General features: G+C 66.9%; 102 protein-coding genes and 1 tRNA gene (2 of these 103 only partly in view). 57 read left to right on the top strand and 46 right to left on the bottom strand.

Annotated elements, in window-relative coordinates:
• Together C7R54_RS18300 and C7R54_RS18305 are read left to right on the top strand one after the other, a co-directional pair.
• Positions 1-384, top strand: partial view of a Bug family tripartite tricarboxylate transporter substrate binding protein gene (locus C7R54_RS18300; protein WP_129151849.1) — the final stretch only. It extends 582 nt beyond the left edge of the window; 384 of the gene's 966 nt are visible here — the last part of the coding sequence; its start codon lies beyond the left edge, outside the window; it ends in the stop codon at positions 382-384.
• A gap of 91 nt (positions 385-475) precedes the next feature.
• Positions 476-874 (top strand): hypothetical protein, encoded by a 399-nt coding sequence (locus C7R54_RS18305; protein WP_129151850.1) that lies wholly within the window; start codon positions 476-478, stop codon positions 872-874.
• Between the two features lie 17 nt (positions 875-891).
• On the opposite strand, the gene C7R54_RS18310 is transcribed toward C7R54_RS18305, so the two are convergent.
• Complete coding sequence (locus tag C7R54_RS18310) at positions 892-1,443, bottom strand: copper chaperone PCu(A)C (protein ID WP_129151851.1); 552 nt, start codon at positions 1,441-1,443, stop codon at positions 892-894.
• 54 nt (positions 1,444-1,497) lie between these two features.
• The gene (locus C7R54_RS18315) at positions 1,498-2,403 is read right to left on the bottom strand and encodes a LysR family transcriptional regulator ArgP (RefSeq protein WP_129151852.1); all 906 of its coding nucleotides are present in this window, start codon (positions 2,401-2,403) and stop codon (positions 1,498-1,500) included.
• 203 nt (positions 2,404-2,606) lie between these two features.
• Here C7R54_RS18315 and C7R54_RS18320 point away from each other — a divergent pair, with 203 nt between their 5' ends.
• The 5 genes from C7R54_RS18320 to C7R54_RS18340 all read left to right on the top strand — a co-directional run bounded on the left by C7R54_RS18320 (position 2,607) and on the right by C7R54_RS18340 (position 8,714).
• Complete coding sequence (locus tag C7R54_RS18320; RefSeq protein ID WP_129151853.1) at positions 2,607-3,242, top strand: LysE/ArgO family amino acid transporter; 636 nt, start codon at positions 2,607-2,609, stop codon at positions 3,240-3,242.
• Positions 3,243-3,820: 578 nt separating this feature from the next.
• Positions 3,821-5,053 carry an ABC transporter substrate-binding protein gene (locus tag C7R54_RS18325; protein WP_129151854.1) on the top strand — a complete coding sequence of 411 codons (1,233 nt, stop codon included), beginning with the start codon at positions 3,821-3,823 and terminating at the stop codon, positions 5,051-5,053.
• A 104-nt stretch (positions 5,054-5,157) separates the two neighbouring features.
• Positions 5,158-6,030: a branched-chain amino acid ABC transporter permease gene (locus C7R54_RS18330; protein ID WP_129151855.1), complete on the top strand. Its 873-nt coding sequence runs from the start codon at positions 5,158-5,160 to the stop codon at positions 6,028-6,030.
• A 2-nt stretch (positions 6,031-6,032) separates the two neighbouring features.
• Positions 6,033-7,955, top strand: coding sequence for a branched-chain amino acid ABC transporter ATP-binding protein/permease (locus C7R54_RS18335; protein ID WP_129152048.1), 1,923 nt, complete (start codon positions 6,033-6,035; stop codon positions 7,953-7,955).
• A 36-nt stretch (positions 7,956-7,991) separates the two neighbouring features.
• The gene (locus C7R54_RS18340) at positions 7,992-8,714 is read left to right on the top strand and encodes an ABC transporter ATP-binding protein (protein ID WP_129151856.1); all 723 of its coding nucleotides are present in this window, start codon (positions 7,992-7,994) and stop codon (positions 8,712-8,714) included.
• A 43-nt stretch (positions 8,715-8,757) separates the two neighbouring features.
• Here the strand turns inward: C7R54_RS18340 and C7R54_RS18345 are convergent, their stop codons facing one another.
• The 3 genes from C7R54_RS18345 to C7R54_RS18355 are packed head-to-tail and all read right to left on the bottom strand — an operon-like array spanning position 8,758 to position 14,561.
• Positions 8,758-10,230: an efflux transporter outer membrane subunit gene (locus C7R54_RS18345; RefSeq protein WP_129151857.1), complete on the bottom strand. Its 1,473-nt coding sequence runs from the start codon at positions 10,228-10,230 to the stop codon at positions 8,758-8,760.
• Positions 10,227-13,394 (bottom strand): efflux RND transporter permease subunit, encoded by a 3,168-nt coding sequence (locus tag C7R54_RS18350; protein ID WP_129151858.1) that lies wholly within the window; start codon positions 13,392-13,394, stop codon positions 10,227-10,229. The genes C7R54_RS18345 and C7R54_RS18350 overlap by 4 nt, the downstream gene beginning before the upstream one ends.
• A 12-nt stretch (positions 13,395-13,406) precedes the next feature.
• Positions 13,407-14,561, bottom strand: coding sequence for an efflux RND transporter periplasmic adaptor subunit (locus tag C7R54_RS18355; protein ID WP_129151859.1), 1,155 nt, complete (start codon positions 14,559-14,561; stop codon positions 13,407-13,409).
• An 88-nt stretch (positions 14,562-14,649) separates the two neighbouring features.
• On the opposite strand from C7R54_RS18355, the gene soxR reads away from it, so the two are divergent.
• Entirely contained in the window at positions 14,650-15,219 is a 570-nt protein-coding gene (gene soxR, locus C7R54_RS18360; protein WP_240039591.1) for a redox-sensitive transcriptional activator SoxR, read from the top strand.
• 10 nt (positions 15,220-15,229) lie between these two features.
• Here soxR and C7R54_RS18365 read toward each other — a convergent pair whose 3' ends face one another.
• Positions 15,230-15,931, bottom strand: coding sequence for a Crp/Fnr family transcriptional regulator (locus C7R54_RS18365; protein WP_129151860.1), 702 nt, complete (start codon positions 15,929-15,931; stop codon positions 15,230-15,232).
• Between the two features lie 215 nt (positions 15,932-16,146).
• On the opposite strand from C7R54_RS18365, the gene C7R54_RS18370 reads away from it, so the two are divergent.
• From C7R54_RS18370 to C7R54_RS18405, 8 genes are all read left to right on the top strand, one after another.
• Complete coding sequence (locus C7R54_RS18370) at positions 16,147-18,093, top strand: AMP-dependent synthetase/ligase (RefSeq protein WP_192903698.1); 1,947 nt, start codon at positions 16,147-16,149, stop codon at positions 18,091-18,093.
• A gap of 235 nt (positions 18,094-18,328) precedes the next feature.
• Complete coding sequence (locus tag C7R54_RS18375) at positions 18,329-19,078, top strand: ABC transporter ATP-binding protein (RefSeq protein ID WP_129152050.1); 750 nt, start codon at positions 18,329-18,331, stop codon at positions 19,076-19,078.
• A gap of 17 nt (positions 19,079-19,095) precedes the next feature.
• Positions 19,096-20,025, top strand: a complete 930-nt coding sequence (locus C7R54_RS18380) for a branched-chain amino acid ABC transporter permease (RefSeq protein ID WP_129151862.1) — start codon at positions 19,096-19,098, stop codon at positions 20,023-20,025.
• Between the two features lie 40 nt (positions 20,026-20,065).
• Positions 20,066-21,130, top strand: a complete 1,065-nt coding sequence (locus C7R54_RS18385) for a branched-chain amino acid ABC transporter permease (RefSeq protein ID WP_129151863.1) — start codon at positions 20,066-20,068, stop codon at positions 21,128-21,130.
• 133 nt (positions 21,131-21,263) lie between these two features.
• A complete protein-coding gene (locus tag C7R54_RS18390) occupies positions 21,264-22,592 on the top strand; it encodes an ABC transporter substrate-binding protein (RefSeq protein ID WP_192903691.1) in 1,329 nt (442 codons plus the stop codon).
• A 73-nt stretch (positions 22,593-22,665) separates the two neighbouring features.
• Positions 22,666-23,508 (top strand): ABC transporter ATP-binding protein, encoded by an 843-nt coding sequence (locus C7R54_RS18395; protein WP_129151865.1) that lies wholly within the window; start codon positions 22,666-22,668, stop codon positions 23,506-23,508.
• A 55-nt stretch (positions 23,509-23,563) separates the two neighbouring features.
• Complete coding sequence (locus C7R54_RS18400; RefSeq protein ID WP_129151866.1) at positions 23,564-24,829, top strand: phenylacetate--CoA ligase family protein; 1,266 nt, start codon at positions 23,564-23,566, stop codon at positions 24,827-24,829.
• A gap of 254 nt (positions 24,830-25,083) precedes the next feature.
• Positions 25,084-26,115: an amino acid ABC transporter substrate-binding protein gene (locus tag C7R54_RS18405; RefSeq protein ID WP_129151867.1), complete on the top strand. Its 1,032-nt coding sequence runs from the start codon at positions 25,084-25,086 to the stop codon at positions 26,113-26,115.
• Positions 26,116-26,131: 16 nt separating this feature from the next.
• Here the strand turns inward: C7R54_RS18405 and C7R54_RS18410 are convergent, their stop codons facing one another.
• From C7R54_RS18410 to dprA, 3 genes are all read right to left on the bottom strand, one after another.
• Positions 26,132-26,608, bottom strand: a complete 477-nt coding sequence (locus C7R54_RS18410) for a hypothetical protein (protein WP_129151868.1) — start codon at positions 26,606-26,608, stop codon at positions 26,132-26,134.
• Positions 26,609-26,850: 242 nt separating this feature from the next.
• Entirely contained in the window at positions 26,851-27,759 is a 909-nt protein-coding gene (locus tag C7R54_RS18415) for a hydroxymethylglutaryl-CoA lyase (RefSeq protein WP_129151869.1), read from the bottom strand.
• Between the two features lie 47 nt (positions 27,760-27,806).
• Positions 27,807-29,093 carry a DNA-processing protein DprA gene (gene dprA / locus C7R54_RS18420; protein ID WP_158021238.1) on the bottom strand — a complete coding sequence of 429 codons (1,287 nt, stop codon included), beginning with the start codon at positions 29,091-29,093 and terminating at the stop codon, positions 27,807-27,809.
• 201 nt (positions 29,094-29,294) lie between these two features.
• On the opposite strand from dprA, the gene def reads away from it, so the two are divergent.
• Positions 29,295-29,807: a peptide deformylase gene (gene def, locus C7R54_RS18425; protein ID WP_129151870.1), complete on the top strand. Its 513-nt coding sequence runs from the start codon at positions 29,295-29,297 to the stop codon at positions 29,805-29,807.
• Positions 29,808-29,809: 2 nt separating this feature from the next.
• Positions 29,810-30,745: a methionyl-tRNA formyltransferase gene (gene fmt, locus C7R54_RS18430; protein ID WP_129151871.1), complete on the top strand. Its 936-nt coding sequence runs from the start codon at positions 29,810-29,812 to the stop codon at positions 30,743-30,745.
• A 26-nt stretch (positions 30,746-30,771) separates the two neighbouring features.
• Here fmt and C7R54_RS18435 read toward each other — a convergent pair whose 3' ends face one another.
• From C7R54_RS18435 to C7R54_RS18445, 3 genes are read right to left on the bottom strand one after another with little or no spacing between them, the layout of a single operon-like run.
• On the bottom strand, positions 30,772-31,398 hold the full coding sequence (locus C7R54_RS18435; protein ID WP_129151872.1) for a pyridoxamine 5'-phosphate oxidase family protein: 627 nt from the start codon (positions 31,396-31,398) through the stop codon (positions 30,772-30,774).
• Between the two features lie 3 nt (positions 31,399-31,401).
• Positions 31,402-31,956: a hypothetical protein gene (locus C7R54_RS18440; RefSeq protein WP_129151873.1), complete on the bottom strand. Its 555-nt coding sequence runs from the start codon at positions 31,954-31,956 to the stop codon at positions 31,402-31,404.
• Between the two features lie 4 nt (positions 31,957-31,960).
• The gene (locus C7R54_RS18445) at positions 31,961-32,548 is read right to left on the bottom strand and encodes an LOG family protein (RefSeq protein ID WP_129151874.1); all 588 of its coding nucleotides are present in this window, start codon (positions 32,546-32,548) and stop codon (positions 31,961-31,963) included.
• A 316-nt stretch (positions 32,549-32,864) separates the two neighbouring features.
• On the opposite strand from C7R54_RS18445, the gene C7R54_RS18450 reads away from it, so the two are divergent.
• Positions 32,865-33,413 carry a ferritin-like domain-containing protein gene (locus C7R54_RS18450; RefSeq protein WP_129151875.1) on the top strand — a complete coding sequence of 183 codons (549 nt, stop codon included), beginning with the start codon at positions 32,865-32,867 and terminating at the stop codon, positions 33,411-33,413.
• A gap of 120 nt (positions 33,414-33,533) precedes the next feature.
• Here the strand turns inward: C7R54_RS18450 and rimO are convergent, their stop codons facing one another.
• From rimO to C7R54_RS18465, 3 genes are all read right to left on the bottom strand, one after another.
• Positions 33,534-34,850 carry a 30S ribosomal protein S12 methylthiotransferase RimO gene (rimO, locus tag C7R54_RS18455; protein WP_129152051.1) on the bottom strand — a complete coding sequence of 439 codons (1,317 nt, stop codon included), beginning with the start codon at positions 34,848-34,850 and terminating at the stop codon, positions 33,534-33,536.
• A gap of 266 nt (positions 34,851-35,116) precedes the next feature.
• On the bottom strand, positions 35,117-35,368 hold the full coding sequence (locus C7R54_RS18460; protein WP_129151876.1) for a helix-turn-helix domain-containing protein: 252 nt from the start codon (positions 35,366-35,368) through the stop codon (positions 35,117-35,119).
• Positions 35,369-35,482: 114 nt separating this feature from the next.
• Positions 35,483-36,643: a sensor histidine kinase gene (locus tag C7R54_RS18465; RefSeq protein ID WP_129151877.1), complete on the bottom strand. Its 1,161-nt coding sequence runs from the start codon at positions 36,641-36,643 to the stop codon at positions 35,483-35,485.
• 269 nt (positions 36,644-36,912) lie between these two features.
• Between C7R54_RS18465 and C7R54_RS18470 the strand changes: the two genes are divergently transcribed.
• From C7R54_RS18470 to C7R54_RS18480, 3 genes are all read left to right on the top strand, one after another.
• A complete protein-coding gene (locus tag C7R54_RS18470) occupies positions 36,913-38,178 on the top strand; it encodes a phosphatidylserine decarboxylase family protein (protein ID WP_129151878.1) in 1,266 nt (421 codons plus the stop codon).
• A 69-nt stretch (positions 38,179-38,247) separates the two neighbouring features.
• Positions 38,248-38,751 (top strand): CinA family protein, encoded by a 504-nt coding sequence (locus tag C7R54_RS18475; RefSeq protein WP_129151879.1) that lies wholly within the window; start codon positions 38,248-38,250, stop codon positions 38,749-38,751.
• Between the two features lie 206 nt (positions 38,752-38,957).
• The gene (locus C7R54_RS18480) at positions 38,958-39,923 is read left to right on the top strand and encodes a hypothetical protein (RefSeq protein ID WP_129151880.1); all 966 of its coding nucleotides are present in this window, start codon (positions 38,958-38,960) and stop codon (positions 39,921-39,923) included.
• 28 nt (positions 39,924-39,951) lie between these two features.
• On the opposite strand, the gene C7R54_RS18485 is transcribed toward C7R54_RS18480, so the two are convergent.
• The 7 genes from C7R54_RS18485 to C7R54_RS18515 form a co-directional block, all read right to left on the bottom strand.
• Positions 39,952-40,533 carry a cysteine hydrolase family protein gene (locus C7R54_RS18485; protein ID WP_275669701.1) on the bottom strand — a complete coding sequence of 194 codons (582 nt, stop codon included), beginning with the start codon at positions 40,531-40,533 and terminating at the stop codon, positions 39,952-39,954.
• A 135-nt stretch (positions 40,534-40,668) separates the two neighbouring features.
• Positions 40,669-41,118, bottom strand: coding sequence for a PA2169 family four-helix-bundle protein (locus C7R54_RS18490; RefSeq protein WP_129151881.1), 450 nt, complete (start codon positions 41,116-41,118; stop codon positions 40,669-40,671).
• Between the two features lie 97 nt (positions 41,119-41,215).
• Complete coding sequence (locus C7R54_RS18495) at positions 41,216-41,578, bottom strand: hypothetical protein (RefSeq protein ID WP_129151882.1); 363 nt, start codon at positions 41,576-41,578, stop codon at positions 41,216-41,218.
• A gap of 414 nt (positions 41,579-41,992) precedes the next feature.
• Positions 41,993-42,970: an ABC transporter ATP-binding protein gene (locus C7R54_RS18500; RefSeq protein WP_129151883.1), complete on the bottom strand. Its 978-nt coding sequence runs from the start codon at positions 42,968-42,970 to the stop codon at positions 41,993-41,995.
• Positions 42,967-43,974, bottom strand: coding sequence for an ABC transporter ATP-binding protein (locus C7R54_RS18505; protein ID WP_129151884.1), 1,008 nt, complete (start codon positions 43,972-43,974; stop codon positions 42,967-42,969). The genes C7R54_RS18500 and C7R54_RS18505 overlap by 4 nt, the downstream gene beginning before the upstream one ends.
• A gap of 7 nt (positions 43,975-43,981) precedes the next feature.
• The gene (locus C7R54_RS18510) at positions 43,982-44,848 is read right to left on the bottom strand and encodes an ABC transporter permease (protein WP_129151885.1); all 867 of its coding nucleotides are present in this window, start codon (positions 44,846-44,848) and stop codon (positions 43,982-43,984) included.
• Complete coding sequence (locus tag C7R54_RS18515; RefSeq protein ID WP_129151886.1) at positions 44,845-45,786, bottom strand: ABC transporter permease; 942 nt, start codon at positions 45,784-45,786, stop codon at positions 44,845-44,847. The genes C7R54_RS18510 and C7R54_RS18515 overlap by 4 nt, the downstream gene beginning before the upstream one ends.
• Before the next feature lie 264 nt (positions 45,787-46,050).
• Between C7R54_RS18515 and C7R54_RS18520 the strand changes: the two genes are divergently transcribed.
• The 7 genes from C7R54_RS18520 to C7R54_RS18550 are packed head-to-tail and all read left to right on the top strand — an operon-like array spanning position 46,051 to position 53,759.
• Positions 46,051-46,716, top strand: coding sequence for a helix-turn-helix domain-containing protein (locus tag C7R54_RS18520; RefSeq protein ID WP_129151887.1), 666 nt, complete (start codon positions 46,051-46,053; stop codon positions 46,714-46,716).
• Positions 46,717-46,751: 35 nt separating this feature from the next.
• Positions 46,752-48,320 carry an ABC transporter substrate-binding protein gene (locus C7R54_RS18525; protein ID WP_129151888.1) on the top strand — a complete coding sequence of 523 codons (1,569 nt, stop codon included), beginning with the start codon at positions 46,752-46,754 and terminating at the stop codon, positions 48,318-48,320.
• A gap of 15 nt (positions 48,321-48,335) precedes the next feature.
• Positions 48,336-49,820 carry an FAD-dependent oxidoreductase gene (locus C7R54_RS18530; protein ID WP_129151889.1) on the top strand — a complete coding sequence of 495 codons (1,485 nt, stop codon included), beginning with the start codon at positions 48,336-48,338 and terminating at the stop codon, positions 49,818-49,820.
• A gap of 54 nt (positions 49,821-49,874) precedes the next feature.
• On the top strand, positions 49,875-50,210 hold the full coding sequence (locus tag C7R54_RS18535) for a (2Fe-2S)-binding protein (protein ID WP_240039609.1): 336 nt from the start codon (positions 49,875-49,877) through the stop codon (positions 50,208-50,210).
• Positions 50,207-51,706 (top strand): FAD-dependent oxidoreductase, encoded by a 1,500-nt coding sequence (locus C7R54_RS18540; protein WP_129151890.1) that lies wholly within the window; start codon positions 50,207-50,209, stop codon positions 51,704-51,706. Before C7R54_RS18535 ends, C7R54_RS18540 begins: the two co-directional genes overlap by 4 nt.
• A complete protein-coding gene (locus C7R54_RS18545) occupies positions 51,703-52,842 on the top strand; it encodes an NAD(P)/FAD-dependent oxidoreductase (RefSeq protein ID WP_240039592.1) in 1,140 nt (379 codons plus the stop codon). The genes C7R54_RS18540 and C7R54_RS18545 overlap by 4 nt, the downstream gene beginning before the upstream one ends.
• Entirely contained in the window at positions 52,839-53,759 is a 921-nt protein-coding gene (locus C7R54_RS18550; protein WP_129151892.1) for a 2-hydroxyacid dehydrogenase, read from the top strand. Before C7R54_RS18545 ends, C7R54_RS18550 begins: the two co-directional genes overlap by 4 nt.
• Before the next feature lie 72 nt (positions 53,760-53,831).
• On the opposite strand, the gene C7R54_RS18555 is transcribed toward C7R54_RS18550, so the two are convergent.
• The 5 genes from C7R54_RS18555 to C7R54_RS18575 all read right to left on the bottom strand — a co-directional run bounded on the left by C7R54_RS18555 (position 53,832) and on the right by C7R54_RS18575 (position 58,301).
• Positions 53,832-54,836: a Bug family tripartite tricarboxylate transporter substrate binding protein gene (locus tag C7R54_RS18555; RefSeq protein WP_129151893.1), complete on the bottom strand. Its 1,005-nt coding sequence runs from the start codon at positions 54,834-54,836 to the stop codon at positions 53,832-53,834.
• Positions 54,837-54,880: 44 nt separating this feature from the next.
• Positions 54,881-55,558: an RraA family protein gene (locus tag C7R54_RS18560; protein ID WP_129151894.1), complete on the bottom strand. Its 678-nt coding sequence runs from the start codon at positions 55,556-55,558 to the stop codon at positions 54,881-54,883.
• Between the two features lies 1 nt (position 55,559).
• Positions 55,560-56,375, bottom strand: a complete 816-nt coding sequence (locus C7R54_RS18565) for a carbon-nitrogen hydrolase family protein (RefSeq protein ID WP_129151895.1) — start codon at positions 56,373-56,375, stop codon at positions 55,560-55,562.
• Positions 56,372-57,325, bottom strand: coding sequence for a LysR family transcriptional regulator (locus C7R54_RS18570; RefSeq protein WP_129151896.1), 954 nt, complete (start codon positions 57,323-57,325; stop codon positions 56,372-56,374). The genes C7R54_RS18565 and C7R54_RS18570 overlap by 4 nt, the downstream gene beginning before the upstream one ends.
• 70 nt (positions 57,326-57,395) lie before the next feature.
• A complete protein-coding gene (locus C7R54_RS18575) occupies positions 57,396-58,301 on the bottom strand; it encodes a TauD/TfdA dioxygenase family protein (RefSeq protein WP_158021239.1) in 906 nt (301 codons plus the stop codon).
• 262 nt (positions 58,302-58,563) lie between these two features.
• On the opposite strand from C7R54_RS18575, the gene rsmB reads away from it, so the two are divergent.
• The 7 genes from rsmB to C7R54_RS18610 all read left to right on the top strand — a co-directional run bounded on the left by rsmB (position 58,564) and on the right by C7R54_RS18610 (position 68,072).
• Positions 58,564-59,889, top strand: a complete 1,326-nt coding sequence (gene rsmB / locus C7R54_RS18580; protein WP_129151898.1) for a 16S rRNA (cytosine(967)-C(5))-methyltransferase RsmB — start codon at positions 58,564-58,566, stop codon at positions 59,887-59,889.
• A 39-nt stretch (positions 59,890-59,928) separates the two neighbouring features.
• A complete protein-coding gene (locus C7R54_RS18585; RefSeq protein WP_129151899.1) occupies positions 59,929-60,513 on the top strand; it encodes a DUF4390 domain-containing protein in 585 nt (194 codons plus the stop codon).
• Positions 60,510-62,831 (top strand): sensor histidine kinase, encoded by a 2,322-nt coding sequence (locus C7R54_RS18590; RefSeq protein ID WP_129151900.1) that lies wholly within the window; start codon positions 60,510-60,512, stop codon positions 62,829-62,831. The genes C7R54_RS18585 and C7R54_RS18590 overlap by 4 nt, the downstream gene beginning before the upstream one ends.
• Before the next feature lie 12 nt (positions 62,832-62,843).
• The gene (locus C7R54_RS18595) at positions 62,844-63,560 is read left to right on the top strand and encodes a response regulator (RefSeq protein ID WP_129151901.1); all 717 of its coding nucleotides are present in this window, start codon (positions 62,844-62,846) and stop codon (positions 63,558-63,560) included.
• Between the two features lie 7 nt (positions 63,561-63,567).
• A complete protein-coding gene (trkA, locus tag C7R54_RS18600) occupies positions 63,568-64,947 on the top strand; it encodes a Trk system potassium transporter TrkA (protein WP_129151902.1) in 1,380 nt (459 codons plus the stop codon).
• Between the two features lie 93 nt (positions 64,948-65,040).
• Complete coding sequence (locus C7R54_RS18605; protein WP_129152054.1) at positions 65,041-66,510, top strand: TrkH family potassium uptake protein; 1,470 nt, start codon at positions 65,041-65,043, stop codon at positions 66,508-66,510.
• A 296-nt stretch (positions 66,511-66,806) separates the two neighbouring features.
• On the top strand, positions 66,807-68,072 hold the full coding sequence (locus C7R54_RS18610) for a YbdK family carboxylate-amine ligase (protein ID WP_129151903.1): 1,266 nt from the start codon (positions 66,807-66,809) through the stop codon (positions 68,070-68,072).
• Between the two features lie 117 nt (positions 68,073-68,189).
• On the opposite strand, the gene C7R54_RS18615 is transcribed toward C7R54_RS18610, so the two are convergent.
• Both C7R54_RS18615 and C7R54_RS18620 read right to left on the bottom strand, forming a co-directional pair.
• Positions 68,190-69,167, bottom strand: a complete 978-nt coding sequence (locus C7R54_RS18615) for a Bug family tripartite tricarboxylate transporter substrate binding protein (protein WP_129151904.1) — start codon at positions 69,165-69,167, stop codon at positions 68,190-68,192.
• Between the two features lie 265 nt (positions 69,168-69,432).
• Positions 69,433-70,350, bottom strand: a complete 918-nt coding sequence (locus tag C7R54_RS18620; protein WP_192903692.1) for a methyltransferase domain-containing protein — start codon at positions 70,348-70,350, stop codon at positions 69,433-69,435.
• A gap of 341 nt (positions 70,351-70,691) precedes the next feature.
• Here C7R54_RS18620 and C7R54_RS18625 point away from each other — a divergent pair, with 341 nt between their 5' ends.
• A complete protein-coding gene (locus C7R54_RS18625) occupies positions 70,692-71,390 on the top strand; it encodes a ComF family protein (protein WP_129151906.1) in 699 nt (232 codons plus the stop codon).
• Positions 71,391-71,474: 84 nt separating this feature from the next.
• Entirely contained in the window at positions 71,475-71,945 is a 471-nt protein-coding gene (locus C7R54_RS18630) for a tRNA (cytidine(34)-2'-O)-methyltransferase (protein ID WP_129151907.1), read from the top strand.
• Positions 71,946-71,961: 16 nt separating this feature from the next.
• Here the strand turns inward: C7R54_RS18630 and C7R54_RS18635 are convergent, their stop codons facing one another.
• The 5 genes from C7R54_RS18635 to C7R54_RS18655 form a co-directional block, all read right to left on the bottom strand.
• The gene (locus tag C7R54_RS18635; RefSeq protein WP_129151908.1) at positions 71,962-72,966 is read right to left on the bottom strand and encodes a Bug family tripartite tricarboxylate transporter substrate binding protein; all 1,005 of its coding nucleotides are present in this window, start codon (positions 72,964-72,966) and stop codon (positions 71,962-71,964) included.
• Positions 72,967-73,061: 95 nt separating this feature from the next.
• Positions 73,062-74,129 (bottom strand): NAD(P)H-dependent glycerol-3-phosphate dehydrogenase, encoded by a 1,068-nt coding sequence (locus C7R54_RS18640; RefSeq protein ID WP_377814076.1) that lies wholly within the window; start codon positions 74,127-74,129, stop codon positions 73,062-73,064.
• A gap of 55 nt (positions 74,130-74,184) precedes the next feature.
• Entirely contained in the window at positions 74,185-74,700 is a 516-nt protein-coding gene (secB, locus tag C7R54_RS18645; protein WP_129151910.1) for a protein-export chaperone SecB, read from the bottom strand.
• Positions 74,701-74,823: 123 nt separating this feature from the next.
• On the bottom strand, positions 74,824-75,081 hold the full coding sequence (gene grxC, locus C7R54_RS18650) for a glutaredoxin 3 (RefSeq protein ID WP_129151911.1): 258 nt from the start codon (positions 75,079-75,081) through the stop codon (positions 74,824-74,826).
• A 151-nt stretch (positions 75,082-75,232) separates the two neighbouring features.
• Positions 75,233-75,649, bottom strand: a complete 417-nt coding sequence (locus C7R54_RS18655) for a rhodanese-like domain-containing protein (RefSeq protein WP_129151912.1) — start codon at positions 75,647-75,649, stop codon at positions 75,233-75,235.
• A 170-nt stretch (positions 75,650-75,819) separates the two neighbouring features.
• Here C7R54_RS18655 and gpmA point away from each other — a divergent pair, with 170 nt between their 5' ends.
• Genes gpmA through C7R54_RS18680 form a run of 5 tightly spaced genes read left to right on the top strand, consistent with a single transcriptional unit; the run spans position 75,820 to position 81,842 of the window.
• Positions 75,820-76,572 carry a 2,3-diphosphoglycerate-dependent phosphoglycerate mutase gene (gpmA, locus tag C7R54_RS18660; RefSeq protein ID WP_129151913.1) on the top strand — a complete coding sequence of 251 codons (753 nt, stop codon included), beginning with the start codon at positions 75,820-75,822 and terminating at the stop codon, positions 76,570-76,572.
• Between the two features lie 5 nt (positions 76,573-76,577).
• On the top strand, positions 76,578-78,119 hold the full coding sequence (locus tag C7R54_RS18665; RefSeq protein WP_129151914.1) for a murein hydrolase activator EnvC family protein: 1,542 nt from the start codon (positions 76,578-76,580) through the stop codon (positions 78,117-78,119).
• Positions 78,120-78,153: 34 nt separating this feature from the next.
• A complete protein-coding gene (locus C7R54_RS18670; RefSeq protein WP_129151915.1) occupies positions 78,154-79,638 on the top strand; it encodes a S41 family peptidase in 1,485 nt (494 codons plus the stop codon).
• A gap of 15 nt (positions 79,639-79,653) precedes the next feature.
• Positions 79,654-80,403, top strand: a complete 750-nt coding sequence (locus tag C7R54_RS18675; RefSeq protein ID WP_129151916.1) for a HesA/MoeB/ThiF family protein — start codon at positions 79,654-79,656, stop codon at positions 80,401-80,403.
• A 29-nt stretch (positions 80,404-80,432) separates the two neighbouring features.
• Positions 80,433-81,842, top strand: coding sequence for an FAD-binding oxidoreductase (locus C7R54_RS18680; protein ID WP_129151917.1), 1,410 nt, complete (start codon positions 80,433-80,435; stop codon positions 81,840-81,842).
• Between the two features lie 25 nt (positions 81,843-81,867).
• On the opposite strand, the gene C7R54_RS18685 is transcribed toward C7R54_RS18680, so the two are convergent.
• From C7R54_RS18685 to C7R54_RS18695, 3 genes are read right to left on the bottom strand one after another with little or no spacing between them, the layout of a single operon-like run.
• Complete coding sequence (locus C7R54_RS18685; protein ID WP_129151918.1) at positions 81,868-82,824, bottom strand: 3-hydroxyacyl-CoA dehydrogenase family protein; 957 nt, start codon at positions 82,822-82,824, stop codon at positions 81,868-81,870.
• A gap of 50 nt (positions 82,825-82,874) precedes the next feature.
• Positions 82,875-83,573 (bottom strand): GntR family transcriptional regulator, encoded by a 699-nt coding sequence (locus C7R54_RS18690; RefSeq protein ID WP_129151919.1) that lies wholly within the window; start codon positions 83,571-83,573, stop codon positions 82,875-82,877.
• Between the two features lie 32 nt (positions 83,574-83,605).
• Positions 83,606-85,339 (bottom strand): IlvD/Edd family dehydratase, encoded by a 1,734-nt coding sequence (locus C7R54_RS18695; protein ID WP_129151920.1) that lies wholly within the window; start codon positions 85,337-85,339, stop codon positions 83,606-83,608.
• A 117-nt stretch (positions 85,340-85,456) separates the two neighbouring features.
• Here C7R54_RS18695 and C7R54_RS18700 point away from each other — a divergent pair, with 117 nt between their 5' ends.
• Positions 85,457-86,458, top strand: a complete 1,002-nt coding sequence (locus tag C7R54_RS18700) for a Bug family tripartite tricarboxylate transporter substrate binding protein (RefSeq protein WP_129151921.1) — start codon at positions 85,457-85,459, stop codon at positions 86,456-86,458.
• A 24-nt stretch (positions 86,459-86,482) separates the two neighbouring features.
• On the opposite strand, the gene slmA is transcribed toward C7R54_RS18700, so the two are convergent.
• From slmA to argB, 3 genes are read right to left on the bottom strand one after another with little or no spacing between them, the layout of a single operon-like run.
• Positions 86,483-87,067, bottom strand: a complete 585-nt coding sequence (slmA, locus tag C7R54_RS18705; protein ID WP_129151922.1) for a nucleoid occlusion factor SlmA — start codon at positions 87,065-87,067, stop codon at positions 86,483-86,485.
• Positions 87,068-87,123: 56 nt separating this feature from the next.
• The gene (locus C7R54_RS18710; protein WP_129151923.1) at positions 87,124-87,876 is read right to left on the bottom strand and encodes a pyrimidine 5'-nucleotidase; all 753 of its coding nucleotides are present in this window, start codon (positions 87,874-87,876) and stop codon (positions 87,124-87,126) included.
• A complete protein-coding gene (gene argB, locus C7R54_RS18715; protein ID WP_129151924.1) occupies positions 87,876-88,778 on the bottom strand; it encodes an acetylglutamate kinase in 903 nt (300 codons plus the stop codon). The genes C7R54_RS18710 and argB overlap by 1 nt, the downstream gene beginning before the upstream one ends.
• Positions 88,779-89,121: 343 nt before the next feature.
• On the opposite strand from argB, the gene C7R54_RS18720 reads away from it, so the two are divergent.
• The gene (locus tag C7R54_RS18720) at positions 89,122-89,913 is read left to right on the top strand and encodes a MetQ/NlpA family ABC transporter substrate-binding protein (protein WP_129151925.1); all 792 of its coding nucleotides are present in this window, start codon (positions 89,122-89,124) and stop codon (positions 89,911-89,913) included.
• A gap of 129 nt (positions 89,914-90,042) precedes the next feature.
• Here C7R54_RS18720 and C7R54_RS18725 read toward each other — a convergent pair whose 3' ends face one another.
• Positions 90,043-90,789: an aldolase gene (locus C7R54_RS18725; protein WP_129151926.1), complete on the bottom strand. Its 747-nt coding sequence runs from the start codon at positions 90,787-90,789 to the stop codon at positions 90,043-90,045.
• A gap of 179 nt (positions 90,790-90,968) precedes the next feature.
• Here C7R54_RS18725 and C7R54_RS18730 point away from each other — a divergent pair, with 179 nt between their 5' ends.
• The 3 genes from C7R54_RS18730 to ppk2 all read left to right on the top strand — a co-directional run bounded on the left by C7R54_RS18730 (position 90,969) and on the right by ppk2 (position 94,278).
• On the top strand, positions 90,969-91,463 hold the full coding sequence (locus C7R54_RS18730; protein WP_129151927.1) for a MarR family transcriptional regulator: 495 nt from the start codon (positions 90,969-90,971) through the stop codon (positions 91,461-91,463).
• A 121-nt stretch (positions 91,464-91,584) separates the two neighbouring features.
• A complete protein-coding gene (locus C7R54_RS18735) occupies positions 91,585-93,138 on the top strand; it encodes an MDR family MFS transporter (RefSeq protein ID WP_129151928.1) in 1,554 nt (517 codons plus the stop codon).
• 228 nt (positions 93,139-93,366) lie between these two features.
• A complete protein-coding gene (ppk2, locus tag C7R54_RS18740) occupies positions 93,367-94,278 on the top strand; it encodes a polyphosphate kinase 2 (RefSeq protein WP_192903693.1) in 912 nt (303 codons plus the stop codon).
• Positions 94,279-94,289: 11 nt separating this feature from the next.
• Here ppk2 and C7R54_RS18745 read toward each other — a convergent pair whose 3' ends face one another.
• Complete coding sequence (locus C7R54_RS18745) at positions 94,290-95,315, bottom strand: DNA topoisomerase IB (protein ID WP_129151929.1); 1,026 nt, start codon at positions 95,313-95,315, stop codon at positions 94,290-94,292.
• A 189-nt stretch (positions 95,316-95,504) separates the two neighbouring features.
• Positions 95,505-97,406 carry a glycoside hydrolase family 15 protein gene (locus C7R54_RS18750; protein ID WP_129151930.1) on the bottom strand — a complete coding sequence of 634 codons (1,902 nt, stop codon included), beginning with the start codon at positions 97,404-97,406 and terminating at the stop codon, positions 95,505-95,507.
• A gap of 196 nt (positions 97,407-97,602) precedes the next feature.
• Between C7R54_RS18750 and C7R54_RS18755 the strand changes: the two genes are divergently transcribed.
• A complete protein-coding gene (locus C7R54_RS18755; protein WP_129151931.1) occupies positions 97,603-99,303 on the top strand; it encodes a response regulator in 1,701 nt (566 codons plus the stop codon).
• Between the two features lie 66 nt (positions 99,304-99,369).
• On the opposite strand, the gene C7R54_RS18760 is transcribed toward C7R54_RS18755, so the two are convergent.
• A complete protein-coding gene (locus C7R54_RS18760) occupies positions 99,370-99,885 on the bottom strand; it encodes an acyl-CoA thioesterase (RefSeq protein ID WP_129151932.1) in 516 nt (171 codons plus the stop codon).
• 338 nt (positions 99,886-100,223) lie between these two features.
• On the opposite strand from C7R54_RS18760, the gene fdnG reads away from it, so the two are divergent.
• The 7 genes from fdnG to C7R54_RS18810 all read left to right on the top strand — a co-directional run bounded on the left by fdnG (position 100,224) and on the right by C7R54_RS18810 (position 110,273).
• Positions 100,224-103,292 (top strand): formate dehydrogenase-N subunit alpha, encoded by a 3,069-nt coding sequence (gene fdnG / locus C7R54_RS18770; RefSeq protein WP_158021240.1) that lies wholly within the window; start codon positions 100,224-100,226, stop codon positions 103,290-103,292.
• Positions 103,293-103,305: 13 nt separating this feature from the next.
• Positions 103,306-104,208 carry a formate dehydrogenase subunit beta gene (gene fdxH, locus C7R54_RS18775; protein ID WP_129151935.1) on the top strand — a complete coding sequence of 301 codons (903 nt, stop codon included), beginning with the start codon at positions 103,306-103,308 and terminating at the stop codon, positions 104,206-104,208.
• Positions 104,201-104,917 carry a formate dehydrogenase subunit gamma gene (locus tag C7R54_RS18780; protein WP_129151936.1) on the top strand — a complete coding sequence of 239 codons (717 nt, stop codon included), beginning with the start codon at positions 104,201-104,203 and terminating at the stop codon, positions 104,915-104,917. The genes fdxH and C7R54_RS18780 overlap by 8 nt, the downstream gene beginning before the upstream one ends.
• Positions 104,918-104,962: 45 nt before the next feature.
• Complete coding sequence (gene fdhE / locus C7R54_RS18785) at positions 104,963-105,919, top strand: formate dehydrogenase accessory protein FdhE (protein ID WP_129151937.1); 957 nt, start codon at positions 104,963-104,965, stop codon at positions 105,917-105,919.
• Between the two features lie 3 nt (positions 105,920-105,922).
• On the top strand, positions 105,923-107,560 hold the full coding sequence (gene selA, locus C7R54_RS18790) for an L-seryl-tRNA(Sec) selenium transferase (RefSeq protein WP_129151938.1): 1,638 nt from the start codon (positions 105,923-105,925) through the stop codon (positions 107,558-107,560).
• Positions 107,557-110,127, top strand: a complete 2,571-nt coding sequence (gene selB, locus C7R54_RS29280) for a selenocysteine-specific translation elongation factor (RefSeq protein ID WP_240039593.1) — start codon at positions 107,557-107,559, stop codon at positions 110,125-110,127. Before selA ends, selB begins: the two co-directional genes overlap by 4 nt.
• A 50-nt stretch (positions 110,128-110,177) precedes the next feature.
• Positions 110,178-110,273: transfer RNA gene (locus C7R54_RS18810), tRNA-Sec, on the top strand.
• 53 nt (positions 110,274-110,326) lie between these two features.
• Here the strand turns inward: C7R54_RS18810 and C7R54_RS18815 are convergent.
• A complete protein-coding gene (locus C7R54_RS18815; protein WP_129151939.1) occupies positions 110,327-110,692 on the bottom strand; it encodes a DUF779 domain-containing protein in 366 nt (121 codons plus the stop codon).
• Positions 110,693-110,806: 114 nt separating this feature from the next.
• Complete coding sequence (gene adh / locus C7R54_RS18820; RefSeq protein ID WP_129151940.1) at positions 110,807-112,336, bottom strand: aldehyde dehydrogenase; 1,530 nt, start codon at positions 112,334-112,336, stop codon at positions 110,807-110,809.
• Positions 112,337-112,648: 312 nt separating this feature from the next.
• On the opposite strand from adh, the gene C7R54_RS18825 reads away from it, so the two are divergent.
• A protein-coding gene (locus C7R54_RS18825; RefSeq protein ID WP_192903694.1) for a sigma-54-dependent Fis family transcriptional regulator crosses the window boundary here: on the top strand, positions 112,649-114,161 show its 5' portion. It continues 701 nt past the right edge of the window; only the first 1,513 of its 2,214 coding nucleotides appear in the window; it begins with the start codon at positions 112,649-112,651; its stop codon lies beyond the right edge, outside the window.

Genomic DNA, 114,161 nt, shown 5'->3' on the forward strand with positions numbered 1-114,161 from the left:
GGCCAGGTCGACATGATGTTCATCGATCTCGCCGCCGGCCTGCCCAACGTCAAGGCCGGCAAGCTGCGCGTGCTGGCGACGGCCACGCCACAGCGCCTGCCCATCCTGCCCGATGCGCCCACCATGGCGGAGCAGGGCGTCGGCGATTTCACCGCCTATGCCTGGCAAGGCGTGGTCGGGCCCGCCGGCCTTCCGGACGCGGTGACGAAGAAGCTGGGCGCGGAATTGGCGCGTACCCTGGCGACGCCCGCCGTGGCGGACAAGCTGCGCGACATGGGCGTGATACCCATGCCGATGTCGGGCGCGGACTTTCGGGCCTACGCGGACCAGGAGCGCGCGCGCTGGTCCGAAGTGATACGCAAGGCCGGCATCCGGCTGGATTGACGCGCGGTCCGGCGAGGAACCATTAGGTCAGCGGAGATACGAAAAATCCAACTCCGCTTGTCCCTTGCCTGTCTTCCTGTCGGTGGCCCGCATGACCTATCTTGAAACCTTTGCGTCTTTTCTACGATCCCGACTGCTGGTTTTCCTGGGCGTGTCCACGCCCCTGCCGCCGCTCCCGGTCGAAGGGTTGGACCGGGAGACCGCGGCCACGCTGCGCGACCTGCGCAGGAAATACCGCAGGGATCCCGTCCTGTTCCAACAAGGCCTGGTCCTGCATCGGCAAGGCAGGAGCCGGGACCAGCTCAACGCCATGTTCGATGCGGTGACGCATTATCACTGGGATATCTGGGCCGGCCCCTGCGACGTGTCCAGTCCGGAGGAAAAACGGATACGCGAAAAAGTCCTTGTCGCGCTGCTGCTGCGGGACTGCCGGCCAGCCCTGGAACGCTACCCCTCCCTGATGACCTATATCCTCGGCGACGAGGGGTGAGCGCCCGCAGGCTGGTCTCAGTGCGACGTCTTCGAGTGGTCCATGCCCGACATGCCGCTCATACCGCCCATACCTGTCATCCCGCCCATGTCGTGGCCCATGCCGCCGCCGTTCGCCGGTTTGTAATTGATGGCCTGGACCTTGAACTTCACGTCGACCGCGCCGGCGTGTTCGAACACCAGCGTGGCCGGGACTTCATCGTTCTGCTTCAACGGCTGCTTGAGCTTGAGGAACATCAGGTGATAGCCGCCCGGCATGAATTTCACCTCGGCGCCCGGCGCCACCGTCACGGGACCGGTCGGACGCATGCTGGACACGCCGTTTTCCGTACGCGTCTCGTGCATCTCCACGCTGTCGGCGATGGGCGACTTGACCGACACCAGGCGGTCGGCCTCCTTGCCGTTGTTCTCGATTTCCATGTAGCCGCCGCCGACGGTCTGGCCCGGCGCCGTGGCGCGCATCCACAGATCGTCGATCTCGATGGCGCCGGCCTTGAAATCGTGCGCGTGCGCGGCGCCTTGGGCTGCCAGCGCCAGCATGGCGGCCAGGGCGAATTTGCGTAAGGTCATCGATAAGTCTCCTGATGAGAGGGTGGGCGCCGAACAGGACTCGGGGCCGAAGGTTCAGGCCCGGCTCCGGCGGATCAGCGTGCGGGAGGCGGCGAGCACCGCGTCGGTGAGGGCCGACATGGTGTCAGAGTTTACCCGCCAATGTTGCCAATACAGCGGCGCGTCCTCGTAGGCGCGGGCACGCAAGGGAACCAGGGTGCCGGCGTCCAGTTCCTGCTGGATCAGGGCCAACGGATTCATGGTCCAACCCAGCCCCGCCAGCGACGCGCGGACGAAGGCGCGCGCCGACGGCAGCCACCAGATCGGCGGTTGCCAGGGCGTCTTGCCCATGATCTTGCGCGCGAAGCGAGCCTGCATCGCGTCCTTGCGGTTGTAGACCAGCACCGGCGCCTGCCCCAGCGATAGTGCATTGACGCCGTTGGCGAAATAGCGCCGATGGAATTCAGGACTGCAGGTGGCGACGTAGCGCATGCTGCCCAGGGTATGCAGCCGGCAGCCCTGCACCGGCTCGGACAGCGTGGTGACGGCGCCCAGCACGGTCCCGTTGCGCAACAGCGCCGCGGTATGGTCCTGGTCTTCCGCGCGCAGGTCCAGCGTGGCCTGGCTGCCATTGGAAAACCGGATGGCCGCGTCCATGAACCAGGTTTCCAGGCTGTCATGGTTCACCGCCACGGGCAGGGTGGCTTGCGGGATCTGGTCGGCCAGGATGCCGAGCCGAGCCAGCGCATCGTGCTCCAGCAAGGCGGTCTGTTCGGCGTACTGGACCAGGACTTGGCCGTCGGCGGTCGCCACCGCGGGAACCGTACGCTGTACCAGCAGCCGGCCGGTGCGGTCTTCCAGGGCGCGGATCCGCTGCGAAATGGCCGATGGCGTGACGTTCAGCGCCTGCGCGGCGCGGTCGAAGCTGCCCTCGCGGATGACCGCCGCCAAGGCGCGCACATGGGAATAGTCGAGGTTCACTGTATATGGGCAAGCAAGGATTTGATCGGGACAGGGAGACAGGTGAGTCGCATGAGCGCGGGCAGGGTTCCCGGAGACCGCGATATCCCGGGTGTCCCGGGTAGCGCGGCATGCTGGCAGGGCGTTAATGACATTAGAAAATCTTAATACACCTTATAAAAATTAGCTTAACTAATGTGGTGCGCCCCGGCAAAATCACGCCCATGTTTACGATAGCTTCCACCTCTTTTTTCGATTTACAGGCCTGGCTTGCCGGCCTGCTCACCGGCCTGGGCCTGTTCGCTGCCGTGGGCGCGCAAAGCGCCTTCATCCTGCGCCAGGGCCTGATGCGCGCGCATCTCCCCAGCGTGCTGCTGGTTTGCGGGCTGGCCGACGCCGTCGTCATCTTCGCCAGCGCGCTGGGCCTGCGGGCGCTCGACCAGCAGGCGCCCTGGCTGATGACGGCGCTGGGTTGGGGCGGCGCGGCTTTCCTGGCCTTCTATGCCTGGCGGTCGGCGCGGCGGGCCATGCACGCGGGTGACGGGTTGGCGCCCGCCGCGCGCGTGGCGCATACCCGGCGCGGCGCGGTGCTCGGCGCACTGGCCTTCACCCTGCTCAATCCGCATTTCTGGCTGGACATGGCCCTGGTCGGTGCCTTGGCGCACAACTTCGGTTCGGCCAGCCTGGCTTTCGCGGCGGGCGCGGTGTGCGCCAGCGTGCTGTGGCTGCTGGTCCTGGGCGGCGGCGCGCGCCTGGCCGCGCCTTTGCTGCGCGACGCGCGCACCTGGCGGGTGCTGGACGGCGGCATCGCCGTCGTCATGGCCGGCATGGCGCTGCGCCTGCTGCTGCGGGTGGCCTGACCGGGACAAGCCCGCAAGGCGCTACTCCGGGGCTCGATCGCCGGGGGGCGTCCCGCCCGCCGGGCTACCGGACCATCGCAACGCCGAGCCGCCGGATCCCGGACCGCTGCATCCGGGACCGCTCGGACCACCGGACCGCCGGATCGCCGGATCGCCGGATCGCCGGATCGCCGGATCGCCGGATCGCCGGACCGCCGGACCGCCGGACCGCCGGATCGCCGGACCGTCCCATCCCCGCCCATCCTGCATCGCAACTTACGTGAACCTTGCGGCGACGCGGGCAATCCCTAGTGCATACGGCATTGAGCCCTCGCCGCACTGTCACTATCATTTACACCAAGGGTGCCGCCCATCGTTTTCCTTACCTCGGAAACGACGCGCGTGAAGACGCCCGACCAGAAAAAGACGGGAAGGGAAGACAAGACACCGACATGCGCCGGCCGGCGCGCGACGCCGAGCGCTCGCGCGTCCAGGGCGCCGCTCGCCCGCGCGACAGTTCCAGTTCAGCGATTCAAGCAGGTAGGAAAGTCTCGAGAAGCACGCGGTTCCACGCAGTAAAAATCATAAAGGAGACATCAATGAATCATCGCATCAAGCTGCTCGCCGGCGCCTTGGCCCTGGCTTGCGCAGGCGGCGCCTATGCCGCCGATCCCATCAAGATCGGCGTCAGCGGCCCCTATACCGGCGGGTCCTCCTCGATGGGCGTGAGCATGCGCGACGGCGTGCGTCTGGCGGCGGAAGAAATCAACAAGAAGGGCGGTGTGCTGGGGCGCCAATTGGTCCTGGTCGAGCGCGACGACGAAGCCAAGAACGAACGCGGCGTCCAGATCGCGCAGGAACTGATCAACAAGGAGCAGGTCACCGCGGTCGTCGGGTATATCAACACCGGCGTGGCGCTGGCCTCGCAGCGCTTCTTCCAGGATGCGAAGATCCCGGTCTTCAACAACGTCGCCACCGGCAGCGTGATCACGCACCAGTTCAAGGCGCCCGAGTATCCCGACAACTACGTCTTCCGCAACGCCGCGCACGACAGCATCCAGGCGCCGATGATCGTCGAGGAAGCCGTGGTCCGCAGCGGCTACAAGAAGGTCGCCATCCTGGCGGACTCCACCAACTATGGCCAGCTGGGCCGCGAGGACCTGGAGAAGGCGCTGGCCGCCAAGGGCGTGAAGGCCGTGGCGACGGAGAAGTTCAACATCAAGGACGTCGACATGACGGCCCAGCTGTTGAAGTCCAAGGAAGCGGGCGCCGAGGCCGTGCTGACCTACGGTATCGGCCCCGAGCTGGCTCAGATCGCCAACGGCATGGCGAAGCTGGGCTGGAAGGTACCCATCGTCGGCAGTTGGACGCTGGCCATGGCGAACTACATCGACAACGCCGGCCCCAATGGTTCGGGCGCCCGCATGCCGCAGACCTTCATCCAGGAACCCAACACGCCCAAGCGCAAGGCCTTCATCGACGCCTACCTGGCCAAGTTCAAGCCCAAGAACAACCGCATCGATTCGGCGGTGTCGGCGGCCCAGGGCTACGACTCCGTCTACCTGCTGGCGGCGGCCATCACCCAGGCCAATTCGACCGAGGGGCCCAAGGTGCGTGCCGCGCTGGAAGACCTGAAGACGCCCGTGGAAGGCGTGGTCATGACCTATGACCATCCGTTCACGCATGATGACCACGATGCCATTACGTCCAACCTGGTGGTGTTCGGCGAGGTCAAGGACGGCCGCGTGGTCTACGCCTATCCGGACGACATCAAGGCGACCGCCCAGCCGCGCAAGAAGAACACCAGCGCGTCGGTGGCCGCGGCGAAATAGGCGCGCCGGCAACAAGTCCAGGCAGCAACACCAGGCAATAAGCCAGGCAGTAAGCAGGCCCCCGCCCGTCAGGGCGGGGGATGGGTTTCTTCGCGGAAAATCCGATGATTCTCTTGCAACTCATCTACAGCGGGATCGCGTTGGGCATGATCTACGCGGTCATCGCCTTCGGTTATCAACTCACGTTCGCCACCTCGGGCACCCTGAACTTCGGCCAGGGCGAAGCCCTGATGCTGGGCGCGCTGGTGGGCCTGACGCTGGTCGGGCTGGGCGTCAACTATTGGGTGATGGTACCCATCGTCTGCGTCTTCGGTTTCATCCAGGGCGCGGTGGTGGAGCGCATCGCCGTGCGGCCCGCCATCAAGACGCGGTCTGAATTCGGCTGGATCATGGCCACCATCGCGCTGGGCATCATCTTCCGCAACGTCGCGGAAAACGTCTGGGGCCGCGACGACCTGCCTTTCCCCTCGCCGCTGCCCGTGGCGCCGATCAAGGTGGCCGGCGCCAACGTGCTGCCCATGGAGCTGCTGGTGGTGGTCGGCGCGCTGGCCATGATGCTGCTGGTGGAGCTCTTCAACCGCAAGTCCATACACGGCAAGGCCTTCGTCGCCACGTCCAACGACCGCGATGCGGCGGGCCTGATGGGAATCAACACGGGCCTGGTCATTACTTTCTCGTACGCGCTGTCCTCGCTGACGGCGTCCTTCGCGGGCGTGCTGATCGCGCCGCTCACCCTGACCGGCGCCACCATGGGCGCCGTCCTGGGCCTGAAGGCCTTTGCCGTCGCCATTATCGGCGGCCTTTCCAGCGGTACTGGCGTGGTGGTCGGCGGCCTGATCCTGGGCATCGCCGAGACCACCACCGGCTTCTACCTTTCGACCGGCTACAAGGACGTGCCGGGCCTGGTGCTGTTGCTGCTGGTCCTCGCGCTCAAGCCCGCCGGCCTGTTCGGCAAGACCGCGATCAAGAAGGTCTGATGATGAAACCGCTTACCCTGATCGCCTCGATTCTTGGCATCGCCTTCCTGGTCGGCATGCCGCTGGCCGTGGGCAACCCGTATTACCTGCACCTGGTCGAAACCATCATGATCTACGCCATCCTGCTGTTCGGGCTGGACATCGTGGTGGGCTACACGGGGCAGGTGTCGCTGGGCCATGCCGGCCTGTTCGGCATTGGTTCCTATGCCGTGGGCGTGCTGTTCTTCCACCTGCAATGGCCGATCTGGCTCACGCTGCCGGCGGCCATCGCCATCGCCGCCTGCTTCGGCGCCATCCTGGCCCTGCCGGCACTGCGGGTGATCGGCCCCTACCTGGCGATGGTCACGCTCGCCTTCGGCACCATCATCCAGATTCTCATCAACGAGATGAGCTTCCTGACCGAAGGGCCGATGGGCATCAAGCTGAACAAACCCGTCATCGGCGGGCACATGCTAGACAAGCGCGAATACTTCTGGCTCGTCGGCGCCCTGCTGGTGTTGTCGCTGCTGGTCGTGCACCGCATCCTGAAGTCGCATATCGGCCGTACCTTCGAAGCGCTGCGGGACAGCCCCATCGCCGCGGACTGCATGGGCGTATCGGTGTACCGCTACAAGGTGGTGGCCTTCGTCATCAGCGCCGGCTTCGCCGGCCTGGCGGGCGGGCTTTATTCCTACTCCGAACAGTACATCTCGCCCAACACCTACAACTTCGAACTCACCATCCTGTTCCTGCTGGCCATCATCATGGGCGGGCGCAAGACGCGCGTCGGCGCGCTGCTGGGCGCGGCCATCGTGGTGCTGCTGCCCAAGATGCTGGATGACATCGCAACCTTTCGCCTGATCGCGCTGAGCCTGGCGCTGCTGGTGGTCATAGGCGGCGCCGTGGCGATCGCGAAGCAGCGCACCACGCCGCGGCGCATGGCGGTGCCGGTGATCGGCACGGTGGCCCTGACGGTGCTGGCCTATTGGATGGAGGCGCTGACGGACTGGCGCCTGACCATCTTCGGCCTGATGATTCTTTTCGTCGTGTACTACCTGCCGGACGGCATCGTCGGCTTCGTGCGCAACCTGTTCTTCAACACGCACCGGGCGGCGCTGGCGGTGAAGAAGGAGCTGGTGCGCGACGCGGACGCCGTGCCGCAGGCGCGCGCCGACCAGGGTCAGGAACTGCTGACCGCGAAGGGCATCCTGATGCAATTCGGCGGCCTGCGCGCCTTGAACCAGGTGGACCTGGTGGTGCGCCGTGGCTCCATCCATGGCTTGATCGGTCCCAATGGTTCCGGCAAGAGCACCATGATGAACGTGTTGAGCGGCATCTATGTCCCGACGGCGGGCAAGGTGGAGTTCGGCGGCCGTTCCCTGGTGGGCCTGGTGCCGGCGCAGATCGCGTCGGCCGGCGTGGCGCGGACGTTCCAGAACGTGGCGCTGTTCGGCGAGATGACGGCGCTGGAAAACGTCCTGGTCGGCCTGCATCACACCTTCCGCACCGGCCTGACCAACATCGCCTTGCGCACGCCGCGCTGGAAACGCGAGGAGAACGCGGCGCGCGCGCGCGCCCTGGCCCTGCTGGAGTTCGTCGGCCTGGAAAACCTGGCGGACGAGGAAGCGCGCAACCTGCCCTACGGCAAGCAGCGCCTGCTGGAAATCGCCCGCGCGCTGGCGCTGGACCCGCAGCTCCTGCTGCTGGACGAGCCCGCCGCGGGATTGACGGCGCCCGACATCGCCGAGCTGCTGGTGATCATCCGCAAGGTGCGCGACCACGGCATCACCCTGATCCTCATCGAACACCACATGGACGTGGTGATGGGCGTATGCGATACGGTGTCGGTGCTGGACTTCGGCCAGAAGATCGCCGAAGGCTTGCCGGCCGAAGTGCAAGCCAATCCCAAGGTGGTGGAAGCCTACCTGGGCGGATCGGCGGCCTGAGGCCGGGCGCGACGCATCGAAGAACGGAAACCGGACATGTTATCCATCAAGAACCTCGAAGCTGGGTATGGCAAGGTCAAGGTCCTGCACGGCATCAGCATGGATGTTCCCAAGGCCAAAGTGGTGACCTTGATCGGCTCCAACGGCGCCGGCAAGACCACCACGATGCGTGCGTTGTCGGGCATGATCAAGCCCACGGCCGGCGAGATCACGCTGGGCGCGCAGCGTATAGACGGGTTGGACTCGCACCGCATCGCGCGCCTGGGCCTGGCGCATTCGCCGGAAGGACGGCGCGTGTTCCCCACCCTGTCGGTGTCCGACAACTTGCGGCTGGGGGCCTATCCGCGCCTGACGGGCAAGCGCCCGCGCGGCGACGTCGATGGCGACCTGGAGCGCGCCATGGACCTGTTCCCGCGCTTGAAGGAGAGGCGCACCCAGCTGGCAGGCACGCTGTCCGGCGGCGAGCAACAGATGCTGGCCATGGCGCGGGCGGTCATGCTGAACCCCGAACTGGTGCTGCTGGACGAGCCGTCCATGGGACTCGCGCCGATTCTGGTCGAAGAGGTCTTCCGCATCATCGGCCGACTGAAGGAGCAGGGCGTGACGATGTTGCTGGTGGAGCAGTTCGCCGCGGCGGCGCTGAACGTGGCGGACTATGGCTACGTGCTGGAGAACGGCCGCATCTCGGTGCACGGCACGCCGGACAAGCTACGGCACGATCCCGCCGTCGTGGCGGCGTATCTCGGCGGGTCCCACTGATTTCCGGGCGCCCTGGGCGCCGGGGCCGGGCTCGGCGCCCGGGTCAGCTCGCCGGACCGGCGGCATTCCAGCCCCCGGCCAGCGCCTTGTACAGGGCGATGGCCGCGGCGGCGCCGCGTGTGTCGGCGTCGGCGGCGGCATCCTGGGCCTGCAACTGCTCGCGCTGCGCGTCCAGCAGTTGGTAGTAGTCGATCGCTCCCGCCCTGAAGCGTGCATCGGCCAGGCGGACGGCCGCCGCGCTGTCGCTGGCGGCGCGTTGCAGGTGCCCGGCTTCCTCGCCTATGCGGGCCGAACGCAATAAAGCGTTTTCGGTGTCCTCCAGCGCCAGTTGCACCGTCTGCTGGTATTGCGCCAGCAGGCCGGTGGCGTCGGCATGGCTGGCGGCAATGCGGGCGCGCACGCGTCCGATATCCAGGAATGACCAATCCACGCCCAGGGCGATGAGGTTGGTGTCGCTGCCGGAACGGAATACCCCATAGGAATAGCTGGCGCTGCCGATCAGGCCGCCCAGCGTGAGCCGGGGAAACAGGTCGGCGGTGGCCACGCCGATGCGCGCCGTGGCGGCGTGCAGGCGCGCTTCGGCGGCGGCGACATCGGGCCGCCGACGCAGCATGCCGGCCGGGGTGCCGGGATCGATGGCAGGGTCCAGGCGCGGCAGCGGCCCGGGCGCGTCGAGTTCGCGGATGATGGACTCGGCGGGCCGCGCCGTCAGGACGGCCAGCCGGTGCTCGGACACGCCTATCGTGGCCTCGTGGACCGCGACGCGCGAGGCCGTGGTTTCCCACTGCGCCCGGGCGCGCGCGAGGTCCAGGTCGGACCCGCGGCCGGCGTCGATGCGGGCCTGGATGAGCGTCAGCGTCTGCTTCTGGTTCTCCGCGTTGGCGCGTGCGATGCGCAGCCTGGCCTGCGCGCCGCGCAAGGCGACATAGGCGCTGGCCACTTCGGCCGCCACGGCCACGCGCATCGCCCTCGCGTCGGCGGCGCTGGCGGCGACTTCCGCCTGTTGCGCCTCGATACCGCGGCGCACGCGGCCGAACAGGTCCAGCTCCCAGCTGGCGTTGGCCTGCAAGCTGGACGTCGGCGTATCGCGTTCGGACCGTGGCGCGCCGAAGGCCTGGTCCTTGCTCAAGAGCTGATGGCCGACCTGGCCGCTGGCGGTCACGGTCGGATAGCGGTCCAGCCTGGCGTTGGCCAGTAGCGCGTTGGCGGCGTCGTAGCGGGCCAGCGCCAGTTTCAGGTCCTGGTTCGCCATCAGTGCCTGGCCTACCAGTGCCGCCAGCCGGTCGTCACCGAAGCCGCGCCAGAATTGGGCGTCCGCGTCGGCGGGCGGCTGCGCGGGGGTATTCATATCGGTACCCGTATCCGTACCCACCTCCATGTCCGCGCGCGCGAAATGCGCGGGCACCGCCTGCACCGGCCGCTCATAGTCCGGCCCGACCGCGCAGCCAGCCAACAGCGCCAGCGTCAGTGGCAAGGCCAGCGCCGGCATCGCATGCTTCATCATTGCCGTACTCATTCATGTACTCCTTCGACCGGCCCATGCGAGACCAGGGCCCGGCCGCCGGCCAGCTTGCGGATGGCGACATAGAACACCGGCGTCAGGAACAGCCCGAAAACGGTTACGCCCAGCATCCCCGCGAAGACCGTGACGCCGGTGGCGTAGCGGATCTCGCTGCCTGCCCCGCTGCCGACCAGCAAGGGCACGGCGCCGGCGACGAAGGCCACCGATGTCATCACGATGGGACGCAGCCGCAGCCGGCAGGCTTCCAACGCCGCCTGCACCGGGTCCTTGCCCGCGCGCAGCTCCAGCTCGCGGGCGAACTCCACGATCAGGATGGCGTTCTTGCAGGCCAGCCCCATCAGCACCACCATGCCCACCTGCACGAATACGTTGTTGTCGCCCCCGGCCAGCCAGACGCCGAACAAGGCCGCGCACAGGCATACCGGCACGATCAGGATCACGGCCAGGGGCAGGGTCCAGCTCTCATACAACGCGGCCAGCACCAGGAAGACCAGCAGCAGCGCCAGCGGGAACACCACCACGGCCGCATTGCTTTGCGTCACCTGCTGGTAGCTGAGGTCCGTCCACTCAAGCGCGATGCCGGTCGGCAGCACTTCCCTGGCAAGACGCTCGATGGTCGCGATCATCTCGCCCGACGACATCGCCTTGGGATCGACCGAACCTATCAGGTCCGCCGCGGGATGGCCGTTGTAGCGCAACACCGGGTCGGGTCCGTAGTCGTCCGCCAGTGTCACCATCGAACCGATGGGAACCATGTCGCCGGCCGCGTTGCGCACGCGCAGGCGGCCGATATCCTCCGCGGTCTGCCGATGCCGCACATCGGCCTGCGCCATGACGCGGTAAACGCGGCCGAAGAGATTGAAGTCGTTGACGTATATCGACCCCAGGTAGACCTGCAAGGTAGAAAACAGGTCGTTCAGCGCGACCCCCTGGGCCTTGGCCTTGACGCGATCGATCTTGACCTCGATCTGCGGGATGTTGGCTTGATAGGTGCTGACCGGGAACCCCATGCCGGGCGTGCGCGCGATGGCTCCGCTCAGCTTGTCCAGGGCCTGTTGCAAGGCGCCATAGCCCAGGCCGCCGCGGTCTTCGAGATACAGGGAGTAGCCCGAGCCATTGCCCAGGCCCGAAATGGGCGGCGGCATCAGCGCGTAGGCGAAGCCGCCGCGCAGGCCCGCGAGCCTGGCGCTCAGGTCGGCGTTGATTTCCCGGGCGCTGCGGGTACGCTCGCCGAAGGGTTTCAGGATGATATAGAGATTGGTCGAATTGGGCGTGTTCGTCATCTGCAAGGCGTTGAACCCGCTGAATCCGGGGACCATTTCCACGCCGTCCGTGTGCAGGGCGATGTCGGTGATCTGCCTGGCCATTTCGTCGGTGCGTTGCAGCGACGCGCCCTCCGGAAGCTTGGCGCCGGCGAACAGGTAGAGCTTGTCCTGGTCGGGAATGAAGCCGGCCGGCACGATGCGCAGCAGCAGGACGCTGGCGCCCAGCAGGGCCACGTAGACGAGGAAGACCACGCCGCGATGCTTGAGCGTGCGGCCCACCACGCCGTGATAGCCGTCCGAACTGCGCTGGAAGAAGCGATTGAAGGGCTTGAAGAGCCAGCCGAAACCGGCGTCGATGGCGCGTGAAAGCCGGTCCTTCCTGGCGTCGTGAGGACGCAGCAGCCTGGCCGCCAGGGCGGGCGACAAGGTCAGGGAGTTGACCGCCGAGATCACCGTCGAAATGGCGATGGTCACCGCGAACTGCTTGTAGAACTGCCCGGTCACGCCGCTCATGAAGGCCATGGGCACGAAAACCGCGCACAGCACCAGCGCGATGGCGATGATGGGTCCCGAGACTTCGCGCATGGCCTGGTGCGCCGCGTCGCGCGGCGACAGTCCACGTTCGAGGTTGCGCTCGACGTTCTCCACGACCACGATGGCGTCGTCGACCACGATGCCGATGGCCAGCACCAGCCCGAAGAGCGTCAACGTGTTGATCGAGTAACCCAGCAGGTACAGCCACGCGAAGGTGCCCACCACGGACACCGGCACGGCCAACAGCGGGATGATGGACGCGCGCCAGGTCTGCAGGAAAAGTATGACCACCAGCACCACCAGCAGCACCGCTTCGATCAGCGTGTGCTGCACCGCGCCTATGGACTCGCGCACGAACACGGTGGGGTCCCAGACCGGCTTGTAGGACATGCCGGGCGGGAATTTCTTCGCCAGTTCGTCCAGCTTGGCGTAGACCGTCCTGGCCACCGCCAGGGAGTTGGCGCCCGGCGTCAGGAAGATGCCCAGGGACGCGGAAGGATGCTCGTCGATGAAGGACCGCAACGTATAGTCGCTGGACCCCAGCTGCACCCGTGCCACGTCGGCCAGCCGAACCACCTGGCCGTCGCCGCCCTGTTTGAGCACGATGCCGCCAAATTCCTCCGCCGTGCGCAGCCGGCCGCGGACATTGATAGGGACCAGGAAATCGTTGCCGCGCGGCGCCGGCTCGGCGCCGATCTGCCCGGCGGAGACCTGCACGTTCTGTTCGCGCACCGCGCCGATGACATCGCTGGCCGTCATGCCGCGCGCCGCCAGGCGCTCGGGGTCCAGCCAGATGCGCATGGCGTATTCACCCGAGCCCAGCAGGCTGACGTCGCCGATGCCGGCCAGCCGGGAGAGCTCGTCCTTGACGTGCAGCGTCAGGTAGTTGCGCAGGTAGAGCGAATCCAGCTTGCCGCCTGGCGAATGGAAGCTTACGTACATCAGCGGCGTGGGCGACTGCTTCTGCGTCGTCACGCCGTATTGCCGTACCTCTTCCGGCAGGCGCGACAAGGCCTGGCTGACCCGGTTCTGCACGCGCACCGCCGCGGTGTCGGGGTCGACGCCGGCGGCGAAGGTGATCACCACCTGCAGGCTGCCGTCCGAACCCGCCACGGACTTCATGTACAGGATGCCTTCGACGCCGTTGATCGCTTCTTCCAGCGGAACGGCCACCGATTCGGCGATTTCCTTCGGGTTGGCGCCTGGGTAGGTGGCGCGCACGACCACGCTGGGCGGCACCACCTCCGGGTACTCGCCCGCGGGCAGCAATGGGATGGCGATCGCGCCCAGGGCGAAGATGATGATGGACAGGACGATGGCGAAGATCGGCCGGTCGATGAAGAAGCGGGAAAAGTCCATGTCGTCTTCCCTTTATTTCGCGGACGCGCTCTGCGTGGCGTAGGGAACCGCCTTGACCGGCGCGCCGGAATAGAACACCTTCTGGGTGCCGTCCACCGCCACCCGGTCGCCGTCCCGCAGGCCCGCTTCGATGATGCGCTGTCCGCCGACCGCGCGCCCCACGGACACTTCGCGGCGCAGCGCCTTGCCGTCCGCCGACACCACGTACAGGTATTTGCGGTCCTGGTCCGTCAGCACGGCCTTGTCATCCACCAGCAGGGCCCGCGGCGCGGTGCCGGTCACCAGCTGCACGCGCGCGTACAGGCCGGGGGTGAATATGCCGCCAGGGTTGTCCAGCCGCACGCGGGCGCGTATGGTGCCCGTCACCGGATCGACCTGGTTGTCGAGGAAATCGACGCGGCCCGCGTGCGGGAAGCCGGCTTCGTTGGCCAGGCCCACGCGCACCATATTGGCCGAGATGGCGCGGTCCTGGGAAGCGCCGCGGGCGGCGGTGTAGCGCAGGTAGCTTTGCTCGTCGCAGTCGAAATAGACGTAGACGGGGTCTTGCGCCACCACCGAGGTCAGCAGGGACTGGTTGGCGACGGCCAGGTTGCCGGCTGTCAGCATGGCCCGGCCCGCGCGCCCGGCCACCGGCGCGCGCACCTCGGTGTAGTCAAGGTTCAGGCGGGCATCGGCAACGGCGGCCTCGGCGGCCTGTTCGTCGGCGCGGGCCTGCTCGGCCGCCGCGCGCGTGGTGTCCAGCTCCTCCTGGGATGTCGCGCGCGCCGCGTACAGGGCGCTTACGCGCTTGAACTGCACCTGGGCCAGCCGCGCCGTGGCCCGCGCCCGCTGTAGCTGCGCTTGCGCGCGGTCCAGCGCGATGCGATAGGGCCGCTGGTCGATCACGAACAGCACCGCCCCCTGGGCGACCTGCTCGCCTTCCTTGTACGCCACGCGGTCCAGGTAGCCACCGACGCGAGGCAATATGCGGGCTGCGTTGACCGCCTCGACGCGGCCGTTGTATTCATCCGTCAATTCGACGCTGCGCGGCGTGACGGTGACCACCCCCACCTCGGCGGGCGGCGCCGGGGCATGCTGGGCCGGTGGATCGCAGGCAGTAAGGGCAAGGGCCAGCGCGGTGGCGAACAGGGAGGTTGCCGGGGACGGCAGGCGACGGGTTGCGGGCATTTTTCGCATGACTCGGGACAGGGCCGGGCGAATGTACAAGTTAAAGTAAACTTGAAGTCAATCAAGACCACGTCCTTGAAAGGGAGTCATGATGACCGCTCCAGCCTCCACCAACAGCCGTCCCGGCAAGACGGCCAGGAATCCCGCCGACGGCCGCGCCAGTGCCCGGCCGGCCGATCCCCTGCTCCCTATCAGCGAGGTCGCCAGGCGCAGCGGGGTGGCCGCGTCGGCCCTGCGCTACTACGAGTCGATGGGGCTGATCGCCTCGTCGCGCCAGGGCAGCTCCCGGCGCTATTACCCGCGGTCCACGTTGCGGCGCGTGGCCTTCATCATCTTCGCGCAGAAGATAGGCTACAGCCTGGAGGACATCGGCCGGCAGCTGGCGCGGCTACCTACCGACACCCTGCCCACCAACCAGGACTGGCGGCGGCTGTCGCGCGATTGGAAGCAGCATGTCACCCAGCGGATCGAAGAGCTGCAGCGCCTGAACATGGACCTGGACCACTGCATAGGCTGCGGCTGCCTGTCGCTCAAGCACTGCAAGCTGGCGAATCCCGACGACCTGGTCGGCCGGGGCGGTCCCGGCGCGCGCCGCTGGCTGGGCGCGCCCTATCCGAAGGAGCTGAAGGAAAAGCTGGAAAAGGCGGGTTGCGCCTGAAGGAGAATGCTCAGGGAAGACCCTTGCCCGCCAAGGGATCCTCCCCGTAATGCTTCAACCCTTCCAGGTCCAGGACCCGCACCCCGCCATATTCCACGCGCAACAATCCGGCTGCCTCCAGCGCGCCCAGGGCCTGGTTGGCGCGCTGGCGCGACACCCTGGCCAGGTAGCCCACCTCTTCCTGGGTGATGGCCAGCTTCATGCCCATGCCGGGGTAGAGCAGGGGATTGAACAACTCGGCCAGGCAGCGCGCGACGCGCGCGTCGGTATCGAGCAGGCGGTCGTTTTCCGCCTTGCCGATGAATTGCGCCACCCGTTCGTTGAGCTGCTGCAACAGGTAGCGGTTGAAGGGGATGCTGGTATCCAGCAGGAATTCAAAAGTCGCCGCCGGCAGGCGCGCCACGACGGAGTCGCGCAGGGCGACGACATCGTATTTGCGGATTTCGCGCTTGAGCAGGGTGCCTTCGCCTATCCATCCGCCCGCCGGCACGCCCGTCAGCGAAGCCAGCTTGCCGTCCGCGTTGCCCACGGAAACCTTCACCAGCCCCGCCAGGACGCCTATCCAGGCCTGGCCGGGCTCGCCCTTGCGCTCGATGATGGTCCCCGCGCTTACCTGCTGGATGGTGACATCCTTGAGCACGCGCGCCTGCTCCTGCGCGGTCAGCACACGGAGCCACGCGGCGGCCAACTGCAATGATTCGGCATGCTGCATCGGGATATACCCTAAAAGGCTATGAAATGTCGTAGGAGCGACAGTTGGCGGGTTTTTAACCTTATACCTTAAGCGCAGCCCGATACCTACAACGACCAGGGCCGGAGGCCGCGCCAGGAGGTGTCCCGATCCCGCCATCGTGACGTCGGAACCAGCGATGCGTCCGGACCCGCAGAGGAGACAACGTGGCGCAAGACCTGTTTGCATCCTCGCCGATGCCGGAGGTGACGGACACCTTTCCCTCCCTGCTGATGGCGCATGCGCGCGTGCGCGGCGACCGTCCCGCCATCCGCGAAAAGGACCTGGGTATCTGGCAGGCGCTGACCTGGACCCAGGTGGCGGCCCTGGCGCGCCGCGTCGCGCACGGCCTGGCCGCCCAGGGCGTCGTCCCCGGCCAGCACGTGGCCGTGGTCGGCGAGAATCGGCCGCGTCTCTATATTTCCATGATGGCGGCCCAGGCGCTGGGCGCGATACCGGTGCCGATGTACCAGGACGCCGTCGCGCAGGAAATGGCCTATGTGCTGCAGGACGCCGCCATTGGCGTGGTGATCGCCGAGAACCAGGAGCAGGTCGACAAGATGCTGGAGTTGCGGGAGTCCTGCCCGGACCTGCGCTGCGTCGTCTACGACGATCCGCGCGGATTGCGCCACTACAGCGACCCCATGCTGATGTCCTTCGACGAGCTGCTTGCCGCCGGGGACGAACACGCGGCGCGGGATGACGGGTTCTTCGACCGCGCGGCACAGGCCGTGCGCCCGCAAGACACCGCGGCCATGTTCTACACCTCCGGTACCACCGGCAAGCCCAAGGGCGTGGTGCTGACCCACGCGGCGCTGATCGACCGGGCCCGCGCGGTGCAGGACATGGAAAAGCTGACCGACCGCGAGGACGTGCTGGCCTATCTGCCGCCGGCATGGATAGGGCAGAACATGTTCTCGTACACGCAACTCCTGGTCACCGGCTTTACCGTCAATCACCCGGAGTCGCCGTCCACCGTGGCCATCGATATGCGCGATATCGGGCCGACGTATTACTTCGCGCCGCCGCGCATCCTGGAAGACCTGCTGACGCGCGTGCTGATACGCATGGAGGACGCCGGCTACCTGAAGCGCCGCCTGTTCAAGGCCTGCATGAACCTGGCGCGCCGGGTCGGCGTGCGCATCCTGGACGGGGAGCCGGTGGGCCTGTACGACCGCCTGCGCTATGCGCTGGGCGACGTGCTGATCTACGGTCCGCTGCGCAACGCGCTGGGCATGAGCCGCGTGCGCGTGGCCTACACCGCCGGCGAGGCCATCGGGCCGGACCTTTTCACCTTCTATCGTTCCCTGGGCATCAATCTCAAGCAGTTGTACGGGTCGACCGAGACATCGGTGTTCGTCTGCGTGCAGCCCGACGGCAAGGTGCGCGCCGATACCGTGGGTCCGCCGGTGGCGGGCGTGGAGATCAGGGTTGCCGACAACGGCGAGATCCTGGTGCGCAGCCCGGGCCTGTTCAAGGAGTACTACCGCAATCCGGCCGCCACGCTGGAGGCCCGCGGCGAGGATGGCTGGTTCCATACCGGCGACGCCGGCTACCTGGACCAGGACGGCCAGCTGAAGATCATCGATCGCGCCAAGGATGTCGGCAAGCTGGCCGACGGCAGCCTGTTCGCGCCCAAGTACATCGAGAACAAGCTGAAGTTCTTCCCGCACATCAAGGAAGTGGTGGCCTTCGGCGCCGGCCGCGACCAGGTCTGCGCGTTCATCAATATCGACCTGGAGGCCGTCGGCAACTGGGCCGAACGGCGCGGGCTGGCCTACGCCGGCTATACCGACCTGGCCGGCAAGGACGAAGTCCATGAGCTGATCCTGGGCTGCGTCGAGCAGGCGAACGCGGACCTGGCGCGCGATCCCCGCCTGGCGGCGTCGCAAGTGCGGCGCTTCCTCATCCTGCACAAGGAACTGGACCCGGACGACGACGAATTGACGCGCACGCGCAAGGTCCGGCGCGCCTTCATCGCGCAGAAGTACGCCGTGCTGGTGGACGCGCTGTTCGCGGGGCGGGCCACGCAGTATATCGAGACCGAAGTGAAATTCGAGGATGGTCGCACCGGCCGCATCGCCGCGGACCTGAAGCTGCGCGACGCGCGGGTTTTCCCCGCGCTGGCCGGGGAGGCGGCCTGACATGAGACTAGCCGTTTCGATGCCTGGCACCACCGCCGCCGCCACGGGCGCCTCCACGGCGCTGCGCGACACGGTCGGCGCCGCGGCGCCCGCGCCGCCGGCGGGACACGCGGACGCCGCCAGCGGGGCTTCCGCGGCGCCGGGCGCTCCCGTCGGCGCCGCCTCCGCCGCCGCGGACCGGATCGTCCCGGGGCAGGGCGCGCGCACGCGGCGCAGCGGCGGCGTCATCCTCGACATGCAGAACATCTCGCTGTCCTTCGGCGGGGTCAAGGCGCTGACGGATATTTCCTTCAACGTGCGCGAGCACGAGATCCGCGCCATCATCGGGCCCAACGGCGCCGGCAAGAGCTCCATGCTCAACGTCATCAACGGCGTCTATACGCCGCAGCAAGGCGCCATCGTCTTCGCCGGCCAGCACTATGCGCGCATGACGCCGCGCCGCGCGGCGGAGATGGGCATCGCGCGCACTTTCCAGAACCTTGCGCTGTTCAAGGGCATGAGCGTGCTGGACAACATCATGACCGGCCGCAACCTGCGCATGAAGAGCGGCTTGCTGGCGCAGGCCCTGCGCATCGGCCCGGCCGCGCGCGAGGAAAGCCGCCACCGTGAATTCGTCGAGAACATCATCGACTTCCTGGAGATCCAGGCCTACCGCAAGGTGCCGGTGGGACGCCTGCCCTACGGCTTGCAGAAGCGCGTCGACCTGGGCCGTGCGCTGGCCATGGAGCCGCGCCTGCTGCTACTGGACGAACCGATGGCGGGCATGAATATCGAGGAAAAGCAGGACATGAGCCGCTACATCCTGGACGTCAACGACGAGTTCGGAACGACCATCGTCCTGATCGAGCACGACATGGGCGTGGTGATGGACATCTCCGACCGCGTGGTGGTGCTGGACTACGGCAAGAAGATCGGTGATGGCGAGCCCGACGAGGTGCGGGCCAATCCCGATGTGATCCGCGCCTATCTGGGCGTCGCGCACTGAGGCGCGGAGGAAACGACATGGGCTTTTTTCTCGAAACGCTGTTTGGCGGCCTGATGAGCGGCATGCTTTATGCCCTGATCGGCCTGGGTTTCGTGCTGATCTTCAAGGCTTCCGGCGTCTTCAATTTCGCCCAGGGCGCCATGGTGCTGGTGGCGGCGTTGGCGATGGCGCGTTTTTCAGAGTGGATTCCGCGCTGGCTGGGTTTCCAGAACGCCTTGCTGGGCAACGTGCTGGCGTTCATCGCCGCGGCGGCGGTGATGTTCGCGCTGGCGGTGGCGGTGGAGAAATTCGTGCTGCGCCACCTGGTGAACCAGGAAGCGACCACCTTGCTGATGGCGACGCTGGGCATCAGCTATTTCCTCGACGGCCTGGGCCAGATCTCCTTCGGCAGCTCGGTGTATTCGATCAACGTCGGCATGCCCAAGGACCCCGCCATCATCCTCGACTCCGTCTTTGACGGCGGCCTGCTGATCAACCTGGAAGACCTCACCGCGGCGGTGGTGGCGGCGCTGCTGGTGGCTGCCCTGGCGCTGTTCTTCCAGTACACGTCCACCGGCCGCGCCTTGCGCGCGGTGGCCGACGACCACCAGGCGGCGCAGTCCATCGGGATACCCCTGAACCGCATCTGGGTGGTGGTGTGGAGCGTGGCGGGACTGGTGGCGCTGGTGGCCGGCGTGATCTGGGGATCGAAGTTCGGCGTGCAATTCACGCTGTCCACCGCGGCTTTGCGGGCCTTGCCGGTGGTGATACTGGGCGGCCTGACCTCGGTGCCGGGCGCCATCCTGGGCGGCCTGATCATCGGCGTGGGCGAAAAGCTTTCCGAGGTCTACCTGGGGTCGCTGGTCGGCGGCGGCATCGAAATCTGGTTCGCCTATGTGCTGGCGCTGGTCTTCCTGCTGTTCCGGCCGCAAGGCCTGTTCGGCGAAAAGATCATCGACCGCGTCTAGCGTCCAGCGTCAGCGTCCAATCGGGCAGAGGAGACAAGTCATGCTGTACCGCGAGAACGGCCAGTTCAAGACCAGCTACCTGGCCGACCAGCAGATTTTCCCGATCCGGCAGGATCGCATCTTCATTCTGCTGCTACTGGCCGTGGCCTTCGTCGGCGTGCCGCTGCTGGCCAGCGACTACCTGCTGCGGGCCATCCTGATCCCTTTCCTGATACTCTCGCTCGCCGCCGTGGGCCTGAATGTGCTGGTGGGGTATTGCGGCCAGATTTCGCTGGGCACGGGCGCGTTCATGGCGGTCGGCGCGTATGCGGCCTGGAATTTCGGCGTGCGCATCCCCGCCATGCCGCTGCTGCTGCAGATCGTCCTGGGCGGCCTGTGCGCCACCGTGGTCGGCGTTGTGTTCGGAATTCCCAGCCTGCGGATCCGGGGCCTGTACCTGGCGGTGGCGACGCTGGCCGCGCAGTTCTTCGTCGATTGGGCATTCCTGCGCATCCCGTACTTCACCAATTATTCGTCTTCCGGCAATGTGTCGGTGCCCCCGCTCAGCGTCTTCGGCCTGCCGCTGCAAAGCGCGATGGAGAAGTACCTCTTCGTGCTGGCCCTGGTGTGCGTGTTCACGCTGCTGGTCAAGAATCTCGTGCGCGGCGCCGTGGGGCGCGAGTGGATGGCCATACGCGACATGGACGTGGCGGCGTCGGTGATCGGCATCCGGCCCATGCACGCCAAGCTGACCGCCTTTGCCGTCAGCTCCTTCATCGTCGGCGTAGCGGGCGCCCTGTGGGGCTTCATCCACCTGGGGTCCTGGGAGCCGCTGGCGTTCGACCTGACCCGTTCGTTCCAGCTGCTATTCATGGTCATCATCGGCGGCCTGGGTTCCATCGTCGGCAGCTTCTTCGGCGCGGCCTTCATCGTGCTGGTGCCCGTGCTGCTGTCGAATATCCCTGGCATGCTGGGCCTGCCGCTGGCCGTGGACACGGCTTCGCACATCGAGCACATGGTGTTCGGCGCGCTGATCGTCACTTTCCTGATCGCCGAGCCGCATGGCCTGGCGCGCTTGTGGAGCATCGGCAAGGAGAAATTGCGCTTGTGGCCGTTTCCGTATTGAGACGGCCGCGACGCGGAGCTTGGCGCATCCGGCACGGTACGCCGCAGGCGATACCGGCACTGGCTGCACGCGTTCACCCGGCGCGGACCGGGTCTATCACGGTGCCAGAGAGCACCCCCTGGAGGTAGTGGAGATGAAGCGTTTGAACCTGAAATACGCGGCCGCCGCGCTCGCCCTGGGCGGCGCGCTGGGCAGCGCCAGCTTGCCGGCGCTGGCGGACGAGCAGTTCGTGCCGCTGTTGGTGTACCGCACCGGCTCCTTCGCGCCCCTGGGCATTCCCTGGGCCGACGGCAAGCTCGACTACCTGAAACTGGTCAATGAGCGCGACGGCGGCGTCAACGGCGTCAAGATCACCTACGAGGAATGCGAAACCGCCTACGCCACCGACAAGGGCGTGGAGTGCTACGAGCGCCTGAAGACCCATGCCCCGACCGGCGCATCCGGATTCGACACGCAATCCACCGGGATCACCTTCGCGGTGACGGACAAGGCGCCGCTGGACAAGGTGACGGTGGAGACCGTGGGCTACGGCCTGTCGCAGGCCGCCGACGGTTCCGTCTTCCAGTGGAACTTCCCCCTGCTGGGCACCTACTGGACCGCCGCCGACGTGATGATCCAGGACATCGCCAAGAAGGAAGGCGGAATGGACAAGCTCAAGGGCAAGAAGATCGCCCTGGTCTATCACGATTCGCCCTATGGCAAGGAACCCATCCCCTTGCTGCAAAAGCGCGCCGCCGCCAACGGCTTCGAGTTGCAGCTGTATCCGGTCACGGCGCCCGGCGTCGAGCAGAAATCGACCTGGCTGCAGATTCGCCAGGCCCGGCCCAACTACGTGCTGTTGTGGAGCGCGGGCATCATGACGCCCACCGCCATCCGCGAGGCCCAGGCCAGCGGCTATCCGCGCGACAAGATGTACGCGATCTGGTGGGCCGGCTCCGAGGGCGACGTCAAGGACCTGGGCGAGGTCGCCAAGGGGTACAACGCGATCACCATCCATAACAGCGGCGAGCAGGGCAAGGTCATGCAGGACCTGAAGAAGTACGTCTATGACAAGGGCCAGGGCAGCGACCGCAACAACACGACGCTGGGCACCATCGCCCACACGCGCGGCATGATTATTTCCATGTTGCAGGTCGAGGCCATACGCACGGCGCAGGAGAAATACGGCAAGGGCAAGTCCGTGACGCCGGAACAGGTGCGCTGGGGCTTCGAGAACCTGGACATGACGCAGGAGAAGCTGGACAAGCTGGGCTTCGGCGGCATCGTGCGGCCCTTCAAGACGTCCTGCGCCAACCACATCGGGGCTGACTGGGCCCGCATCGTGCAGTGGGACGGCAAGCAGTTCAAGGTGGCGTCGGACTGGTACCAGGCCGATCCCAACATGGTCGGACCGCTGGTGAAGTCCGAGGCGGCGAAGTACGCCAAGGACAAGAACATCACGCCGGTCAATTGCGGGGGGTAGGCGGGGCGCGGGCCATGCGTGCCACCGCACGCATGGCCGTGGCCGGCCCAGGGGTTTTGCAAGGAGTTCCTGTATGAACACATCGCCTCCCGTCGCCGGGGATGCCGCGGCGCCGCCGGTGCTGCTGGACGTCAACGGTATCGAGGTCATCTACAACCATGTCATCCTGGTGCTGAAGGGGGTATCCCTGCAAGTGCCGGAAGGCAGGATCGTGGCCTTGCTGGGCGCCAACGGCGCGGGCAAGACCACCACCCTGCGCGCCGTGTCCAACCTGCTCAAGGGCGAACGCGGCGACGTCACCAAGGGCCAGATCCGCTATCGCGACGAGCGGGTGGAGCGCCTGTCGCCGGCCGAACTGGTCCAGCGCGGCGTGGTGCAGGTGATGGAGGGCCGGCACTGCTTCGCGCATCTCACGGTGGAGGAAAACCTGCTGGCAGGCGCCTATACGCGCCGGCTCGGACGGGGCGACACCCAGGAGGCGCTGGAGCGCGTGTACCAATATTTTCCCCGCCTGAAGCAGCGCCGGACCAGCCAGGCGGGCTATACCTCGGGCGGCGAGCAGCAGATGACGGCCATCGGGCGCGCGTTGATGGCCAGTCCCAACATGATCCTGCTGGATGAACCCTCGATGGGCCTGGCGCCGCAGATCGTCGAGGAAATCTTCCAGATCGTGCGCGACCTCAACCAACGCGAGGGCGTCAGTTTCCTGCTGGCCGAGCAGAACACCAATATCGCCCTGCGCTACGCCGATTACGGCTACATCCTGGAAAACGGCCGCGTGGTCATGGACGGCGCCGCCGATGCATTGAGCGCCAATGAAGACGTCAAGGAGTTCTACCTGGGTATTTCCAGCGGCGCGCGCAAGAGCTTCCGCGACACCAAGTTCTATCGCCGGCGCAAGCGCTGGCTGGCGTGAGGGATTCCCCTGCGGCGGCCGCGAACGCCGCCGTCCTTTGACGGAGACCGGGCATATGTCCAATTTCTTCGATGGCCTGGAGACGCGCGCGCCCGAGCAGCGCGAGCAGGCCTTGATGACGGCCCTGCCGGGCGCCATCGCCCATGCGCAGGCGCGGGCGCCGGCCCTGGCGCGGCAGCTGGCCGGCGTCGACGCGCGCGCCATTACCTCGCGAGCCGCGCTGGCGGCCTTGCCGGTGCTGCGCAAGCATGAATTGCTGGAAGGCCAGCAGCGCAGCCGCGCCGCCCCGGGGCCGGCCAGCGCGGAAAAGGCCTTCGGCGGCTACGCTACCCTCGGATGGGGGCGGGCCTTGCGGGTCTTCGCGTCGCCGGGCCCCATCTACGAACCGGAGAGCGGTCGTCCCGACTACTGGCGTTTCGGCCGCGCGCTGTACGCCGCCGGCTTTCGCGAGGGACAGCTGACCTACAACTGCTTCTCCTATCACTTCACGCCGGCCGGATCGATGATGGAGACCGCCGCGCATGCCGTTGGCTGCACCGTCTTTCCCGGTGGCACCGGGCAGACCGAGCAGCAGGTCATGGCCATCCGCGACCTCGGGCCCAGCGGCTACACGGGTACGCCCAGCTTCCTGAAGATCATCCTGGAAAAGGCCGAGGAACTGGGCGTGCGGCTCGATACCTTGCGGCACGCGCTGGTTTCCGGCGAGGCCTTTCCCCCTTCGCTGCGCGACTGGCTGTCGGCGCGCGGCGTGCAGGGCTACCAGGCCTACGGCAGCGCCGACCTGGGATTGATCGCCTTCGAGACCGAGGCCCGCGAGGGCCTGGTGGTGGGCGAGGACATCATCGTCGAGATCGTGCGCCCGGGCACCGGCGATCCTGTCCGGGAGGGGGAGGTTGGCGAGGTGGTGGTGACCACGCTCAACCCGGACTACCCGCTGGTGCGCTTCGGCACGGGCGACCTGTCCGCCGTGTTGCCGGGCCAGTCGCCCTGCGGCCGCACGAACCTGCGCCTGCGCGGCTGGATGGGGCGGGCCGACCAGACGACCAAGGTGCGAGGCCTGTTCGTGCATCCGTCGCAAGTGGCGGAGATCCTGCGGCGTCATCCGCAAGCCGGGCGCGGTCGGCTGGTGATCACGGGGGCGACGGGGGCCGACCGCATGGTGCTGCGGGTCGAGGCCGACGGGGCGCCCGCGGAGTTGGCGCAGGCCATTGCCGAGTCGGTGCGCGACGTCACCAAGCTGCGGGCGGAGGTCGAAGTGCATGCGCCCGGCACCTTGCCTAATGACGGCAAGGTCATCGAGGACGCGCGATCCTACGACTGACGGGGCGGCTACGCCCTGGGCACGTTGCATGCGTGGCGCGACCCCTGCGCGACCCCTATGCGGCCCCTATGCGGCCTCTATGCGACCCCTTTCTCAGGGCGCGTGGCCCGGGCGGGCCGCAGGGGCGCGACGGCCGCTGATCCTTATAGCTCGAACTCATTTACGATCCGCTTATCCGGCGCGCTAAGCTTATGCCCCGGCGTCTCGCGGCTCATCGCCCGACCCCCCGCCCGAATTGCATAAAAGGACTCATCATGCGTATCGTCAAGGCCCTCATCGGCGCCGCCGTCCTCGCCGGCGCCGCCCATGCGGCGCAGGCCGCCCCGGAACAAGGCAAGACCCTCGACGTGGTGCGCCACCGCGGCACCCTGCTGTGCGGCACCACCACCGGTTTCGCCGGCTTCTCGGCGCCGGACGCCCAGGGTAACTGGAAAGGCCTGGACGTCGACCTGTGCCGCGCCGTGGCCGCGACGGTGTTTGGCGACGCCAGCAAGTTCAAGGTCGTGCCGCTGAATTCGCAACAGCGTTTCACCGCCCTGCAATCCGGCGAGGTGGACGTGCTGGCGCGCAACACCTCGGTCACGCAGCAGCGCGACACGGCCCTGGGCATGGTCCATGCCGGCGTCAATTTCTACGACGGCCAGGGCTTCCTGGTGCCGAAGTCGCTCAACGTCAAGAGCGCCAAGGAACTGAACGGCGCCACCATCTGCCTGCAGGCGGGCACCTCGAACGAGAACACGCTGGCCGACTGGGCGCGCGCCAACAGGGTCGAGTACAAGCCGGTGGTCATCGACCAGTTCAACGAGGTGGTCAACGCCTTCGTGGCCGGACGCTGCGACGTCTTCAGCACGGATGCCTCGGGCTTGGCGTCCATACGCATCTCCAAGCTGCAGAAGCCGGACGATTACGTGGTGCTGCCGGAAATCATCTCGAAGGAACCGCTGGGGCCGTTCGTGCGCCAGGGGGACGACAACTGGCTCAATATCGTGTCCTGGTCGCTGTCGGCCATGATCGAGGCGGAAGAGTATGGCGTGACGTCGGCCAACGTGGACCAGCAGCTCAAGAGCGACAACCCCAATATCCAGCGCATCCTGGGCGTGATTCCGGGCGCGGGCAAGAACATGGGGGTGGACGACAAGTGGGCCTACAACATCATCAAGCAGGTCGGCAATTACGGCGAAAGCTTCGAACGCAACGTCGGCCAGGGCAGCCCGCTGAAAATCCAGCGCGGATTGAACGCGCAATGGAACAAGGGCGGCCTGATGTACGCCCTGCCGATACGCTAGGAAGGTTCGCCAGCCATCACAGCGGCGGGCATCCGGCCTCTCCATGCGTTAGTCGGAGAGCAGCGTCTTTCGCCATCGAGCCGCGATTCCATCGCTGCCCATTCGCCAGCTGCCGGAATTTCTCGCGATACCAACGCTCGACACCCGTGGTTCCCGCGATCGCGTCCCGCGTGGGGACCTCGAAGACCAGGCCGGGCTTCATGGTGGTGAAGATATTGAGGGTGTCGCAGTGCCCCTGGTTGGCTTCGACGCCGCACATGGCCTTGGCGATCTTGAACGGCGAGGTGTCGTCGTTCTCGCCCAGGTACACCCGGTTGGCCAGGGCCACGATGGAAGAGTCGTCGACCGTGCTTACATACGTGGAAGCGGGCAGGATCTTGGGCCCTGGGGGCCAGCAGTCCCGTCCGTGGTAGTGCTCGTCCGTGGATTCGGTATAGGGGCGGCCACAGCGGTCCCATTGCTGGGTGGCTACCGAGGCGAGGGGGGCGGACATCGAGGCTCCTTGGGTAAAACGCCAAACCCTTCCGTGGGGCATGACATTGTTGGTTCTGAAGCTCGGGCGGGGAATAACGCCGGACCAATATCGTCCGGAATACGAAACCACCCGGAATCAAAATAGACCTCAGTACCAGCAGAGCCTGGATGGTTCCCGCGCTGTACGTAAGCGTTGTACGTAAGCGTTGTACTTAGGCAATTTGCTTACGCGATGTGCTTCCCGCGATCCGCGCCGGCCGCTCAACCCGCGCGCCGGGCCGCCATCGCGTTGCCCGCCCGGCTGGCGGATTTACGGTCCAGGTGGCCGGAGATCCATTGCCCCGTATCCACCACCGCATCGAAATCGATGCCGGTTTCGATGCCCAGGCCGCGCAGCATGTACAGCACGTCTTCCGTCGCCACATTGCCGGTGGCGCCCTTGGCATAGGGGCAGCCGCCCAGGCCCGCGACCGAGGTGTGGAAAATGGCGATGCCGGTCTCCAGCGCCGCCAGGATGTTGGCGACGGCCTGGCCATAGGTATCGTGGAAATGGCCGGATACGCGCGCCGGGTCCACCTTGGCCGTGACGGCCCGCATGACTTCGCGCACGCGTGCCGGCGTGCCCACGCCTATCGTGTCGGCGACGTCGATCTCGTCGCAGCCCAGCGCCAGGTAGCGCTGGGCGACATCCACCACCGCGGACACCGGTACCTCGCCCTGGTAAGGGCAGCCCAGCGCCGTGCTGATCGATCCGCGCAGCCGCAAGCCGGCCGCCTTGGCGGCTTCGGCCACGGGTTCGAAGCGGGCGATCGATTCGGCGATGGAGCAGTTGATGTTCTTCTGCGAAAACGCCTCGCTGGCGGCGCCGAAAATCACGACCTCGTCGGCCTTGGCGGCCAGCGCCGCGTCGAAACCTTTCATGTTGGGTGTCAGGACCGAATAAATGACGCCCGGCTTGCGCGCAATGCCCGCCATGACTTCGGCGCCATCCGCCATCTGGGGCACCCACTTGGGCGATACGAAAGACGCCGCTTCGACGTTGGGAAAGCCCGCGGCCGTGAGGCGGTCCACCAGTTCGATCTTGACCTCGGTGGGGATGATGGCTTTTTCGTTCTGCAGACCGTCGCGGGGCGAGACCTCGACGATTTTCACGCGTTCGGGGAAGGGCATGGCGATTCCTGTTCTTGGTTCTGTTCGTATGACTCCTGGGGCGGATTTTAGTCCTTGCGGCGGGCGGCGGGCCTGGCGGGGGTGAGTTGGAAGTACCCACTTTCGCGATGCGCCACCCGTCCCGCCAATTCCAGCCGCAGCAGCGCGGCATCCAGGTCGGCGCTGCACAGGCCGCTTCGCTGCATCAAGGTTTCCCTATGCACGGGATCATGGTTCATGCAGGCGAGCACGGCGGTCGTTGACGCATCGCCGCCATCATCGGCGTCAGCGTTGGCATTGGCACTGGCATTGGCATCGCCATCGCCGTCGCCATCGCCATCGCCATCGCCATCGCCATCGCCATCGGTCCGCCGCGCCCCACCTGCATCCTGCCGGGACGCATCGCCCCTGCCTGCGCCGCCGGAAGCCGCCGGGACGGCATTCGCCGCTTGCCCTGGCATGCCCAGCTCGTCCGTGATGTCCTCGACGCTTTCCACGAGTTTCGCACCTTGGCGGATCAGGGCATGGCAGCCGCGCGTCAAGGGCGAGTGGATGGACCCGGGTATGGCGAAGACTTCGCGGCCGTATTCGCCGGCCAGTCGCGCGGTGATCAGCGAACCGCTGCGGCTGGCTGCCTCCACGACCAGCACGCCTCGCGCCAGCCCCGCCACCAGGCGATTGCGGCGGGGAAAATGGTGGGGCAGGGCCGGCGTGCCCAAGGGAAATTCGCTGATCACGGCGCCACTGCGTGCAATGCGGTCCGCGAGGCCGGCGTGATGGGCGGGGTACGCCACATCGATGCCCGTCCCCAGCACGGCGACCGTGGCGCCGCCCGCCGCCCCCGCGGCCAGGGCGCCTTCGTGGGCCGCCGCGTCGACGCCCGCCGCCATGCCGCTGACCACGCACCAGCCCTGGGCCGCCAACTGGCGGGCAAAGGCATGGGCGTGGTCGCGGCCGTCGAGGCTGGCGTTGCGCGAACCCACGATGGCCAGCGCCTGCCTGCCCAGCAGGGCGGGATCGCCCCGCACATACAGCAGCAATGGGGGATCGCCCACGTCAAGCAAGCTACGGGGATAGGACGGGTCGCCCAGGCAGAGCAGATGATGGCCCGGCTGGTCGCACCAGTCCAGGGCCGCCGCGATGCGCGCTGCGAGGGCTGCCGGGGGCGGCGCGGCCAGTTGCCGAGCGAGCCGGCCGGGGACCCAGCGTGCCAGTCCCGCCTCCGGGTACGCATAGAGGTGCCGCGGCGAACCCACGCCGCCAAGCAAGGCGTAGGCATCCGCGGGATTCAGGCCGGGTTCCAGCGATAGCCGTAGCCAGGCTGCGCGGTCCGTGGGGTCGTGGGGGCTGGGCATGCGGCAGTGTCGCATGCGCCTCGGCCAGCGACGGCGCCCCCGTGACGGAAACGCGCGGCTGCACCGGACCGCATCCTTACGTCCCCTATATTCCTTTCTTAGCCGAAAACTATTAGAAATCAACCCGTTGTTGATTTATCATTACGACATTCCCACCCTTACATTGCTCCTGCCGCGGCGCCCCCCCGGCAGGAATACGTCATGGCATTGCTGAATATCCTTCGTTACCCCGATCCGCGTCTGCACAAGAAGGCCAAGCCGGTCGCCGAGGTGGACGAGCGCATCCGCACGCTGGTGCGCGACATGGCCGAGACCATGTACGCGGCGCCCGGCGTGGGCCTGGCCGCGACCCAGGTCGACGTGCACGAGCGCGTGGTGACCATCGACGTATCCGAGGAAGGCAACGACCTGCTGGTCCTGATCAACCCGGAAATCACCTGGAAGAGCGAAGAGCGCAAGCGCTACGAGGAAGGCTGCCTGTCCGTGCCGGAGATCTACGACGAAGTGGAGCGCGCCGCGCGTATCCGCTTCAAGGCCCTGGACATCGATGGCAAGCCCTACGAGAAGGAAGCCGACGGCCTGCTGGCGGTGTGCGTGCAGCACGAGCTGGATCACCTGGAAGGCAAGGTCTTTGTCGAGTACCTGTCCTTCCTCAAGCAGAATCGCATCAAGACCAAGCTGCGCAAGGCCGAGCGCGAAGCGCTGCGGGCCTGACGATGCGCGTCGTCTTTGCCGGCACGCCGGAATTTGCCCGTCTTGCGCTGGACGCCATCCTGGCGGCCGGCCATGAAGTCCCGCTGGTCCTGACCCAGCCCGACCGCCCGGCGGGGCGCGGGCTCAAGCTTACCCCCAGCCCCGTCAAGCAGGCCGCGCTGGCCGCCGGCATACCGGTGGCGCAGCCGCGCAGCCTGCGGCTGGACGGGCGCTATCCCGAAGAGGCCGCGCAAGCGCGCGAGCAATTGCTCGCCGCCGCGCCGGACGTGATGGTGGTGGCGGCCTATGGGCTGATCCTGCCTGCCTGGGTGCTGCAACTGCCGGCCGCGGGTTGCCTGAATATCCACGCCAGCCTGCTGCCGCGCTGGCGCGGCGCGGCGCCCATCCAGCGCGCCATCGAGGCGGGTGACGAACGTACCGGCGTGACCATCATGCAGATGGATGAAGGACTGGACACCGGCGACATGCTGCTGGTGCATCCCGTCGCCATCGGCGCGGAACAGAATGCGGCCGAACTGCATGACGCGCTGGCGGATGCCGGCGCGCAGGCCATCGTGCAAGCCCTGGCGCGCTTGCCGACCTTGCGGCGCGAGCCGCAGCCCCCAGATGGCGTGACCTATGCCGCCAAGCTGGACAAGGCCGAGGCGGCGCTGGATTTCACCCAGGCGGCGGCATTGCTGGCGCGCCGCGTGCGCGCGTTCAATCCCGTGCCCGGCGCCACCACGCGCCTGCCCGGCCTGGATGATCCGGTAAAGGTCTGGCGCGCGCGCGCCATGCCGGCCGACACGGCCAACACCGCCCCCGGCACGGTATTGCACGCGGGCCCGGAGGGCGTGGACATCGCGACCGCCGATGGCATCCTGCGCCTGCTGGAATTGCAGAAGGCCGGCGGCAAGCGCCAGCCCGTCGACGTCTTCATACGCGGCTGGCAGCCCTGACGGGCGCCCCCCCGTGCCGCGGCTCGTCAATACAAGGTCTGCTTGACCCGTTCCGGCAAGGCCTTGTCATAGGCCTCGCCGTCGAAGCCGTTCTTGCCGATATCGCTGATGATCCTGCCCGTGCTGGGCAGGGCGCTGCGATCGATCTGGATGGCCGGATCCCACAAGCGCGAACGCACCAGGGCCCGCGAGCATTGGAAGAAGACGGTTTCCACGTGCACCACCAGGACCGAGCGCGGTGCCTTGCCGTCCATCTCGAAGCGCGCCAGCAGGTCGGGAGCCACGCTGATTTCCGCGCGCCCATTGACGCGCAGCGTTTCGCCCACGCCCGGCACCAGGAATAGCAGCGCCACGCGCGGATCGGCGATCACGTTGCGCAGGCTGTCGACGCGATTGTTGCCGCGCCGGTCGGGCAGCAGCAAGGTGTGGTCGTCGGCGATGGCGACGAAGCCGGCGGGATCGCCGCGCGGCGACACATCCAGCCCTTCGGGGCCGCTGGTGGCCAGCGCCATGAAGGGCGAGGCCTCGATGAAGGCCCGATAGTGCGGGTGGATGTAAGAGGTTTCCTTGAGCAGGGACGCTACACTGGGCTGCCCGTACAGGGTGGCCAGCGTGTCCAGGTCGGCAATGCGGTGGGCGGCGTCGATTTTCATGATCTACAGGCTGGCGCGGTTGAGGTAGTCCAGCACGGGACGCAGGGCCGGCAGGGCGGGCGCGCCCGCCGCGATGGCGGCGCGGTCGGTCCAGGGATAGGGCAGGGCGGTGATCCAGTCGAATACCGCGCCCGCCGCGTCGGCTGGCAGCATTTCCATGGCGTCGATGGTGATGGTCAATTCGCGCACGCGGTGCGGATCGGCCTGGAAGCGCCAGTCGTAGCTGCCGCAACCCACGCGCACCTGGCCGCTGGCCTTGTCCGTCATCGCCACCATCCAGTCGCACACGAACTGGTCCAGCCGTGCTCCGGCCGCGGGCCGCGCCAGGTAGAAGGTGTACACGTTTTCGTAGGTCTGGCCGAACTTGCGCGCCAGCGTGTCGGCGATGCCGGGTTCGCCTTCGACTTCCGACGGAAAAGCAATGGCCTGGGTCTTCAGGATCATGCGCAGCCGCGCATCGGGCGCGAAGGCTCGCGCGATGTAGAGAGGACGGTTCTCGTCCTTGCCGTGGAAGTAATCGCGCAGCAGCTGTTCGCTGGTGGGTTGCGGGTGGGTCATGGTGTCACTGCTCTCCGCGGGTGATCCATTTGGAAACGGTGGGCGCCGTGTAGTGCGCGAAGCGGTCCAGCAGCTTGCCGGGGTCGCTTTCCACCATCAGCATCGCGCGATGCTCGGGGCGCATGAAGGCTTCGTCGCGCGCATGGTCCAGAAACTCGGCCAGCTTGTCGTAGAACCCGGCGATGTTGAGCAGGCCGCAGGGCTTCTTGTGCATGCCCAGCTGCGCCCAGGTCCAGGTCTCGAAGATTTCCTCGAACGTGCCGGCGCCGCCGGGCAGGGCGACGAAGCCGTCGGCGCGTTCGACCATCATGGTCTTGCGCTCGTGCATGGAGCCGACGATGTGTTGTTCCGTGAGACCGGCATGGGCCATTTCCTTCTGCACCAGAGACTCGGGAATCACGCCGATGACGCGGCCGCCAGCTGCCAGGACCGCGTCGGCAAGCACGCCCATGGTGCCGGCGCGCGCGCCGCCATAGACCAGGCCCAGGCCGCGGCTGGCGAGCTCACGGCCGAATGCGGCGGCCTCTTCCACATACACAGGTTGACGGCCCGAATTGGAGCCCAGGTACACGCAAATATTTTCAAGTGCCATGGATACGTCGTAAATGCGGAGGGAAGGACAGCAGGGGCGCGGAACGCCTTTTTTCCCACTGGCCGGTCCCATGGCGGCGGGGACGGCCGCCCGGCCGGGCCGGTATGCGCCCGGGGCAAGCCAGGTAGTTTACGCATATTTCCAGCCGCCCACGCCGGGGCGGCCGACGGCCGGGCATGGCGCTTGCGAAGGGGCCTTCCTCAAAGCGGTGCCCGGGCGGGCCTCCTGCTCAACAGGAGAGCTGACCCGAGGATGCCGCGGGCACGGCGTCGCCAGGCGCCGTCCATTCACCGCAACGCGATCAGGAGAGTACGCCATGGATATGTCCACTCAGTCGGCCGGAAAAAGCGATTTCAAGATCGATGTCGGGGCTATACGGAAGAAGGCGCGCAAGGATATCGAGGATGGCGCGGTGACCGACAGCTACCAGGCGGATCGTGAAACCGTGCTCAAGCTGCTCAACGAGGCGCTGGCAACGGAAATGGTCTGTGTGCTGCGCTACAAGCGCCATTTCTTCATGGCTCGCGGCATGAACGCGGAGCCGGTCGCCGCCGAATTCGCCGAGCATGCGACGGAGGAACAGCAGCACGCCGACAGCCTGGCTGAACGCATCGTGCAACTGGGCGGCGAGCCCGACCTGAATCCGGACCACCTCAGCAAGCTCAGCCACTCGGAATATGTCGAGGCGACGACGCTGGAGGACATGATCAAGGAAAACCTGATCGCCGAACGCATCGCCATCGACAGCTACAAGCAGATGGTGGCCTACATCGGCCAAAAGGACCCGACCACGCGCCGGCTGCTGGAAGAGATCCTGGCGGTGGAGGAAGAACACGCCGACGACCTGGCGGACTTTCTGGGTTAAACCGGTGGGCTAAGCCCGCGCCAGGCGATGGAGAACCCGCGCGCCGCGAAAATTCGCGGCGCGCGGGTTTGTGCTATTGGACGCGGATCTGGCGCATGTACTCCGTCGCATGGACTCCGCTCACGCACCCGTCGTATCGATCTCATCGGCCCAAAGATCGTACTCGTCCGCGTCGGTCACCACCGCGCGCACCATGTCGCCCGGTTTCAGGTCGCGGTCCGACGACAGATAGACGCTACCGTCGATCTCGGGCGCATCGGCGCTGCTGCGGCCGACGGCGCCGTCTTCGTCGACCTCGTCGATCAGCACGTCGATCTCGCGGCCCACCTTGGCTTGCAGGCGCGCGGCGGAAATGGCCTGCTGGTGCGCCATGAAGCGCTCCCAGCGTTCCTGCTTCACTTCATCGGGCACGTGTCCGTCCAAGGCGTTGGCCGGCGCGCCTTCCACCGGCGAATACTGGAAACAGCCGACGCGGTCCAACTGCGCTTCGCTCATCCAGTCCAGCAGGTATTGGAAGTCTTCCTCGGTTTCGCCGGGGAAACCGACGATGAAGGTCGACCGCAGCGTCAGGTCCGGACAGGTCTCGCGCCAGCGCTTGATGCGCGCCAGTGTCTTGTCCTCGAAGGCCGGCCGCTTCATCGCCTTGAGCACGCGCGGGCTGGCGTGCTGGAAGGGGATGTCCAGGTAGGGCAGGATCTTGCCCTCGGCCATCAGCGGAATGACCTCGTCGACGTGCGGATAGGGGTAGACATAGTGCAGGCGCGTCCACACGCCCAGGTCGGACAGGGCCGCGCACAGTTCAGTCATGCGGGTCTTCACCGGCCGCCCATTCCAGAAGCCGCTGCGGAACTTGACGTCGACGCCGTAGGCGCTGGTGTCCTGCGAAATCACCAGCAGTTCCTTGACGCCGGCCTTGACCAGGCGCTCGGCCTCGTTCAGCACGTCGCCCACAGGCCGGCTGACCAGGTCCCCGCGCATGGAGGGGATGATGCAGAAGCTGCAGCGGTGATTGCAGCCTTCGGAGATCTTCAGGTAGGCATAGTGGCGTGGCGTCAGCTTGACGCCTTGGGGCGGCACCAGGTCCAGGTAGGGATTGTGGTCGGCCTTGGGCGGCGCGGCGTCATGCACGGCGCGCACCACCTGCTCGTACTGCTGCGGGCCGGTGACGGCCAGCACGCTGGGATGGACGTTGCGTATGACGGCCTCCTCCACGCCCATGCAGCCCGTCACGATGACCTTGCCGTTCTCGGCGATGGCCTCGCCGATGGCGTCCAGCGACTCCGCCTTGGCGCTGTCGATGAAGCCGCAGGTATTGACCACCACCACATCGGCGTCGTCATAGGACGGCGTGACTTCATAGCCCTCGGTGCGCAGCTGCGTGAGGATGCGCTCGGAGTCGACGAGCGCCTTCGGACAGCCCAGGCTGACGAAGCCCACGCGGGGCGTGCGGCCGCCTTGGCCATCGTTCCGGCCACCATTACCGCCGCTGCCTTCACCGCCGTGCTTGCCGCTGCCGGCGCCGCTGCCGCCCCCGGCGCTGACTGCCGGGGCGGTGCCGGGCGTTTTATCGGCGTTCACGCCGGGACGGGATTTTTCCAGGATTTCCAATCTATTTCACCGTGAGGTCGCGTAGCAGCTGGCGCCGTGCGCGGAGTCTTCGTTCAATGTCGTGCAGCGAAGCTGCCCGACGGGCTCATTTAAATTCAGGCAGGCTCGTCCGCATGCCAGCGTGGCAGGTCGCGCAGGGTCTGGGGGTGTAGCATCGCCACCTGCAGCAGCGTCTTGGCCGCGCCGGAGGGATTGCGCCGCCCCTGCTCCCAATCCTGCAGGGTGCGAACACTCACCCCCAGCAAGGCCGCGAAATCCGCCTGCGGCAAACCGACGCGGCCGCGCGCTTCGCTGATATGCGACGCCTGCCACCGCGGGGGATGCGCCGGCGGGGCTGCTTTCTTCATGACTCGATCAAATTTGCGGGCAGCGCGATATGCCGCCGCTACCCTGGTTCAGGCCGCCGCGCCGGGGTGGGCAACGGGGATGGGGCGCAATTATACGGCATTGCCGTAGGTTTGCTAGGGCGGGGGCTGGCAGGCGGGGCCCAGCGTGCCGGCGTCCGACCTCCGGGGCAACCGGATAGTGAATTTCGTACGCGCTTTATCCGACTCGGCCGTAATCGACCCTTGGTGCGCGACCGTAATGCAGCGGCAAATGTAAAGACCCAGGCCGGCTCCGGCCGCCATGTCGCGATGCCCTGTGACCGCGTTTATCCGTGTCAACGGGTCGAATATCGTGGGTAGTGCCTCTGCCGGGATGGGCGTACCTGCATTCTCGACATTGATCTCTATTGTCTCTTCATGCTCGTGGGCGGAGAGCCTGATCTTTCCCTTTCCGTACCGGGCGGCGTTGGAAAGCAGATTGGCCAGGAGCTGGGCGATGCGGCCGCGGTCCCATACGCCATCCAGGTTCCCGGAGGTGGTGACATCGATGGTTTTTCCGTCAAGCACGGAACCCATTTCTTCCGCCACCTCCCTGCAAATTTCTCCCATGTTCTGGGGCGATGCGGCCAGGGGCAGTTCGTCGCCAAGCCGGGTGCGGGCAAACACCAGCAGATCATCTATCAGCACATTCATGCTTGCCGCACTGCGCTGGATGAATCCGGCGGCCTTTGTAAGTTCCGGGTGAGTGTCATTCGTGCGCGCTATTAGCGTGGCCGCATTGACGATCACCCCAAGCGGAGCGCGCAGATCGTGCGCCAGTATCCCGGCGAAGAGGTTACGCGCGCGTTCCGCTTGCTCGACATACTCCTTCACGGACTCGCTGAGTACTTGGTCGATTGCTTCATGAAAGCGCTCCATTTCCTCAATACTGAGTGCGTCCGCATCGGTGCTGGCGCGCCAGCGGCGCATTACGCTCGCGCGCAGGGCGCGGAATTCCGCGACGATATCGCTCAGCCCGAACCCTTGTCGCAGCCGGTCCTGGGCATGCAATTGGCAGACACGATCGAAGTGCTCATCAGACGCTCGTTTTTCGCCATGCGACTTGTCGATCGCTTGTTGCGCTGTTTGTGATTGGCACATGTTCGCTTCGAGCGCAGCCAGGATCTCCGGAGCGGAATCCCGTAGGTCGTGTTCGGACAGTCTGCTTCGACCCTCATTCAGCGCCAGGGCATAAGCGACCCAGTCATCGATCAGGACCCCGGAATGGGTTCGGATGAAGTCGGAAAGCGAGGGCATACGACGTCTCCCGGGAGGTACTGCGGGGTAGTTCTTGAATCTTAAACCCGGCGCAGCAGGGCATGGCGACGAGATTGGCGTGTTGCGATCCTGGCTATCGTATCGATGTATGGATACCATCCATGCTCGCTGTCGCCACCAGGTGTCTTCGTCGGTGCAGGCGGCGTTGCGCGGGTCCCTCCTCAAGCGCAGTTTGCGTAGGAGATATGTCAGCCTCTTACGGCATAGCGCTTGCTCTGCCTGCCCAGGTCCGAGACCAGGAGCAGAGTATGGCATCAATCGCATCGACCGCATCAGCGCAAAAACCCAGGCAGGCCCGGCGCCGGCTGGGCGGCTGGCTGCCGGAAAAGGAAGCCGCGCTCGGCGCCTTCAGGAAAACGTTGATGGCGGCTGCACGGGAACGGGCCCAACGCTGCCAGCCGACGACGGTCATCCAGGAATTCCAGGCGGCAGTGAATGCCGATGCGGTGTTGCGCATGCACCTGACTCGCGCAATCGAGGAAGCGCTGGCGGAAGGCTATGTCCTGGGCTACGAATCCATCGAGGACCTGATGGTCGTCATGGACTATGTGACCACCTACGCTCCGCCCTTCAGCGAATCGAGCTCCATTATCCTTCCCCTTAACGGCCTGCTCGAATGGCCCATGTGCATGCCTGGCGGCTACGCGGTATTTCGCGATCCGGTCTTCAATCGCCACCTGAAGCGGGTCCTCGACGTCTGGTGTGGTTTCCTGGACGGTCCCCACTCGCGTGCGCACCTTAACGCCGATCCCCCTTCGGGCTGGTTCAGTCCCGAAGCGCTGCGCAAGACCGGGATGGAGCAATTCATATGCAATCCGTCGGAACCTTATTGGGGCTTCGCATCCTGGAATGACTTCTTTACCCGGCGCCTGAAAGCTGGCCAACGCCCCGTTCATGAGAAAGAAAACCCCAAGGCCATCGTCAGCGCCTGCGAGGCCGCCCCATACAGCATCCGCGACGACGCGCAGCTGCGGGACAGGTTCTGGATCAAATCGCAGCCATATTCGCTCGAGGACATCTTCACGGGACGCGAGGCGAGCCTGGCGCGGGAATTCATCGGTGGCAGCGTCTACCAGGCCTATCTGGGCGCCTGCAATTACCACCGCTGGCATGCGCCGGTCGCCGGCCGTATTCGTCGCGCCTACCTGGTGGACGGCACCTATTACTCCGATATCGAGGCCTACGGCGAGGACCCTGGCGGATTGAATGATTCCCAGGGCTATTCGACGGCCGTCGCGGCGCGCGCCATTATCGTTATCGATGCGGATGACGCGTCGATAGGCGCGGTCGCCTGCGTCTTCGTGGGCATGGCGGAAGTGTCGTCCTGCGTGATCGACGTGGTCCCGGGCCAGGCCGTGGAGAAAGGAGACGAGTTGGGATACTTCCAGTTCGGCGGATCAACGTACTGCCTGATCTTCGCACCTGGCGTGATCGAGTCCTTCGGCCCGAAGCCGCCATTTGACGACAACGCGCCACCGCTTGCGGTCAACAGCTACCTTGCCACGGCCCGTTGAAGATCTTTTCAGGATTATTGCGCCTTCAGAGGGCGCGAGAACGATCAACTGCCAATCACGAGGTGCGGCATGAATCAAATCGAACGGACCGCCAGATTCATGAATCAGAACGGATTGACACTCGTCACCGCCGAATCGTGCACGGCAGGGTTGATCGCCTCGACGATGGCCGACCTTCCCGGGGCCGGCAGCCTGCTCGATTGCGCGTTCGTGGTGTATTCCCCCGAAGCGAAAGTTCGCTGCCTGGGCCTGGAGCCATCCCTGCTGGAAAAGCATAACCTGACCAGCGAGGCAGTTGCACGCGCGATGGCGCTGGGCGCCGCCAGGCGCAGCCCGGCGAACGTGGCCATCGCCAACACCGGCGTGACGGACAATGTCGATGACGAGATCCCGGCCGGGACCCAATGTTTTGCTTGGGTCTTCAAGCAGGGCGCGGCCGATGCGCATCCCACCGTCTTCACCGAAACGCGCCGTTTTGACGGTGGCCGCCACGGCGTGAGAAAAGCCGCCGCCGAATTCGCGCTGGGCAGAATAATGGAGCTTTTTCCCGAGGTGGATCGTGCGAGCAGGTGATCAAACGCCGCGGCATTGCTCGAAGATTTGACGGGCGGCGCGGTCGTCGCCCCGCAGGGATAGCTAGGGAGCGCGGGGATGCTCCAGCAGATCGAAGACCCGGGACTGGGTATGGCCGGCGGTTCGCCCTCATGCCTGGACGTGGAACCCGGAGGCGGTGCGAGTGACCTATCTCGACTTCGATCGCCGATAAGGAAACCCGAGCGATGCATGTCAACACAAATGGTGCGGTCCCCCAGTCTGAGTTCCAACGCGGAGAGCCGCAACGCCACGACGCGCGGGGCACGACAGGAGAGGGCGCCGCCGCCCTGTCATTCAGGAGCTTTCCGGCTTCCGCCGCGGGGCGAGCCGCCACGACGTGTTGTGGCGGCGAACTGTTCTGGCCCGCCGCGTACACTGAGCGGAAGGCCATCGAGATAGCGGCGGCCAACGAGAGCGCATCGCGGACCGTTGTCCACGCGCAATTCGCTTTGCGTGAGGGTGAAGGCCCCTCGCCCTATATCGCATTCCCCCCAGGCGCGGCCGGGACGGAGGCAGTTCCCCTGGAGTTGCCCAATCTGCGGGCTTATTCGGTGGGCGACAGGTGGACCGTCATTCCCAGGCCGGGGAAGATCTCGATGCTTGAATGCCTGCTCAAGGCCGCGATTTGCGATGGCAAGCGTCCGGAAGAAGCCAGGAAGATACTGGCCGAGAAACCCAGGTTCGGTCCTGACGATCTCGGTAGCTGGGGCATCCATGAAACTCTGCTCGGCGAGCGATCAGGCGTCCAGCGCTACGGGTCGTGCGAGATGCTGGAATCGATGGACAGGGAAAGATGGGCCAAGCTTTGGAGTGTCGTTAAACCGGAGCGGAGATTGATCCACGAGAGAATGGCTGCCGATCTGGTGCACCAGGCCTTGGAGTCGAAGTTCGACATGGCCCGTGGGGAAAGGCAGGAGCCGAAATTCGACTATGTCCTGTTCCTTAGCCAGTCGCATATCCCCGATAAGACTTGGGGTCGGCCCACGCTCGCCTACCAGAAGTTGAAGCTGGTGCATGGCGTAAACCTGCGGGAATGTGTTATTTCCTTCCGCGAGCTGCCATCGGGAAAGTGCGAGACGGCGCCCGTGTTTGCTTTCGACGACAACATAGAATCCTGGACGTTCTACGGTTTCAAGAAGAACAAGGATTGACCGTGGGTCGAGCACGAGGCCGGCAGAGCTAGGCGAGCAGCCGCAAGGCCTCGTCCAGCGAGAGCACGGTGCTGCGGGTGTCGAACGCCGTCGAGAAAAGATGCTCGTGCACGACCAGGTCGGGGTCGTAGCAGCAATCCTTCACGGTGTACAAACGGAAATCGGCATCGCTCGCATGGGCGACCGAGGACAGCACGACGCCCGTCGACGCGATACCCACCATGATCAGGGTGTCGACGCCTTGCGCGGAAAGACGCAACTGCAGGTCGGTGCCGAAGAACACGCTGGCGCGGTGGGCGATGATCGTCGGTTCATCGGGCTGCTGGCCCAGCTCGGGCGAGATCCTGTCATCGACGAACAGGCCCAGCCGTTTGATACCTTGCCCGTTCCTGTTCAAGGGACTGACTTCCGGGTAGCCGGGACCGAAGTGGATCTTCGCGAAGTAGACACCGACGCCCTTGGCCCGCGCGGCGTCGCATAGCGCCCGCGTATTGGAGAGCAGTGTGGGCGCGACCGCTGGAAACAGCGCCAGGATGTCCGTCTGGTAGTGCATGACCACCAGGGCGGTCCGCGCTGGAACGAGGGCGGAAACATCAGCGGAACGGGCCAGGATATTGGCGCTCGCCGTACTGGGAGTTGCTCGCGTGGGCACCTGCGTCTCCGGATCTTTTCAGGGAGTACGCCGCCCGCGTCGCGGCGGCGGCATGGCCGGAATTATACGATCGGCCCGCCGCCCGGCCAGCCTTTATTGTTGTGCCTTGAACCGATTGCGCAGCTCACGAATCTGATCGTGGTTGCGCAAGACGCCCTGGTACTGCCGCTCCACCACCGCGCGAACTTCCGGTGTCAGGTCTCCCTTCAGCGCATCGGTGTATTTTTCCTTGGCGTGGTCTTCGCCGCGCTCGCACTCCTCGAGAATGGCGGTGTCGCTGCGGCCGGTGACGGTGGACTTCAGTTCGGTCCATCCACGGTGCATGGCGCCAGCCACACTGCCGCCCGTCGCGGGGTCGCCGCCCAACTGGCGCACGATGGCCTGCAACTCAGCCGCGCCCGATGCGCAATCACGGGAGCGGCTTTCGAAGAGGGCCTTCAGCTCCGTGTTCTTGGTGTCTTCGGCGGCCTTGGCAAAGCCCTTTTCGCCGTTCTTGGACGTTTCTATCAGTTCGTTCAGTACTTTGACGACGTGGTCAGCCATGGTCATCTCCGGGTGAAATGGAGCCCTGGAAAACAGGACCCTGGTAAAAAACGGCGGATGCGGAGGATCCGCAACCGCCTCGGCTCACGCGTGAGTCTTACTTGTTGTATTGCCGCTTGGCATTGGCCACGCAGGCGTCCTTCGCATTACCGGACATCGTGTCGCACTTTTCCTTGGCGACCTTGTAGTCGGCGTCGTTCTTGGTCTTGTTGGCATCGCGGCTCGCTTCGGCCTGCTCCTTGTTTTCCTTCAAGTCGGCCTTGGCCTTGTCGCGTGCGGCCTTGGCTTGTTGCTCGCACACGTCCTTGCTGTCGCCCTTCATGGCGTCGCATCGTTTTTGCTCCGTCTTGTAATGGGCGTCGATGTCCTTGGTGGTGGTGGCCGTCTGCGCATGGGCACCGAAAGACATCATGCTCAGGCCGAAAATGGCGGCAGCGAAAACAGGTTTGAAGTTGTTCATAGGGTTCTCCTTTGATCAGGCGTCACCGGCAAGCCCCCTCGGCATTCCCGGTCGCCTGGATACTCGGGCGGTATGGCGCCACGCCCGATGAGCTAAGCAACCCTCGTGCCTGGACCGCCCACTCCATCCACGCATCAGACTGCGAAGTGCTGTGCAGCACCCTGCAGTGCTGCAGGGGTGCCGGCATACCCGTTCGGGATCGCGCTGGTCGACGGCGCCGTCGGCATCCGGCGCTTTACCGCCGAGCAGGAGCGCCCCTGCGGCGATGGCCTGGGCGTCGCGCCTGCGTACCGTGGGGGCGGAAGATTATGCCGGCCACGGCGGTACCGCCAGCTCGCATGACCTTGACGTTGGGCCCGCTCAGCGATGCGTGGAGGATGCTGCCGCGGGAACAGGAGAGAGGGACTGTCAGCGCTAGGCCGGTGTCCGCGGGTACAGGTGGCACGCCACTTCCCGCCCTTCGATTTGCCGCAACACAGGATATTCCCGTTTGCAGACATCCATGGCCTTGGGGCAGCGAGGGTGGAAATGGCAGCCCGTGGGCGGGTTCAGGGGGGACGCGATGTCGCCCTCGATCTTGGCCACGGTGATCCGGTTGCCGGGGTCCGGCACGGGCGAAGCCGCGCGCAGTGCCTGGGTGTACGGATGCAAAGGATCCTCGAACAGGGTATCGACGCCGCCTTTTTCCACGATGCGGCCCAGGTACATGACCGCCACGTTGTCGCAGAAATGCCGCACCACGCCCAGGTCGTGGGAGATGAAGACGAAACTCAGGCCCCGCTTGCGCTGCAAGTCTTCCATCAGCAGCAATACCTGCGCCTGGATGGAGACGTCCAAGGCCGATACCGGCTCGTCCGCCACGATCAGCTTGGGATTCAAGGACAGCGCGCGCGCGATCCCCACGCGCTGGCGCTGGCCGCCGGAGAATTCGTGGGGATACTTCTGCATGGCCTGGGCGGGCAGGCCGACCTCCAGGAGCGCGCCCTCGATCTTCTCCTTGACGTTGGCGCGGGTGGCCACCCCGTGCAGCAGCATGGGCTCGGCCAGCGTCTGGCCTATCGTCATGCGCGGATTCAACGACGCATAGGGATCCTGGAAGATGATCTGGATCTCGCGGCGCAGCGCGCGCAGGCGGTTGGCGTCGAAATCGACGATGTTCTCGCCCTGGTACAGCACCTGGCCGGCGCTGGGCTCGGCCAGGCGCAGCAAGCTGCGGCCGGCGGTGGATTTGCCGCAACCGGATTCCCCGACGATGCCGAAGGCCTCGCCCTCGGCCACCTGGAAGGATATGTCGTGCACGGCATGCAATACGGCCTTCTTGCCGCCCATGAATCCCTGCTTCACGACGAAGTGCTTGGACAGGTTCTTGACTTCGAGGAGCGGGCGATTCATGCGGTGGCTTCCATACAGGTGGTTTCCGCGCGGACCCAGCAGCGCGCCAGGTGGCTCGGGTCGCCCGCCACGGGGGCCAGGGGCGGCATGGCCTGGCGGCAGCGGGATTCGGCCAGCGGACAGCGATCGACATACCGGCAACCGGGCGTTTCCATCGTTATGGGGGGCACCTGGCCCGGGATGGGGCGCAGGTCGGCGCGCGGGCGATCCACGCGAGGCATGGATCGCAGCAAGGCCTCGGTATAGGGGTGCGTCGGACGCGAGAAGAGCGATTTGACGTCGGCTTGTTCGATGATGCGGCCGCCATACATGACGGCGACGCGGTCGGCGATGGAGGCCACCACGCCAAGATTATGCGTGATGAAGACCATGCCCATCTGGCGGTTGGCCTTCAGGTCGGCCAGCAAGGCCAGGATCTGCACCTGTATGGTCACGTCCAGCGCCGTGGTGGGTTCGTCGGCCAGTAGCAGTTGCGGTTCGCAAGCCAGGGCCATGGCGATCATGACCCGTTGCCGCATGCCGCCGCTGAACTGGTGCGGATAGTCGTCATAGCGGCTCGCGGCGGCGGGGATGCGTACCCAATCCAGTAATTCCAGCGCGCGCTTGCGGGCGTCGGCACGGGATGCCTGGCGGTGGTAGCGCAGCGATTCGGCGATCTGGCTGCCCACTGTCATGACAGGATTGAGCGAAGTCATGGGCTCCTGGAAGATCATGGCCATGCGGTTGCCGCGGATCTTCTCCATTTCCGCTTCCGGGCGGGTGAGCAATTCCTCGCCGTCGAGGCGGATGCTGCCGCGCGCGACGCGGCCCTGGGCCGAGGGGATCAGACGCATCACCGATAGCGAGGTAATGCTCTTGCCGCAGCCGGATTCGCCGACGATGGCCAGCGTTTCGTTGCGCCCCACGGTGAAACTGAGGTCACGGATGGCGGGCAGCCACCGGCCCTGCACGCGAAACTCGGTGCTGAGGTTCTCGACCGCGAGCACGGGAGGGGCGGAAGTCATGTCGAAGTCACTCATTGCGCAGTTTCGGATCGGTGGCGTCGCGCAGGCCGTCGCCCAGCAGGTTCAGCGCAACCATGATGACCAGGATGGCGATGCTGGGGAAGATCACCAGCCATGGGGCGTCCAGCATGTTCTCGAAGCCGTCGCGGATCATGCCGCCCCAGGTGGCCGTGGGCGGGCGCACCCCAAGGCCGATGAAGCTGAGCGAGGCCTCGGTACGGATGGCGGTGGCCAGCCACAGGGATCCCAGGACCAGGATTTCGTCGAGGATATTTGGCAGGATGTGGCGCAGCATCAGGCGCATGTCGGAATAGCCCAGCGCGCGTCCGGCTTCGATGAAATCGCGCTGCTTGATGGCCAGCGTCGGCGCGCGGGCGATCCGGGCGAAAGGGGCGATGGCCGTGAAGGCGATGGCGATGATCAGGTTGCCCATGGACGGCCCGAGCACCGCCACCACCAGCAGGCCCATGACCAGGCTGGGGAAGGACAGCAGCATGTCCATGCACGACATGATGAGGCGGTCGACGCGTCCGCCCCGGTAGCCGGCCAGGATACCCAGCAGGCCGCCCACCACCATGGCCACCGCGATGGACGCCACGCCGATGGCCAGCGATACGCGTGCGCCGTACAGGATGCGCGACCACACGTCGCGTCCGAACGTGTCGGTGCCGAGGAAATGCTCGGCCGACGGCGGTGACAGCTGCGCCAGGATGTCCTGTTCGTTGGGATCCTGGTGCGTCAGCAGCGGCGCGAAGATGGCGGCGAGGACGACCAGCAAGGTGACGAAGGCACCGAAACTGGCGGCCTTGCGGCGCCAGCACAGGCGCGCCAACCGGCGTATCGGTGAAACGCGGGAGAGGGCGATAGCGGTCATTGGTTGCGTACCTTGGGATCGATGACGCCGTACATCAGATCGGTGAGCAGGTTGGCCAGCACGATGACGAAGGCGTAGATCACCAGCATGGCCTGCAGGGTCGGATAGTCGCGCGAGTTCAGCGCGATGACGATCAGCTTGCCCAGGCCTGGCCGGTTGAAGACGATTTCGGTCAACACCGAGTTGCCGATCAGCACGCCCAGGTACAGGCCGATCACCGTGATGATGGGAATGAGCGCATTGCGCAGCGTATGGCGCCAGATCACCCAGCGCGCCGGCACGCCCTTGGCCCGGGCGGTGCGGATGTAGTCCTCGCCGATGACGTTGAGCATGCTCGAACGCGTGACCCGGGTGATGTACGCCACCATGATCAACCCCAGGTTCAACGCGGGGAGGACAAGGGCGGCGAGCCGTTTTCCGGGATCCGCATAGCTGGCTTCGCCGATGACCGGCAGCCACTTGAGCTGGATTGAAAACAGCAGCAGTAGAAGGATGGCCGAGATGAAAGCGGGGAAGGACAACCCCAGCAGCGAGACGCAGCGGATGATGAAATCGGCGGCCCGGTTGCGGTAGCGCGCCGCGACCACGCCCAGCGGCAAGCCCAAGGCCACGCCGATGACGATGGAGGCCGCCGTGAGTTCGATGGTGTAGGGCAGCACGCGCCACACTTCGGACAGGACGGGCCGGTTGGTGATCATGGACCGGCCCAGGTCGCCGGTCAGCACCTGGCCCATGAAGTTCAGGTATTGCTGCCAGATCGGCACGTCCAGTCCCAGCTGGGCATGCAGTTGCTCTATCGCCTGCCGCGTCGCGTTCTCACCGAGGATGACGACGGCCGGGTCGCCAGGGGCGATACGGACGATGACGAAGACGATGGTGAGCACGCCCAGCAGCGTCGGAATGGCCAGTAGCAGCCGCTTCAGCGCGTACAGGAACACATTGAGACCCCTGAATGAACCCCCTCCCGCGCCAGGCGCGGCCCCCGGGGGGCGGCAGGGCGGACCGGCGACCGGACTGCCCTGCCTGTGATTTGGCCGCACCCGCTTGGGAACCGGAGGGTGTACGGCGGTGGGCGCGGAGGCGGGCCCTACACGGTTGTGAATGGTGCATCAGCATGAAAGAATCGTCAATATGAAATTTTCACTTGCGTGATTCCATCACCAGTGGAAGAATCTGCGCTGTTGCATTTTTGATGGAGCATCATGCCTCCCGCCCAAACATACGAAGCCCGCAGCGTCGCCGATCTCTGGCTGGGCCAGCAGATACGTCAGGCCCGCAAGAAGCAGGGCCTGTCGATTTCCAAGCTGGCGGAAATGTGCCAGGTCTCGGTCGGGTTGCTGAGCCAGGTGGAACGGGGCATCAGCTCGCCTTCGGTTCGCATGCTGCGCGCTATTTCGGATGCGCTGGCGATTCCCAGTTCGACCCTGCTGGAGTTCGGCGACTCGCCCGCCGTCGATGAAAAAGGGATCGTGGCGCGCGCGGGCAGCCATCCGTCGCTGAAGGCGCCGGAAAAGGGGATCGAGAAAGTCATCATCACCCCGCAGCCCTCGGCGGGCATCAACGTCTACCGGGCTTTCATCGAGCCCGGCGGCTCCACCGGCGAGGAGTTGTTCACGATCGAGCGGGGCGAGCAGGTCGGCCTGGTGCTGACCGGCACGCTGGAACTCTGGATCGAGGACAAGAGTTTCACGCTGCATCCGGGAGACAGTTTCCGGTATCACAGCAAGGCGCCGCACCGCTGGCGCAACCCGGGCGCCGAACGCGCCGAAGTCATCTGGGTGGTGGCCGCGACGCCCCTGGTCGATCACGCGCCGCCGTCTTCCATGACGCTGGCCGGGACCGCCGGACCGGGCCCGGCCAGCGCCTGATTTTTCTGTCTGGTTACAAGCAAGAAGGGGAAGTCATGTCGTTGTCTCGTTTCAAGCAGGCCGCTTTGTTCACCGCCCTGATGGGGGTGTCCTCGCTGGGTCCGGTCGCGGGCCAGGCCCATGCCGCCCAGGTGCTCAACGTGGGCATGGCGGCTTCCGATCTGGCAACGCTGGATCCCTACCGTGCCTCGGCCACGCAGGAAAAGATCCTGATGCCATGGATCTACAACGGCCTGACCCGGTTCAAGCCGGGCTCGGTATCGCTGGAAGACATTGAGCCGGACCTGGCGCGGAGATGGGAAGCGTCCGCCGACAAGAAGGTCTGGACGTTCACGCTGCGCGACGACGTCCAGTTCCAGGCCGGTTTCGGCAAGATGGGCGCCGACGACGTGGTTTTCTCGCTGGACCGCGCCCGCGATGCCAAGACGTCCACCTTCGCGGCCGACTTCAGCAATATCGACAAGGTCGAGGCTGTCGACCCGCATACCGTGCGCATTACCCTGAAATCCCCATCGGCCGACCTGCCTTATCTGCTGGTCGGCTACCAGGGCGGCTTCATCGTCAGCAAGAAGGCGGTCGAGCAGCGCGGCGACAATTTCCGACTGCAGCCGGTAGGCACCGGTCCCTTTGAATTCGAGGGTTACCAGGCCAGCCAGTCTGTCACGCTGAAGGCCAACAGGCAGTACTTCCGCGGCGCGCCAAAAATCGACCAGATCGTGTTCCGGTACATCCGTTCGGACGCCAGCCGCGACCTTGCCTACGAATCGGGCGAACTGGACCTGGTCTATGGCCGCCAGGACCAGCGCTGGGCCGAGCGCATGAAGGACCGCGCCGACACCAAGCTGGATATCATCGAGCCGGCCTACCAGGGGTTGGCGTACCTGAACACGTCGCGCAAGCCGTTCAATGACCTGCGCGTGCGCCAGGCCGTGGCCTATGCCATCGACCCGGCCCGCATCGTCGCCTACAAGGGCAAGCTGGTCGCGGCCGAATCGCCGACGGTGATTCCCAAGGCCACCCTGGGCGCGGACCTGGATGCCAAGCTGCCGCCGCCGGACGTCGAGAAGGCGAAGGCGCTGCTCAAGGAGGCCGGCTATGCCAACGGGCTCACCTTCAAGGTGATCCAGACGCAGAACGCGGCCACCCTGGGGCCGGCGCAGATCATGCAGGCCCAGTTGAAGAAGGCCGACATCAACATGGACATGGACGTGGTGGAGCATGCGACCTATCACCAGCAGATCCGCAAGGACCTGAGCGACCTGGTCATCTATGCGTCCTCGCGCTTCCCCATCGCGGACAACTACCTGAAGGAGTTCTACCTCTCCAGCGCCAGCCCGGGCCAGCCCGGCGCCGCCGCCAATTTCTCGCACTGCGATGCCGCCGACGCCGAGATCAAGGCCGCCGCGCTGGAACTGGATCTGGCCAAGCGCAAGGAACTCTGGAGAAAAGCGCAGGAAAAGATCGTTGCCGCCGTCTGCGCGATTCCGCTATTCGAGCAGAAGATCGTCTGGGCAAGCCGCAATACGCTGGACTACGGCTATGACCTGCAGGGCTCGTTGTCCTACGGTCCGCTGATCACCGAGAAGACGTCGCTGAAGAAGTAAGGAAGGACTGTCATCATGCGCCCCACGCTCCCGTCCCTGGACGGACGCGAATTCGATATCGCCATCATCGGCGCCGGCATCAATGGCGCCGCTGCCGCCCAGGCGGCAGTGGCCGCGGGCTATCGTGTCCTCATCGTCGACAAGGGCGACTATGGCGCCGGCTCCAGCGCACGGTCCAGCCGCCTGCTGCACTGTGGCCTGCGCTACCTGATGCCGGGCGGACCGGTTACCACATGGTTGAAGCACCCTGGCCGCTTCCTCGATGCCGTCAAGACCATCAAGCGCTCGATGGCGGTGCGCAGCGAGCTGGTGCGGGGGCACAAGGCGGGACTGAAGCCGTTGCGCATGCATTACCCGTTGTTCACCGACGGTCCCTACAAGCCCTGGATGGTGGACGTGGCTTTCGGCATCCTCGGCGCGGTCTCCGACGGCAAGGTGGCGCTGGACTACAAGCGCAGCAGCGCCGCGCAGGCCCGCGCGAGCAATCCCTTCCTGTCCTTCCTGGCGCGGCCGGAGCGCATCGCCAGTATCGCGTCGTACACGGAATATCAGTTCGATTGGCCGGAACGGGTGGTGGCGGACCTGGTATTCGAAGCTGAGCGCCTGGGCGCGACGGCACGCAACTACACGCCTGCCACGTCGCTGGCTTTCGAAGACAACGGCTGGACCGTGGGCTTGAGCGATGCCATGGACGGAGGCGCCGCGCGCGTCCGTGCGCGTAGCGTGCTGAACCTGGGCGGGGCCTGGGTCGACAAGGTCAACGCGTTGAATGGGCAGCCCGTTACGCGCAAGGTCACCGGCACCAAGGGCGCGCATCTGGTGTTCCGCCTGCCCGCCGCCTGCCGCGGCCAGGGCTTCGCGGCCATGTCCAGCAAGAACCGGCCCTTCTATTGCATGCCGTGGCGCGACCTGCATTTCTTCGGTCCGACAGAGACCCTGTATGAGGGCGATCTGGACGATGTCTATTGCGACGCCGATGACGTGGCTTTCCTGCTGGGCGAAGTGAACCATCTGTTCCCGGCCTTGGGGCTGGGCCGCAAGGATATCGTTTCGACCTGGGCCGGCGTGCGTCCCCTGACCTACGATGCCGCCTTGCCGATGGGGCATCGATCACGCCGAATCTACGACATGGCGGCCGAAGGCATGCCCGGCGCGTATGCGCTGACCAACGGCTCGCTGGGCGCGCACCGCAAGACCGGCGAAGACCTGGTGGCGGCGCTGGCCGCCCGGCTGGGGCCCGGTTCCGCCAGCGGCGCCCCCGTGCCTGGTGTCCAGGCCCCGGCTTCATCGGCCGGAGATCCGCTGGCGCAGCATGTCGTCACGTTGGAGGATCAGCTGGCGCGGCGCGTCGGCCGGGTCTGGGACGCCGACCGCGGCCTGGACGATGCGGCCGCGACGGCCGTACGCCTGGCCGGCCACCTGGGCTGGTCGCAAGAGAAAACCGATGCCGAACTGGATGCGTTCAAGCGGCTGGTCGAGCATTTCTATGGCGTGCGCTGAATCCGTGTGGCCAGCATGACTGCCTTTCCCCCGCCGCTGCTGATGCGCGTCGGCATGCCGGTGGGCGCCGACGGTGATGTGTCCTTTCATCTGAACGGCATGCCCTGTACGGCCCGACGCGGCGACACCGTGCTGACCGCCATCCTGTTGCAGGGCGATCGCCTGCGCGCATCGCCCTTCAGCCTCGCGCCGCGCGCCGGGTTCTGCCTGATGGGGGCTTGCCAGGACTGCTGGGTCCAGTGCGCCGACGGTAGCCGCGTACGTGCCTGCACCACGTTGGTCGAGGCCGGCATGGCCTTGCTTTGCCCGCTTCCGCCGACGCCGACGCCGGCCGTGCGGGCGGGCACGGACGCTGTTCCAGGGGACGTGCCTCCAGGGGACGTGCCATGAGTGATTGGCGTCCTGTCATCGTGGGCGCCGGCCCGGCTGGCGTGCGCGCCGCGCAGACGCTGTTGCGCCACGGCGTGCGGCCCGTCGTGATCGACGAGGGCGAGCGCGCCGGCGGCCAGATCTATCGCCGCCCGCCCAGGGGCCGCGAGGTATTGCCCCGCAAGCGCTACGGTTTCGAATGGCGCCGCGCCGTGGCGCTGCACGAGGCGGGCGATGCCGTGGCGGCGCAAGCGGATTACCGTGCAAGGACGCTGGTATGGAATGGCGTTGGAACGCCAGGCGGCGACTACCTGGTGGCCGACCCGCCGCGGCCCGGCCACCCGCGGTCCGCCATGCCGGCGCCGGGAACAACCTCGCCGCGCGGCGGTGTCCTCGATCTTTTTCAGGAAGGCCGCGTCGTCGAGCTTTCCTACGAGAGCCTGTTGATCGCCACCGGCGCGACCGACCGCGTATTGCCCTTCGATGGGTGGACGCGGCCCGGCGTCTACACGCTCGGCGGCGCGCAGGTCGCGCTCAAGTACCAGGACACCCTGCTGGGCCCGCGCATCGTGTTTGCCGGCACCGGTCCGCTGCTTTACCTGGTCGCCTATCAATACGCCAAGGCCGGCGCGATGGTGGCGGCGGTACTGGACACCACACCGCTGTCCACGCAGGTCCAGGCATTGCCTGGCATGATGGCGCGTCCCTCCCTCCTGGCGAAAGGCGTCTACTACACCGCCTGGCTGCGCGCCCATGGGGTTCCCATCCATCACGGTGTGCGCCTGGGCGCCGCGCTGGGCGAGCCGCGCGTGACGGGCCTGCGCTACGCGGCAGATGGCCGGATGCGGGAAATCCCATGCGACGCACTGGCCGTCGGTTTCGGCCTGCGCTCCGAGACCCAGCTTGCCGACCTGCTGGATTGCGCCTTCCACTTCGACGCGCTCAACCGGGCATGGTTGCCGGTCCTCGATGCCGAAGGCCGTAGTTCGGTCGACGGCGTCTACCTGGCCGGCGACGGCGCCGGCATCGGCGGCGCGGATCACGCGGAGTGGGCGGGCGAGCTTGCCGCGCTGGCCATGCTGTCGGATCGCGGCGTCAGGGTGGACGCCGCGAGACAGCGCTGGCTGAGGCGCCGGCTCGATCGTTCACGCCGTTTCCGCCGGGCACTGGAGCAGGCGTTCCCCTTGCCGGACACGCCTGCCATGCTGGCGGATGATGTCCTCCTGTGCCGTTGCGAAGAGATATCCGTCGTCGAGGCGCGGGCTGCCGCGCAGGCCTGCGGCATCCAGGAAATGAATCGCCTGAAGGCCTTGTCTCGTGTCGGCATGGGGCTGTGCCAGGGCCGCATGTGCCAGGTGGGCGCCGCTGAATTTTTGTCCCATGCCTGTTCCCGCGGCATCGGGCAGGTCGGACGGCTGCGCGCGCAGGCGCCCATCAAGCCGCTGCCGCTGGGCTGCCTGCACGCAGGCCAGCACACCGGCCCATGCCCCGGCCCATCCGCAGGCAGGCCCTCGTGACGAAGCCCATCGTGACCGACGTCGCCGTCATCGGCGCCGGCCTGATCGGCGCCGGCGCCGCGCTGGCCTTGCGCCGCGCCGGCTTCCAGGTTGTCCTGGTCGACCGCGACGTCGCCGGGGCCAAGGCCAGCGGCGTGAATTTCGGTGGCGTGCGCCGGCAGGGCCGGGGGCTGGCGCAACTGCCGCTGGCGCAACGGGCGCACCGGATCTGGCCGCGCTTGCGCGAACTGATCGGCACCGACGGCGAATACGTCCGCTCGGGCCATCTGAAGGTCGCGCGCACGACGGCCGACCTGGACGCCCTGCGCGCCTACAAGGAAAGAACGGCGGCCTTCGACCTCGGCCTGGAAATCATCGAGGGCCGCGAGTTTCGCCGCCGCTTCCCGGCCTTCGGGCCGGACATCATCGGTGGCTCATTTTGTCCCGAGGACGGGCAGGCCAATCCGCGCCTGGTGGCGCCTGCCTATGGTCATGCCGCCGCGCGCGCCGGCGCCCGGCTGCTCCAGGGCGGCCGTGTGCTTGGCGCGTCCGCGCTCGGCGAGCGCTTTCTCATCGATATCGAAGGCGGCACGCAGGTGGTGGCGGACTATGTCGTCAACGCCGCCGGCTCCTGGGGCGGCGAGGTCGCCGCCTGGTTCGGCGACCGCGTGCCCCTGGTCGTCAAGTTTCCCACCATGGCGGTGACCGAACCCTTGCCGCCCCTGGTGTCGGTGTCCATCGGCGTGGAGGGCGGCGGCTTCTACGGCCGCCAGGTGGCCCGCGGCAACGTCGTGATGGGAGGCGGCTTCGGCGACGCCTTGCCGGACGACCGTTCGCGGCCCGGCCGCCCGGCCATGGACGCATTGGCGCGCAATGCGCCGCAAGTGCTCCCGGCGCTGGCGCGGGCGCACATCATCCGCTTCTGGTCCGGTCGCGAAGGTTATTTCGCGGACAAGAATCCGGCCGTCGGTTTCAGTCCGCACGCGCCGCGCCTGCTGCATGCCTTTGGCTTCTCCGGCGCCGGCTTCCAGATTTCTCCCGCCGTGGGCGAGATGCTGGCCGAAATGATCCGGGGCCTGCCGTGTCCCGAGTACACCAACGCCTTCGCCGTCGATCGTTTCGCGACGGCGCCCCCTGCCACAGGAGATACCGCATGAGTCTGGTGCTGATACGCAAGACCGCGCCCACCGAAGCCTGGCTCGCCGCCCTGCGCGATGCCTGTCCCGGCCTCGACGTGCGCGTATGGCCCGATACCGGCCCGGTGGAGGACGTGGAGTTCGTCCTGACGTGGGCCGCCGATCCGGGTGTGATCGCGGGCTTTCCCAATCTGCGCGCCATCTTCTCCCTGGGCGCGGGCGTCGACCATATCCTCAAGGACAGCACGGTGCCGGCGGCGCTGCCGGTCGCGCGCATGGTCGACAGTTCGCTGACGATGGGCATGGTGCAGTACGTGACAATGGCGGCGCTGCAATACCGCCGTGGCTGGGAGGCGATGCGCGCGAGCCAGCGCGAGGGGCAATGGCGCCGTCCCGAATTGGGCGGCGCGCGCGTGGGCATCCTGGGCCTGGGTGAACTGGGCGGCGCCTGCGGCAAGGCCCTCGCCGCGCTGGGCTTCGAGGTGGCGGGCTGGAGCCGTAGCGCCAAGGATATCGCGGGCATCCGGGCGTACACGGGGCAGGACCAGCTGGCCGGTTTTCTTGCGCGCAGCGACGTGCTGGTCTGCCTGCTGCCCTTGACGGCGGAGCTGGAGAACTTCCTGAACCGTGCAACGTTCGATCAACTGCCGCGTGGCGCATATCTGGTGCATGCCGGACGGGGCGAACACCTGGTCGAGGCAGACCTGCTCGACGCCCTCGATCGCGGCCAGCTGAGCGGCGCGGTGCTGGACGTCTTTCGCCATGAGCCCTTGCCTGGCGGCCATCCGTTCTGGGCACGCGAGGACATCATCATCACGCCGCACAACGCCAGCCAGACACATCCCGCGACCGCCGCCGCGCACGTGGCGGCCAACGTCGCGCGGGCGCGGGCAGGGCAGGCGTTGATCGGCCAGGTCGACCGCGCACAGGGCTATTGAGCGGCGCCGCGGGGCGGGCTGGTGACGCGCTGGCGACACGCGCGGGCGTTCGATGGGCGGGATGACGCCCGATCAGTTGTCAGCGGCGTGCGACTGCTTCACCAGCTGCCTCCACTTCGCCGATTCGCTCGACAGAAAGCCGCCGAGTTGCGCGGTGGTCATGTCCATGGGAACCAGTCCCAGGCCGTTCAATCTGGTGCGCACGTCCGGCGTGGCGATTATCTTGCGCATTTCGGCGCGCAGCCGGTCGACGATGGGCTGGGGCGTGCCGGCGGGGGCCATGAGGATGATCCAGCCCTGCAGATTGAAATCCTTCAAGCCCTGCTCCTGCAGGGTAGGAACGTCGGGCAGGGAAGGAATGCGCGTGTTCGCGCTGACGCCTAGCGGCTTCACCACATCCTTGGCGAGCAGCCCCGCCACCACGGGGACGTTGTCGGAGATGAAATCGACCTGGCCGCCGACCAGGTCGGTGGCGGTCTGCACCCCACCTCGGTAAGGGATATGCGTGGCGGTGATGCCCGCCTGTTCCAGCATCGCCGAGATGACCAGGTGCGGCGTCGTGCCCACGCCGGACGAACCGTACTTCAGGTGTACGCCGGGCCGCTTCGCGTACGCCAGCATTTCCTGGAACGTGGACGCCGGAAAGGATTTGCGCACCACCAGTACCTGCGGCGCCCAGGCGACCGCCCCCACGGGCACGAAATCCTTGGCCGGGTCATAGCCCAGCGTGCCGGGATGCAGCCATTGCCCGATGGACATGGGGCCCGTCGATCCCATGGCCAGCGTGTAGCCGTCCGCCGGCGCCTTGGCCGCATAGGCGGTCCCGATCGCGCCGCCGGCGCCGGTGCGGTTTTCCACCAGGACGGTCTGGCGCAGGCTGCCGCTGAGCTGTTCCGCGACCAGCCGCATGGAGACATCCGACGAGTTGCCCGGCGGGAAGGGCACGATGATGCGGATGGGATGATCGGGCCAACCCTGCTGCGCGGTCGCCGCGAGCGGAAGGGCCGCGGCGGCGCCGCAAAGGGCCAGTAATACCAGGTGTTTCCTGCATGCCTGCATGGTCCGCATGGTTTTCATGAGACTCCCCTTGATAGGCTTGCGCGTGCCGTTCGGCCAGTCGCTCAAGCGTCCCGCGCATCCCGCGCGACGTGCGCGCTGGCGCCGGACAATTCACCCAGCAGGGCGGTGCCCGCCGCGATCTTTTCCGCGTTGGCGCGCTGCCGCGCCTGTTTCGCCTTGGCCATCGCGGCGACTTCCGCGACTTCCCAGGGCGGCAGCACCAATACCCCGTTCTCGTCGGCCAGGATGACGTCGCCCGGATTGACGACCACGCCGCCGCAGGACACCGGCATGTTCAACATGCCGGCCAGGTCATAGATGCGCGTGGTGATGGGCGAGATGCCGCGGCACCATACGGGCATGCCGAAGGCGGCGATTTCCCCTGGGTCCGTGCAGACGCCGTCGACCACGGCGCCGGCCGCCCCGGCCTCGCTGGCCTGCTGCGTCACGCCGCCGCCCCAACAGGCGTGCTTGCGGTCGCCCAGGCGGTCGATGACCACCACATCGCCGGGCCGCAGCAGGCCCAGCGCGTGGTGCAGCAGGGTGGAATCCTGCGCCGGCAGCGCCAGGGTGACCGCCCGCCCGATGACGCGGGCGGGCGTGCCCAGGGCCTGGATCGCCGGGTCCATGAAGCCCCAATGGCGGAAGTGTCCGACCGTCGCCGTCTCGACCCCGTCGAGCAGTTGGAGTATTTCCGGGTCCAGGGCGGCGGGGGCGGGACCTATCGCATATTTCTTCATGTCAGAGCACCTTGTGGCTGGCCAGCGGGATCTGCGCGCGTATGCGCCGCAACAGCGCCGTATCTATCCTGGCGGTAACGAACCCTTCTTCATCGGACGCCTTCGCGATCACATGGCCCCAGGGATCGCAGATCAGCGTGTGGCCATAGGTGTGGCGCCGCTCGCCGTCCTGCGTATAGGGACCGACCTGGGCGGGCGCGAGGAAATAGCATTGGGTTTCGATGGCCCGCGCGCGGCACAGCACTTCCCAATGATCCTTGCCCGTTTGCAGGGTGAACGACGCCGGCAGCAGAATGACCTGGGCGCCCCGTTTCACCAGCATCTGGAAGAGCTCGGGAAAGCGCAGGTCGTAGCAGATGGCCAGGCCGAATACGACGCCGTCGACCTCCGCCACGACGGGTTCGTGGCCGGCCATCACCGCGTCGGACTCGCCGTAGCGCAGCCCGTCGGGGGCGACGATGTCGAACAGGTGTATCTTGCGGTAGCGGGCGATTTCCCGGCCCTGCGGATCGAACAGGACCGAGGTGTTGTAGACCTTGGCGCGATCCGGCGACCGTTCGTAGAAACTGCCCGAGTGCACATGGATGCCATGGTCGACGGCAAGGCGGCGGCACATGTCGTAGGCCGGCCCGTCGCGCTCCGCCTCGCCGGCGGCGACCTTGTCGGCCACCGTGCCCCCGGCCCAGTCGAAGTGTTCGGGAAACGAAACGAAGCGGGCGCCGTCCTCTTCGATGGCACGGTGGGCGAGCCGTCGCGCGGTCTCGATGTTCCGCTGCTTGTCGGCGACGGAGTTCATCTGGATGATGCTGGCTTTCACATGTCCTCCTGGACGCTGTCGGTGGATTCGTCTTCCCAGGCCCACGCGGGGTTGGAAGCCTGGCAGTAGAGCTTGGCGGCCTGGCGCGCCAGCGCGGCCACGCCGCGCGGCAGGTCGGAGTGTTCGCGGTCAGCGAATACCGCCACGTAGTTGACCGCGACAAAGGGTTTGAGGACGGGCAGTTCGACCAGCGCGCCGCTGGCTATCTCCTGCCGCACGACGGCGCGCGGCACCGCGCAGATACCGATGCCGGAAGCGACCATTTGCACATTGGTGGGCACCGCGGCCGAGGCATGGATGACCACCGTCTGCTGGGCCTCGTCGGCGAAATAGCCGTCTATCCGCGCCTGCGAAGGCGTGCCGCGGGGATAGCCGATGATCGGGTACCTGGCCAGGTCCCGGGGCGTAAGCGGCGCATCCAGCGGAATTCCCAGCATCGGGCTGGCGACGAAGCACATCGAGAAGCTGAGCAAGGGAACCACCACCATGCCGGCATCGGCGGGAGGCGTGATCGACACCAGCACGATGTCCCGGCGTCCGGCTTCCAGTTCGGCGAGCAGCAATTCGGACAGCTGCGTCGTCACGCTCAGCGAGATGTGGGGGTACTCCTCGCGTATGGTCCTGACCAGGGGCGGAAAAAGCGTGGGGATCAGTGTGCTGACCGCGCCCACGCGCACCTGGCCGCGCATCTCGGCAGGGTCCAGCATCATGCGCCGCAGTTTCTGGTAGTCGTCGATGATGATCTGCGCCTGGTCGATGAAGCGGCGTCCCTCGGCGGTCGGTTCGAAGCCCTGTTCCGAGCGCACGAAAAGGCGCACCCCCAGGTCCGACTCGATGGAGGCGATCCGGTTGGAGATCGCCGTATGCGTGATGCACAGCTTGTCGGCCGTTGCCTTGATGCTGCGCAGCCTGGCCAGCCACAGCACGGTCTCCAGGAAGCGGATATTCATGGCAGGTCTCGATCGGTATGGAACCGTCGATCATGCCGTATCCCTGGCCGCGCGCCATTGGTGACTCTCCTCACAGCGGCAGGCCGGCAGGCGTTTCGGCCATGCGCGGCTCGTCGCCTTCCAGCGTCGTGCGGTGCATGGTCCGCACATACCGCGTGTCGTCGAACCCCGTCGCGCAGTGCTGGGTGCAGCGGTTGTCCCAGAGGATCGCGTCACCCGCCCGCCATTGCTGGCGGAACAGGAAGCGCGGCTGCTGGGCGAACGCCTGCAGATAGCGCACCAGCGCGCGGCCCTCGTCCCGCGGCAGTCCTTCCACATCGCAAGCCCAGCGGCCAATGTAGAGCGACGTGCGGCCGGTCACCGGATGGCGGCGTGCGAGCGGATGGTAGACATCGGGACGCTCGCGCTTCTGGTCTTCGGTCAGCGGATCCATCAGGGGATAGTGGACCGCATGCAGGTCGATCCGGCTGTAGCGCGCCCGGCGGCCCGCCATGGCCTGCCGGATTTGCGCCGGCAGCGCTTCATAGGCCGCGTACATATCGGCGAACAGCGTGTCGCCGCGCTCGGGCGGCACGCTCCTGGCGTAGAGGAATGAACCGGCGTTCGGAATGCGCTTGTCCTCGCCATCCGTGTGAAAGCCTTCGCCGGCCCGTTTCAGGCCGGCATCGCCGGCGCCTTGTTCCTGTGCGATGGGCCGGGTCGGGTCCTCCTTGCTGGCGTTGGACACTACGAAAATCTCGGGATGGCCCGGCAGGTTGAACTTCAGCGGGGTCATGATGTGCAGGGGGCCGAAGCGCCGGCTGAAGGCCACGTGCTGTTCCGGGCGCATGCCCAGTCCGCGAAAGCGCAGGATGCCGTGCGCCCCCCAGGCCGTCTCGATTATCCGGAAGTCGTCATCCGAAACCTGCAGGTCCGGCGGTACCCCGCCTATATCGGCGCCGAAACCGCGCTCGAACGGTGTGACGGTTACTGCCATGGCCGTGGTCTCCCCAAAGTGTCCGATGGAAGCCTTGCAGGCGCCGCGGCGATGGCGGCGATCGTGGTGTCGCGGTGGGTGGGCGATCGGCCGTGCCGGCAAGGTGATGCCAGTATCTGGCCGCAGAGCGAGTAGCGTCGAACGCTTTTTTATTGCAGGCCGCGCAAGATTTTCTTGCGCCGGCAGGGCAAGGCGGCGGTTTGCACGCCGATGAAGGCCGGCGTCCAGGGTTACCATATCGGTCTTTATCCGGCTATTGCACATGTCTTCAGCTCCTTCCACCCCCCGCTCCAGCGCGCCTTTGCAGGACCTCTTGCTGGAGAGCGCCGAGGTGGTGCGTGCCGTGCAGGCGGGGCGGTCAATGACCGACGCCATCGCCCAGGTGCCGCCCGAGTTCCGTCCGGGCGCCCAGGCGCTGTCCTTCCATGCCATGCGCCACCTGGGCGAGGCCCGCGCGCTGCGCCGGCTGCTGGTGCCCCGCGATCCCCCCGAGGCGCTGGTGGACGCGCTGCTGCAAGTCAGTCTTGCGCTCCTGCTGCCAGGCGGGGCCGCCGACGCGCCGTCCTATACCTCTCATACCGTCGTCGACCAGGCCGTGCGCGCCGCCGCCAGCATGCGCCGCCTGCTGCCCTTCAAGGGCCTGGTGAATGGCTGCTTGCGCGGTTTCCTGCGCGATCCGGCCGGTCTGCTGGCCCAGGCAGCCAAGACGGTCGAGGGGCGCTGGAATCATCCCCAGTGGTGGGTGGACAAGCTGCGTGCCGCGTACCCGGATGCGTGGCAGGAACTGCTGGCGGCCGCCAATGTGCCGGCGCCCCTGACCCTGCGCGTCAATCGCCGCCGCGCCTCCCGCGAGCAGGTGCTCGACGCCTTCGCCGCCGCCGGCATCGGCGCCGAGCCCAGCGGCGCTGCCGGCCTGGCGCTGGCCCAGCCGCGTCCGGTGGCGCAACTGCCCGGTTTCGACCTTGGCTGGTGGTCGGTGCAGGATGCCGGCGCGCAACTGGCCGCGCCCTTGCTGGGAGTCCACGATGGCGAGCGCGTGCTGGACGCCTGCGCCGCGCCGGGCGGGAAAACGGCCCACCTGCTGGAACTGGCCGACGTCGCGCTGACCGCCCTGGACGCCGATGGCATACGGCTGCAGCGCGTGCGGGAGAACCTGGAGCGCCTGGACCTGCGCCGTCCCGACACCGTGCTGCGGCGGGCCGATGCGGCCGACCTGGAGGACTGGTGGGACGGCGTGCCCTATGACGCGGTGCTGGCCGACGTGCCGTGCACCGCCTCCGGCATCGTGCGGCGCCACCCCGATATCCGCTGGCTGCGCCGGGCCGACGACGTGGCGCGCACGGTCAAGCTGCAGACCCGCATCGTCGATGCCCTGTGGCGCACGGTCGCGCCCGGCGGGCGGCTGCTTTATGTCACCTGCTCGATCTTCCCCGAGGAAAACGAGCGCCAGGCCGCCGCGTTCGCCGCCCGCCACCCGGATGTCCGGCGCCTGGAGGCGCCCGGCCAGCTCCTGCCGGTGGCGGGAGATACAACACCGGCGGCCCAGCGCGACGGCTTTTTCTACGCCTTGTTTGCCAAGCTTTCCTGAATCGCCAAGAATAGCGGGATCTTCGCGCAAATGTTCCGTATGCTCCTACTTCCGCGCCTGTTCCTGGCCCTGGTCTGCCTGTTCACGCTGTTGCCGTGGAGCGGCGAAAGCATGGCGTCCGAGCCCAAGGTGGTGCGGATCGATCCGGCGCTGCGCAATGGCCGCGTCGAGATCGATGCGGACATCGAAATCCAGTTGAACGACCAGCTGCGTGAAGCGGCCGAGCGCGGACTGCCGCTGTATTTCACCGCGGACCTCACCATCACCCGCTCGCGCTGGTGGTGGCTGGACAGCACGGTGGCCGACACCAGCATGACCTGGCGCATTGTCTATAACGCATTGACACGGCAGTGGCGCGCCGGCGTCGGCGAATTGTCGCTGCCCGTGCGGTCCCTGGACGACGCCATGGACATGATCCGCCACATTCGTGGCTGGGCCGTGGCCGATGCCGGCGACTTCAAGCCGGGCGTCAAGTACGAGGGCCAGCTGCGGCTGCGCCTGGATACGTCCCTGCTGGCGCGGCCCTTCCAGGTCAATGCCCTGAACAGTAGCTCCTGGTCCCTGTCCACGCCCTGGACCAGCTTCGACTTCGCCATCGCCGACGACGGGAATCCGGACCGATGAGAAAACTGCTGCGCTTCGCGTTGGTGGCAGGGGCGCTGGCAGGCGTGCTGTTGCTGGGCCTGTTGGCCTGGTCCACCGGCAACGCCTCCCGCCTTGCCCGCTTTTACGATGCCTTGCTGGTCCTCAATGGCGTGGTCGCGTTCGCGCTCTTCGCCTGGGTGGTGGCCCTTACGGTCAAGCTGGTGCGGCAGATCCGGCGGCGCCAGTTCGGCGCCCGCCTGACCGCGCGCTTCGCCCTGGCATTTACCCTCATCGGCGTGGTGCCGGGCGCCCTGATCTACACCTTGTCGGTGCAGTTCATGTCGCGCTCCATCGAATCCTGGTTCAACGTGCGGGTGGATTCCGCCCTGGAGGCGGGCCTGAACCTGGGGCGGGCCGCCCTCGATTCCCTGTTGGCCGACCTCGATGCGCGGGCCCGCTCCATGACCGCCGAACTGAATCGCGCCAGCGACAGCAATATCGCGCTCACCTTGACCCGCCTGCGCGAGGCCAACGGGGTGCAGGAGGCGATGGTCTTCACCGGCAGCGGCCGCATGGTGGCTTTCTCGACCAATCAATACGGGCAGCTGATGCCCGCTCTGCCGCCGGCCACGGTGCTGAACCAGCTGCGCCTGTCACGCGGCTACTCGGCCGCCGAGGCCGACGACCCGATGCAGTCGGGGGGCGGCACGCTGCACCTGCGGGTGGTCATCCCCCTGCTACCCAACGAGCGCTTCGATGGCCTGCTCGGGGCCTCGGTCGAGCCGCGCTGGCTGCAACTGGTGCAGCCGGTGCCCGACCAGATCGCCCATAACGCCAACCTGGTCCAGCAGGGCTTCCGCGACTACCAGGAACTCGCCCTGGCCCGCCTGGGCTTGCGCAAGCTTTACGGCATTACGCTGACCCTGGCCCTGCTGGTGTCGGTGTTCACCGCCATTGCCGTGGCGCTATCGCTGTCCAAGCGCCTGGTGCGTCCGCTGCTGCGGCTGGCGGCCGGCACCCAGGCCGTGGGCGTGGGCGATTATCGTCCGCTGCCGGAGCCGCCCGAGCGCGACGAGGTGGGCCAGCTGACGCGCTCGTTCAACGCCATGACCCGCCAGCTGGACGAGGCGCGCCGCATGGTGGAGAGCAACCGGCAGCAGCTGGAGCGTTCCAACGTCTACCTGGAAAGCGTGCTGTCCAACCTGTCTTCCGGCGTGCTGGTCTTCGACGAGGCGTTCCGCGTGACGACGGTCAACCAGGGCGCGCAGACGATATTGCAGAGCGACCTGCGTTCGGTCATCGGCCGCCCGCTGGAGACCATCGACGGCCTGCTGGCGTTCGCGCAGGTGGTGCGGCAGGCCTTCGCGGCCCACGCAGCCGTGGGCTCGGAACGCCAGCACTGGCAGCAGCAGTTCGAAATCCAGCCCGCGCAAGCGGACGCGCAGGGCGGCACGCAGGCCCACGCGCAATCCCTCACCCTGCTGGCGCGCGGCACGCATCTGCGCGTGGATGGGCGCGGCAACGGCTACCTGGTGGTGTTCGACGACATCACGGAACTGATGTCGGCCAACCGCACCGTGGCCTGGGGCGAGGTGGCGCGCCGCCTGGCGCATGAGATCAAGAATCCCCTCACGCCCATCCAGCTCTCCGCCGAGCGCCTGGCCATGAAACTGGCCGATCGCCTGGAGCCGGCGGACCGGCAGATGCTGGAGCGCTCCACCAATACCATCGTCAACCAGGTCAGTTCGCTCAAGCACATGGTCGACGATTTCCGCGAATTCGCCCGCACGCCGCCCGCCGTGATGCAGCGCATCGATTTCAACGCGCTGGTCTCCGACGTGTTGTCGTTGTATGGTTGGGATCCGGTGGAGGGGCTGGTGCGCGACCACGTCAACTCGCTCAACCTGGAGGTGGACCTGGCGCCCGGGCTGCCCGCGATCGAGGGCGACCCAACCCAGTTGCGTCAGGTCATACACAATCTCCTGGCCAATGCCCGCGATGCGATCGCGGGGCAGGACGAGGGGCGGGTGCGGGTGTCGACCCAGTTGACGCAGGCGCCGCAGGGCGGGGGCGAGGACCATCGCGCGGTGCGTTTCATGGTGTCCGACACGGGTCCGGGCTTCTCGCAGCAGGTCATGCAGCGGGCGTTCGAGCCCTACGTGACAACCAAGTCGCACGGGACTGGGTTAGGATTGGCGATCGTCCGCAAAATCGTGGAAGAACACGGCGGACGTATCGATTTGGCGAATCGCCGCGAGGGCGGAGCGCGTATTTCTATACTATTGACCCGTCTGGCAGGCGCGGTCGATACTCTGGACGCATCCGCACAACAACAGGATAATGCGGCTACGCAATAGGTGGATGGGCTTATGGCCAGAATTCTGGTGGTTGACGACGAAGTTGGCATTCGCGAACTTCTGTCTGAAATCTTGTACGACGAAGGGCACACGGTGGAGCTGGCCGAAAATGCGGCGCAGGCCCGTGCCGCCCGCCTGCGGGCACGTCCCGACCTGGTGCTGCTCGACATATGGATGCCGGATACCGACGGCGTCAGCCTGCTCAAGGAGTGGGGCTCCCAGGGGCTGCTGGACATGCCCGTCATCATGATGAGCGGCCACGCCACCATCGATACCGCGGTCGAAGCCACTCGCATCGGCGCCATGGACTTCCTGGAAAAGCCGATCACCCTGCAAAGGTTGTTAAAAACTATTTCGGCAGGACTCGCGCGCGGCCGCGCGCCGCAGTCCGTGCCCATGCCGGCGGCGTCGGTCAGTCCGGCCGTCCGCGACGACGATCTCGATGCCCCCATGGGCGTGGGCGCGACGGCCGCTGGCGCCAGTGCCGGCGCGGCCGCTGCCGCCGCCGAGTTGCCGGGCAACGGCAACGGCCAGCTGGGCAGCATCTCGCTGGACCAGCCGCTGCGCGAGGCGCGCGACGCCTTCGAGCGCATCTACTTCGAATATCACCTGGTGCGGGAAAGCCATAGCATGACGCGGGTTTCCGAGCGTACCGGGCTGGAACGCACCCACCTGTACCGCAAGCTCAAGCAATTGGGCATCGAGTCGGCGCGCAAGCGCAGCTCCTGAGCCGCCCGTGAAAGTTCTGATCGTCGGCGCTGGTCGTGTGGGGACCAGCGTTGCGGAAAACCTGGTATCGGAACAGAACGACATCACGGTCATCGACACCGATGCGCGCAACCTGCAAGGCCTGCAGGAGCGCTATGACCTGCGCGGCATGCATGGCGACGGCACCCAGGTCGCCGTGCTGGAAGCCGCCGGGGCCGCGGACACGGACCTCTTCATCGCCTGCGCTGCCTCGGACGCCGTCAACATGGTGGCCTGCCGCATCGCGCGGCAGCATTTCAATGTGCCGCGCCGCATTGCCCGCATCCGCGCCGCGGACGTTGCCGAATATCCGGCGCTCATGGGCGAGGACGGTTTCTGCATCGATGCCTTGATCAGTCCGGAGCGCAGCGTAACCACCTACCTGCACAGCTTGATCGAATTCCCCGAGGCCTTGCAGGTGGTGGAGTTCGCGGAAGGCCGGATCAGCGTCATCACGGCCCGCGTCAGCAGTGGCAGCGCCATGGCCAACCGGCCCGTGGAGGCGCTGCGCGAGGCCTGGCCGGATGTCACCGCCTGCGTCATCGACGTGCTGCGCGGCGGCCGCCCCTTGCAGGCCGGCATCCAGACGGTCATCGAGCCGGACGACGAGGTCGTGCTGCTGGTCGACACCCGTCATGCGCGCCGCGCCGTGCGGCAGCTGCGCGAGGCCGAGAAGACCGTGCACCGCGTCATGATCGCCGGCGGCGGCAATATCGGCCTGCGGCTGGCGCGCCAACTGGCGGAGGAAAGCTATAGCGTGCGCCTCATCGAGCGCGATCCGGCGCGCTGCGAATACCTGGCCGTGAATCTTCCCGGCAATGTGCTGGTGCTGCAGGGCAACGGCACCGACGAAGACCTGCTACGGCGCGAGAATATTGGCGACATGGACACGTGGCTGGCGCTCACCAGCGACGACGAGGACAACATCATGTCCTCGCTGCTCGCCAAGCGGCTGGGCGCGCGCAAGGTAATCGCGCTGATCAACCGCCCCGCCTATGGCGAGTTGATGCAGGGCAGTCATATCGATATTGCCGTGTCGCCCGCGCAGGCGACCATGAGCGAACTATTGCGCCATGTGCGACGCGGCGACGTGGCGGCCGTGCACCGGCTGCGGCAGGGCGTGGCCGAAGCCGTCGAAGCGGTGGCCCATGGCGATCGCAAGACCTCCCACGTCGTGGGGCGGCGGGTGGGCGAGGTGCGCCTGCCCAAGGGCGCGAGCATAGGCGCCCTGGCGCGTGGCGAGGACATCATCATCCCGGACGGCGACACCATCATCGAATCGGGTGACCACGTCATCGTGTTCGTGCCCTCCCGGCAGCAGATGGCGCGCGTGGAGAAACTGTTCCAGGTTTCCCCGTCATTCCTCTAGGCGTCCACAGGTTTCCGGCCCATGCCCCTCATGTCACGCTCCCGACGCCCTGGCACCGCGGTGCCGGGACAGGCGCCCGTGCGCGCGACGCCCTTGAACCGCCTGCTGGCCCTGGTCAACCTGGTCGGGCTGACCATGACGCTGTTCGCCCTGACCATGGCGGTCCCGCTGGGAGTCTCCGTCTACCTGGGTGACGCCGCGCTGTCGGCCTTCGTGGACGCCTTCCTCGTGGCCCTGGGCGTGGGCGCCGCGCTATGGCTGATATCGCGCCGCCACCGTTATGAATTGCGGCCGCGCGACGGCTTCCTGCTGGTGTCGCTGGTCTGGACCGTGCTGCCCTTGCTGGCGGCGTTGCCGCTGCTCATCTACTTCGACCGCGCGGGCCTGCGCCTGTCCTTCACCGACGGCTATTTCGAGGCGATGTCCGGCCTGACCACCACCGGCGCCACCATACTGACCGGGCTGGACAAGCTGCCGCCCTCGATCAACCTGTGGCGCGCCACGCTGGTGTGGCTGGGCGGCATGGGCATCCTGGTGCTGGCCGTGGCCATCCTGCCGCTGCTGGGCGTGGGCGGCCACCAGGTGTTCCGCGCCGAAACGCCAGGTCCGATGAAGGACGAGAAACTGACGCCGCGCATCGCCGGCACCGCCAAGGCGCTCTACGCGGTGTACTTCGGCTTTTCGCTGCTGTGCTTCCTGGCCTATCGCGCGGCCGGGCTGCCCTGGTTCGAGGCCTGGTGCCACATGGCCACCACCATGGGCCTGGGCGGTTTCTCCACCTGGGACGACGGTTTTGCCCACTTCGATTCCGTGCCGGTGGAAATCGTCGCCGTCGTTTTCATGTTGATCGCCGGGATCAACTTCGCCACGCACTTCAGCGCCATCAGCCAGCGGCGCCTGCGGCCCTACCTGGTCTGTCCGGAAACCATACCTTACCTGGCGCTCACCCTGGGCACCGCCTTGCTGGTGTCGGCCTACCTGTACATCGAGGGTGTCTACACCGCGCCGCTGGAAGCCTTGCGCTACGGCATTTTCAATACGATCTCGGTGCTGACCACCACGGGCTACGCCAACGTCGACTACGCCGCCTGGCCCATCCTCGCGCCCTTGGCGATGCTGCTGCTGTCTGGCGTGGCGACCTCGGCGGGATCAACCGGCGGCGGCATCAAGATGATACGGGCGGTGCTGCTGGCCAAGACCGCGGGGGCCGAACTCAAGGTGATGCTGCACCCGCAGGCAGTCAGCCCGGTGCGCATCAAAGGACGCGTGGTCAATCCCCGCATCCTGGCGTCGGTGCTGGCCTTCATGGTGGCCTATGGCTTTTCCATCGCGGCCCTGACGGGGCTGATGCTGGCGTCGGGCCTGGACGCGCTGACCGCGTTCAGCGCCGTGGTGGCCAGCGTCAACAACACCGGCCCGGGCCTGGGCGCCATCGGCCCCATGGGCAGCTTTACCGTGCTCAGCGACTTCCAGACGTGGGTTTGCACCTTTGGCATGCTGATCGGGCGCCTGGAATTATTTACCGTCCTGATGCTCTTCACGCCCGGTTTCTGGCGGACGTGAAACGTTCGGGAACGATTCCTGCGGCACATGTGACGAAACAGTTCTGCCGCGCGTGGGGCCCTCGGAATGGCTAGGGATTTCCCCAGGCACGTAAGCGCTCGCTACGCGAAAGACGGCATGAACGCGAGGAGATCGCCGCCGTTGCTTATAAATGTCACGTTTTTCACCTACGATGACGAAAGTGTGCAGCTAAACTGCCACCTCGTCGCGCCACGTTGAGAGATGCCCCCCGGGCGGTTTCCGGGCTTCAAGGCATGGTGGCGTCCTCCCCCCACATAAGTTACTAGGAGCCGGAGATGGAACAGATTCCGTTCGTCCCTTCCGCCCCCAACACCCTGGGCATCGAACTAGAACTGCAACTGATCGACCCCCGTACCTTCGATTTGACGGCCGCATCCGACGAATTGCTGGCCCAGATGGCGAATCATCCCATTGCAGACCGGGTAAAACCGGAAATCACCCGCTCGATGATCGAGTTGAATTCGTCAGTCCAGGAACATCCCATGGGCCTGCTGGCCGAAATGCGCGAAATGCGTAGCGCCCTGTGCGAGGCCGCCGACGCGGTCGGCGTGACGGTGGCGGGCGGTGGCGCCCATCCTTTCATGCGCTGGCAGGAGCGGTCGATTTCCGACACGCCGCGCTTTCAGTACCTGGCCGAGATGTACGGCTACCTCGCGCGCCAGTTCACGGTGTTCGGGCAGCATATCCACCTGGGCGTCGCCAATGGCGACGAGGCCATCAAGCTGACCCGCCAGTTGTCGGCCTATGTGCCGCACTTCATCGCTCTTTCGGCGTCCTCGCCCTATTACGAAGGCGTCGATACGCTGTTTTCCTGCTGCCGCCTGAACGCGGTGAATAGTTTCCCGCTGGCGGGCCACCTGCCGCCCGAGGTCAACGACTGGTATCAGTTCGAGGCCCACCTGTCGCAGCTGCGCACCTACGGCCTGGCGGAAAGCATCAAGGACCTCTACTGGGATATCCGTCCCAAGCCCGAGTTCGGCACGGTGGAAATCCGCGTCTGCGATACACCGCTGACGGTGGAGCGCGCCTGCCAGATCGCCGCCTTCGCGCAGGCCCTGGCGGTGCTGCTCAAGCGGCAGCCGCAGTCCGAGAAAGGCTTGTGGCTGGCCTATCGCAACAACCATTTCCAGGCCTGCCGTTTTGGCTTGCAAGGCAGCTATGTGACGGGCGACGGCCAGCGCCTGCGCCTGATCGACCACCTGCGCAGCGTGTTCGGCCTGCTGGCGCCCATCGCCGATGAACTGGGCACCAGCGACATGCTGGGATCCCTGCGCGACGATGCCTTGAAGAGCGGCAACGACGCGCGCTGGCTGCGCGGCCAGTTCCACCGCCTGCGCGACCTGCCCGCGGTGGTGGACGCCATGGCCGTGGCTTTCCGCGGCGACGGTGGCATGGCTGGAGCGGTGGGCCTGTCCGGCGCCGATCCCACCGCCGTGGCCCGCCGCCGCGTGCGCGCCACGTCCGAGCCCCTGTTCAGCAACGTGGGCGTGCAAACGCTCGCCGAGCCGGACGAGACCATCACGCCCCAGCGGCTGCACTGAGCCTGCGTTGAAAAAAAGCGGCGCCGGGATGAGTCTTGGCGCCGCTTTTTTCTTTCCGCTCGGGCTGAAGGCGGGCGATGGCGAGGGCTTCCTTGCGGAGCGCCCGCGCGCCCGGCCTCATTCCGTCTGGATGTGGGCCTTCTGGATCAGGTCATGCCACTTGGCCACTTCCGCCTTCTGGAAGGCAGCCAGCTTGGCGGAGTCCATGCCCGATCCGTCGATCGCCATGGTGGCGAACTTTTCCTTCACGTCAGGCTGGCGCAGGATCTTGAGGATTTCCGTCGACAGGCGATTGACGATGGGCGCCGGCGTGCCGGCCGGGGCGAACACGGCTTGCCAGGAGACGATTTCGTAGTCCTTCAGGCCGACTTCCTGCATGGTGGGCACGTCCGGCAGGTTGGGGTCGCGCTTGGCGGAGGTCACCGCCAGTGCGCGGATCTTGCCCGACTTGATCAAGGGCAGCGTGGGGGGGATGTTGTCGAAGGCCATGGACAGCTGGTTGCCCAGCAGGGCTTGCAGCACGGGGCCGCTGCCCTTGAAGGGCACGTGCATGATGTCGACCTTGGCGATGGATTTGAACAGTTCCCCGGACAGGTTCTGCGAGGTGCCGTTGCCGGCCGAGCCGTAGCTCAGGTGGCCGGGCGTCTTGCGCGCCGCCGCCAGCACGTCATCCACCGTCTTGTAGGGACTTTCGGCCGGCACCACCAGCACATTGCCCAGCTGGCCCGTCAGGGCCACCGGCACGAAGGATTTCACCATGTCGTACGGCATGTTGCGATACAGGCTGCCGTTGATGGAGTGCGAGCTGATGGTGCCGCCCACCAGCGTGTAGCCGTCCGGCTTGGCCTTGGCCACGAATTCGGAGCCGATGTTGCCGCCGGCGCCGGGCCGGTTTTCCACGACGATGCTGGTGCCCAGGACCGGGCCCAGCTTGGTGGCCACGATGCGGCCGATCACGTCGGTGGCGCCGCCGGGCGCGAAGGGAACGACGTAGGTGATGGGTTTGCCGGCGGGCCATTCATCGGCGGCCTGGGCGCTGGCGCTCAGGCCGAGTGCGCAAAGCAGGGGCAAGGCAAGGCGGATACCGAAACGCATGTTGTCTCCATCGTGGTCTTGGATGTTCAGGGGATGGCGTCTGAAGCGCCATTTTTTGCCGCAGGGCCGTCCCAAGGCAAAAAGCGCCCCCTCGGGGGGCAGCAAGCGGCGTAAGCCGCGCCGCTTGGGGGGCACCTTTCTGCCGATAGCATACCCGTGGCACGGTCGACTCGTCGGCCCGCGGCCCCATCGTTAACCCGAACCAGCGAGGATGCGGCCGCGGGCCGGCGCCCCGGTACGGGCGCTTCCATCCTGCAGGGCCGGCCTAGCCGCGGCGGCCGCCGATGGCGCTCACCGACAGGCGCGTTTCTCCCGGGGCCGTCTGCCGCGCGGCGGCGCGCCAGGCGTGGCCGTAGGCGACCTCGATGCTCAGCTTGATGAGACCGTCGTCGCCGCGCTGCCTTTCCAGCGCGGCCTGAAGGCGGTCGCGCCAGGCGGGCGTGGCCAGCCCGCGCCGGCGCCCGCTGGCGGGGTTGCCGCCCAGCGCTCGCACATCTTCCAGCAGGCGCTGCGGCGTGCGATAGGTGAGGGTGAGGGTTTCCTGGTCCATGACGGGATCGGCGAAACCGTTCTCCACCAGCAGGTCGCCGAAGTCGTGCATGTCGACGAAAGCGGGCGTGGCGGTGCGCAGGCCGGCGTCGTCCAGGGCCGCACGCAGTTCGCGCAGCGTATTGGGACCCAGGCAGGAAAACATCGCCAGTCCCTGGACCTTGAGCACGCGGCGCCATTCGGCCAGGGCGGCATGCGGTTCGGGATGCCAGTGCAGGGCCAGGTTGGACCACACCAGGTCCACCGACTCCGGCGGCAGCCCCGTCGCGGCCAGGTCGGCCAGCAGGAATTGCGGCCGGACGGCGGCCTTGCCGGTCAGGCGTCCGAGCATCCCGGCCAGGCCGGCCGGGGTGTGGCGCGCGCGCGCGATGTCCAGGAGCGGCGCACACGCGTCCAGGCCCACGTAGGCCGCGTCGGGATAACGCTCGCGCAGGCGGGGCAGGGCGGCTCCCGCGCCGCAGCCCGCGTCGAGCACCCGTTGCGGCTGGATGCGGATGTAGCGCAGGCGGTCCAGCATGCGGCCGGCGATCTCCCCGTAAAGGAACTGCGCGTCTTCCAGGTCGCCGCGGCGGGCGAATTGGCGCGCCACGTCGGCGCTGTTCAGGGGGAGGGATGAAATCGAGGCTGGTGACATAACGGGCGCCGCGGCCGCCGGCGCGGTGCGAGACGTGTTCAGATGAATATCCGCCATTATTGCGCACCGGGCGGCGCGGCCGCGGGATCCCCGCGAAGCGGGGCAGGGTATGCGCCCAGGACCTTAGCGAAACCGGAGGACAAATGCAGCGAACGGCATCGGCATCGCCATCGCCATCGGCATCGGCGTCTGCATCGGCATCGGCGTCTGCCGCCGGGCCAGCGTACGACCTGCCCGGCGCGTCCGCGCTCCGGTGCCCGCGCGGTTCGCCGGCGGCCGGCTGGGCGCGGGCGCCGTCCCGCTGGCGCGCGTGGCTGGCCGGAATCGCATCGGACTGCCCGATGTGCGCGGGTCCCGCCCGTGGTGGCGGCTTGTGCGATGGCTGCCGGGCCGACGCGCGCGCCACCATGCATCCGTCGCAGCGCCGTTGCGGCCGTTGCGCGCTGCGCCTGGGTTGGGCCATGCCGGAATGTCCGGACTGCGCCCGCCGGCCGCCGGCCTATGGACAGGTGGTGGCAGGCTGCGACTACGAAGCGCCGGCGGACCTGCTGATCACGCGGCTCAAGGGCGAGCGGCGCTTCGCCATGGCCGGCCCGCTGGCGGCCTTGATCCTGGACGCCCTGGCGCAACCGGGCGCGCCGGCGCGCCCGCCCGATGCCGTGCTGGTGCCGGTGCCGGCGGCACGTGCCTCGCTGCGCCGTCGCGGCTTCAATCCCGCCGCGGAAATCGCCCGCGCGCTGGCGCGCGCCACGGGCCTGCCCGTGCGGCAGGCCTGGCTGCGACGTGTCGTGGAGGGGCCGCGCCAGGCCTCGCTGGACCGCGTGGCGCGGCTGGATGGGGTGGCCGGGGCGTATGCCTGTCCTGTCGGCCTGCCGCCTTGCACGGTACTGCTGGTCGACGATGTCATGACCACCGGCGCCACGCTGGACGCCGCCGCCCGTGCCCTGCGCGCGGCGGGCGCCAGCGAGGTCCTGGGCCTGGTGGCGATGCGGGCGCCCGCCGAGGACGGAGGCGCCCTGGCACAATATCGCCTGCCCTAGCCGTTACCCGCGCCCGCGGCGCCTGATATCAAGCGACGGGCCTTCGTCCTGTTCTCCGGGCTTTCCTGCTTCTTCATTCGCGCCATGTTTCACGTCATCCTGGTCCATCCCGAAATCCCGCCCAACACGGGCAACGCGATACGCCTGTGCGCCAACACGGGATCGCAATTGCATCTGGTGGAACCGCTGGGTTTCGAATTGGACGATGCGCGCCTGCGCCGCGCCGGCCTGGACTATCACGAATGGCAGCCCATGCAGGTGCACAAGACGCTGGAGGACGCCCTGACCCATACTGGCGCGCCGCCAGACCGCATCTTCGCCCTGACCACGCGCGGGGCGCGCCCCATCGCGGAGCTGGCCTTCCAGCCCGGCGACGTCTTCGTCTTCGGCCGCGAGACGGCCGGGTTGTCCGAGGAGGACCTGCGCCTGTTCGGTCCGTCCCAGCGCCTGCGGCTGCCGATGCGGGAAGGGCAGCGCAGCCTCAACCTGTCGAACGCGGTGGCGGTGACAGTGTTCGAGGCCTGGCGCCAGAACGGCTATGCGGGTGGCGTTTGAGGGACGGCCACGGGCCTCAATCCAGCGAAAGATTCAGCTTTTCGATGACCTTGTCCCAGCGCGCTTTTTCGTCACGCATGCGGGTCGTCAGCTCGCCGGGGGACGAAGGGGCCGGCGTGAAGTACTGCACGGCCATCAGCTGGCGTACCTTGTCGCTGTCGATGATGCGCGCCAGTTCACTGTTCAGGCGCTCGACGACGATGCTGGGCGTGCCGGCCGGCACCAGTACCGCGTCCCAGGAAATCGCCTCGAAGCCGGGATAGCCCTGCTCGGCCATGGTCGGCACGTCGGGCAGGACGGGCGTGCGCTGCAGGCTGGTCACCGCCAGCACCTTGACACGGCCGTCGCGCGTTTGCGGCATGGCGATGGCCGGCACCATGAACCCGGCCTGGATGTCGCCGCCGAGGATGGCGCCGACCACCTGCGGGAAGCCGGCATAGGGAATGTGGGCCAGGTCCAGGCCGGCCTGGCTCTTGAACATTTCCATGGCCAGCTGCGACGCGCTGCCCGGGCCCACCGAGCCGTAGTTCAGCGCGCCCGGCCGCTCGCGCGCCATCCTGACGAATTGCCCCAGGTCCTTGACGTTGAGGTCGCCCGGGACGGCCAGCACATTGGGGCTGGTGGCCACCAGGGTGACCGGCGCCAGGTCGGTGAAGGGGTCGTAGCCCAGCGTTTTCTTGTACAGCGTGGGCGCCGTCGTGAGCGGCCCATTGATGGTGAACAGCATGGTGTAGCCATCGGGCTTGGCCTGCGCGGCCATGCGCGTGCCGATGTTGCCGCCGGCGCCCGGCTTGTTCTCGACGATGATGGGCTGGCCCAGCGCCTGGGACAGCGGTTCGGCGACCATGCGCGCCAGCAGGTCCGGCGACGAGCCTGCCGGGAAGGGCACGATCATGGCGATGGGCCGCTCGGGCCACTCCGCCTTGGCGGGTCCGCCCGCCGCCAGGAAGCAGACGCTGGCCAGGCCAAGACAAAGCGCGCGCAGGCGCTTGCCGATGTTGGGACGTACGGGGGACGTCATGATGGGGGTCTCCAAGGGTTTTATGGGTATGGGTTTTCCGGGTGTTTTTCTGGCTGTTCTTCTGGGTATATGACGGGCTCGATCGGCTGGCGGGCTCAATCGGGCGCGCGCAGGTTGCCGCCTTCGTGGCGCGCGTCGCGCGCCAGCAGCGTGGAGACCGCCGTCATCGGCGCGACGCCGTCGAACAACACGGCGCAGACCGCGGCGGCGATGGGCAGGTCGACGTTCAGGGCGCGTGCGCGCGCCAGGGCCGCGCGGGCCGCGTAGGCGCCCTCGGCCGTCATGCCGCCGGCCAGGATCTCGTCCAGCTTGCGGCCGGCCCCGATTTCCAGCCCCACGCGGCGGTTGCGCGACAGTTCGCCGGTCGCGGTCAACACCAGGTCGCCCAGGCCGGTCAGGCCCGCGAAGGTGTCGGGCCGGGCGCCCAGCGCCACGCCGAACCGGGTCATTTCCGCCAGCCCGCGCGTAATCAGGGCGGCGCGGGCATTGGTGCCCAGCATCAACCCGTCGGATACGCCGCAGGCGATGGCGATGATGTTCTTCAACGCGCCGCCCACTTCCACGCCGACGACGTCATCGCCCGCATAGACGCGCACCGCGCCGCCGTGCAGCGCGGCGGTGGTGCGGCGGCAGACGGCTTCGTCATCGCTGGCGATGGTCAGCCCGACGGGCAGGCCCTGGGCGACTTCGCGCGCGAAGGACGGGCCGGACAGCACGCCGACCCGGATCTCGGGCAGGCCGGCCAGCGCATCGCGCACGATCTCGTGCGGCAGGCGGCCGTCGGTCTTCTCGAAACCCTTGCAGGTCCAGACGATGTGGGGCAGGGGACCGGCCAGCGTGGGCAGCAATGCCCGCAGCGCATGGCAGATGTCGGCCAGTCCCGAGACCGGCACGCCCAATACGATAAGGGGTTCGGCGTCCGGCGCGTCCAGGTGACGCAGCGCCTGGGCCAGGTCGGACGTCACCGCCAGTGCGGCGGGCAAGGAAACGCCCGGCAGATACCGGGCGTTTTCGCGGGCGGCGCCGATGTCTTGGGCCTGTTCGGCCTGGCGTGCCCATAGCATGGTGGGGTGGCGGCGTGCCGCCACCGCCGCCAGGGCGGTGCCCCAGCTGCCCGCGCCCAGCACGACCACGCGCGGCGAAGCCGCCGCGGGAGCTTTCACCGTCCCCGCGGCGGCCGGCTGGCCGCCTTGCATGGCCTGTGCCGTCGCGCCGGTTTTATTGCCGGGTGGCATTGGGCGGCAGGATGATGCCGGAGTCGTTGCCGTTGGCGCCGCCGCCCTGCTGCTGTTGCTGGGCCAGCTCGGCCAGGCGCTGCTCGTACAGGGCCTGGAAGTTGACTTCGGCCAGGTGCACGGGCGGCAGCGAGGTGCGGGTGATGGCGTCGGCGATATTGGCGCGCAGGTAGGGATACAGCATGGTCGGGCAGACGATGCCCAACAGCGGATCCATCTGGTCTTCCGGAATGTTCGCCAATTCGAAAATGCCGGCCTGCGTGGCTTCGACCAGGTACAGCACCTTGTCGTTGATGCGGGTGGTCACCGTGCACGTCACGGAAGATTCGAAAATGGTTTCCGCCAGGCGCTGGCCGCCCACATTGATGTTGACTTCGACTTGCGGCGTGTCCTGTTCCAGGAACACATGGGGCGCGTTGGGCATTTCCAGCGACAGGTCCTTGAGATAGACGCGCTGGAGATTGAACGACGGCTGGTTGGTTTGGTCCTGATCGGCCATGAGTATTTCCTGGTGGATGAATGGGTGCTGCGTGTAGGAGTGGTGCTATGTACGATGCCATGCGCCGCGGCGGCGCCCTTGCGCCGTCGTGGCGACGGGGACGAACGGCGGCGCCGGCGCGCGTCAGGCAGCCAGCAGGGGAACCAGCTTGCCGGCGCGGTCGAGCGCGTACAGGTCGTCGCAGCCGCCGACATGGTCTTCGCCGATGTAGATCTGCGGTACCGTGCGGCGACCCGTGCGCTGCATCATGACGTCGCGCTGGGCGGGATCCTGGTCGATGAGGATTTTCTCGATCTGCTCGACGCCGCGCTGCTTGAGCAGCGCTTCGGCGCGCGAGCAGTACGGGCAGTAGCCAGTTGCGTACATCACGACTTTCTTCATTTTGCGTCTCTAGGCTTACCGTGGGATGAAGGCGGATGCCATCCTGCCCACGCAATGAATTCGGAATCGGAGGACCGGCGCCTTGGGGGCCGGTCCGTCAAGCGCTTAAAGCCTGCTGACTTCAGATCCACGGACTTCAAGCCCGTGGACTTCAAGCCCGCTGGGTAACCGGCAGGCCGGCATCGCTCCAGGCCTTCATGCCGCCGTCCAGCGCCACCACGTCGGCGAAACCCTGGGCCCGCAGCGCCGCCACGGCCTTGGTGGCATCGCGGCCGACCTGGCCGACCACCACCAGGGGCTTGTTCTTGGGCAGCGACGCCGCCTTTTTCTCGATATCGCCAGCCGGCACGCTGCGTGCCTGGGCGATATGACCCGCCTGGAACTGTTCCACCGGCCGGACATCCACCCAGACGGCCTGGCGCTGGTTGATCATCTGGATGGCCTCGGCGGTGCTGACGCCACCCGACCCGCCCTTGCGGGTGGACATCAGCAGCATGACGCCGGAAACCACCGCGACCGCAAGGATGAAGATGTTGTTCTGGCTCAGCAAGAAGTGCAGAAAATCCACGGAAGGTCCTGAAATATCACGGTTTATCCACGATCTTCGATCGTGGAGGACGAGGCTGCGACCCCGTTCGGCTGCCAGGCAGGAAGGGGGTGTCAGCGGGCTACAAGCCGGCAATTATAAAATGAGCGCCAATCGCGGTTTTTTCAACTTCCGTTTCATGTGATCCCACCATGCACAAACTTGTCCTGATGCGCCACGGCGAAAGCCAATGGAACCTCGAAAACCGTTTCACCGGCTGGACGGACGTGGACCTGACCGAAAAGGGCCGCGCCGAGGCACGCGCCGCCGGCGAGCTGCTGAAGAAGGAAGGCTACGTCTTCGACGTCGCCTTCACATCGGTGCTCAAGCGCGCCATCCGCACCTTGTGGATCGCATTGGACGCGATGGACGCCATGTACACCCCCGTGGGCAACAGCTGGCGCCTGAACGAACGGCACTATGGCGCCCTGCAAGGCCTGAACAAGGCGGAAACGGCCGCGAAGTTCGGCGACGAGCAGGTGCTGATCTGGCGCCGCGCCTATGCCATCGCCCCGGAGCCCATCGCCCTGGACGACGAGCGCCATCCGCGTTTCGACAGCCGCTACGCCAAGGTGCCGGCCGACCAGTTGCCCGCCACCGAATGCCTGAAGGACACCGTCGCGCGCGTGCTGCCGTTCTGGAACGAGTCCATCGCGCCGGCGATCAAGGCGGGCCGCCGCGTGCTGGTGGCCGCGCACGGCAACAGCCTGCGCGCGCTGATCAAGCACCTGGACAACATCTCGGACGACGATATCGTCGGCCTGAACATCCCCACCGGCCAGCCGCTGGTCTATGAACTGGATGACGACCTGCGCCCTATCCGCCACTATTACCTGGGCGACCCCGCGGCGATCGAAGCCGCGATGGCCGCGGTGGCGGCGCAAGGCAAGGCGAAGAAGGCCTGATAGCGATGCGCCTGGCTGCATCCCTGGTATGGTCGGTGGCCCTGGCGCTGCCGGCCGTGGCGTCCTGGGCCGCGCCCGCTGACCTGGAGCAGCGCCAGACCGAGGCGCAGCGCCAGCAATCGGCGCTGCGCGACCGCATCCAGTCGCTGCAGAAGACCATCGAACAGCGCGAATCGGACCGCAAGGAGGCCGCCGACTCGCTGCGCCAGTCCGAGACGGCCATTTCGCAGATCAACCGCCGCCTGGCGGAGCTGGGCCAGCAGAGCCGGCAGGCGCAGGCCGACCTGGCCAGCCTGGAAAAGCAGCTTGCCGGCCAGCAGGATGTGCTGGCGCAGCGGCGCGCGGAACTGGCGCGCCAGTTGCGCGCGCAGTACACCAGCGGCCTGTCGCCCTGGACCGCGCTGCTGTCCGGCGACGATCCCCAGCAGTTGGGCCGTAACCTGGCCTATCTGGATTATGTGTCGCAGGCCCGCGCGCAAACGGTGCAGGCCCTGCGGGAGGACCTGGATCGCCTGGCGCAGTTGCAAGGTCGCGCCGACGCGCGCCGCGCCGAGATCGACAAGGTCGTGGCCGAGACGGCCGAACAGAAAAATGCCCTGGTGGCGCAGCAGAAGGAGCGCGCCACGGTCCTGGCGCGTATCGAAGGGCAGATCAATGCCCAGCGCGAGGAAGCCACCAAGCTGGGGCGCGACGACCAGCGCATGAGCCGCCTGATCGACGACCTGCAATCCGCCATCGAGAAGCAGGCCGAGGAGGCGCGCAAGGCCGAGGAAGCCCGCCGCAAGGCGGAAGAGGCGCGCCGGCAAGCCGAGGCCGAGGCCGCGCGCAAGGCCGACGAGGCCCGCCGCAAGGCGCAGGAAGAGGCGCGCCGCAAGGCCGAGGACGCACGCCGCAAGGCTGAGCAGGCGGAACGCACGGCCCAGTTGGCCCGCCGCGCCCAGGAACAGAAGGAAGCGACCCAGGCGCGCGAGCAGGCGGAAGCTGCCGCGCACCGTGACGCCGCCGCCGCCGCCCAGGCCGCGCGCCAGGCCGCCGAGGCCGAAGCCGCCGCGAAGGATGCCGGCCGGCCGGTGGCGCGCGGCGACCTCGAAGGCTTAAAGCCGGTTGAACCGGCCCGCCAGCCGCCCGTTGCCGCGCGGCCCCAGCCGCCGGCCGGCCAGGGGCTGCGGCGCGGCCTGCCCATGCCGGTGAGCGGCGCCACCATCCAGGGCCGTTTCGGCCTGGGGCGTCCGGACGGGGGCACCTGGCGCGGCATCGTACTGCGTGCGGCCGAAGGCACCCCGGTGCACGTGGTGGCCCCCGGCACCGTGGTTTACGCCAATTGGCTGCGCGGCTTCGGCAACCTCATCATCATTGACCATGGTCAGCAATATCTGACCGTTTACGCTTATAACCAGAGCCTGCTTAAACAGGTGGGGGACCGCGTGGCGGCCGGAGAGGCCATCGCCACGGTCGGCGCCACGGGCGGTCAAGTGGAATCGGGCCTATACTTTGAAGTTCGTCACGGTGGCGCGCCAGTGGACCCAGCCCTTTGGTTGGCCCAGTAGAAGCGTATCGGCAAACCAAATTCAGGATGTGTGCATGGGCACTCGCAAGTATCGCAGTTTCGGTCTGGTATCGGTCGGTGTGGTTGCCGGCGTGCTGCTCAGTGTCGGAGTGACCGCCGTCGCACAGCGTGGCAGCCCCTTGCCCCTGGACGAGTTGCGTGCGTTGACCAGCGTGTTCGGCGCCATCAAGAGCAATTACGTCGAGCCCGTCGATGACAAGACCCTGATCAACAATGCCATCTCCGGCATGGTGTCGGGCCTGGATCCCCATTCCGCCTACCTGGACGCCGATGCGTATCGGGATATGCAGACGCAGACCCAGGGCGAATTCGGTGGGCTAGGCATCGAAGTTGGCGCCGAGGACGGTTTCGTCAAGGTCATCTCCCCGATCGAGGACACGCCGGCGGCGCGCGCGGGCGTGCTGGCGGGCGACCTGATCACCAAGATCGACGACACGTCCACCAAGGGCATGGCGCTGAACGACGCGGTCAAGCTGATGCGCGGCGCGCCGAAGTCGCCGATCACGCTCACCATCCTGCGCGCCAACCAGCCGCAACCCATCGTCCTGCACATCGTGCGCGACATCATCAAGGTGCGCAGCGTGCGCAGCAAGATGCTGGACGGCGGCGTCGCCTATGTGCGTATCGCCCAGTTCCAGGAAAAGACCGGGTCCGACCTGGCGCGCCAATTGACGGACCTGGGCGCGAAGCAGCCGCCCAAGTACCTGGTGCTGGACCTGCGCAATGACCCGGGCGGCCTGCTGACCAGCGCCATCGGCGTGGCCGGCGCGTTCCTGCCCAACGATGCGCTGGTGGTGTCCACCGATGGCCGCACGCCCGACGCGCGCCACAAGTACCTGGCCACGCCGGCGGAATATGCCCGCGGCGAAAGCAACTATCTGTCCGGCCTGCCCGCCTGGGTCAAGACCGTGCCCATGGTCGTGCTGGTCAACGTCGGTTCGGCGTCGGCGTCGGAAATCGTTGCGGGCGCGCTGCAGGATCACAAGCGCGCCAAGGTGATGGGCAATCGCACCTTCGGCAAGGGTTCGGTGCAAGTCATCCTGCCGCTGACCGAGGACACGGCCATCAAGCTGACCACGTCGCGCTACTTCACGCCCAACGGCCGTTCCATCCAGGCCACCGGCATCGAACCCGACTACGTGGTGGCCGACACCGCCGAAGGCGACCTGTTCCGCCTGCCGCGCGAAGCCGACCTGCAGCACCATCTGGATAATCCGCTCCAGCCCAAGACGGAGTTCAAGTCCAACGCGGCCGACATCACCGGCAATCCGCCGACCAAGATTTTCGAGTTCGGCGGCAAGGACGACTTCCAGTTGCAGCAGGCCATCAATTCGCTGGAAGGCAGGCCGATCCAGAAGGCCCAGCCACGCACCGCGTCCAACCAGGATGCGAAGGATGCCACCGCGGCGGCCGCCAAGGCAGGCGCGTCGGCGCCGACCGCGCCGACCGAGCGCATGATCATCACGCCGGACGGAGTGCAGCCCCGCAAGGCGAAGTAAACGGTTCGCGTCGACATGGACGACCAGCAGTTACTGCGTTACGCGCGCCATATCCTGCTCGACGAGCTGGGTATCGAAGGCCAGGAAGCCTTCCTGGGCGCGCGGGCCCTGGTGGTGGGCGCCGGCGGGCTGGGTTCGCCGGCCGCCATGTACCTGGCCAGCGCCGGGGTCGGCCACATCGTGCTGGCGGACGACGATATCGTCGAACTGAGCAACCTGCAGCGCCAGTTGCTGCATGCCACCGATCGCCTGGGGCAGTCCAAGGTGGCTTCCGGGCGCGCCACCTTGCAGGCGCTCAATCCCGATGTCGACGTGCGGATCATCGAGCGCCGCCTGCTCGACGCCGACCTGGATGAACAGGTCGCCGCCGCCGATGTCGTGCTGGACTGCTCCGACAATTTCACCACCCGTCACCAGATCAACCGGGCCTGCGTGCGGCACCGCAAGCCGCTGGTCTCCGGCGCGGCCATCCGCTTCGATGGGCAGGTCGGCGTCTTCGATCTGCGCGACGATGCCGCGCCGTGCTACCACTGCCTGTTTCCCGAAGCCGACGATGTCGAAGAGGCCAATTGCGCCACCATGGGCGTGTTCGCGCCCTTGGTGGGCATCATCGGCAGCATGCAGGCCGCCGAGGCGCTCAAGCTGCTGGCGAGCCTGGGCACCAGCCTGTCGGGCCGCCTGCTGCACCTGGACGTGCGCAATATGCAGTGGCGCAGCATGAACGTGCCGCGCGATCACGAGTGCGCCGTGTGCGCCGGCCGCTGATCCCGAATTCCTATCCCCGGGCGTAGAACATGACGAAGAATATTGCTTCCCAACTCGTCGAGGCGCTGGGCGCCGACGTGGTCACCATCGATCCCGACGGCATCGCGCCGTGGCTATCCGACTGGCGCGGTATCTACAAGGGGCAGGCCCAGGCGGTGGTGCGTCCGCGCACCGTCGAGCAGGTATCGCGCTGCCTGGCCCTGTGCCAGCACGTCGGCGTGCCGGTGGTGCCGCGCGGCGGCAATACGGGGCTGTGCGGGGGCGCCACGCCGGACGGGTCGGCCGATAACGTGATCCTGTCGCTGGATCGCATGAACGCGGTGCGGTCGCTGGATACGGTGGCCAATACGCTGGTGGCCGAGGCTGGCTGCATCCTCGGCAACTTGCGCCGCGCGGCGCAGGACGCCGGCCGCCTGCTGCCCCTGAGCCTGGCGGCCGAGGACTCCTGCCAGATCGGTGGCAACCTGGCCACCAACGCCGGCGGCGTGAACGTAGTGCGCTACGGCATGACGCGCGAACTGGTGCTGGGCGTGGAAGCCGTGCTGCCCAACGGCGAAGTCTTCCACGGGCTGCGCCCCCTGCGCAAGGACAACACGGGTTATGACCTCAAGCAGTTGTTGATCGGTTCCGAGGGCACGCTGGGCGTGATCACCGCGGCCTCCCTGCGCCTGCTGCCGCGCGCGGACGTGCGCGCCGTGGTGCTGGCGGCCGTCTCCTCTTCGCAGCAGGCGCTGCAATTGTTCGAGCTGCTGTACGGACAATGCGGCGCCCGCCTGCAGGCCTTCGAATTCTTCACGGGCGCGTGCGTGGACCTGGTGCTTACGCATGCCGCCGGCGTGCAGGAGCCGTTCGCGCAGCGCTATCCGGCCTATGTGCTGGTGGAGCTGGCGGACAGCGTCGACGAAAACGGGCTGGGCGCCTTGCTGGAGGCCGTCATGGGCCAGGCCCTGGAGCAGGAGCTATGCCTGGACGCGGCGGTATCGGCGTCCCTCAGCCAGTTGCAGGCCTTGTGGAAGCTGCGCGAGGAGATTTCCGAAGCGCAGCGTGCCGACGGCCCGCATCTCAAGCACGATATTTCGCTGCCGATCGAGGACATACCGGCCTTCATGGCATCCTGCGAAAAGCGCCTGCAAGCCGTGGACGCCGGCGTGCGACCCTTTATCTTCGGCCATTTCGGCGACGGCAACCTGCACTACAACATTTCGCGTCCCGCCGGCGCGCCCAGCACCTGGGCCGCCGAACAGGGCGAGGCGATCACCGCCGAAGTGATGGACGAAGTCATGCGCTACAACGGCAGCATCAGCGCCGAGCATGGCATCGGACAGCTCAAGCGCGAGTACTTCCATCGCTACAAGCATCCCCTGGAGTTGCGCTTGATGCAGGACATCAAGAAGCTGCTCGATCCGGCCGGGATCATGAATCCGGGCAAGCTGCTGTAGCAGGGGCCCGCGTAGCGCGCAAACCTCAGGGCTCGATCGGCGGCAGTTCGCTTTCGATCAGCGCCAGCGCCGCGCGCAGGGTTTGCGCATAGCGCGCCTTTTCCGCCGCGATGGTTTCCGGCGTCCACTTGAAGAAGCCTTCACCCGTCTTCATGCCCAGCTTGCCGGCCGCCACCCGTTCCGTGAGGACGGGGAAGGGGCCATCGGCCTTGGACAAGGAAGGGTAAGTGGTGGCGGTGGCGGCGCAATGGACTTCCAGGCCGGCGTGGTCCCGCTGCAGGATGGGCCCCGCGGCGAGAAAGCGGAAGCCGAAGCCGAAGCGCACGGCGGCGTCGACGTCCTCGGCGCTGGCCACGCCATCCTGCACCAGCGCGAAGGCTTCGCGCGTCAATGCGTGCTGCAGGCGGTTGCCGAGAAAACCCGGCACGTCCTTGCGCACCAGTACCGGCACCATGCCGCAGCGGCGCATGAAGGCATGCAAGGCATCGCCCGCGGCTGGATCAGTGTCGGCCGATAGCACCACCTCCACCAGCGGCACCAGGTGCGCCGGCATGAAGAAGTGCAGGCCCAGCATGCGCTGGCGCGTCGGCAGGCCGGCGCCGATCTGGCTGATGGGAAAGCTGGAGCTGTTGCTGGCCAGCAGGGCCTGGGCCGGCGCCAGCTTCACCAGCTCCGCGAACAGCGCCTGCTTCAGGGGCAGCGATTCCGGTATGCATTCGATGACCAGGCGCACATCGGGCCAGGCCACCGCGTCCAGGGCCGCCACCACCTGCACGCCTGCGGCATGCCGTTCCAGCCCGCGCTGCGCGAGATTCGCGCGCACGCTGTCGAGGATGCCCGCATGGCGCGTGGCGTCACGCTCGACGACCGTCACGCGGCAGGCGGCGCGCGCCAGCACCACGGCGACGTCCGCGCCCATGGTGCCGCCGCCGACGACGACGGCATGGCAGGCGGAGGGGGCGGGCAGGATGGCTGGACTCATGTGTGGTCTCCGGATGAACAGCTTGGGATACGGGTGCGGCCTGGCGGCATTCAGGCCGCGGGCGGATCGGCCAGGTGCCGGTTCGCCGCGAGATAGGCGTCGCGCGACGGCCGCAGGTGCGCACGGCACAAGGCCACCAGGTCTTCCCGGCGCCCTTCGCGCAGGGCTTCTATCATGGCCCAGTGCTCGTGCCTGGCCTGGCGGCGGTATTCGGACGTCACCAGCGTGCCAAAGCGTATCGGGTGCGTCTGGCGCGCGTATTCGTGTATGGCGCGCACCAGCACGCCATTGCCGCACAGGCCGAACAGGGCCTGGTGGAAGCGCAGGTTGCTGCGAAAAACCTGGCGCGGATCCTCGGCGTCGACGGCGGCATCGTGCTCGTGCTGGATCTCGATGAGGGCATGCAGGGCCTCGGGGCTGGCGGGGCAGGGCACCAGCCGCGCCGCCTGCGTCTCCAGCAATTCGCGCATGTCATACAGTTCGATGACTTCGCGCGGCGCGAAGGACCGCACCTCGGAGCCGATGTTCTTGCGTCTCTCGGCCAGCCCCAGCCGCGCCAGTTCAACGAGCAGCTCGCGCACCGCGTGGCGCTTGAGGTCGAAGCGCTGCATCAGATCGTCTTCGATGAGCCGTTCGCGCGGATGCAGGCGGCCCAGCACGATGTCTTCTTCCAACGCCTGCACGGCCCGTTCCAGCGCCGTCTGTGCGGCAGGTTGGGCGAAATCGGGCGTATCGGCAAGACGGGACATGGTCGATCGGGTACGGCTGGGCGGGGGTGGCGTCAACGCGAGCCCGGGATTTTCCCGCGAATCTCGGCGGCTCGCAAAAAGTCGAAGTCCACGCCCTGGTCGGCCTGGGTCACGGACTGCAGGAACAGCTTGCGGTACCCGCGCGGCGCGCTGGGCGTTTCTTGCGGTTGTTCGGCGGCGCGGCGCGCCAGTTCGGCGTCGTCCACCAGCAAGGCGAGCTCGCGGTTGGCCACGCTCAAGCGGATGCGGTCGCCGGTGCGCACATAGGCCAGCGGACCGCCGACGGCGGACTCGGGCGTCACATGCAGCACGATGGTGCCGGCCGCCGTGCCGCTCATGCGGCCGTCGGAAATGCGCACCATGTCCTTGATGCCGGCCTTGGCCAGCTTGCGCGGAATGGGCATGTAGCCTGCCTCGGGCATGCCCGGCGCACCCTTGGGACCGATCATCTTGAGCACCAGGATGTCCTCGGGCTGGACGTCGAGGTCGGGATCGTCGACGCGCTGCGCCAGGTCCTCGGCGTTCTCGAACACGACCGCGCGGCCCTCATGCTCCATCAGCGCCGGCGCCGCCGCCGATTGCTTGATGATGGCGCCGCCGGGCGCCAGGTTGCCCTTGAGCACGGCGATGCCGCCTTGCGGATAGATGGGCTGGGAGAAGGGCCGGATGACATCCTGCGCGAACGCCGCCGGGGCGGCGTCCAGTTCCTCGCCCAGCGTGCGGCCGGTCACGGTCAGCGCGTCCAGGTGCAGCAGCGGCCGCAACTCCCGCAGCAGGGCCTGCATGCCGCCTGCCTTGTGGAAATCTTCCATGTAGTGTTGGCCGGACGGCTTCAGGTCCACCAGCACGGGCGTTTCGCGGCTGAGCGCGTCGACGCGCGCCAGGTCGACCTCGAAACCCATGCGGCCGGCGATGGCGGTCAGGTGGATGATGCCGTTGGTCGACCCGCCGATGGACAGCAGCACGCGCAATGCGTTCTCGAAGGCCTTGGCCGTCATGATGCGGTCCGGCGTCAGCTTGCTGCGGGCCAGCTGCACGGCGGTGGTGCCGGTCACCTCCGCCACGCGCACGCGGTCGGCCGTCACCGCGGGCGCCGAGGCGCCGCCGGGCACCATCATGCCCAGTGCCTCGGTGATGCACGCCATGGTGCTGGCCGTGCCCATCACCGAGCAGGTGCCGACGCTGCCGACCAGGCGGTTGTTCACGTCGACGATTTCCTCGTCGTCGATCTCCTCGGCGCGGTACTTGCCCCAATAGCGGCGGCAATCGGTGCAGGCGCCGACGCGCTCGCCCCGATGCGAGCTGGTCAGCATCGAGCCGGTGACCAGCTCGATGGCGGGCACGTTGGCCGAGGCCGCGCCCATCAACTGCGCCGGCACCGTCTTGTCGCAGCCGCCTATCATCACCACCGCGTCCATGGGCTGCGCCAGGATGGCTTCCTCGGTGTCCATGGACATCAGGTTGCGCAAGTACATGCTGGTCGGCGACGAAAAGCTTTCGTGGACCGAGATGGTGGGGAAATCCATAGGCAGGCCGCCGGCCATCAGCACCCCGCGCTTGACCGCCTCGATCAGTTGCGGGGCATTGCCATGACAGGGGTTGTAGGCGCTGCCCGTGTTGACGATGCCGATCACCGGCCGGTCCAGCGCATGGTCGGTATAGCCCGCGCCCTTGATGAAGGCCTTGCGCAGGAACAAGGAAAAACCGGCGTCGCCGTAGCTGGTCAGGCCTTTGCGCATGCCCTTGGGATCGTCTTGGTCGGTCATCGCCGCGTCTCGTCAGATTATTGATAATAATGTTGACGATAGTATCATCAACTTTCTATCATGGTCGCTCAAAAAATGCGTGCCTCACCAGGCGCGCGATAAAACGGAGACTAGACCATGCGATCACACCGCGTACAGTTCCTGCGCGCCCTTGCTGCCGGGACTTTGGCGTTGGCCATCCCCCTGGCCGTACCCATGGCGGCGCAGGCCGCCGCGTATCCCGACAAACCCATACGCCTCATCGTGCCCTATCCCCCGGGCGGCGCCACCGACGTGATAGGGCGCGTCGCCGCCCAGGCGCTGGGCCAGGAACTGCACCAATCCGTGGTGGTGGAGAACCGCGCGGGCGCCACCGGCAACATCGGCGCGGCGGCCGTTGCCGCGGCGCCTCCGGACGGCTATACGCTGCTGATGGGCGCCCTGACCAGCCACTCCATCAACGCCGCCCTGTACGGCAGCAAGGTGCCTTACGACCTGCAGAAGAGCTTCGCGCCGGTCTCCATGCTGGGCCGCGTGCCGCTGGTTTTCGTGGTCAATCCCCAGGTGCCGGCCAAGAACCTGCAGGAGCTCATCGCGCTGGCCAAGTCCAAGCCGGGCCAGTTGACGTTCGCGTCGTCCGGGAACGGTTCCCCCCAGCACCTCGCCGGCGAGTTGTTCAAGGTGGCGGCCGGGGTCGACATGCTGCATGTTCCCTATCGCGGCAGCGGTCCCGCGATGACCGACCTGGTGGGCGGACAGGTATTGACCATGATCGAGACCGCGCCCGCCGCGCAGCCGCAGATCAAGGCCGGCAACCTGCGCCCGCTGGCGGCCGCGTCGGCCAAGCGCATTCCCACCCTGCCCGACCTGCCCACGGCCTCGGAGGCTGGCCTGCAAGGCTTCGAGGTCAGCTCCATGTTCGGCATCCTGGCCCCGGCCGGCACGCCGCCGGCCGTGATCGACACGCTCAATGGCGCCTTGAAGAAAGTGTTGTCCAGCGATGCGGTCAAGGCCCAGATGCTGGAGCAGGGCGTCATCGCCGAGTACGCCACGCCGCAGGGCACGGCAAAGGAGATCAAGGCTGAAATCGACAAATGGACCATGGTGATCCAGAAGGCGAACATCAAGCCCGAGCAGTAATCCCCGGCCTGGGGGATCCGGGTCTCAGCCCGCCGTCCCCAAGGTCAGCCGCAGTTGTTCTTCCATATGCGCCGTGGGCGGCACGCGCCAGCCGCTCTGCGCATAGCGCAGCCAGCGGCCCAGCACGAAGTGGGTGAGCAGGCTGGCGTGGGCGGCGATGTCGGCATCCGCGGGCAGGCCGCCGTCCTCGACGGCGGTGCGCAAGGCCTGCTTGATCGAGGCCTCGATGCGGTCGTTGATGTGATTGATGCGTTCCTGCAGGCGGTTGTCCTCGGTGACGAGGGCATCGCCGGTGAGCACGCGCGTCATGCCCTTGTTCTTCTCCGAAAAGGACAGCAGCATGCCGATCATGCCGCGCGCCTGTTGCACGCCGCTCGGTTCGGCGGCATTGATCTGGTTGACCAGCGTGAAGATGGTCGTCTCGATGAATTCGATCAGGCCCTCGAACATCTGGGCCTTGCTCGCGAAATGCCGATACAGCGCCGCTTCGGAAACCTGCATGCGGCCGGCCAGTGCGGCGGTGGTGATGCGCGCGGCGTGCGGTTGTTCCAGCATCTCGGCCAGCGTCTGCAGTATCTGCGTTTTTTTCTCGCCGGGTCTGCTTGCCATGGCTGTCGCCGCGTCGGACGCGGATAGTCAAAAGGTTGGGGGAGGAACCGGGGAACCTATCGCAGGGGCCGCCGGCTCAGCAGCAGCTCGCTGACCGAGTTTACCCGCAAGTCCACGTAGGACGGCCGCTGCCGCAGGCCGCTTGCAAACGGGGTGCCGGGGTGGAACACATGGACCGTGCGCAGGCCGGCGCGGCGCGCACCCCGCAAATTGGCCAGCGTGTCCTCGACCAGCACGGTGTTGCGCGGCGCCGCGCCTTCGCGCGCCAGCACGTGGCGCAGCAGGGCGGGGGAGGGCTTGGGCCGGAAACCGCCGTGCCAGCGCGTGTGCTCGATGGACCAGAGGCTTTCGAACTGGCGCAGGACGCCCATGTGCCGCAGCACCGCGCGCGCATAGTGATAGGGCGCATTGGTCAGCAGTACCTTGCGGCCCGGAAGGCGACGCAGCTTGGCCGCCAGTCCGCTCTCGGAGCGGATCAAGGGCCTGACGTCGAAATCGTGGCTCATCCGCAGGAATTCGTCCGCGTCTATGCCATGGTGCTTCACCAGCCCGATGACGGTGGCGCCGTAGCGCTGCCAGTACTCCTTGCGCAGCGCGTTGGCGGTGGCCGTGTCCACGCCCAGGGCCTGCTCCACCGCGCGCGTCATCCCCGCGTCGATGCGCGGGAAGATGGCGTGCGAGGTGTTGTGCAGCGTGTTGTCGAGATCGAACAGCCAGAGGCGACCGGCGCCGGTGCCCGCGCCCGCCCCGACGCGGCGGGAACGCCGCAGGCGAGCGGCCGGCCGCAGCAGGTTGCGTCGTGCCAGCATCAGCGCGACGTGATCATGGTGCCCACGCCCTGGTCGGTCAGCAGTTCCAGCAGCAGGCAGTGCGGCACGCGGCCGTCGACGATGTGTACCGAGTTCACGCCGCTGCGCGCCGCGTCCAGCGACGAGGAAATCTTCGGCAGCATGCCGCCCGAAATCGTGCCGTCGGCGAAGAGCTCGTCGATGGCGCGCGCCGACAGGCTGCGCAACAGCTTGCCGTTCTTGTCCAGCACGCCCGGGGTGTTGGTCATCATCAGCAGCTTTTCGGCGCCCAGCACCTCGGCCATCTTGCCGGCGACCACGTCGGCATTGATGTTGTAGGCGGTGCCGTCCTGGCCGTAGCCGATGGGCGAGATGACGGGGATGAACTGGTCGTCCTGCAAGGCCTTGACCACCGCCGGATCGACCTGGGTGATGTCGCCGACGAAGCCGATATCGATCGGCTCGGCGGGATTCTCCTTGTTGTCCATCAGCTTCTTGCGGGCGCGAATCAGGCCGCCGTCCTTGCCGGTCAGGCCCACGGCCTTGCCGCCGACCTCGTTGATCATCATGACGATGTCCTGCTGGACCTGGCCGCCCAGCACCCATTCGACCACTTCCATGGTCTCGGCGTCGGTGACGCGCATGCCCTGCACGAACGTGCCCTGCTTGCCGATGCGGCGCAGCGCGTCGTCGATCTGCGGGCCGCCGCCGTGCACCACCACGGGGTTCAGGCCGACCAGCTTGAGCAGGACGACGTCATGGGCGAAGCTGCGTTGCAGCCGCTCCTCGGTCATGGCATTGCCGCCGTACTTCACCACGATGGTCTTGCCGTGGAATCGTCGGATATAGGGCAGGGCCTCGGACAAAACACTGGCCTTGACGGCGGGCGTCAAGGAGGCGGCAGGATCTTGGATGTCGGTCATGGCGGTGCGTTACCCTGGGAATAAAGGGAGATGAAAAAAAGCCTGCGAGGGTGGCAGGCCGTTTCCGCCGGCGGGCGACCGAGCGCCAGCCGACGAAGCACAAGCGCGATTGTAGTACCCGTCGGGGCTTATGCCAGCGCGCTATGTGAATATGGGATACAAATAAGTCCGCTTCATGTAGATTCGGCCCCCTGGGCACTGGCCCGGCGGCGCCGCGGGGCGTCGGCGGCCGCGGCGCCCGGCATTACGGTCCGGCACTGCGGTCCGGCACCACGGTCCCGCACGACGGCCCGGTTCACTGCCCGGTTCGCTGGCCGGTATTACACCTAGGAGGAAACTGCTCATGTTCAAGACATCCCTGCGTGCATTCGCCGCCCTGGCGGGCGCGCTCTTGCTGGCCGGCACCGCGCCGGCGGCGGACAAGCTGGTGATCGCGGCGACCCAGGTCCCGCACGCCGAAATCCTGGAATTCGTCAAGCCGACGCTGGCGCGCGAGGGCGTGGACCTGGACATCAAGGTGTTCAGCGACTACGTCCAGCCCAATCTGCAAACCGCCGACAAGCAGGTCGACGCCAATTTCTTCCAGCACAAGCCCTACCTGGATACCTTCAACAAGGATCGCGGGACCCACCTGGTGCCGGTGGCCGCGGTGCACGTCGAGCCCTTCGGCGCCTATTCCCGCAAGATCAAGAAGGTCGCCGACCTGAAGGACGGCGCCACCGTGGCCATTCCCAACGACCCCTCCAACAGCGGCCGGGCCTTGCTGCTGCTGGCGAGGCAGGGCCTCATCACCCTCAAGGACCCCTCCAATATCCAGGCGACTTCCCTGGACGTGGCCACCAATCCCAAGCACCTGAAGTTCCGCGAGCTGGAGGCGGCGATGCTGCCGCGCTCCCTGGACGACGTGGACCTGGCGCTGATCAATACCAATTACGCCCTGGAGGCGGGGCTGGTGCCCACCCGCGACGCGCTGTTCATCGAAGGCGCCGATTCGCCCTACGCCAACCTGATCGTGGCGCGCGAGGACAACAAGGGCTCGCCGGCGCTGGCCAAGCTGGTGCAGGCCCTGCACACCCACGAGGTGAAGAAGTTCATCCTGGAAAAGTACAAGGGCGCGGTCGTTCCGGCATTCTGATGGCGGAATGCGCGGGCGGGTTGGCCGGGGGCGCATCGCGCCGCGCCGGGGCCGCCGGCGCGGCCGAGACAGGCGGCTAAAAACAAAGCCCGGCACATGCCGGGCTTGGTCTTTGCGCGCCGCCGGGCTTCAGCGCCGCGGCGGCGGCAGCATGCGCCGCAGCGCCTCGAAGAACAGGGTCGACTGCAGCCGTTCGCCGGCGGTCTGGTCAGCCACGAATTGCGCCATTTCGGGCGCGACGGGCTCCAGCGGCAGGCCGGTGGAGCGGGCCAGCACCTCGGCCTCGCAGGCGCGCTCGACGAAGTACAGGTCCTCGTAGGCATAGTCGATGCGCTCGCCGCAGACCACCACGCCGTGGTTGCCCAGGAACGCGATATCGGCGCCGTTCATGGCGCGCGCGATGCGCTCGCCCTCGGCCGGCGTGAGCGCCAGCCCGTTGTACTTGCCGTCCGTGGCGACGCGGCCGTGAAAGCGCATGGCCGACTGCGACAGCGTCGTATCCAGCATGCGCCGAGACGTCAGCGTGAGCGCCGTCGCATAGGGCATGTGGGTGTGCAGCACACAGGCCTTGCCGGCGATGCGGTGCACGGCCGCGTGGATGAACATGGCGGTGGTCTCGACTTCGTGATGGCCGGCCAGGCGCTTGCCGTCACCGTCCACCATGACGATATCGTCGGCGTCGATCTCGCTCCAGTGCAAGCCGCGCGGGTTGATCAGGAAGCGGTCCGAACCATCGGGAATCACCACGCTGAAGTGATTGCAGACGCCTTCTTCCAGGCCATGATGCGCGGCCGCGCGCAGCGCCAGCGCCAGGTCGGCGCGCAGGGACAGGGTTTCGAGCGGGTGGGCGACGATATCGCGAGACAGGGTATCCATTGGGGGCCGAGGACAGGGAAAGAGGAGCGTGGAAACGCAGGCGTACCGGCGGCCTTGCCGCCTGGCCGCCCATTTAACCGCCAATCGCCGGCCGATGGAAGTTGGCCCGCCGGTACGGCAGGGATATAATAACTAGCGTTACTACTTTGCTCCCCACCCACGCATCGCCGCCGCTTCCCATGACGTCTTCTTTCGAGCCTTTCGAACAGGCCATGCGCGACCTGGCGCAGCGCCTGGCTTCGCGCCAGCAGTTGCGCGAATCGGTACTCAGCCGCCTGGTCCTGCATCTTGCCACAAGCATGGCCGACTATATGGACGAACCGTTGCGGGCGCACGGCTTGAACTCGACGCTGTGGACGTCCCTGGTGGTGATCTACGCGGCCGAAGGGCACAGGCTCAAGCCTTCGGAACTTAGCGTTTTCATGAACTCGTCGCGCACCAACAGCACGCGGGTGGCCAAGGAGCTGGAACGCCAGGGCTTCGTCGAGCGCTTCGGCAGCGAGCAGGACCGGCGCCAGGTGTTCCTGCAACTGACGCCCAAGGCCCTGGATTTCGTGAAGGAGAACATGCCGCGCCGGCGTGCGCAGTTGAAGGAGATGTTCGAGCCGTTCGAGCCGGGCGAGATCGATGAACTGGAGCGCCTGCTGCGCAAGCTCCTGGCACGCTTCAGCTGACGGCATCCGGCGGGCGCCGCCCAGCGGCGCCAGGTCGGCTTTTTTTTAGGCAAGTAATAACGCTAGTTATTAATTTGGCGGCCACCAATTTGGCAGTCGTCCTACTCGCAGTGATTTCTCCATGAATACCGAATCGCAAGCCTCGGCCGTCCCCCACCGTTTGATGATCACGGTGTCGGTCATGCTGGCCACCATCATGCAGACGCTGGACAGCACCATCGCCAACGTCGCCTTGCCCCATATGGCGGGCGGACTGTCGGCGTCGCAGGACCAGATTACCTGGGTGCTGACGTCGTATATCGTGGCGGCGGCGATCGCCACGCCGGTGACGGGCTGGCTGAATGGGCGCTACGGCCGCAAGAAGGTGTTCCTGGTGTCCATCGCTGGCTTCACCATCATGTCGCTGGCCTGCGGCGCGGCGGGCAATATGCTGGAAATCGTGGTCGCGCGCCTGTTGCAGGGCGCTTTCGGGGCAGCGCTGGTGCCGCTGTCGCAAGCCGTGATGCTGGACATCAACGAACCCAAGGACCATGGCCGCGCCATGGCGGTATGGGGCATGGGCGTGATGCTGGGCCCCATCCTCGGCCCCACGCTGGGCGGGTGGCTGACCGACAACATGAACTGGCGGTGGGTGTTCCTGATCAACTTGCCGGTGGGCGTCCTGTCCTTCTACGGTGTCTACCGCTACATCCACGAAGAGGCGCCGCACGAGCGTCCCAGGCGCTTCGATGTCTTTGGCTTCACCACGCTGGCGTTGTCCATCGGCCTGCTGCAGCTGCTGCTGGACCGGGGCGAGCAGGTCGACTGGTTCGATGCCATCGAGATCCGCACCTATGCCATCGCCGCCTTCATCGCCTTCACGTTCTTCCTGCTGCACACCGCCACGTCCGGGCGCGATTCCTTCTTCAAGGTAGACCTGCTGCGCGACCGTAATTTCGCCATGGGCCTGGCCTTCTACTTCCTGGTCGGCCTGCTGCTTTACGCGACCCGGGCCTTGCTGCCGCCCATGCTGCAGACCATTCTTGGCTATCCGGTGGTCACCACCGGCCTGGTGACCGCGCCCAGCGGCGCCGGCACCATGGTGTCCATGCTGTTCGCCGGGCGCATGGTGGGACGCATGGACGGCCGCTTGATCATCGGGTTGGGTTTTGGACTGACGGCATTGTCGCTATGGCAAATGGCGGGTTATACGCCGCAGGTTACCGAATGGGAGATCGCCTTTCCGGGCTTCGTCCAGGGGCTGGGCCTGGGCTTCATCTCCGTACCGCTGACCACGATGACGTTTTCCACGCTGGACCGGGGTCTGCGTCCGGACGGCACCGCCATCTACAGCCTGTCGCGCAATATCGGCAGCAGCATCGGCATTTCGGTCATGCAGAGCCTGTTCGTGCGCAACTCGTCGACCATGCATGCGTCGCTGACCACGCTGGTCTCGGCCGAGACCCTGATGCAGCATCCGGATGCCCTGGCGCAGGTATTCAACCTGAACGGCCAGGCCGGCATGGCGGGACTCAACGCCCTGATCGACAACCAGGCGGCCTTCGTCGCCTACCTGGACGATTTCCGGCTTATGCTGTGGATGACCCTGGCCGCCATCCCCTGCCTGGTCTTCATGCGCGTCAATAAAAAGGCCCCACCCCCCTCTGCCGAGGAGATGCACGTCGCAGCTGAGTGAGGCCCCCCCACCGCGCGTAGCGCGGCCCCCCAGGGGGCGAAACCAGCGGACCGGGGGACCCGGATCCGCGGTTTCCCTTCGGCCGGGGTTCTTTAGTGCGGGCTGTCAGCCGCGCTGTCCGCATTCTCGCCAGTCATATTCTTGCCACGGGGGCGTCATAGGATGGCGCGATCCATTGCGACCGATTCCTGATTCCTGATTCCTGATTCCTGATTCCTGGAGCCTGACGTGTCCCCCATCGATCCCGACCTGCTGCGCCGCCTGCACCGCGACCTGGCCGACCATTACGACGAAGAACTGGAGCTGGAACTGGAAGACCGCACGTTCGAGGAACTGGAGGGCCGCCCGCAGCCCGACGACGAGGAGCGTGCCTGGCGCCACCGCTATTTCCGCGAACTGCTGCGCTTGCAAGGCGAACTGGTCAAGCTGCAGAACTGGGTGGTCGCCACCGGGCACAAGGTGGTCATCATCTTCGAAGGCCGCGACGCCGCCGGCAAGGGCGGCGTGATCAAGCGCATCACCCAGCGCCTGAACCCCCGCGTCTGCCGCGTGGCCGCGCTACCCGCGCCCAACGATCGAGAACGCACGCAATGGTATTTCCAGCGCTATGTGTCGCACCTGCCGGCCGCCGGCGAGATGGTGCTGTTCGACCGCAGCTGGTACAACCGTGCCGGCGTCGAGCGCGTGATGGGGTTCTGCACCGACGATCAGTACGAAGAGTTCTTCCGCTCGGTGCCCGAATTCGAAAAGATGCTGGTCCGTTCCGGCATCCAACTGATCAAGTACTGGTTCTCCATCACCGACGACGAGCAGAACATCCGCTTCCTGGGCCGCATTCACGACCCGCTCAAGCAATGGAAGCTCAGCCCGATGGACCTGGAGTCGCGCCGCCGCTGGGAAGACTACACCCGCGCCAAGGAAGTCATGCTGGACCGCACGCACATCCCCGAGGCGCCATGGTGGGTGGTGCAGGCCGTGGACAAGAAGCGCGCGCGCCTGAACTGCATCGACCATCTGCTCCAGCAAATGCCCTACGTCGATACCGAGCCGCCGATGGTGGTGCTGCCGCAGCGCGAGCGCCACGAAGACTATGCGCGCCATCCGGTGCCGGAAAGCATGATGGTGCCCGAGAAGTACTGACGCGGCCGGCGTCAGCCTGCTGCTTTCAGGAACGCCAGCAAGCGTCTTTCGTCCGCATTCAAGCCCTTGGGGCTCGCGGGCGCGGGGCCCCCGGCCTTGAGTTCGCCGGCGAGATAGGTTTGCAGCACGAGCGGGTGGATATAGCAATCGCGGCATACCGCGGGCGTGTTGCCCAGGCGGCGGGCCACCTCCTTCACCACGTCGACCACCACCCGCTTGGCCTGCGTCTCGCTTTCCCACGGGCGCTGGCGCAGCATGGCCAGCGCCAGCACGGATCCCGCCCAGGTGCGATAGTGCTTGGCCGTGAAGTCGGCGCGGCCGGCGGTACGCAGGTAGTCGTTGACGCTGCCCGAGTCCACGCCGCGGGGTTGGCCTTCGTCGTCCAGGTAGCGGAACAACTCCTGGCCGGAGATCTCCATGCACCGCTTGACCACCGCCGCGATGCGGCGGTCCGCCACGGTCACGTCGTGTTCGACACCGCTCTTGCCGCGAAAGCGCAGGCGGATGCGGCCGCCCGCCACCGTGATGTGCCGCCGCTTCAGTGTCGTCAGGCCATAGGACCCGTTGGCGCGTGCATAGGCCGGCGTGCCGATGCGCACGAGGGTGGTCTCCAGCAGGCGCACCACCACCGCCACCAGCTTCTGCTGCGTCAGCCCGGCGCCGGCCATGTCGCGCTGCACCTGGCGGCGGATGCGCGGCAGCGCGGCGGCGAACTCGGATAGCTGTCCATACTTGTTGGCGCCGCGCAGTTCCTGCCATGCCGCGTGGTAGCGATATTGCTTGCGGCCGCGCGCATCGCGCCCGGTCGCCTGGATGTGGCCATTGGCCTTGGGGCAGATCCAGACGTCGGCATAGGCCGGCGGGATCGCCAGCGCGTCGATGCGCTTGATCGTTTCCGGGTCGCGGATACGCTCGCCGGAGGCGGAAAAGTACTGAAAGCGTCCGCGCACGAGGCGGCGTGTGACGCCGGGCTTGCGGTCGTCGACATAGACCAGGCCGGCCTCGGCGAGACAGGTCTGGGTGGCGGCTTGCGGCATGGGGGCTCCAGCGCTCCGGCATGGGGCGGCCTCCATGCAAACCGCGTGCCCATATGTCCTGTCCGGCCTGTACGCCCTGTCCGCCAGGACTTCCCGCCTGCGTGCGCGGCCCATGCCCGCCGCGAGGAAGGCGCCGCCGCGACGTGGATCCCGGGCGTAGCCTACACGTGCTTCCTATACATGCGTTTCCTATACATGCGGCACGTCGCCGGCAGGTCCATGGTGTTGCGCGTCGCCATTACGGGGCGCCGAGCTGCTGGCGCGTTGCTGCGCGGGGCCCGACGCCGCCTTCATCAGGTTGTAGCCCGTGTTGATCAGGCCGATGTGCGAAAACCCCTGCGGGAAGTTGCCGACCAGGCGCTTGGCGACCGGATCGTACTCCTCCGCCAGCAGCCCCAGGTCGTTGCGCAGGCCCAGCAGCCGGTCGTACAGCGCGCGCGCCTCGTCCATCCTCCCCTGCATGACATAGGCGTCGGCCAGCCAGAAACTGCACGCCAGGAACACGCCCTCGCCGTCGGGCAGGCCGTCGTCGGTCTGCTTCGTGTCGTAGCGATAGACCAGGCCGTCGCGCAGCAGGCGCTGTTCGATGGCCGCGATGGTGCCTTCGACGCGCGGATCGTCGATGGGCAGGAAGCCGACTTGCGGAATCATGAGCAGGCTGGCGTCCAGCGCCTTGCCGCCATAGGACTGCACGAAGCTGTTGAGCTTGGCGTCGAAACCGTGCCGGCAGACATCGTCATGGACCTTGTCGCGCAGGGCGACCAATTCTTCCTTGGAACCGTTCAGGTCCAGGTTGAAACGCTCGATCGACTTGATGGCGCGGTCGAACGCCACCCAGCACATCACCCGCGAATGGGTGAAGGCCCGGCGCGGGCCGCGCACTTCCCAGATGCCATGGTCGCGCGTATTCCAGTGCTTCTTCAGTGGTTGCAGCAGCACGCGCTGCAGGCGCCAGGCATGTTCCACGGGCGCCAGCCTGGCTTCGCGCGCGGCATGCAAGGCCTCGATCACCTCGCCATAGATGTCCATCTGGATTTGCGTGGACGCCGCGTTGCCGATGCGCACCGGCCTGCTGTTCTCGTAGCCGGGCAGCCAGGGCAGCTCGAACTCCGGCAGGTGCCGCTCTCCCGATACGCCGTACATGATCTGCAACTGCTCGGGCAGGCCGGAGGTGGCGCGCATCAGCCAGTGGCGCCAGGCCTCGGCCTCGTCCCGGTAGCCGCCGTTGAGCAGGGCATACAGGATCATGGCCGAATCGCGCAGCCAGCAATAGCGATAGTCCCAGTTGCGTTCGCCGCCCAGCCGTTCCGGCAGCGATGTCGTCGGCGCGGCCACCATGCCGCCCGTGGGGCTGAACGTCAGCAGCTTGAGCGTGATCATCGAGCGCACGATGGCCTCGTGCCACCGGGGATGGTTCTCCGCATCGCCACGGCAGCGCTTGGACCACTCGCGCCACCAGGCGATGGTGCGGTCCAGGCTCTCGCTGCGATCGGGGACGAAATGCGGCTGCTTGTGCGATGGATGATAGGAAAGGGTGAAGGCCGGCGTATCGCCCTTGTGCACGGTGAAGCGGGACTTGGTCTTCATGTCCTCGCCGCTCAAGGGTAGCTGGGTATGGAGTTCCACGGCATCGGGGCCGGCCACCGCGCTCAGGCCATAGTCGCGCCGGCGGACCCAGGGGACGGCCTGGCCGTAGTTGAAGCGCAGGACCAGTTCCATCTCCATATCGACCCGGCCTTCGTCGCCCCGGATCAGGCGCACCACATCCACCCGTTGTTCGTCTTCGGACAGCGGCATGAAGTCGAATACCGTGACCTTGCCGGTGTCCGTTTCGTGGACCGTCTCCAGCACCGCCGTGCCGGGCACATAGCGTCGCGTCGTGCGGCAGCCGGGATCGCGCGGCCGTATCTGCCAGCGGCCGTGCGATTCGTCGCCAAGCAGGGCGGCGAAGCAGGCCGGTGAATTGAAATAGGGCAGGCACAGCCAATCGATGGAGCCGTCGCGCGCGACCAGCGCGGCCGACAGCATGTTGCCGATCAAGCCATAGTCTTCCAACGGCTTGGAGGGGGAGGACGTGTGTGGACGAGGCATAGGATAAGCAGCCTAGCATGGGCCCGTAACCGCCTCATCCCGCGGTGCAACCTGGCGTAACACCCGTAGCGGCGGAGGGAATTGAGTAACATTCTCGACGCCCGATTCGCTCGTTGTTACAAGTGGCCGGACGGGACGTGCATCGCCTGTATAGACTGGGTCGTCCACTACAGCGTTCCATCAGGAATATGCATTTATGGAAAAACGCGAGACGACCGTTCCGACGGCGGACACCACCGCCAACGCGGACACCGACCCCATCGTGGTGCTGGCGCCGCGCGGACGCGACATGCGCGCGCTGAGCGCCGTGCTGGCCGAATACGGCGACCGCGTACGCGCGTGCCCTAACTTCGAGGCATTTCTCGACGGTCTCGGCAACGCGGCCTGCGGCCTGATCGCGGCCCAGTCCCTGGGTACCCACGAGTGCGATCGCCTGGCGGCGTGGGTGCGGGCCCAGCCGTCGTGGTCGGACTTTCCCTTCATCGTCCTCAATGGCGCCAGCGGCCCGCCCACCGGCGTGGAGGCCCTGGGCAACGTTACCTTGCTCGAACGCCCCTTGCGCGGCGACGTGCTGCGCAGGGCGATCACCGCGGCATTGAGGGCGCGCGCCCGCCAGTACCAGGCCCGCGAGCAGATGGGGCGGCAGGGGGACATCGAGGAGGCCTTGCATATCCTCAACGAGACCCTGGAAAGCCGCATCGGCGCGCGCACCCACGACCTCGCGCGCGCCAATGACAGGCTCATGAAGGAAGTGCGCGCCCGCGAAAGCACGCAGAGCGCGCTGGTGCAGTCGCAGAAGATGGAGTCCATCGGCCAGTTGACCGGCGGCCTCGCGCATGATTTCAACAATCTGCTCAACATCATCATGGGCAGCATCGAACTGATCGACCGGTCCACCGACGATGCCCGCATACGCCGCCTTACCGGCAATGCCCGCCAGGCGGTGTTGCGCGGCGGCCGGCTGACCAGCCAGTTGCTGGCCTTCGCGCGCAGCCAGACCATGAACCTGCGGGTCACCGACGTCAACGCCCTGCTGAGCGGCATGCGCGACCTGCTAGGCTTGTCGCTGGGGGCCACCGTCACCGTTGTCACCCATCTGGACCCTTCCATTCCCAAGGCCATCGCCGACGCCAACCAGTTGGAACTGGCGGTGCTGAACCTCGGGATCAACGCGCGCGACGCCATGCCGGCGGGGGGCACCGTCACGCTGACCACCTCGCTGCGCCATGGCGAAGGGGACCTGCCCGAAGGCGATTACGTCGTCATCGCCGTGGCCGATACGGGCTGCGGCATCGCCCCGGCGGTACTGTCGAAAGTATTCGATCCTTTCTTCACCACCAAGCCGGTCGGCAAGGGGACCGGACTGGGGCTGAGCCAGGTCTATGGCATCGCCCGCCAATCCGGAGGCACCGCGCGCATAAATAGCGAGCTGGGCAAGGGCACGGTCGTCGAATTGTGGCTCAGCATCGCGCCGGGGGAGGCGCAGGCCGCCGGCCACCAGGCGGCGGAGAAGGCGTCCGGCGCCGCGGCCGACAGCGCGGGAGGCGATGTGCTGGTGATCGACGACGATCCTGTGGTGCGCAACCTCATCGTCGAGTGCCTGCAGACCCTCGGCTACCAGGTGCGCCAGGCGGCCGACGGCGAAAGCGGCCTGCGCCTGATCGCCGAACGGACGCCCGATGTCCTCATGGTCGACTTCGTCATGCCGGGGATGAATGGGGCGGAGGTGATCGAGCGCGTGCGCGCCGAGCTGCCCGACCTGCCCATCATCCTGGCCACGGGCTACGTCGACGCGCAGCTCAGCGCGACATTGCTCCAGCGCGAGCGGATCCTGCAAAAACCCTTCGACATCGATGAGTTGGCCGCCACGGTGCGCCAGGCCCTGGGCCGCGGGTAAGGTGTCCGCGCTGTCGCCGGCCCTGGCGTCGGGGCGCGGTCCGGGGCCGGACCGCGCCCCGCGGGCTCATGGTGTCGTGGCGTTGGCGTTATTCAACGCCACGTCCTTCTTGATGGCTTCATGGCGCTTTTCCATTTCCTGGCGCAAGGCGCGCCGCTGTGCCGCCGCTTCGTAGCGCTGCTTCTCTTCGTCGGTGCGCAGTTCCAGCGGGGGGACGGGGGTCGGATTGCCCAGCTCGTCCATTGCCACCATCGTGAAGTAGCAGCTGTTCGTGTGGCGCACCAGTTTCTGGCGGATATCTTCCGTCACGACCTTGATGCCGATCTCCATCGACGTGCGCCCGGTGTAGTTGACGGACGCCAGGAAGGTCACCAGTTCGCCCACGTGGATAGGCTCGCGAAACACGACCTGGTCGACCGACAGCGTCACCACGTACTGGCCGGCGTAGCGGCTGGCACAGGCATACGCCACCTGGTCCAGGTACTTGAGGATATGGCCGCCGTGCACATTGCCGGAAAAATTGGCCATGTCCGGGGTCATGAGGATGGTCATCGACAGCTGGTGGCTGAAGGCTTCGTCCATGATGCGTCGCCAGAAAGGAAGTTGGGAGGGAGCATTGCCCGTTTGCTGCATTGCGGCAAACGCGCGCCTGGGCGCATGTTAACAACTTGTCGTGTCGTATTGCGCCGCGTCGCGCCGCCGCGGCCCATCCACGCGTCGTGCCGCGGCGAACAACGTATTGAGAATCGATCCAGCCGCGTTCAGCGGTCTTCCTACGTCATCTTGACGTCGCGTTGACAAATCCCACCTATACTTGCATACGCATGAGCACTCGGAATGAGTCGAGCATTCCGTCCGGTGCGCGCGGGGCGATCCCCCGCGCTGCCGGCCAGCGTAGAAAATCCAAGGAGTAACGTTCCATGGTTAAGATGAACCGGCGCCAATTCTTCAAGGTGACCGGGGCGACACTGGCGGGATCCAGCCTTGCCGTGCTTGGGGTCTCCCCCACGCCGGCCCTGGCCGAGGTCCGAGCCTACAAGCTCGCCCGGATGACCGAAACCCGCAACACCTGTCCGTACTGCTCGGTCGCCTGTGGGATCCTCATGTACAGCCTGGGCGACGGCGCGAAGAACGCCACCGCCAGCATCACGCACATCGAGGGCGACCCGGACCATCCCGTCAATCGCGGCACGCTCTGTCCCAAGGGCGCCAGCCTGGTCGATTTCATCCACAGTCCCAACCGGCTCAAGTACCCGGAGTACCGTGCCCCCGGTTCCGACAAGTGGCAGCGCATTTCCTGGGACGATGCCCTGAGCCGCATCTCCCGGCTGCTAAAGCAGGACCGCGACGCCAACTTCGTCGCGAAGACCGCCGATGGCAAGACCGTCAATCGTTGGCTGACCACCGGGATGCTGGCCGCGTCCGCGTCCAGCAATGAAGTCGGCTACATCACGCACAAGGTAATACGCAGCACCGGCATGCTGGGGTTCGACAACCAGGCTCGTGTCTGACATGGCCCGACGGTGGCAGGTCTTGCCCCGACGTTTGGCCGTGGCGCGATGACGAACCATTGGGTCGACATCAAGAACGCGGATGTAGTGTTGATCATGGGCGGCAATGCCGCCGAGGCCCACCCTTGCGGGTTCAAATGGGTTACTGAAGCCAAGGCCCACAACAAGGCCAAGCTTATCGTCGTGGATCCGCGCTTTACGCGTTCGGCATCCGTGGCGGACTTCTACGCGCCCATACGGACCGGCACCGACATCGTGTTCCTGGGCGGGGTGATCAACTATCTCCTCGCCAACGACAAGATCCATCACGACTACGTCCGCAACTACACGGACTTCCCCTATCTCGTGCGCGACGACTTCGCGTTCGACGCCGGCCTGTATTCCGGCTACAACGCCGAAAAGCGTACCTATGACAAGACGTCCTGGGACTACGAGAAGGGCGCGGACGGGTACGTGAAGACCGATCCGACGCTGCAGGATCCGCGCTGCGTCTACCAGTTGTTGAAGAAGCACTATTCCCGCTATACGCCGGAGATGGTCGAGCGCGCCTGCGGCACGCCCAAGGACAAGTTCCTCAAGGTGTGCGAGATGCTCGCCAGCACGGCCACGGCCGGCCGCGCCGCGAGCATCCTGTATGCCCTGGGCTGGACGCAGCACTCGATCGGCTCGCAGATCATACGCACCGGCGCCATGGTCCAGCTGCTGTTGGGCAATATCGGGGTTGCTGGCGGCGGCATGAACGCCTTGCGCGGACACTCCAATATCCAGGGGCTGACCGACCTGGGCTTGATGACCAACCTGCTGCCCGGCTATATGACGCTGCCCAACGAGCCGGAGCAGGACTTCGACCAGTACATCGCCACGCGCGCGCTCAAGCCCTTGCGTCCCAACCAGCTCAGCTACTGGCAGAACTACAAGAAGTTCCACGTCAGCCTGATGAAGGCCTGGTGGGGCAAGTCGGCCACGGCGCAGAACAACTGGGCCTACGACTACCTGCCCAAGCTGGACCGCAGCTACGACATGCTGCAGGTGTTCGAGCTGATGAACGAGGGCAAGGTCAACGGCTATATCTGCCAGGGGTTCAACCCGCTGGCGGCCGCGCCCAACAAGAACAAGCTGAACGGAGCGTTCGCGAAGCTGAAGTTCCTGGTCATCATGGATCCGCTGAACACCGAGACCGCGGAGTTCTGGCGCAATGCGGGCGACTACAACAACGTCGATACGGCATCCATCAAGACCGAGGTGTTCCGGCTGCCGACGACCTGCTTCGCCGAGGAAGAGGGTTCGCTGGTGAATTCGGGCCGCTGGCTGCAATGGCACTGGAAGGGCGCCGAGCCGCCGGGCGAGGCGCGCAGCGACATCGAGATCATGGCGGCCCTGTACGCGCGCCTGCGCAAGATGTACCAGGACGAAGGCGGCGCCTACCCGGATCCCATCCTCAACCTGGACTGGCCGTATTCCAACCCGCTCAGCCCCACGGCGGAAGAGCTGGCCAAGGAATACACCGGGAAGGCCATCGTCGACCTGGCCGATCCCAAGGATCCGTCCAAGGTGACCCGCAAGGGCGGCGAGCAGTTGTCCGGCTTCGCGGAGCTGCGCGACGACGGCACCACGTCCAGCGGCTGCTGGATCTTCGCCGGCGCGTGGTCGCAAGCCGGCAACCTGATGGCGCGCCGCGACAACAGCGATCCGACCGGCATCGGCCAGACCCTGAACTGGGCGTGGGCCTGGCCCGCCAACCGCCGCGTGCTATACAACCGCGCATCCTGCGACCCGTCGGGCAAGCCGTACAACCCGGACCGCAAGCTGATCAGCTGGAACGGCAAGACCTGGGGCGGCGCCGACGTGCCCGACTTCAAGCTCGACGAGGATCCGGCCGGCGGAATGGGGCCCTTCATCATGAACCCCGAAGGGGTGGCGCGCTTCTTCGCGCGCGCCGGTATGGCGGAGGGGCCTTTCCCGGAGCACTACGAACCCTTCGAAACGCCCATCGGGTTCAATCCGCTCAATCCCCAGCGACCGGAAGTCACCAACAATCCGGCGGCGCGCATCTTCAAGGACGACCTGGCGCAGATGGGCAAGGCCGACCGCTTCCCATATGCGGCGACCACCTATCGCTTGACGGAGCACTTCCATTACTGGACGAAGAACGTACGGTTGAACTCTGTCATCCAGCCCCAGCAATTCGTCGAAATCGGCGAGGCCCTGGCGCAGGAGCTGGGCATCGCCAACGGCAGCATGGTCAAGGTTTCCTCCAACCGCGGCTATATCAAGGCCGTGGCCCTGGTCACCAAGCGCATCAAGCCGCTGACGATCGAAGGCAAGAAGGTGCATCACGTCGGTATTCCCATACATTGGGGGTTCGTGGGGATAGCCAAGCCCGGCTACATCGCCAACACGCTGACGCCCTTCGTGGGCGACGGCAATTCGCAGACGCCGGAATCCAAGTCCTTCCTGGTGAACGTGGAAAAGGCTTGAGGGGAGAACCGATATGTCCATGCAATCCCTAGATATCAAGCGGCGCTCCGCCACCACCACGCCCATGCCGCAGGTCCGGGAGCCGTCCACCGGTTCCGTGGCCAAGCTGATCGATGTCTCGAAGTGCATCGGCTGCAAGGCCTGCCAGACCGCGTGCATGGAGTGGAACGACCTGCGCGACGAGATCGGCACCAACGTCGGCGTGTACGACAATCCGGCCGACCTGACCGAGCATTCGTGGACGGTGATGCGCTTCTCGGAATACGAGAACCCGGATTCCGGCAACCTGGAGTGGCTGATCCGCAAGGACGGCTGCATGCACTGCGAGGACCCGGGCTGCCTGAAGGCCTGCCCCTCGCCGGGCGCCATCGTCCAGTACACCAACGGCATCGTCGATTTCCATGAGGAAAACTGCATAGGCTGCGGGTACTGCATCACCGGCTGCCCGTTTAACGTGCCGCGGATTTCGAAGAAGGACAACAAGGCGTACAAGTGCACCTTGTGTTCGGACCGCGTGGCCGTCGGCCAGGAGCCCGCCTGCGTGAAGACCTGTCCCACCGGCGCCATCGTGTTCGGCACCAAGGAGGACATGACGCACCATGCGGAGGAACGGATCGAGGACCTGAAGTCGCGCGGCTTCGACAAGGCCGGCCTGTACGATCCCGAGGGCGTGGGCGGCACGCATGTCATGTACGTGCTGCATCATGCCGACAAGCCGACGCTGTATCACGGCTTGCCGGAGAACCCGCGCATCAGCCCGATGGTGTCGTTCTGGAAGGGTATCTCCAAGCCCCTGGGCGTGGCCGCCATGGCGCTGACGGCGCTGGCGGGCTTCTTCCACTACGTACGCGTCGGCCCCAACGAAACCGACGAGGAAGACGAGCGCAAGGCCGAAGAGGAGGTGCGCCATGGCTGAGAACCCGAACCGCGCGGACCCGCCGCGCGACCCCTTGCTGTACGGCGACAGGGCTGACGGCGCGGCCGCTGGCCAGGGCGGGGTGCGCTGGTTGCAGCGCTATACCGCCGGCGAGCGCACCAACCACTGGATCGTCGCCATCACGTTCGTGCTGCTGGCCGCTTCCGGGGTGGCGCTGTTCCATCCCTCCCTGTTCTGGCTGGCCGATGTGCTGGGGGGCGGGCCGTGGGTGCGCATCCTGCATCCCTTCGTCGGCCTCGTGATGTTCGTCTGCTTCCTGCTGCTGGCCCTGCGCATGTGGCGCCACAACCTCATGCAGGCGCGCGACGTCCAGTGGCTGAAGCAGATCGGCGACGTGCTGAACAACCGCGAAGACCGGCTGCCCGAGGTGGGCAAGTACAACGCTGGCCAGAAGGTGTTGTTCTATGTGCTGATCCTGTGCATGCTGGGCCTGCTGGCAAGCGGCATCGTGATCTGGCGGGCCTATTTCAGCTTCTATTTCCCCATTGGCGTCATCCGGGCTGCCTCCGTGCTGCACGCGGTTTGCGGTTTCGGCATAATCTGCGCGATCATCGTACATATTTATGCGGCCCTGTGGGTGAAGGGATCGGTAGGCGCCATGGTGCGCGGCAAGGTGACCTGGGGCTGGGCGTGGAAGCATCATCGCGCCTGGTTCCGCGAGGCCGTGTCCGGCCGCGCGCGCAAATAGGCGGTTCTTGCGTGCGGCGGACGCTTTTCATGTCAGGAGCACGCAGTGCAACGTATTCTGCCGCGGGGCGAGATAGAGGCCCTTGACCATAACAACATTCCGCGGCTGATCGCGCCGGTGCGCGCCGAGGTCTTCCGCCTGCGGGCCGCGCGCCTGCGCCACCTGGCGCAAGACAATGCCATCGGAGATTATCTGCGCCTGGTCGCCGTGCTGGCCGAAGCCCAGCACGCCGCCCTGGCGGATTGCCGCACGCCGGCCGTGGACGCGCAGCGCATCGCGCTGGCCCAGGCGCATGGCATGGCGCCGGTGGCGGCGGGCGATATTCCCCGCGACCCGGCCTGGCGCGACATCCTGTTGCAGGTGCTGGACCGCCTGGACGCCGCGGCGGGCGTGCCCGCGCCCGCGCGAGCCATCAGCGCCGACCTGCGCCTGTCCGTCAGGGACGATCCGGAAGGGCTGGACCGCGCCGCCGCGGCCCTGGTGGGCGAGGGCGGTGGCCAGATAGACGTGGCCACGGCCCCTTTCCTGATGGCGGCGCTACAGGTCTACGCCACCGACCAGGCCTGCCGTTTCGACGCCGGGCAGTTGCCCGTGGTCAGCCCCTACGGCCTGTGCCCCGTCTGCGGGTCGCTGCCGGTCGCCAGCGTGGTGCGCGTGGGCGGGCAGCAGGAGGGGTATCGCTACCTGTGTTGCGCGCTGTGCTCGACGCAGTGGCACGTGGTGCGCGTGAAGTGCACCACGTGCGAGGAAACCAAGGACGTCGCCTACCAGGGTATCGAGGCGCCGGGGCGCGCGCCGGAGAAGGAGGCGGCCCGCGCGGAGACCTGCGAAAGCTGCCATACCTATCGCAAGATCTTCTCCCAGGACAAGGACTACGATGTCGATCCCATCGCCGACGACCTGGCCACGCTGGGCCTGGACGTGCTGGTGGGCGAGGCGGGCTACCAGCGCGCCAGCGGCAATCCCTTTCTGTGGCAGGGGGACGACGAGGCGCGGGAGTAGGCCATGGCGGACGGCATGCTGCGTATTCCCTCCGTCGATCGCCTGCTCGCGGCGCCCGCGGTCGCGGCCCTGATGGCGCAATATGGGCGCGGCGCCGTGGTGGCGGCGTTGCGGGCGCGATTGGACGAATTGCGGCCTATGGTGCGGGCAGCGGGCACCGAGACGCCGGCCATGGCCGCGCACGGCGAGGCCCATGCCGTCGGGGACGCCAGCGGACGCTCCGCCCCGTCCCTGGCCGACCTCGGGACGGAACTGGTGCCCGCGCGGTTGGCGGCTTTCATCGAAACCCGGCTCGCGGCCCTGAATGCACCACGCTTGCGCGCTGTCTTCAATCTCACCGGCACCGTGCTGCATACCAACCTGGGCCGCGCCTTGCTGCCCGAGGCCGCCGTGCAGGCCGTCGTGCGCGCCCTCACCACGCCGGCCAACCTGGAATTCGACCTGGCCAGCGGCGGCCGCGGCGATCGAGACGATCTCATCGTCGACCTGCTGCGTGAACTGACGGGCGCCGAAGCGGCCACCGTGGTCAACAACAATGCGGCGGCCGTGCTGTTGATGCTCAATGCCCTGGGCGAGCGCAAGGAAGTCGTGGTGTCGCGGGGCGAGCTGGTGGAGATAGGCGGCGCCTTCCGCGTGCCGGACATCATGAAGCGGGCGGGCGCGCGCCTGGTGGAAATCGGCACGACCAACCGCACCCATGCCGCCGACTACGAAAATGCCATCGGCCCGCGTACGGCGATGCTGATGAAAGTACATTGCAGCAACTACGCCATCACCGGGTTCACCCACAGCGTGGGCATTGCCGACGTGGCCCGCATCGCGCATGGCAAGGGCCTGCCCGCGGCGGTGGACCTGGGCAGCGGCACCCTGGTCGATCTGACCCAATGGGGGCTGCCACGCGAGGATACGGTGCGCGAGACGATCGCGGCCGGCGCGGACCTGGTGACCTTCAGCGGGGATAAGTTGCTGGGTGGTCCCCAGGCGGGCCTCATTGTCGGCCGCGCCGACCTGATCCGGAAGATCAAGAAGAATCCCTTGAAACGGGCGCTACGCGTGGGCAAGCTGACGCTGGCCGCGCTGGAGCCGGTGCTGGCCTTGTACCGCGCGCCGGAGCTGCTGCCGCAGCGGCTGACCACGCTGCGCCTGCTGACGCGGCCCCAGGCCGCGATGCAGGCGCAGGCGGCGCGTCTGGCGCCGGTTCTGCAGGCCGCCGTCGGCGCGGCCTATGACGTGGACGTGGCGCCGATGTTCAGCCAGATCGGCAGCGGCGCCTTGCCGGTGGACCAATTGCCCAGTTGCGGCCTGGCCGTGCGCGCCGCCGGCAAGGCGCGGGCGGGGCGTGCCCTGGGCCGGCTGGAGGAAGCCTTGCGCGGCCTGCCGCGCCCCGTCATCGGCCGCCTTGCGGACAACGCCCTGTGGCTGGACCTGCGCTGCCTGGAGGCGGACGAGGAAGCCGTTTTCGCCGCGCAACTGCCGGCGCTGGCGGCGGGATTGCGTCCCGCGCCGGCCTCGTCCTCTCTGTCTTTTTCCGCGCCGGCCTCGTCGCCGTCATCCGCGCCGCGCGCCGCGCCGGCATCCAATCCGGACGCGTCCGTGCTGGCGTCGCACGCGGACCCCACCGGCAAGGTGCGCCCCTCGTGATCATCGGCACCGCGGGACATATCGACCATGGGAAATCCACGCTGGTGCGCGCGCTTACCGGCGTGGACACCGATCGCCTGAAGGAAGAGAAGGCGCGCGGCATTTCCATCGAACTGGGCTATGCCTACCTGCCCGCGCCGGACGGGCAGGTGCTGGGCTTCATCGACGTGCCTGGCCATGAGAAGCTGGTGCATACCATGGTGGCGGGGGCCAGCGGCATCGATTTCGGGCTGCTTGTCATCGCGGCGGACGACGGCGTCATGCCGCAGACGCGCGAGCACGTCGCCATCCTGGAACTCGTCGGCGTGACCCGCGGCGCCGTGGTGCTCACCAAGATCGACCGCGTCGACGCGACGCGCGTGGCGGAAGTCGCACGGCAAGTACAGGCCTTGCTGGCCGACACGCCCCTGGCCGATGCGCCCGTGTTTCCTGTCAACGCGCAGGGCGGGACCGATGGCGACGGCGTGGCGAGCCTGCGGGAACACCTGTTTGCCTGCGCGGCCACATTGCCCGCGCGGCGCGAGGACGGCTTCTTTCGCCTGGCCGTGGATCGCGTTTTCACGCTGCCGGGCCACGGTACGGTGGTGACGGGGACCGTGTTCGGCGGGCGCCTCGAGGTGGCAGGCGGCAAGGCCGCAAAGCTTGAGGCCGGTGTGCGAGGGAGCGGCACGCAAGAGACCGGCACGCAGGAGACCGGCACGCAGGAGGCCGGCACGCAGGAGGCTGACACCCAAGAGGCTGACACGCAGGAGGCTGACGCGCAGGACGCCCGCGCGGGAGAGGACAGCGCGCGAGATGGCGGCGCGCGAGAGCACAGTGCGCGGGAGGACGGCGCGCGAGAGGACGGCGCCGCCGCGGACGGCGAAGCCCGCCGCAGCGGTCCGCGGGTAGGCGGCGATGCGACGGCGCTGGTGCTGGCGCCGGCCGGACTGCCCGTGCGCGTGCGCAGCCTGCATGCGCAGAACCGCGCGGCCAGCGCCGGTGTCGCGGGCCAGCGCTGCGCCTTGAATCTCGCCGGCATCGACACCCGCGCGATCGAGCGGGGCGACTGGATCGCGGATGCTCGCGCCTTGGCGCCGTCCACGCGTATCGACGTCGAGTTGCGCTTGCTGGCCGATGCGGGCACCACCATCAAGGCCTGGACGCCGTTGCATATCCACTGGGGTGCGGCCCGGCGCCTGGCGCATGTCGTGCCCTTGACGGCGGACACCGTGGCGCCGGGCGCGCACGGCCGTGTGCAACTGGTCTTCGACCGGCCTGTTTGCGCCAGCGCGGGCGACCGCTTCATCGCGCGCAATGCCCAGGCCACGCACACCATAGGCGGCGGCGTCGTGCTCGACCCGCAGGCGCCCGACCGCAAGCGCCGTTCTACCGCGCGCCTGGCGTGGCTGGATGCCATCGCTTCGATGCTGGCGGATGGCCGCATCGACGGCGTGCTGGCGCAAGCGCCGCTGGGCGTGCGGCTTGCCGACTTGCAACGCCTGGCCGGCCGGCCCTTGGATATCCCCGAGACCATGGGGTCCGGCGCTGCCGGGACGGCGCTGGATAGGGCCGTGTCCGACTCGGATCGTGCCGCGGCAAACGCGGCGGACATGACGGCCGCGACCGCTGCGACCGATGCGGCCGATGCGGCCGAAGCGGCAAATTCGTCGAACCCGGCGCCTGCGCCGAACGCGCCGGACGCACCGAACGCACCGAACGCACCGAACGCACCGAACGCACCGAACGCACCGGGCGCACCGAGCGCACCGAGCGCACCGGGCGCACCGGGCGCACCGGGCGCACCGGGCGCACCGAGCGCACCGGGCGCACCGAGCGCACCGGGCGCACCGAGCGCACCGAACGCACCGAACGCACCGAACGCACCGAGCGCCGTGCCGGCCGGTTTGCCGTCGGACGTCGTGCGTATTGGCGACCTCGTCATCCTGCGCCGGCATCTCGACGCCTTGCGCGTGGCGGGACTCACGGCCTTGCGCAAGTTCCATGATGACTTGCCCGATGAACCCGGCGCCGATATCGGCCGGCTGCGTCGCATGGCCTGGCCCACGATGGACGACGGCCCCGTGCGCGCGCTGGTCGGCGGCTTGCTGCGCGATGGGGAAATCCAGCGCAATGGTCCCTGGCTGCACCTGCCTGGGCATAGCGCGGCGCTGAGCGAGGAAGACGAGGCATTGGGGCAGCGCCTGCTGCCCGATCTCCTGGCGGGCGCCTACGACCCGCCCTGGGTACGAGACCTGGCGCGCCGGCACAACCAGCCGGAGGACCGTGTGCGCGTCCTGTTGCGCAAACTGATGCGGCGCGGCGAGGTCAGCCAGATCGTCAAGGACCTCTTCTATCATCGCGATCGCGTGCGCGAACTGGCGGCCTTGCTGGCCCGGTTGGTGGCGACGGGTGCGTCGCCGGCCAAGGGCGTGGCGGGCGGCATCGAGGCGGCGGCATTCCGCGACGCCACTGGCCTGGGCCGCAAGCGCGCCATCCAGATCCTGGAGTTCTTCGATCGCGTCGGATACACTCGCCGCGTGCGAGACACTCACATCCCGCGTGCCGACGCACACTGGGAACTGTGACGGCCGGCGCGAACCAGGAACGCCAGCGCGCGGCGATCATCGTCCACCGAGGAAGGCATCCGTGCCCGGTGGCACGGCCGGGCTTCAAACCCGGTTGGGGGCGTCAGCCGTTCCCAGGTAGGTTCGACTCCTGCTGCCTTCCGCCATTGATCGAACGCGGCCTATCGTCAAGTCGCCTGGATACGGGCAGCAGCGCCGCCTACGGCGTGGCGCAGACCGATGACCGGGTGAGGAAGCGCTTTTCGCGGCCGTTGTCCAGCGAGAACATGCCGCCGCGTCCGGGGACGACGTCGATGATGAGGTCGGTGTGCTTCCACGCTTCGTATTGCGCGCCGCCGATGTAGAAGGGCGCGCCGCCGATTTCACCGAGCAGGACGTCGTGGTCGGCGAGCAGGAACTCGCCCTGTGGATAACACATGGGCGAGGAGCCATCGCAACAGCCGCCCGACTGGTGGAACATGATGGGGCCGTATTCCGCTGTCAGTTCCGCGATGAATGCCAGCGCGGCCGGCGTGGCCGTGACCTTGCCGGTACCGCCGCCTGGCTCGATGTTCGCTAGTGACATGATGGCTTGCTCCGATGTTGTCGCACGCCGCGCACGCGTGTGGGGGCGCCCCGTGAACGGGACAGGACGGCGCCCCCGCGCCGTCCCGCCTTGCTCCCGTAGCGCCGCCCTGCTTCAGAAAAAGCCCAGTTTCTTCGGGCTGTAGCTGACCAGCAGGTTCTTGGTCTGTTGATAATGATCCAGCATCATCTTGTGCGTCTCCCGTCCGATGCCCGATTGCTTGTAGCCGCCGAACGCCGCGTGCGCCGGATAGGCGTGATAGCAGTTGGTCCATACGCGGCCCGCCTGGATGGCGCGACCCATGCGGTAGGCGGTATTGCCGTCGCGCGACCAGACGCCCGCGCCCAGGCCATATAGCGTGTCGTTGGCGATGGCCAGCGCATCGTCGGCGTCCTTGAACGTGGTCACCGCCACCACCGGCCCGAAGATTTCCTCCTGGAACACGCGCATGTTGTTCTTTCCCTCGAACACGGTGGGCTGCACGTAATAGCCCTCTTTCAGCTCACCCTGCAGTCGCGCGCGCTCGCCCCCGGCCAGGACCTTGGCGCCTTCCTGCTTGCCGATGTCCAGGTAGGACAGGATTTTCTCCAACTGTTCGCTGGAGGCCTGCGCACCTATCATGGTGTCGCCGTCCAGCGGATTGCCCTGCTTGATCGCGGCCACGCGCTGGAGAGCACGCTCCATGAAGCGGTCGTAGATCGATTCCTGTACCAACGCGCGGCTGGGGCAGGTGCAGACCTCGCCCTGGTTCAGCGCAAACATGACGAAGCCTTCGATGGCCTTGTCGAAGAAGTCGTCGTCCTGCGCGGCGACGTCAGCGAAGAAGATGTTGGGCGACTTGCCGCCCAGTTCCAGCGTCACGGGAATCAGGTTTTGCGAGGCGTATTGCATGATCAGCCGGCCGGTGGTGGTTTCCCCGGTGAAGGCGATCTTGGCGATGCGCTTGTTCGACGCCAGCGGCTTGCCTGCCTCCAGGCCGAAGCCGGTGACGATGTTGAGCACGCCCGGCGGCAGGACGTCGGCAATGAGCTCGGCCAGCACCATGATGCCGGTGGGCGTCTGCTCGGCCGGCTTGAGCACCACGCAGTTGCCGGCGGCCAAGGCGGGCGCCAGTTTCCAGGCCGCCATCAGGATGGGAAAGTTCCACGGGATGATCTGCCCGACTACGCCCAGCGGTTCCTTGAAGTGATAGGCCACGGTATCGGCGTCGATTTCCGACAGCCCGCCCTCCTGCGAACGGATGGCCGCGGCGTAGTAGCGGAAGTGGTCGACCGCCAGGGGCAGGTCGGCGGCGCGCGTTTCGCGTATGGGCTTGCCGTTGTCCCAGGTTTCCGCCGTCGCCAGCAGTTCCAGGTTGGCTTCCATGATGTCGGCGATGCGGGTCAGCATGCGGGCACGTTCGGCCACCGACGTCTTGCCCCAGGCCGGCGCGGCCTTGTGCGCCGCATCCAGCGCCAGTTCGATGTCCCGCGCGGTCGAACGCGCGCTGCGCGTGAGTACCTGCCCGGTGATCGGCGTCAGGTTGTCGAAATACTGTCCTTCGGCGGGCGCGACCCAGCGGCCGCCGATGAAGTTGTCATATTGCTTTTTGAAATTGACGGGCGTGCCGTAGGCATCCGGCGCGACACGGGTTGCGGTGTCCATGTTGTCTCCTTGTCAGTCATCCTGGCGGGGGTGGCCCTGCTCGGGCCTATCTGTTCTCTTGCAATATGCATGCCAAGTGGCGCCGCCATGCAGTCCGAACATCCGGCCCCGGCATGGGTGCCGTATGAGAACAAGTACATGGCGACAACCCTGAGGAGCAACCGTATGGGAACGTTACGCGCGTGGACAAGGCCCTGGGCACGTGCGAAAGTACGCCGTAGTCGCCGGCCGCTAGCGCGAGCCGGACCGTCTTGTCGCGTTTTGCGACAGTGGACGGCGACAGGTGTCGCAGAACGCCTACCGGAGACCATCATGTCCCTACCATCCCATCAGGCCGCGCTCAGCGCGGCGCGGCGCTTGTTCCGGCAGAAGGGCGTCGTGCCGGATCGGGTGCTGGCCGACCCCATCCTGCGCTCCTGGCGCCGTTGCGCCGAGTCCGGCCAGGATATGCGCGATGTCCGTCTGCCCGAACTGTTGACGCAGGGCGAGCTGCGCGAGGAACTGGATCGCCATGCGGCCCTCCGGCGGCTGTGCGCACCGGTCATGGCGGAAATGAAGCAGCGGGCGCGGGATGCCGGCGGGCTGGTGGTGTTGACCGATGCCGCCGGCCTGGTCCTGGACAGCGGCGGCAGCGCCGACTTCCTCGACCGCGCCAGCCGGCTGGCGCTGGCACCCGGCGCGTCCTGGAGCGAAGCGGCGGCGGGGACCAACGCCATCGGCACGGCCCTGGTGGAGCGCCATGCCATCGTCGTGCAGGGCGCCGAGCACTATTTCGAGCCCAATCGCGTGCTCACCTGCGCGGCCATGCCCATCCTGGATCCCACGGGCCGCACCCTGGGCCTGCTGGATCTGACCTGCCATGCGGACGGGCGCTGGCGCGGCGCGGGCGACAGCCTGCGAGCCGCCATCGACCGGGTGGAGCGTGGATTGTTCGAGGACCTGGCATCGTCATGCATGCTGTTGCGCCTGCATGAACAGCCGGGCGGGCTGGCGCAGGATGCCGCGGCCATGCTGGCTTTCGATGGCGACGTACTGGTCGCCGCGAATCGCCATGCGTGTTCCCTGCTGGGCATCGACCGCGCGGGCCTGGGCGTATTCCGGTATGACGATCTTTTCGCGGGCACGCCCGGCCAGGCCGCGGCCGCCGGACGCTTGCACCGGCAGGACGGACGGATGCTGCACGTGTCCGTGCGCTGGCCCGGGGACGAGCAGGGCGGGCGGCGTGGCAAGCTGAAGGTCATAGGGATAGGCGGCATTCCTCCTATCAGCCCGGTGCGGTCCGATCCGCCCGTGCGGCCGGTGGCGCCGGTGCCACGGGTTCCTCCCGCGGCGCCGGTCACCCGAGACCCTGACCATCCCGCGCAGGATCTGCCCATGTCCGACGTCCCCGCGCAAGACCGCCGCGCGCGGGGATCGCGCGGGCAGGACGATGCCGCACGCAGCCGGCCTGGCCGGCCCACGGCCGCGCGCGGTGCCAGGATGCCGGACGCCGGCGCCATGTCGCCCGCCTCGTCCGCATCCTATTGGTTCGATCCCGTCACCCTGGGCGAACTGGGCCGCACCGTGCGGCTGCTGGACGCCGGCGTCGCGGTGCTGCTGCAAGGCGAAACGGGCGTGGGCAAGGAAGTCTTCGCGCGCCAGATGCACCAGCGCAGCGCGCGCGCCGGCGGCCCCTTCGTCGCGGTCAATTGCGCCGCCCTGCCTGAAACCCTGATCGAATCGGAATTGTTTGGCTATGAGGATGGCGCTTTCACGGGCGCTCGCCGGCAGGGCAGCAAGGGTTTGCTGCGCCAAGCCCAGGGCGGCGTGCTCTTCCTCGATGAGA

Source organism: Achromobacter aloeverae (genome assembly GCF_004121055.1).
Taxonomy (GTDB): Bacteria; Pseudomonadota; Gammaproteobacteria; order Burkholderiales; family Burkholderiaceae_B; genus Bordetella_C; species Bordetella_C aloeverae.

Coding starts and splice junctions, on each gene's coding strand:
- C7R54_RS18305 (WP_129151850.1), top strand. CDS start 476: ATGACCTATCTTGAAACCTTTGCGTCTTTTCTACGATCCCGACTGCTG.
- C7R54_RS18310 (WP_129151851.1), bottom strand. CDS start 1,443: ATGACCTTACGCAAATTCGCCCTGGCCGCCATGCTGGCGCTGGCAGCC.
- C7R54_RS18320 (WP_129151853.1), top strand. CDS start 2,607: ATGTTTACGATAGCTTCCACCTCTTTTTTCGATTTACAGGCCTGGCTT.
- C7R54_RS18325 (WP_129151854.1), top strand. CDS start 3,821: ATGAATCATCGCATCAAGCTGCTCGCCGGCGCCTTGGCCCTGGCTTGC.
- C7R54_RS18330 (WP_129151855.1), top strand. CDS start 5,158: ATGATTCTCTTGCAACTCATCTACAGCGGGATCGCGTTGGGCATGATC.
- C7R54_RS18335 (WP_129152048.1), top strand. CDS start 6,033: ATGAAACCGCTTACCCTGATCGCCTCGATTCTTGGCATCGCCTTCCTG.
- C7R54_RS18340 (WP_129151856.1), top strand. CDS start 7,992: ATGTTATCCATCAAGAACCTCGAAGCTGGGTATGGCAAGGTCAAGGTC.
- C7R54_RS18345 (WP_129151857.1), bottom strand. CDS start 10,230: ATGAGTACGGCAATGATGAAGCATGCGATGCCGGCGCTGGCCTTGCCA.
- C7R54_RS18350 (WP_129151858.1), bottom strand. CDS start 13,394: ATGGACTTTTCCCGCTTCTTCATCGACCGGCCGATCTTCGCCATCGTC.
- C7R54_RS18355 (WP_129151859.1), bottom strand. CDS start 14,561: ATGCCCGCAACCCGTCGCCTGCCGTCCCCGGCAACCTCCCTGTTCGCC.
- soxR (WP_240039591.1), top strand. CDS start 14,650: ATGATGACCGCTCCAGCCTCCACCAACAGCCGTCCCGGCAAGACGGCC.
- C7R54_RS18365 (WP_129151860.1), bottom strand. CDS start 15,931: ATGCAGCATGCCGAATCATTGCAGTTGGCCGCCGCGTGGCTCCGTGTG.
- C7R54_RS18370 (WP_192903698.1), top strand. CDS start 16,147: ATGCCGGAGGTGACGGACACCTTTCCCTCCCTGCTGATGGCGCATGCG.
- C7R54_RS18375 (WP_129152050.1), top strand. CDS start 18,329: ATGCAGAACATCTCGCTGTCCTTCGGCGGGGTCAAGGCGCTGACGGAT.
- C7R54_RS18380 (WP_129151862.1), top strand. CDS start 19,096: ATGGGCTTTTTTCTCGAAACGCTGTTTGGCGGCCTGATGAGCGGCATG.
- C7R54_RS18385 (WP_129151863.1), top strand. CDS start 20,066: ATGCTGTACCGCGAGAACGGCCAGTTCAAGACCAGCTACCTGGCCGAC.
- C7R54_RS18390 (WP_192903691.1), top strand. CDS start 21,264: ATGAAGCGTTTGAACCTGAAATACGCGGCCGCCGCGCTCGCCCTGGGC.
- C7R54_RS18395 (WP_129151865.1), top strand. CDS start 22,666: ATGAACACATCGCCTCCCGTCGCCGGGGATGCCGCGGCGCCGCCGGTG.
- C7R54_RS18400 (WP_129151866.1), top strand. CDS start 23,564: ATGTCCAATTTCTTCGATGGCCTGGAGACGCGCGCGCCCGAGCAGCGC.
- C7R54_RS18405 (WP_129151867.1), top strand. CDS start 25,084: ATGCGTATCGTCAAGGCCCTCATCGGCGCCGCCGTCCTCGCCGGCGCC.
- C7R54_RS18410 (WP_129151868.1), bottom strand. CDS start 26,608: ATGTCCGCCCCCCTCGCCTCGGTAGCCACCCAGCAATGGGACCGCTGT.
- C7R54_RS18415 (WP_129151869.1), bottom strand. CDS start 27,759: ATGCCCTTCCCCGAACGCGTGAAAATCGTCGAGGTCTCGCCCCGCGAC.
- dprA (WP_158021238.1), bottom strand. CDS start 29,093: ATGCCCAGCCCCCACGACCCCACGGACCGCGCAGCCTGGCTACGGCTA.
- def (WP_129151870.1), top strand. CDS start 29,295: ATGGCATTGCTGAATATCCTTCGTTACCCCGATCCGCGTCTGCACAAG.
- fmt (WP_129151871.1), top strand. CDS start 29,810: ATGCGCGTCGTCTTTGCCGGCACGCCGGAATTTGCCCGTCTTGCGCTG.
- C7R54_RS18435 (WP_129151872.1), bottom strand. CDS start 31,398: ATGAAAATCGACGCCGCCCACCGCATTGCCGACCTGGACACGCTGGCC.
- C7R54_RS18440 (WP_129151873.1), bottom strand. CDS start 31,956: ATGACCCACCCGCAACCCACCAGCGAACAGCTGCTGCGCGATTACTTC.
- C7R54_RS18445 (WP_129151874.1), bottom strand. CDS start 32,548: ATGGCACTTGAAAATATTTGCGTGTACCTGGGCTCCAATTCGGGCCGT.
- C7R54_RS18450 (WP_129151875.1), top strand. CDS start 32,865: ATGGATATGTCCACTCAGTCGGCCGGAAAAAGCGATTTCAAGATCGAT.
- C7R54_RS18460 (WP_129151876.1), bottom strand. CDS start 35,368: ATGAAGAAAGCAGCCCCGCCGGCGCATCCCCCGCGGTGGCAGGCGTCG.
- C7R54_RS18465 (WP_129151877.1), bottom strand. CDS start 36,643: ATGCCCTCGCTTTCCGACTTCATCCGAACCCATTCCGGGGTCCTGATC.
- C7R54_RS18470 (WP_129151878.1), top strand. CDS start 36,913: ATGGCATCAATCGCATCGACCGCATCAGCGCAAAAACCCAGGCAGGCC.
- C7R54_RS18475 (WP_129151879.1), top strand. CDS start 38,248: ATGAATCAAATCGAACGGACCGCCAGATTCATGAATCAGAACGGATTG.
- C7R54_RS18480 (WP_129151880.1), top strand. CDS start 38,958: ATGCATGTCAACACAAATGGTGCGGTCCCCCAGTCTGAGTTCCAACGC.
- C7R54_RS18490 (WP_129151881.1), bottom strand. CDS start 41,118: ATGGCTGACCACGTCGTCAAAGTACTGAACGAACTGATAGAAACGTCC.
- C7R54_RS18495 (WP_129151882.1), bottom strand. CDS start 41,578: ATGAACAACTTCAAACCTGTTTTCGCTGCCGCCATTTTCGGCCTGAGC.
- C7R54_RS18500 (WP_129151883.1), bottom strand. CDS start 42,970: ATGAATCGCCCGCTCCTCGAAGTCAAGAACCTGTCCAAGCACTTCGTC.
- C7R54_RS18505 (WP_129151884.1), bottom strand. CDS start 43,974: ATGACTTCCGCCCCTCCCGTGCTCGCGGTCGAGAACCTCAGCACCGAG.
- C7R54_RS18510 (WP_129151885.1), bottom strand. CDS start 44,848: ATGACCGCTATCGCCCTCTCCCGCGTTTCACCGATACGCCGGTTGGCG.
- C7R54_RS18520 (WP_129151887.1), top strand. CDS start 46,051: ATGCCTCCCGCCCAAACATACGAAGCCCGCAGCGTCGCCGATCTCTGG.
- C7R54_RS18525 (WP_129151888.1), top strand. CDS start 46,752: ATGTCGTTGTCTCGTTTCAAGCAGGCCGCTTTGTTCACCGCCCTGATG.
- C7R54_RS18530 (WP_129151889.1), top strand. CDS start 48,336: ATGCGCCCCACGCTCCCGTCCCTGGACGGACGCGAATTCGATATCGCC.
- C7R54_RS18535 (WP_240039609.1), top strand. CDS start 49,875: ATGCCGGTGGGCGCCGACGGTGATGTGTCCTTTCATCTGAACGGCATG.
- C7R54_RS18540 (WP_129151890.1), top strand. CDS start 50,207: ATGAGTGATTGGCGTCCTGTCATCGTGGGCGCCGGCCCGGCTGGCGTG.
- C7R54_RS18550 (WP_129151892.1), top strand. CDS start 52,839: ATGAGTCTGGTGCTGATACGCAAGACCGCGCCCACCGAAGCCTGGCTC.
- C7R54_RS18555 (WP_129151893.1), bottom strand. CDS start 54,836: ATGAAAACCATGCGGACCATGCAGGCATGCAGGAAACACCTGGTATTA.
- C7R54_RS18560 (WP_129151894.1), bottom strand. CDS start 55,558: ATGAAGAAATATGCGATAGGTCCCGCCCCCGCCGCCCTGGACCCGGAA.
- C7R54_RS18570 (WP_129151896.1), bottom strand. CDS start 57,325: ATGAATATCCGCTTCCTGGAGACCGTGCTGTGGCTGGCCAGGCTGCGC.
- C7R54_RS18575 (WP_158021239.1), bottom strand. CDS start 58,301: ATGGCAGTAACCGTCACACCGTTCGAGCGCGGTTTCGGCGCCGATATA.
- rsmB (WP_129151898.1), top strand. CDS start 58,564: ATGTCTTCAGCTCCTTCCACCCCCCGCTCCAGCGCGCCTTTGCAGGAC.
- C7R54_RS18585 (WP_129151899.1), top strand. CDS start 59,929: ATGCTCCTACTTCCGCGCCTGTTCCTGGCCCTGGTCTGCCTGTTCACG.
- C7R54_RS18590 (WP_129151900.1), top strand. CDS start 60,510: ATGAGAAAACTGCTGCGCTTCGCGTTGGTGGCAGGGGCGCTGGCAGGC.
- C7R54_RS18595 (WP_129151901.1), top strand. CDS start 62,844: ATGGCCAGAATTCTGGTGGTTGACGACGAAGTTGGCATTCGCGAACTT.
- C7R54_RS18610 (WP_129151903.1), top strand. CDS start 66,807: ATGGAACAGATTCCGTTCGTCCCTTCCGCCCCCAACACCCTGGGCATC.
- C7R54_RS18615 (WP_129151904.1), bottom strand. CDS start 69,167: ATGCGTTTCGGTATCCGCCTTGCCTTGCCCCTGCTTTGCGCACTCGGC.
- C7R54_RS18620 (WP_192903692.1), bottom strand. CDS start 70,350: ATGTCACCAGCCTCGATTTCATCCCTCCCCCTGAACAGCGCCGACGTG.
- C7R54_RS18625 (WP_129151906.1), top strand. CDS start 70,692: ATGTGCGCGGGTCCCGCCCGTGGTGGCGGCTTGTGCGATGGCTGCCGG.
- C7R54_RS18630 (WP_129151907.1), top strand. CDS start 71,475: ATGTTTCACGTCATCCTGGTCCATCCCGAAATCCCGCCCAACACGGGC.
- C7R54_RS18635 (WP_129151908.1), bottom strand. CDS start 72,966: ATGACGTCCCCCGTACGTCCCAACATCGGCAAGCGCCTGCGCGCGCTT.
- secB (WP_129151910.1), bottom strand. CDS start 74,700: ATGGCCGATCAGGACCAAACCAACCAGCCGTCGTTCAATCTCCAGCGC.
- grxC (WP_129151911.1), bottom strand. CDS start 75,081: ATGAAGAAAGTCGTGATGTACGCAACTGGCTACTGCCCGTACTGCTCG.
- gpmA (WP_129151913.1), top strand. CDS start 75,820: ATGCACAAACTTGTCCTGATGCGCCACGGCGAAAGCCAATGGAACCTC.
- C7R54_RS18665 (WP_129151914.1), top strand. CDS start 76,578: ATGCGCCTGGCTGCATCCCTGGTATGGTCGGTGGCCCTGGCGCTGCCG.
- C7R54_RS18670 (WP_129151915.1), top strand. CDS start 78,154: ATGGGCACTCGCAAGTATCGCAGTTTCGGTCTGGTATCGGTCGGTGTG.
- C7R54_RS18675 (WP_129151916.1), top strand. CDS start 79,654: ATGGACGACCAGCAGTTACTGCGTTACGCGCGCCATATCCTGCTCGAC.
- C7R54_RS18680 (WP_129151917.1), top strand. CDS start 80,433: ATGACGAAGAATATTGCTTCCCAACTCGTCGAGGCGCTGGGCGCCGAC.
- C7R54_RS18685 (WP_129151918.1), bottom strand. CDS start 82,824: ATGAGTCCAGCCATCCTGCCCGCCCCCTCCGCCTGCCATGCCGTCGTC.
- C7R54_RS18690 (WP_129151919.1), bottom strand. CDS start 83,573: ATGTCCCGTCTTGCCGATACGCCCGATTTCGCCCAACCTGCCGCACAG.
- C7R54_RS18695 (WP_129151920.1), bottom strand. CDS start 85,339: ATGACCGACCAAGACGATCCCAAGGGCATGCGCAAAGGCCTGACCAGC.
- C7R54_RS18700 (WP_129151921.1), top strand. CDS start 85,457: ATGCGATCACACCGCGTACAGTTCCTGCGCGCCCTTGCTGCCGGGACT.
- slmA (WP_129151922.1), bottom strand. CDS start 87,067: ATGGCAAGCAGACCCGGCGAGAAAAAAACGCAGATACTGCAGACGCTG.
- C7R54_RS18710 (WP_129151923.1), bottom strand. CDS start 87,876: ATGCTGGCACGACGCAACCTGCTGCGGCCGGCCGCTCGCCTGCGGCGT.
- argB (WP_129151924.1), bottom strand. CDS start 88,778: ATGACCGACATCCAAGATCCTGCCGCCTCCTTGACGCCCGCCGTCAAG.
- C7R54_RS18720 (WP_129151925.1), top strand. CDS start 89,122: ATGTTCAAGACATCCCTGCGTGCATTCGCCGCCCTGGCGGGCGCGCTC.
- C7R54_RS18725 (WP_129151926.1), bottom strand. CDS start 90,789: ATGGATACCCTGTCTCGCGATATCGTCGCCCACCCGCTCGAAACCCTG.
- C7R54_RS18730 (WP_129151927.1), top strand. CDS start 90,969: ATGACGTCTTCTTTCGAGCCTTTCGAACAGGCCATGCGCGACCTGGCG.
- C7R54_RS18735 (WP_129151928.1), top strand. CDS start 91,585: ATGAATACCGAATCGCAAGCCTCGGCCGTCCCCCACCGTTTGATGATC.
- C7R54_RS18745 (WP_129151929.1), bottom strand. CDS start 95,315: ATGCCGCAAGCCGCCACCCAGACCTGTCTCGCCGAGGCCGGCCTGGTC.
- C7R54_RS18750 (WP_129151930.1), bottom strand. CDS start 97,406: ATGCCTCGTCCACACACGTCCTCCCCCTCCAAGCCGTTGGAAGACTAT.
- C7R54_RS18755 (WP_129151931.1), top strand. CDS start 97,603: ATGGAAAAACGCGAGACGACCGTTCCGACGGCGGACACCACCGCCAAC.
- C7R54_RS18760 (WP_129151932.1), bottom strand. CDS start 99,885: ATGGACGAAGCCTTCAGCCACCAGCTGTCGATGACCATCCTCATGACC.
- fdxH (WP_129151935.1), top strand. CDS start 103,306: ATGTCCATGCAATCCCTAGATATCAAGCGGCGCTCCGCCACCACCACG.
- C7R54_RS18780 (WP_129151936.1), top strand. CDS start 104,201: ATGGCTGAGAACCCGAACCGCGCGGACCCGCCGCGCGACCCCTTGCTG.
- selA (WP_129151938.1), top strand. CDS start 105,923: ATGGCGGACGGCATGCTGCGTATTCCCTCCGTCGATCGCCTGCTCGCG.
- C7R54_RS18815 (WP_129151939.1), bottom strand. CDS start 110,692: ATGTCACTAGCGAACATCGAGCCAGGCGGCGGTACCGGCAAGGTCACG.
- adh (WP_129151940.1), bottom strand. CDS start 112,336: ATGGACACCGCAACCCGTGTCGCGCCGGATGCCTACGGCACGCCCGTC.